Genomic DNA, 112,553 nt, shown 5'->3' with positions numbered 1-112,553 from the left:
ATACCTGGCCCTGCGACTGACACTCAAGGCATCGCTTGTTCCTGCCGGGTGACGCAGGCCAACAGGCACGAGGGGTCGAGCACCTCGTCGTTGACGTAGATCCCGCGTTCCGGGTCGTAGGAACGGATAAACACCCGCACGTTGGCATCCGCCACGGTGGGCAGTTGCGAATCGTAGAACACATGTTCAGTAGCGATCGGGATGAAATCCTGAGGCGCGCTCGGGATGTATGAACGCGGTGGCACGGAACTCAAGGTCGGCGGCGCCGGGTGCGCGAAGGGCTGGTTGGGTCCGTAGTAGATCAGTGCACTGCTGGAGCTCTCGGTCTGCATGGGACTTTCGTCCGCATGCACCGCGCTGGCGGCAGTCAGAAGGGCGATGAAGCACAGCGTCAGATCGGTTTGTTTCATGGCGACACCTGCGTACTCGGTTTTCCCGCATTTCCCCAAGGCCTTTAACTATAGCTGCCTTGCACTCATGCGTTCGCGCGGCCCGGATTACAAGTTCGCAACAAAGCGCCGATGGGCTTTTCCAGCGGCTGATCTAGACTCGTGCCGGTCAATAAAAACGAGATCTGGAGTGCGCAATGGACATGCCAACCAAACAACAAGCCGTCGCCAGCAACCGTGAGGCGTGGAATGACTCTGCAAGGCATCACAAAGACAATCCCGAATGGCTGGCCGTGCTCGACGCCGTCAGCCAGGCCGATTTTTGCTGCATCGATGACACCCTGCGCAGTGTGCTGGAACAAGTGGGCGTCGAGGGCAAGGACGTGGTGCAACTGGGCTGCAACAATGGCCGTGAAAGCCTTTCGCTATTTGCCCTGGGCGCGCGGCGGGTGGTGGGGGTCGATCAGTCTGCAGCGTTTCTCGAACAGGCACGGGAACTGACGGCGCGTTCGCCGCATGATGCTGAGTTCGTTGAAGCTGATATTCATCATCTGCCGACGCAGTTGCACGACCGATTCGACGTGGCGCTGATCACCATCGGTGTCTTGAACTGGATGCCGGACATTGCCGAGTTCTTCCGCCACGTCGCGCAAACCCTCAAGCCGGGCGGCGCGGTGGTGATCTACGAAACCCACCCGTTCCTGGAAATGCTCGACCCCGAAGCCGCCGACCCTTATCGCCTGGACAGCTCGTACTTCCGCAGCGAACCGTTCGTGCAGCATCAGCCAATCGTCTACGAAGGCAAAGTCGAACAACCAGCCAGTCCGTCCTACTGGTTCGTCCACACCCTCAGCGCCATCTTCACCGGCGCCATCGACGCCGGTTTGCAGATCAGCCACTTCAAGGAATACCCACATTCCAACCGCGAAGAACTGTATGACCGGTATGAAAAACAAGTGGCGCAGTTGCCGTTGTGTTTTACGTGGGTGGCGGTGAGGCGAGGAATCTAGCGCAGGAGCACTTTTCAGAGATTCGAATGATTGAGGTTGTGACCTGGCTGCGCATAGAGATCAATTCCGAGGGCGTGAATGACCTTTAGCACCGTATCAAAACGTGGTTTTGCACCCGGAGCGAAGGCCTTGTAGAGGCTTTCGCGCCCCATCCCGGAATCTTTGGCGATTTGTGTCATACCACGGGCTTTTACCACGTAGCCGATAGCGCGGAGAAACTCTTCGTTGTCGCCCTCTGCCAGTACCTGGGAGAGATATTCGCTGATGGCCTCATCACTGTCGAGCAGCGCTGCCATGTCGAATGTCGTCAAAGTTTGGCTCATGGTTAAACCTCCTTTGCCATTTTTTTTGCACGCCGGATATCAGAGCTTTGCGAGGATTTGTCGCCGCCGGCCAATAATACGATGACCACGCCGTTTCGCATGGTGAAGTAGATTCGATAGCCTGCACCAATGTCCACGCGCATTTCGGAAACACCATCACCCAGCGACTTGATGTCGCCTAGATTACCCGCAGAGGCACGATCAATGCGACGAGCGATGGCGAACTTTGCCCGTAAGTCACGAACTGAGACGTGCCATGCCGAGAAAGTATGTGTTTGTTGAATAAGATAGTTCATTGCTGGACTGTATCTATATGGATACGGTCCAGCAGTCAGGCTTTTCTTGGGTTAAGGGTGTTTTCTTCTCACAAGGGTGTGGGAAAACGGCGCCTTCGCGAGCAAGCTCGCTCCCACAGGGATTTATGCTGGGCACCGATTCTTGTGAACAACACAAAACCACTGTGGGAGCGAGCTTGCTCGCGAAGGCGGCCTAACAGCCAACTGCAATGAAGCGGATGTACGCAATTCCCCTGTAGGAGCTGCCGAAGGCTGCGATCTTTTGGCGGCATCGAGTCGATCACAAGATCAAAAGATCGCAGCCTTCGGCAGCTCCTACAAGGGATTCGGTCCAGGCACAGGTTTGTGAACGAAACCAAACCAATGTAGGAGCGAAGCTTGCTCGCGAAGGCAATTCCGAGGACGCCTTCGCGGGCAAGCCTTGCTCCTACAGAGGATTGGGTGTTACGCCTGACTTATCGTTTCAAGCCCCCGCCGTTGCCCCAGCCACCACTGGCCGACCTGGTTTGCGCAGTGGGTCGAGGCGCGAGCCTTGGTAGCGGGTTTCGCGGAAGAAGCGCCAGCGGCCGCCGAACAGGCCATAGACGTGGGTCACGCGGCCCTGTTCGTGGTAGCCCATGCGAATGTGCAGTTTCAGCGCCGGGATGTTGTGGGTTTCGCAAACGTCCACCACTTTGTCACAGCCTTGGGCGGCCATGGCCTCCCAGAGGGCGACCTGCACGTCCACCGACAGGCTGGTGCCGAAATAGGCGCGGATCATTTCGCCGCCAAATTCGAAGAACTCCCCTGGCTTCACCGGGAACCAGCAGCCGTAATAGTGGCGGTCGTGGTAGTCCCGGGTGCTGCCCCAGATAAATCCGACCGCGTGACCTTCCTCGTCCAGGTACATGTGCCCGGTGTGGCCTTCGGCGGCGAGCTCGGCCATGGTTCCCACGCGATCACCGAAGTGCTTGGTGAACGCCACTGCGTTGTCCGCGGTAATGGTCGCCTGGCGCAAGCCAGAGTAGGGGCGCAACTTGTGCGGTGGCACCGGGCTGACCAGGTCGCGCTCCATCCACAGCAGCTCCCAATGGAAGAATACGTAGCGCTTCCAGAATGCCCGGAAGAGGTTGCCCAGACCTTTTTGCCTGATGCGTTCGCGTAGCTTTTCGATGACATTCATGACGCTCTCCTTAGCCGAGGCCAGGGTGTTGTTGGGAGGCTTTTGATGGGTATAGATGAAGCTTGCAAGTTCATGTCAAAGCGCCAGCTTTGAATATGTTGCAATGTGTGTAACTCATTCGAGTGCGGCTGTTCCGGCCTGAAAATTCCTGCTGACAACCGCATAGGAAACCCGTTCGATACCGGCAAGGCGCCGCTCTAGCACCTGCGTTAGCGACTCGCCTGGGTTCAAGTAAGCATCGCCAAAATCCGCCCCAATCTGGTTCGGATGAGCGACGATTTCCAGCAGACCGTCGGTCGGCACGGGAGCGTTGCGCAGGTCGACTGGCGTGCAGACATAGTCCGCCGTCGCCCCGGCCAAATTGTGCAGACGCCGATTAAGCAAACCCTTGAACACGCGCTTGGGTAGGCTCAGGTTTTGCCCCAGATTTCGCGCCAGGCGCACGGCGATTCCTTGGCGCGCGGCGAAGCGCGCGACGATCTCGCCGATGGGCCAAATGTTGTGCACATGCTGGTGGGAATCGAGGTGGCTGGGGCGCACGCCGTTGTCCAGACAGCGTTGCCACTGAGCTTCCAATTCGTCCATCACCGCTTCACGGTCCAGGCGGTTGAGCCAGAGGCTGTGGCGGGGCAGATTGAGGTCGAATTCACCCTGGCTGTCGCAGAACGTCGAGCGCTTGAGAATGCCTTGGCTCAACGGCCGACCATAGGTGAGGTTGAAATGCAGGCCGATCCTTCCTGCCAGCAACGGATGTTGGGCCATGACGCACGCCGCTTCGAAGGCCGGCATGTTGGCCATGGCCGTGGCGGAGCTGATGACCCCGGCCTGGAAGGCGCCAAGGATCACCGCGTTTTCGCAAGGGCTGAGGCCAAAATCGTCAGCGTTGACTATGACTTGGTGAGGCATGTTTGCCCTCCATGGTTTTTTCAGTAGGCGCCTGAGGCTGGATCGCTGGCGTGGAGACTGTGGCCACCGCTGCTGCGCGTTTCGCCCGCCGTTTTTGCAAGACCGGTTTGAGTCGCTGCCAGATGCGCAATGCCAACCCCAAAACCAGCCCGCTCGGCCGCCAGGAATAAAAACTCCAGCGCCAGTGTTCCAATTGTCCGGTCATGCGCTCGTGGAGTTGATGGCTGGAGTTTTCCAGGCTGACCCGCGAGGCATCGATCCAGTGCCAGTTGTCGTCCAGGCCCCAGCGAATCCACTCTTCGAGCAATACCCGGCCGCTGCCCAGGTCGGCGTATTGCGGCAGGAACGCCAGGTTGTAATCGTACAGCCGACCATGCTCCAGCAAGCCGAGGCGATAGCTGATGCAGCGGCCGTCCAGTTCGAGCACCACGACACGTACCAGGCCGCGAGCGGCGAGGGCAGAGAAGGCGCGGTCCATCCATTGTCGATGGCGTTCGTCGGCGAAGATGCCGACGCCTTCATCGCCTTTCCAGCTCACCGCCTCGACTTCGCTGATGGCCTGCAACAGCGGGCCCATGGTCGTGGCGTCGGGAGTAATGCGCCGCACTTCGGCGCCACACGCGGCAATGCGTTTGCGCGCGCGACGCAGTTTGTAGCGCGGATCGCCCGAGACTTCCTGGCGATCCGCTTCGCTGATCAGGTGCACCGGCACCTTGCAACTGAGGCGCCGTTCACCGGTGGAGCTGTGCGCCATCCACACCGTCAGGGCACTTTCTTCGCCCGTGGGTTCGGACAGCTCGTTGAGTTGCAACAAGGCATGGGGCATGCGGCGGCGAATCACGATCAGCGCCTTGCGGATGCTCTCGGCATCCAGGCAGGCGAGCAGCGCCAGGCGATCGGTGAGCGGATAGCCGAGGTGATGCACCACCCGGAACGGCCACCCGCCAAAGCGTTCGCGCGACGTCACCAACGGCAGGCAGAGCGCCAGTTCATCACCCTGCCAGCCGAGCAGCACGTGCAGGCGCTCGCCGTCCTTGAGCGCCTGTTCCGCAGCGCCCAGCCAGGCCAGGGTGTTGAACGGTGTGTGGTCCGTCACTCGCAGGCGCAGTGCTTCATAAGCCGCTGCCGGAAAGTCCGGAGCGCACAGCGAAGTGCGCCATTCGAATCGCGTCGGCATCGGGTCAGGTCGCCTCTGCTGCAACAGTGGAGGGTGCCGGTTTGCGCAAGGCTTCCAGACGTGAATCGCTGTAGCGGGTTTCACGGTAGAAGCGCCAGCGGCCAAACAGCTCGTAGACGTTCATGATCCGTCCTTGCTCCTTGTAGCCCATGCGGATGTGCAACTTGAGCGCCGGAATGTTGTGGAACTCACAGACATCCACCACTTTGTTGCAGCCCTGATCGGCCATGGCTTTCCACAGGTTCAGCTGGAAATCCACTGACAGCGTGGTGCCCCAGTAGGCGCGAATCTGCTCACCGCCGAATTCGAAGAACTCGCCCGGTTTGACCGGGAACCAGCAGCCGTAATAGTGCCGGTCGTAGTAATTGCCTTTGCTGCCCCAAATGAAGGCCACGGCATCACCGTCTTCATTCAGGTACATGTGCCCGGTATGCCCTTCGTTCGCCAGTTCGGCCATGGTGCCAATGCGATCACCGAAGTGTTTGCCAAAGGCCACGGCGTTCTGCGCGGTGATGGTTTCCAGGCGCAGCGGCTTGTAGGGCCGCAGCTTGTGCGGTGGGATCGGGGTGACCAGGTCGCGCTCCATCCAGATCAATTCCTGATGGGAAAACACGTAGTGCTTCCAGATCTTCTGGAGCGTGGCGCGCAGGCCTTTTTGTTTAATGTGATCGCTGAGTTTTTTCAGAATACTCATGTTATGTACTCCTGACGGGATCGGCCGTGGTGGGAGTGGTGCAACGCGCGGCAACATGCCTGCGCGACTAACATATTCGATGGCGGTCATGAGGCGATCCAGCTCAGGGCGAACAGGGTTTCCCCTGGCAAATCGAAGCTGACGCGACCGTCCTGGCAGTGGAACGGCGCGTCACGGCTGCGGTTGTCGGCGCCGAAGTAGCGCAAGGAGCCTTTGACCATCGGGCAGGTCGCCCCGGCCAGGTTGATACGTTGCAAGCGCGTGCCTTTGTTGACCCCCAACAGGCTGCGTTGCGCGTCGGTGGCCATGGCCAGCACGTCGACTTCGAAGGCGTCGTTCTCCAGGCGCATCACATCGTGCAGCCAATGCTGCTGGATGAACTGCTGGGCCAGGCCCACGGGCTTCAACTCGAAATGATCGTCATCCAGGACCTTGAACATGCCCTTGGGGTAGTTCGGTTCATCGTTGGCCTGGAACCAGTTGAGCATCTCCAGCAAACCGTCCTGGGACGAGTTGATCACCACCGAGGCCCACCACAGCGAGGCGAAATGGGTTTCCTGATCGTAAGGGCTCAGGCTCGAACCGCTGGACATGTTGGTCTGGTCGAGCAGCAGCGCTTTGCGCGGCCGACCCTGAGCGTCCAGCCCGACGAGGTCGGCGGCGCGCCGCACGCTGTCGCGGTAGACCCGAGTTGCCAGCAGATCGCGAATCATCCATTCGTGCCACGCCAGTGCATCGATCTGATCGCCGGATTCGGCCAGCAGACGCCTTGCCCAATCGATGCCGCGCTTATCGGCTGCGTTCTCGGCGAAGGGGCCGTTGACCAGCCGTGAACTGGCGGGCATGGCGATGCGTATACCGGCCTTGGCGTTGTCCGGATTGCTACGCACTTGCCGGGCCATGCTGTTGAAGATGCTTTGGTAATTGGCGTAATCGGGGTAGTTGAGGTTCGGCTCGTCGGCGAACCCGATGTAGTGCGTGCCTTTGCCGCCGAGGGCGCGGGTGCTGGCGAGCCAGGCGTCGAGTCCGCCATTGCTTGTGGTGTCGGCGCGCAGATCGGCCTGACGTTGGCTGCCGGCCAGCAATGTGATGTCCTGGGTGATGCCGAAGCGGTCCTGATACAGCTGACGGAACGCGTCTTCGTAGTGCGGCTTTTTCGCCAGGATGTCGACAAAACTGTAGTAACTGGCCGCCTGCGGTTTGAGCGCATCGAGCACTGTAAAACTCGACGGCGGCGGCAGCAGATAGGGCAGGGCGATGCCCAGGTTCGGGGTCGGGCCGAGTATTTCTTTGTGCAGCGTAAGGCGCGTCTGACCATCGTCTTCACGCAGCGGTTTGAGTTGCTGCGCCGTCTGCGCGAACAGGTTAGCGGTGCCGTCGAGCCAGAACGCCGCTTTGCCGCCGCCACGCAAGCGCAGGCGCCAGACTTGTTCGCGGTCGCTGACCGGCAGTTCGACTTGATCGAATTGCCAATAGGCGCGATAGGGTTTGAGGGCCAATACCCGTTGTTGGTTGTCGCCCACTCGTGTGGCTTGCAGCGCACTGACGCCGCCCTGGAACTTGCCGGCCAGCACCGCGTGTTCGCCCGCTGCCACCTTGAAAAACAGTTCGTCGTCGTCACGGGTTTCGGCACTGAAATGCACCTTGGCCGGGGAGAACAGTGCCACGGTGCGTTCGTCGTGTTCGATCTTGTAGCGGCGGAAGCTGTAGCCCGGAATTTCCAGTCGATAACTGGCGGCGCCCGGCGCCAATGGCCAGCTCTGGGTGCCCCGGGTTTCACTGGCGGCAATCAGGCGTTCGCCCGACAGTTTGCCTTGGCCGTCCACCAGATAGATCTGTTCTTCATTGGCATCCGCTTGCCATGCCGGCGTCCAGCGCACGGTCACAGTGTCGGGACGATCCGTTTGCAGGTACAGGCTGCCGTCGCGAATGTCGGCCCAACGCATCGACGCTGCGTGAGCATCGAGCACCAGGCCCAATCCTAACAGCAGCACCAGGCGTTTCATGCCGACTTCCTTTGCAGCATCAGCAGCATCGGCGCGACGTCGCTGGGCAGGATGATCAGGGTTTGCCAGACCGGCACGCCACTCAACCGGCAATACAACACCAGCAGCGCGATGGTCACTGCGAGGTAGGCAATGGACGACGCGGCGGCGGCGCCGACGATGCCGTAGGTCGGGATCAGCAGCACATTCAGCGCCAGATTGAGCAGGGCGCTCACGCCCATCATCAGCGAGATCGTGCCGGGACGATTCTTGCCCAGCAGGTCGAGGCGCAGGATGCTCGCGTAACACAGGCCGAACAGCCCCGGCAGCAGCGCGAGCAACGCCGGATACGCCGGTTGATACGCGGCACCGAACAGCGTGACGATCAGCCATTCGCCGATCACCGCCATGGTCAGGCACGCACCGAGCATCACCGTGGCGGTCAGGCGCAGGGCCAGCGGCGTGACTTTGTCGATGCCTTCTTCCTGTTGCAACAGGCGTTTCATCAGCGGCGTGGTCACCGCTTCCGGGACGATCAGCAGCAACTCGGCGGCGGCGCTGGCCATCGCGTAATGACCAAGCGCGGTGCTGCCGAGCAGGGCGCCGATGAACAGGTAATCGGAACGCAGGATCACTTGCTGGAACAACAAATCAGGATGGCTGCGAGCGCTGTAGCGCAGCAGTTCTTTTTGGCTGGCGCGGTCCCATTGCAGGGTCAGCGGTTGATTGCGTTTGAGCCAGACCCAACCGGCCAGCACCACCAGGCTGATGCCCGCCAGCCAACTGATCAGCGCGGCTTCGAGAGCGGCGGTTTTCCACATCCAGAACAGGGCGAGGAACAACAGCAGCGGAGCGAGGGATTCGATCAGGCGCAAGGCATTGAAAGCGACCACGCCTCCCGACGCGTTGTGCAAGGTCAGCAAACCACTTTTCAACACCGTCAGCGGCACCGCCAGCAGCAACAGCCAGGCGAGCAGACCCAGCTGCGTGGTGATGTCGAGTTCGCTACCGAATTCCCGGGTCAACGCCACCACCAGCAAGGTCAGCAGCAGCGCCAGAAAACAGCCAAACACCAGCACCTGACTCAGCAACAAACCCATCGGCCGTTGCTTGGCCGCTTGATAACCCACTGCCGAATTCAAGCCGCCGCTGGTGGCGGCGCTGATCAAGTCGGGCAGGGTGCTGAGCAGTGCAAACAAGCCGCGTTCGCTCGGCCCGAGAATCCGCGCGAGCAACACGTTGCGCAGCAACCGCAGGCCGATCATCGCCAGTTTGGTGCCCATGCTCAGGGCGAGGTGCTTGAAGTAATGGCTGCGGCTCATGGGCGTGCCCCGCGGTAGATGCGCCAGGACAGCAATTCCGGATTACGCGCGGTGCGTTGGCTGACGCCGAAGCGTGGCAAGGCCAACGGTTCGCCAGCGCCGCGATAAATGCCGGTGCCGGTGCCCAGGGCGAACGGGAAATCATGCGCGGCGACTTGTTGCCGAACCCGTGCATCGTGGTCGCCGTTGGGGTAGCAGTAGACCGGCAGTGGCCGGTTGCAGCCGTTCAACAGCGCATCGCGGCTGCGGCTCAGTTCTTCATGCAAGCGTTGATCGTCGAGGCCGGTGAGGATCGCGTGACTGGCGCCGTGAGGGCCGAAGCGCACCAGTCCGCCGGCTTCCAGCGCGCGCACTTGTTGCCAGTCGAGGGCCTGGGGCTGCGACTCTTCGGGGCATTCATCAGTCAAGCGGCTCAAGTCGTCCGGTGCCAGGGTTTTCAGGCTTTGCAGAAAGTGCAGCAGCGTCAGGCTGCGGCGCTGCACGTCCAGGTCATCCATCAGCACCGGCAATGGGCGACCGACCTGTTGCAGGCATTCGATCAGGTGCATCCGGGGTTTTTCGCCGTGGCTGCCCCAGAGGGTTTCGCCGATACTTTCCCACCAGAAGCGTTGGCGGCTGCCAATGAAATCGGTGGAGAGAAAAATGCTCGCCGGCACCTGATATTGCTTGAGCAACGGGAAAGCATTCACCGCGTTATCGCGCCAACCGTCATCGAACGTCAGGGTGACTTTCGGCCGTTCCGAGCGCTGGGTGCCGGGGTGCAGGATGTCCATCAACGGCACGCAGTCGAAGTGCTTTTTCAGCCAGACCAGCAAGTGCTCGAAAGCCTTGGGCCCGACGCACAGTTCATTGCGATGGGGCAGGTCGGCGGCGCGGTCGTTGGCCAGCACCCGGTGCAACATCAGGATCACCCCGGCGCCGTGCAGTTGATTGCGCCCCACCGGGGAGTTGAGGTAGAGCCAGCCACTGGTGCGTTTTAATAATTGTTTGATCGCCATGGCACGCGCCTCTCATCGATTTTGCTCGGGGTTCCACTGGCTGTAACGCTGGCCACGCAGGAACTGCCACAGACCAATACTCATCCCGGCAAGGGTCACCAGGAGGAACGCGGCGAGGCGAAAGGGTTTGGGCAAACGGTGTTGCACATCCAGCAGGCCGGCAACGGCCACCGCGTAACCGAGCAGTTGCGCCACCAGAAAAAATTGATAGAAACCGTGCTCGTTCCACAGCCAGAAATTGCTCAGCAGCAACGGCAGCAACAGGATCGGCGCCAGACGCCGGATCAGCTTGTGGCTGATCAGCGCAATCGAATACAGGCCATGCTTCAGCGGATTGAGCAGCTCACTGCGCTGGGCCAGGCTTTGCAGGCCACCGACGGTGACGCGCTGGCGGCGACGGAATTGCTTGTCGGCTTCATCGACGCCGTGGTCGATCACCTGGGCCTCGGGCACATAGACGATGCGTTTGAACGCCACCGGCGCGCAGGTGCTGATGAAGAAATCGTCGTTGACCTCCGCCGGCACGTTCTGGAACAGCTCGCGGCGCAAGGCGAGCAGCGCGCCGTCGGCGGAGACCATGCAACCGGTGCGATTTTCCACCCGGCGCAACCAGCCTTCGTAATGCCGATACAGGCTGTCGCCGATGCTCAGGCCACCGCCGGTGACCGGGATCACCATGTGCCCGGCGCAGGCCCCGACTTTCGGATCGGCCAGCGGCGCGAGCAAGTGGCCGAGGGTGTCCCGGGACCATTGGTTGTCGGCGTCGGTGAACACGAGGATGTCGCCGGTGCTCAGCGCCACGCCGGCATTCAGGGTCGCGGCCTTGCCCTGGCGGGGCAGGTCGAGCACGCTGATGCGCGGGTCAATGACCTTGTGCGCGCAGGCTACCGTGTCATCGGTCGAGCCATCGCTGACCAGAATGATTTCCATCGTCGCAGGCTGGTAATCCTGGGCGAGCAGGGTGCGCAACTTGTGTTCGATGTGCCGCGCCTCGTTGTGTGCAGCGATCACGATGCTCACGTTCAGCGGCGCCGCCAGCCCGTGCTGGCGTGCCGGAAACAAGGGCGCCAGCAGCGTCAGCAACAGCGGATAGCCGAGGTAGGCGTAGACCGGCAATAACAGGCACATCCAGAAAATGAATTCAGCCACGGGCGGGCCTCCTGGCATTCCAATGACACAGACTGAGGATGAACGCGGCGCCGGCCAGGTGCAGGCGCACCCAGTGCAGGCCCCAGAGTTGCAGGGTCAAACGAATATCGCGGTGTTTCAGGCTTTGGCGCAGGCTCAGGATCAGCGCCGGTAACGAAGTGATCAGCACCATGATTGCCGCATGGTGCGGGAAGCCGTTGAACAGGGCGGAGATCGCCATGAAGTCCAGCAGCCACACCAACAGCGACAGCAACGGAAAACGCAGCAGGCGCAGGCTGAATCCATGGGTGCGCAGCAGTTGCAGATGACTGCCCTGGCGCCACATTTCCTTGCCCATCCACTCGCGCCAACTGCTCTCGTAACCCCAATGCAGGGCAACGCTTTGATTGACCGCGAGCAAGCGAGCACCGGACTGGTTCACGCGCATGGTGAAGTCTTTGTCTTCGCCGGTGCGCAGGGTTTCGTCGAAGCCGCCGACCTGATCGAACCACGTGTGGCGCATCAGCAAATTGGCGGTGGGCAGCCACTGCACGGCGTGCAGGGTCTGGGTCGGAGGGCGCAGGGTGCGGCGTTGCCAGGCATCGGCATACCACGGCGCTTCGGCCGGGGTGTGCAGGTCCAGGCCGAACACATCGGCCTGGGCGCCGGCGTCGAGTTCGAACAACAGGCTCAGCCAGTTTTCGGGCATCTCGATGTCGGCATCAATAAAGGCCAGCCATTCTCCGGTAGCCACTGCCGCCCCGCGATTGCGCAAGGCACCGATCAGCAAACCGGGAAGCACCAGCACTTGCGCGCCGAACTGCCGGGCTATCTGCGGGCCGTGATCGTCGGACCCGTTGTCGACCACAATCAGTTCGCACTCCACGCCCGCCGCATCGGCAGCCTTTTGTGCGGCGAGCAAGGTCCGGCCGATGTGCCGGGCCTCGTTGAACATCGGGATCACGATGCTGACTCGGCTCATGCCTTGGCCTCCTGCACTGGGGCTTCTTCAGCTTTGAGGCGCAGTACGCTGGTCAGGGCGAGCATGATCCACACGTACTTTTGGTTGGGCGCGCTGAGGAACATCAAAAACAGCGTCAGCGACAGGAAACTCATGCCCAGGTGGGTCATCAGGTCGGCCTGTTGCCAATCACGTCGCTGCAGACAGGCGCGGCGCGCACGAATCAGGTTGTACAGGCCGAGGCCGAGCATGCCGACGAATAACAGGCCGGCGGGAATCCCCAGTTCGCTGAAGATTTCCAGGTAGGTGTTGTGGGCGCGGCGATACAGGTCGCCGACTTTGCGGTTGGCCGAAAACGCCTTGGCATAACCGGTGGTGGCGTAGTGCAGCGGGAAGGTCCCGGGGCCGGAGCCGAGCAACGGGTTCTCGCGGATCATCTGGCTGCCGACCACGATGTACGAGGCGCGACGGCCGAGGGATTCGTCCTGGCTCTTGGCGCCGGCGCTCAAGATGCTCAAGGACTGAATGCGCGCGATATACCCGGCAGGCATCGCATAGATCGCCAGCGGAATCGCGATCACCAGGCCGAGCATGGCGAACCCCAGGTGACGTGGCCGGATGCGCGTCAATTCTACGCGATAGTGCCAGACCCCGATCATCAGGCTGAGGAACAGCACCACCAGCCCGGAACGGGATTCGGTCTTGGTCATGCCGCCCAACAGCACCAGGCAGCAGACACCCCAGAACAGCCGGTGCAACAGGTTCGGGCTGCGAATCACCAGCAGCAGGCCCATGGGCACGGCGAAGGCGATCAGCATGGCAAAGGCGTTGGCATCTTCCAGCAGGCCGGAAGCGCGACCCTGGTCCTGATACTTGACGGAAAGCATCGTCATGGCGCAGGTGGTCGCCACGCTGAGGGTGACCAGTTTGGCAAACAGGTCCAGGTTCAATTCGCGACCGACCAGCAGCGTGATGACAAACAGGATCAGGCCGACACTGAGCTCCCGCAGGTGCCCCATCGAGATGCCCATGTCATCGGTATTGAGTGTGCTTAGCAGGTACAACACCATGAACCAGATCAGGTAGCGCCAGATGTTGCTGCGCAGGCGTTCGGACGGAATCTGGTGGATGGCCAGTTGCAGCATCAGGATCAGCGCCAGCGAAGCACCGAGGAATTTGGTCCCCGACAGCGCACTGTCCTTGAAGAAACCCTCGAACGGCACCAGGGCGGCGATCCCCAGCAAGCCCCAACCGGGCTTGCGATAGAGCACCGCGACACCCACCAGGCCGATGACCGCGCCCGGTGCCAGAAACGGATAAGGGCTGGCCAGCAAACCGAGGCAGACTAGGCCGAGCAGACTGATGATCGAGAGCGGAAAGATCACGCGCGTGCCTCCCGTGCAGTACGGATATAAAGCTGCGACCAGCGTTCGGCCAAGGCCTTGAGGTCGTAGCGATCCAGTTGCGTACGTCTTGCGTTGTCGCTCAGTTCGCGGGCCAGGGCCGGTTCGCTGAGCAAGGTGCCGATCTGCTGCGCGAGGGCAGCGCTGTCGGTCGGTTCGGCAAGCAAGCCGTTGTGCCGTTCTTCCAGCACATCGGGAATCCCGCCGACACCGAACGCCACCACCGGCACGCCGGCCTGCATCGCTTCAAGCAAAATCATCGGTGTGCCTTCGGTGCGCGAGCTGATCACCAGCGCATCGAGTCGGCGCCACCACGGTCCCATGGCGGTCTGGTAGCCGGGCAGGGTGATGCGTTCCTGCAAACCCGCTTCGTTGATTCGTGCCAGCAAGCTGTCGCGTTCCGGACCGTCGCCGAGCATCACGGCGTCCAGTTGCGGGTACTGCCGACACAAAGGAATCAGCGCATCGAGAAACAGGTCCGGACCTTTTTCACTGCTCAGCCGCCCGACGTAACCGGCCAGCCAACGCTGGCGTTTGACGTTGTGCGGCAGCAGGCCCTTGGCCGCCGGCAATCCATTGGGGATCACCTGCAGCTTCTCCGCCCGCACGCTGGCCTTGCGGCACAACGTGGCGATACTTTCGGCGACGCAGACCACGCGATTCACCGAGGCCGTGCGGCACAGTTGCAGGCTCAGCCAGGTGTAGAACTTTTGCTTGCGGCTGCGCGGCGTGAAACCGTGCTGGGTAATCACCAGCGGCAAGCGCAACAGCGTCGCGCCGACCCAGCCAAACAACAGGCCTTTGAAGTTGTGCGTATTGATCAGCGGCTGTTCCGACCGCCTCTGACGCAGATGCCCCAGCAACGCCCCCAGCCCCGCGCAACCCTGGCAATCCACCCCAGCCTCGCGGAACCGTTCGATCAGGGCTGGCGGCGCATCGAGAAACAGCACCTGGTGCTGCCCCGGCGTCGCCAGGCAATGGTCCAACAGCATCCGCTCAGCCCCATAGAAGCCGCCGCTGCTGAGCAAATGAATGATCGGCAGGGCGCTGGAAGGGTTGAGCGGCGCGTTCAATTGCGCACCCAATGCACGAAGCTCGGCACAGTCCAGTTGCGGTGCGGATTGCTCGGCAACATGTTCTGCTCGTTGATCACCAACAGCACCGGCAGGTCCAGTTCATGGGTGATCTGCGCAGGATGTTTGAAGCGGTGATCGAAGAACTCACGCACATAGACCAGGGCAATCGCCAGCAACAGACCGGTGAACAAACCAAATGGAATGATCAGGAACGGCTTTGGAAACGCCGGGGCGGTCGGTTCAAACGGCGGGCTGAGCACCCGGGCGTTCGACAGGTCGTTGTCCAGCGTACGGGCCGAGCTGCTTTCGGCGAAACGTTGAGCGTAAGTGCCGAACGCTGCGTGCAAGGCGTTGATCTCGGTGTCCATCTGCCGCAGCTTGCTCTGGGTTTCCTGCAACTGGTGAATGCGGTTCTTGAAGTCAGCGATACGCGCAGTCTTCTGGGCGATCACCGAGCCGATAATCGCCAGGTCGCTGGTACGTTCCTGAATCCGGTTGCTCACCACTTTCAAGAACTGCTGACGGGTGCGAGAGATTTGCTCGCGGGTCAGCAGCATCGGTTCACTGCTGGGCTGGAACACCGCCAGGTCATTCATGTAGCGGCTGACCTGGGTGGTCAGTGCTTCGCCCATCTGTTTGATCTCGCGATCTTCAAAGGCGACGTTGTCCACGGTGGTGGTGAAGGTGTAGGGGAAGGTGTAGTCGTTGAGTTTGGAATTATTGGCGGCGGCCAGGCTGGACTTCAGGTATTCGAGCCAGCGTTGGCTTTGCAGCAGGCGATCCTGATACAGGTTGAGCGCTTGCTCCTCGGTGTTGATGGCGTTCAGGCGGAAGGTGATTTCCTCCTTGGGATCGGACGAACCGATGGCCTCCAGCAACGCCAGCCGATTGCCTTCCAGGCCATCGAGACGCACCTCATATTGTTGTTTCTTGGTTTCGTAGAAGCTTTGCGGCAGGTCGATGGACTGCAGTTCCTGACGGCTGACCAAATAGTTTTGCAGCAGTGCCGCGACGAATTTGGTGCCCTGCGCCGGATCGCCAAAGCTGTAGACAATCGAGATCACGTTCGAGCCCGGCAGGGTTTCGATCTTGAGTTTGTCTATGGCTTCCTGGGTCAACCCGTCCAGCACGGTGTCGCGCACCGGATCGGTTTCCATTCCCAGCGCGGCTTTCGCCGGGTTGATCACGTACTCGCGCAGCGGCGTGGTGACAAAGCGTTTAAGCGGATCAGCCACCAGTTTGCTCAATATGCCGGGGCTGGGCGTGTACTCGCCTTTATCCCGCAACTCGCTGATGGTCTGACGAATCAGCGCCGGCGAACGCAGGATATTGCTCTCGGTTTCCATGTCCGCCAGTGACGGCGGAATGAAACTGGCATTCTCCTGATTCAGCGACGTGGTGGCGTCGCCCTGGGAGAGTTTTTTCGATTGGACGATGACTTGCGCGGTGATGTCGAAGCTCTGTTTGAGCACCAGCGGCAAGAGCAGGGCGATGACTGCAAAGACCAGGAAGACTCGTTTCACCAACTGCTTGTTGGCGAAGAAGATCCTGAAGAACTCGTGCAGGTAGTTTTCCTTTGGATTCATGTCAGATCACCTGAGAGTTAGTTGCTGTTGTCGTCTTTGTTGTCGAGGCGGTAGCCGAAACTCAGGCCCACACCCTGGAACAACACCACGTCCGCCAATTGCCGTGCGAGCTCACCGGCGCTGGCAAGTTTGGTCTTGGGCACGTAGAGCATGTCGTCCGGTTGCAGGTAGGCAATCTGGCTGGCATCCCCGGACAAGGCTTTTTCGACGTCATAACGCACGGCCTTAACCTGGTTGCCGTTGCGCCGCATGATCACCACCGAATCGAGCCGTGCCTTGATGTTGGCGCCCCGGGCGAGGGTCAACGCTTCCAGCACCGAGACCGGCCGGCGAATCGGGTAGGAACCCGGTTGACCGACTTCACCCAGCACGTAGATTTCGTTGCCCGCCGTGGACTTCAGCAACACGTCGACAGTCATCCGCCCCGGCAAGTCCGCGTAACGTTTGTTGAGGAAGGTTTCCAGTTGGTTGACGGTCATGCCTTGCAGCGGCACCGAACCGATTTCCGGGAAACTCGCGTAGCCGTCGGTGCCCACGGTGATCTCCCGGCTCATGCCGGTGCCAGGGTGGTTCAGCGAGCTCTTGAGGTTGGACTCGTTGCTCAGCGGGCTGATGATTTGCACCGTCAACTGATTGCGGTTGGGCTGGAACAGTTGTTTGCGCTGGTAGGCACGCTGGATTTCGGTCTTCGCTTCCTCGGCGGTCAGCCCTTCGATTCTCACCGACTGATTCGCGCCCGGCAGTTCGATGGTGCCGTCAGGCAGCACCAGTTGATTGCCGTTGAGCTGGCTGGCCGCCGTGAAGTTCAGGCCGATCGTGTCACCGGACTGCACGCGGTAGGCACTCGAACCGCTGGTGCTGATGTGGAAGATTACGTCCAGCACATCCTGCGGCCGCAAAGTCTGTTCGACCTTGGGCATGTCGGTGGCCTGGGCGTTGGCCGGTGAGGCCGTGAGGATCTGCACCGGTATGTTGGTTTCGGCAGTGCTGGAGCAACCCGCAAGCGGCAGCAACAGCAGGAGAAGCATTTTGGCGTTCATGGCGTCATCCTTTTCTGATTGCTTACAGGTTTTTGTAGAGCCATTTCGGCATGTAGTACTTGCGTCGGTTGAACACGCTGCCGACCAGTTTCGCCCCGGCCTGGGTCAGGCGCTGGACCGCGGCCTGGGCCACTTCCCAACGGGTGTCCTCGGCACGCACGACCATGATCACGCCGTCCACCTGGGTGCTGATGACCAGGGTGTCGGCGGCGGAATACACCGCGTCGCCGTCGATCACCACAAAGCGGTAGCGGCTGCCCAACTGATCGAGCAGCGGGCTCAGGCGTTCGGCGGTCAGGTGCTCGTTGCCACGGATGTGTCGGCCGTTGGGCAGCACATCGAACGGCAGGCTGGAGACCTGCACCACGCAATCCTGCAGCAGCGGCGGGGTGCCGGTGCTGAACAGCAGATCGCGAAAGCCGCGCTCTTTTTGCAGGTTGAGCTGGGCCGTGAGGTTGGTCGCCGACTGGCTGGCGTCGACCAGCAGCACTTGGCCGCTGCTCATCTGCGCCAGTTGGCTGGCCATCGCCAGGGCACTGGTGGTGGTGCCTGCGCCGGGGTTGGCGGCGGTCAGGAATAGGATCCGCAGATCTTGATCGAGCACGGTCGAAGTCAGGTTGGACTCGCTCGGGTTGGCGATGCTTAGGGCTTTATTGGTTGAACCGTCCATTTAACTCGCTCCGTGGCCGCTGAATACTTTGAAGGGGGTTTTCAACAAGATCTTCAGATCAAGCAAAAGGCTCTGCTCGGCGATATAGCTGAGGTCCAACTCAACGCGCTGGTCGAAGTCAATATTGCTGCGTCCGGAGATCTGCCACAGGCCGGTCATGCCGGGGTAGATGCTCAGGCGTGCAAGGTGGTTATCCTTGTAGCGGTAGGCGTTGAACGAGGTGGGCCGAGGGCCGACCAGGCGCATGTCGCCGGTAAATACGTTGATCAGGTTGGGCAGCTCGTCGAGGCTGCTGCGCCGCAGAAACCCACCGATGCGGGTGATGCGCGGGTCCTTGTCGATCTTGAAGTCGATGGCGTCGGCACCGTGTTTGTTGAGGTGGCGCAAGGACTCCTTGAGCTCCTCGGCGTTGGCCACCATGGTGCGGAACTTGTACATGCCGAACGAGCGACCGCGATAACCGGTGCGTTTTTGCACGAACATGACCGGGCCCGGGCTGCTGAATTTGATCGCCAGGGCGAGGCCCAGCAACAGCGGCGAAATCAGCACCAGGATGACCAGGGCACCGAAGCACGCCACCACCCGATTGGTGCGCGACAACGTCCAGGGCCGACCACCATCGCGACCGGTGATCCAGCCGCGACCCTGCATGTGGATCGCGGTGTCCAGGCGCATTCGGTGCTCGGGGTCCAGGCGTTTGTCACGACGCATATTCTGGAGTGGCACACCTTTTTCATGTCCAGTCATAGACTCCTCCGCTGTAGCTCTCAGCCCTGTAGCTCAGCCGCAAGCGGCGCGTGGGCGTGCAATGGGTAGTAATCGCGGAACCAGGCGACGAAGCGGCGAAGGCCCTCGTCGAGCTCGATGCGCGGGTGGAAACCGGTGTCACGTTCCAGTTCGTGGACATCGGCGCAGGTGTTGAGCACATCGCCCGGTTGCAGGGGAAGCAGCTCGACATTGGCTTTGCGGCCCAGGTGTTTTTCCATCAGGGCCAGGTAATCCTTGAGTTCCACCGGGTGTTCACCACCGATGTTGTAGATCCGCCACGGCGCCATGCTGCTGGCGGCGTCCGGTTGTTCGCGGTCCCAGTCCGGCGTGGTCACCGGTGGCCGATCAACCAGGCGAGCGATGCTTTCGACGATGTCGTCGATGTAGGTGAAGTCGCGCTGGTGCTGGCCGTAGTTGAACAACTTCAACGGGCTGCCCTCGACAATCGCCTGGGCGAAACGGATCGGTGACATGTCCGGCCGGCCCCAAGGCCCGTAGACCGTGAAGAAGCGCAGCCCGGTGCTGGGAATGCCGAACAGGTGGCTGTAGCTGTGGGCCATCAGCTCATTGGCTTTCTTGGTGGCCGCGTACAACGACAGCGGGTGATTGACGCCGTCGTGGGTCGAGTAGGGCGTGTGCTGGTTGGCGCCATACACCGAACTGGACGAGGCGTAGATCAGGTGCTTGACCGGATGGTGGCGGCACCCTTCGAGAATGTTCAGGAAGCCGCTGAGGTTGCTGTCCAGATACGCCTTCGGGTTGTCCAGCGAGTAGCGCACCCCGGCCTGGGCAGCGAGGTGAATCACCGCGTCCGGTTGCTCGCGGGCAAACAAGGCTTCGATGGCCGGGGCGTCGGCCAGGTCTATTTTGGCGAGCGGGAAACTGCCGACCTGATCCTGCACCCAGCGCACACGATCGTGCTTGAGTTGCGGGTCGTAGTAGTCGTTGAAGTTATCCAGCCCGCAGACCCGATGCCCGTCGCGCAGCAGCCGCAACACACAATGGGCACCAATGAATCCCGCCGCTCCCGTCACCAGAATCTTCATGGGCGCAGTACCTCCGGAACGATGTGCCGAAGGCCGATGCCGCTGTAATGCAAACCGGCGGCGGCAACCTGTTCCGGGTTGTAGAGGTTGCGTCCGTCGATGATCACTTTGGAGCGCAATTTGCTCGCCAGCAGATCGAAATCCACCACCCGGAAATTCTTCCACTCGGTGCAGATCACCAGCGCATCCGCATCTTCCAGGGTGTCGTCGCGGGTGGCGCACAGGTGCAGGTCATTGCGGTAGCCGTAGATGCGCCGGCATTCGGACATGGCTTCCGGGTCATAGGCCTGCACACTCGCGCCTTCGGCCCACAGCGCATCCATCAGGTAACGACTCGGCGCTTCGCGCATGTCATCGGTGTTGGGCTTGAAGGCCAGGCCCCAGACCGCGATGGACTTGCCGGCCAGGCCTTGAGGGAACTGGGCTTTGAGTTTGCTGAACAGGATGTGCCGCTGCGTATCGTTGACGTCAGTCACGCTGCGCAGCAGACGCAATGGCATGCCGTTGTGTTCGGCGGTGTGCAGCAGGGCACGCAGGTCCTTGGGGAAGCACGAACCGCCGAAGCCGCAACCGGGGTAGATGAAGTGATAACCGATGCGCGGGTCCGAGCCGATGCCTTTGCGCACCGCCTCGATGTCGGCGCCCAGCAGTTCGGTGAGGTTCGCCAGTTCGTTCATGAAGCTGATGCGGGTGGCGAGCATCGCGTTGGCTGCGTACTTGGTCAGCTCGGCGCTGCGGTTGTCCATGAACATGAGCTTTTCATGGTTGCGGCAGAAGGGCGCGTAGAGTTCACTCAATTGGTTGCGCGCGGTTTCGTCGTTGGTGCCGACGATGATCCGGTCCGGGCGCATGCAGTCGGCGAGGGCGCTGCCTTCTTTGAGAAATTCGGGGTTGGACACGACCCGCACGGCCAGCGTGTCTTTGCCCCGGCGGTGCAGTTCTTCGCTGGCGGCTTCGGCGACCTTGTCCGCGGTGCCGACCGGCACGGTGGACTTGATGATCAGGGTGCGATCGGCTTCCATGAAACTGGCGATCTGCCGGGCCACATTCAGCACATGGCTGAGGTCGGCAGAACCGTCTTCATCGGCTGGCGTACCGACCGCAATGAAGATCAATTCGGCATGTTCCACCGCATCGCTGGCCTGGGTCGTGAATAACAAACGGCCGGCCTTGATGTTCTCTTCCAGCGTTCCGGAAAGTCCCGGTTCACTAATTGGTGGAACTGCTTGTTGCAACTGCTTGATCTTGTTCGGATCGATATCAACACACAGCACGCGATGTCCGACATCGGCCAGTGCGGCTGCTTGTATCAGGCCAACGTAGCCCGTACCAAATACGCTCACGTCCATATTGGCGTGCCTCGTAAGACGGTGGAAAGATCAGGAATTAGACTGTCAAAAGGGGTATAGCCCAGCCGTGGCAAACCGTGTCAGCAAAATGACATGTTGCAATGCTAGAACACCCCCGTTTTTGGGGGCTAATGGCCATCAAACGCTTGCTGCTGCTGGTTTCGCCGCGGTTTTGACGGGTTTTTCACATTTCGAAGAAAGCGATAAACGGTCGAGAGGCCTGTATTACAAGGGCTGTAGCGCCTTGAGTGTGTCAGATTTGAGTCAACGTTTTTTTGACGCTTTTCGGAAAAGTCGGGCATTTCTTGCGATTTGATGGCCCGGTGCTAGTGTCAAAAAATGGCCGACAATCTATTGGCCAGATGCCTACCACGAGCAGCGTAAATACTATGATTCGATACTTAAAAGAACTGCTGTTAGTTCTCTATTTGTTCAAGAGTTATGACTATTACCTTGAACGCCTGAATGCGATGGGTATCGGTATTCCGTTGTTGTTATTTGGCGGGATGTTTGTGGTGCTGACGGTGGCGCTGTTCATGAGCGCGTACATCCGCCAGACGCTGATTAGACATCTATTCGCTATAACGCTGTTTGTGTCGGCCGTGTTCTTTGACGTTTATACGAAAGTGACCGCCGATTACCTGACTTACAGCAGCTTCGTGTCGTTGGTGTATTCCGGCGGTTTCATCCAGGAAGCGGCGTACCAGTACCGTGACCCGCTGATCAGTGGTGTGCTCAGCGGCTTGTTGCTGCTGTTCGGCATCGGGCTCAAACCCCGTCGGCGGATGCCGTTGCCAGGCGCATTGCTGGTATCGGCGCCGGTGCTCGGGGTGTTGCTGCTCAGTGCGGTGCTGTTCGTGCGGGCCGGCGAGGGCGCCCGGGGGTTGCCGATCATGTACACGCCGCTGGCCTACCTGAACCTGTTTACCTATGAAGCGCTGCACAACACTGTCGGCCCTCGGGAACCGGTGAAACTGGCGCGCAATGATCAGCCGGTCGGCCATGACATCGTGCTGATCATCGACGAGAGCATTTCCGGCAATTACCTGGACATCAATGCGCCGTTCGGTGTGCACAGCAACCTCAAGGAAGCGCGCCCCGGCATCGATATCTTCAACTATGGCTACGCTGCATCCATCGCCAATTGCAGCGCCGACACCAACGTCACCCTGCGCTACGGCGGCACTCGCGCCGACTACATGCGCATCAACACCACGCTGCCGTCGATCTGGCAGTACGCGAAACAGGCCGGGCTGCGCACCGTCTACATCGACGCCCAGCGCACCGGCGGCAACCTGCAGAACCTGATGACCGATATCGAGAAAAAGGACATCGACGAGTTTGTGCAGTTCGACCAGACCAGCGTGCGCGACCGCGACATGGCGGCAGCAACCAAGCTCATCGAGCTGCTGAATGACGGCAAACCGGAACTGGTGGTGATCAACAAAGTAGGCGCGCATTTTCCGGTGCACGACAAATACCCGGACGCCTTCATGGCCTACCGCCCGACGTTGCCACGCGGGCAGTTTGTCGAAGTGGCCGACACCGGTAAGCGAGATGGCTTCAATGGCCAGCCGGACGATTGGGTGCTGTACCGCAACGCCTACAAAAACACGCTGCTGTGGAATGTTGGGGAGTTTTTCGCCCGGGTGTTCGCCCAGGCTGACCTGAGCAATGCGCTGCTGATCTACACCTCCGATCACGGGCAGGATCTGCATGAACGCGGCAACCCGGGACTGAATACCCACTGCGGCGGCGATCCGGTGGAGGAGGAAGGGTTGGTGCCGTTGGTGGTGATTCAGGGCAGTGCCTTGAAGACTCTGGACTGGTCGGCGCAGTTGGCCGCTAACAAGGATCGCTCCAGTCACTACAACATCTTCCCCACGTTGCTGCAGTTGATGGGCTATGACCTGGCGGGGGTTGAGGCGGTGTATGGCAAACCGTTGAACGTGGCGACGGCAGATGAATTCACTTTCAACTACCGCTTCAATGCGCGGCTGGGGGCCAAGCCGGAGTGGAAGCATATTGATCTGAAGAACATCGTTACGCCGGGGCAGGCGGCGACGAGTGTGGCGGCGGGGCAGTGAGGGTTTTATTGGCTTGAGGGCCTCTTCGCGAGCAAGCCCGCTCCCACAGTTGAAATGCATTCCCCTGTGGGAGCGGGCTTGCTCGCGAAGAACGATAACGCGGTGACATGGCCATCCATTCAACCCAACGCAATCACCCAAACCGCATTCCCGGCTGAATCACACAGATACACACGCCTCCCATCAGCGCTGAACACCGGACTCTGCAAATACTGCCCCGCCTTGAAACGGCTGACGACCTGCCACGTCCCGGTGTCGATAAACGAGACACTCCGTTCAGCCGCACTGCAACAACATGCCAGGCGGCCGTCCGGGCTGAGGGTGAAACCGTGGGGCAGCGCCGGAACGGGCAACAGGTCCACCACGTCATAGCCCGACAGGTCGATCTTTGCGACGACACCTGCGGGCGTGCGATAGGGCACATAGCCAAAATCCCCCGCTGGGTCGAGCGCAAGTTCTTCAAACGGCTCGGGCAGCGACAGGGCCGTGGCGATCTCGCCGCTCGCCGTATTCATGACTTTCAGTTCATGGTGCAGGTAGTCACAGAAAAACAGGCGACCGTCTCGACTGAGGACGGCAGCACTGGTCAATGAGCCGGTGTCGAAACACCCGAGCTGTTTTCCGGCCAGTGGATCGATGACGCACACCTGGCGGTTGTCGTTGATATAAACCCGGTCACCCTTGGCATTGAGCGCAAGCGCATAACCCTCGCTGGCGGCGATTTCGCCAATGATGTTGTGCGTCGCAATATCCACGACCACGACCAGCGGTTTGCCCATTCCGCTCACATAGGCCCGGGTGCCCGTGGGATCAATGACGACGGCCAGCGGTTGTATGGGCAACCGGATGATGGCGCTCACGCGCAGGGCAATCGTGTCGATCAGCGACAGCGTGCTGTCTTCGGTGTTGCACACGCAGGCCACTGAACTCTGGACGGCCAGTGCCAGGCTGTTCGGCTCACGACCGACTTGGATATTCCCGATGACTATCGGCTTGCGCAGGTATCTATCAACAGAGGTATTCATGGCCCTGGCACCTACCCTGTTTAACGTGGTCGCCGCCTTGGCATCAAACACTTCTTGTGTGACGTTATTAGATACCCGCCCCTGATCGACCGCTACTGTAAGAATTAACAGGTAGTCTATGGGCTCAGGCGAGTCCGCTATCCTTGCACCACGCTCATCAATCAGGTTTTCCCATGCTTCAGGTCCAGGGCGTTTTCAAAAGCTACGCCACCCCACAAGGTCCGCTGCCGGTACTGCAAGGCATCGACCTCACGTTGAAACCCGGCAGCAGCCTCGCGCTGATGGGCGAATCGGGCAGTGGCAAAAGTACGTTGCTGCACCTGATCGCCGGGCTGGACAAGGTCGATCGCGGCAGCATCAGCAGCGGCGAGCATCGGCTGGAACAGATGAACGAAGGGCAACTGGCGAACTGGCGGCGCACGGAAATCGGCCTGGTGTTCCAGCAATTCAACCTGATCGGCAGCCTGCGGGTGGAGGACAACCTGGCGTTCCAGGCACGTCTGGCCGGGCGCCACGACGCCCGCTGGCAAGCGCACTTGGTGCGGCGTCTGGGCCTGGGCGATTTGCTGCGGCGCTATCCGGAGCAGTTATCCGGTGGACAACAACAGCGGGTTGCACTCGGCCGAGCCTTGGCCTCGCAACCGAAACTGCTGTTGGCGGACGAGCCCACCGGCAGCCTCGATGAAGCCACCAGCGACGAGGTATTGAAGTTGTTGCTGGAACTGCTCGACGACACGCCGACGACCTTGTTGATGGTCACGCACAGCCCGCGAGTTGCTGCACGCCTGGCGGAAAAAGTGGTGTTGCATCATGGCCGTCTGGTCGACGCGGACGCGCGCTGAGGTGCGGGTTTTTCGCGAAACCTTGCGCGCGCTGCTGAGCCATTGGCGCCAGCACCCGGTGCAGTTTTTCAGTGTGCTGACCGGGCTGTGGCTGGCGACCAGTCTGTTGACCGGCGTGCAGGCGCTGAACAGTCAGGCGCGGGAAAGCTACGCCCGGGCCAGTCAATTGATCGGCGGCGAACCCCAGGCCAGCCTGAGTGCGCCCGGCGGCGGAGTGTTTTCCCAGCAATTGTTTGTCGAGCTGCGGCAGGCAGGCTGGCCGGTGTCGCCAGTGCTGCAAGGCCGGGTGACGCTCAAGGGCCACGTTGATCAGCGCTTGCAGTTGATGGGCATTGAGCCGGTGTCGCTGCCAGCCGGTTCGGCGGTGGCGGGGCAGGCGCTGGACATCGAACGCATCGTCGAATTTTTCAGCCCGCCGGGCAGTACCTGGATTTCGCCGCAGACCTTGCAAGCCTTGGGGTTACGCGAGGGCGACACACCCGTTTCGGAGAGCGGGCAGACCTTGCCTGCGCTGCACGCCCAGCCCGATATGGCCCCTGGCGTGTTGCTGGTGGACATCGGTTTTGCCCAGCAGATCCTCGGTCTGCCGGATCAGCTTTCGCGTTTACTTCTGCCAAAGGATTTCTCCGCAACCCTACCCGAACAATTCAAAGGCCAACTCCAACTCAAGACCAGCGGCGAAGAAAACAACCTCGCGCGCCTGACCGAAAGCTTCCACCTGAACCTCGATGCTTTGGGCTTTCTGTCATTCGTGGTCGGCCTGTTTATCGTGCACGCGGCGATTGGCCTGGCGCTGGAACAACGTCGAGGTTTGCTGCGAACCCTGCGCGCCTGCGGGGTCAGTGCGCGGATGTTGATCGCTTGTCTTACCGTCGAACTGGGTGGCCTGGCATTGATCGGCGGCTTGGCGGGCGTCGCCAGCGGTTATCTGCTGGCCAGCGTGCTGTTGCCGGATGTCGCCGCCAGTCTGCGTGGGTTGTACGGCGCTGAAGTGGAGGGGCAGTTGAGTTTGAGTCCGTTGTGGTGGCTCAGCGGGGTCGGCCTGAGCCTGCTCGGTGCGCTACTGGCCGGCGCCAACAGCCTGTTGCGCGCGGCGCGATTGCCGTTGTTGGCCCTGGCTAATCCGCAAGCCTGGCATCAGGCCCATGCGCGGTGGTTGCGACGTCAAGGTTGGGTCGCCGCTACGGCGGCAGTGATCGCGTTGCTGGCGTTGATCTGGGGCGACAGCCTGGCCAGCGGTTTTGTGCTGATGGCCGCGCTGCTGCTCGGCGCCGCGCTGGCGCTGCCGGTGTTACTCAACACCGTGCTGAATCTGGTGTTGCACCGCAGTCGCACGGTGCTCGGTCAATGGTTTCTCGCCGATTGCCGCCAGCAACTGCCGGCCCTGAGCCTGGCGCTGATGGCGTTGCTGCTCGCGCTGGCGGCGAACATCGGCGCCGGTAGCATGACCGCCGGTTTCCGCCAAACCTTCAGCGACTGGCTCGAACAACGCCTGACCGCCGAGCTCTACCTCAACCCGCAAAACCCGGCCCAGGCCCGCGAGTTGCACACTTGGCTCAAACAGCAACCGCAGGTCTCGGCGGTGCTGCCCAGTTGGCAAGTGTCGATCCAGCTGCAAGGCTGGCCAGCGGACGTCTACGGCGTGATCGATCACCCGAGCTATCGCCAGCACTGGCCGCTGTTGGAAGCGCTGGGCGACAACCCGTGGGAGCGTCTGGCCAAGGACGACACCTTGATGCTCAGCGAACAACTGGCGCGGCGTCTGAAAGTGCAATTGGGCGATCACCTGAGCATCCCGACACCCAACGGCTCGTGGTCGCCGCGGGTCGTCGGCATCTACGCCGATTACGGCAATCCCAAAGGGCACGTGCTGGTCAACGTCAACCACCTGCTGCGCGGCTGGCCGCAACTCACGCCGAATCGTTTCAACCTGCGCATCGACCCGGCCGCGATCCCGCCGTTCCTTACCGCACTGCAAAATCGCTTCGCCCTCGACGACAATCGCATCGTCGATCAGGCGCGGCTCAAGGGCTGGTCCACTCAAGTGTTCGAACGCACCTTTGCCGCCACCGCGGCCCTCAACAGCCTGACCCTCGGCGTCGCCGGCGTGGCGCTGTTCATCAGCCTGTTGACCCAGAGCCAAAGCCGCCTCGGCCAACTCGCGCCGCTGTGGGCGCTGGGCGTGACGCGGCGGCAACTGATGCTGCTCAACCTAGGGCAAACGTGGCTGCTGGCCGTGCTGACGCTGATTCTGGCGTTGCCCCTAGGCATCGCGCTGGCGTGGTGCCTGGACACGGTGATCAACGTCCAGGCCTTCGGTTGGCGCCTGCCGTTGCGGGTGTTTCCGCTGCAACTGTTGCAGTTGATGGGGCTGGCGCTGCTCGCCACATTACTGGCGTCGGCGTGGCCGCTGTACACGTTGTACCGCACGCAACCGGCGGACCTGCTGAGGACATTTGCCCATGAGGATTAAGGTCGGGCTGCTGATTCTGGCGTTGCTGAGCGGCTGCGATAACCCGGCGCCGGAGCAAAAGGGTTTTGCCGGCCTCGGCGGGCAGGCCGCTGCGTTTACCCCGGTGGCGCCTGGTCGCGTGTTCAGCTTTCCGGCAGATCATGGGCCGCACGATGGATTTCGCATCGAGTGGTGGTACGTCACCGCCAATCTCAAGGACGACAAAGGGCAAGAGTTTGGCGTGCAATGGACGTTGTTTCGCAGTGCGTTAAAAGCCACGCCCGAGGTGGCCGGTTGGGGCAACCAGACGATCTGGCTCGGGCACGCGGCGGTCACCTCTGCCACCACGCATCACGCCGCTGAACGCTACGCCCGGGGTGGCGTGGGTCAGGCCGGGGTCAGCGTGGCGCCGTTCAAGGCGTGGATCGATGATTGGCGCTTCAGCGGTCCGTTGGCGGACATGCAACTCAGCGCGCGAGACAAAGGTTTCAGCTATCAACTGCGGCTGGTTTCGTCGCGCCCATTGGTGCTGCAAGGCGATAAAGGCTTCAGTCAGAAATCCGAACAGGGCCAGGCGTCGTACTACTACAGCCAACCGTTTTTCCAGGCCAACGGCTCGCTGGAAATTGACGGCAAAACCTACACGGTCAGCGGCCCTGCATGGCTCGACCGCGAATGGAGCAGCCAACCCCTGACCGCCAACCAGAGCGGTTGGGACTGGTTTTCCCTGCACCTGGACAGCGGCGAACAGGTGATGCTCTACCGCATGCGGCAAAAGGACGGCGCGCCTTACGTCACCGGCACCTGGATCGACGCACAGGGTCAGACGCAGCTTTTACATGGCGATGACATCAGCCTCACGCCTGGGGATACCGCCAAAGTCGCCGGGCGTTCGATGCCGGTGCGCTGGTCGATCAAAATCCCCGGCAAACACCTCGACATCACCACCACCGCGTTGAATCCCAATGCGTGGATGGATTTGCGCATTCCCTATTGGGAAGGGCCGGTGCGCTTGAGCGGTAGTCATGCGGGGCAGGGGTATCTGGAAATGACCGGTTATTGAGATCAAAAGATCGCAGCCTTCGGCAGCTCCTACGGGAGAACGCGTTCCTTTGTAGGAGCTGCCGAAGGCTGCGATCTTTTGATCTTGTTATTGCAGTGATGAAACCCACCGGAACTCCAACCGTCGGCCAACCCTCTACCGTACGAACGCCCCTGCAGGAGCCCGTCATGAGCGACGACCTCAAACCCCCAGACCTCGCCACCTGGCAACGTTTGTTCGACGACAAAGCCTACTGGCAACAGTCCCCCGACGCCCACTACAGCGAACTGCTGCGGGTGGCCGATGACTTGCTGGGGCAGGGCGCCATCGACCTCGAACAATGGCAAACCCTGAAAGCCAAGGCCGAGCAATCCCACCGGGATTCGCCCGCCGTCAATGTCGCTCGCGAAGTCGACGACCCCGAAGCCTGAGGAACACTGCGATGAAACCGATCACCGAATCCGAACACCCCGACGAACCCCGGCCACCCGGTGAAACAGAGCGCGACAACGACGCCCTGCGCCCCACCGATCCGAACAAACGCAAGGAAAACAGTAAGGGCACCGACAGCGGCGAATCCACCGCGCAAGAAACCGCTAACACTCCCTGAACAGCGTCTATGCTCATTGGCACGCACGGAGCGGACCCTTGATCCAGAGCCGTGCGCTGCCATCAATCACAGGGAATGTACTGTTTATGAAATTCAACGCACTGGCCCAAGCCATCACCCTCGCCACCCTCCTGTCCGCCGCCAGCCTCAGCGCCATCGCTGCCGACATTCCACTGTCCGCCGCCGTAGAAGCCGATCAAGTCACCACCAAAGTCCTCGCCGTCGACGCCGCCAAACACCAGGTGGTCCTGGAAGGCGCCGGGGGTCGTCAAGTTCATGTACAACTTAGCGACAAGGCCAAAGACCTCGGCAACCTCAAAGTCGGCGATAAAGTTAACGTCGAAGTGACACACTCAGTGGCCGCCTACCTCGACACCGATGTCGACAAAGGCCTGCCAGGCTCCACCGAACGCACCGGCGACATCCGCGCCACCAAAGACAACCCGAACCCCGGCGGCGAAGCCTTCCGCCAAGTGCAAGTGCAGCTGAAAATCACCAAAATCGACACCAAGAAAAACCAGGTCACCTTCGAAAACCCGGCCGGCCAATCGAAAACCGTCGACGTGTTGAGACCTGAAGTTCAAGAAAAACTGAAGGATCTTAAAGTCGGGCAGAGTGTTGTCGTGACTTACACCGATATCTTGAAAGTGACAACTCAACACGAAAGCTGAGTATTGGCTCTATCTAGAGTGATTATTCTTGTACAGATTTTTGTATAGGAATAATCGCTTTATGTTCGAGTTGGTGAGTTTGATGTATGTAAGTTTGATCTCGATAAATATCCAATGAAGCTGTGTGCATAAATTTCATGTACATGTATGCGGACATATTCATCGACTTCTATTAAAATACTTTTCGTTCGCCCAGTGTCAGGGCTCTTTACCGGTGCATGGATTGCCAGGCCATTACACTGGGCGAACACCTTCTTTCAAGTGAATACGTTAAGATACGCGGCATTTTTCAACTCAAGGAAGAAAACGGCTGCCGCCGTTCTGATACGGATGAAACCACTTTCCCTCTACCACCCGGCCCTCTACTGGTTGCGCGTGTGGCAAAAACGACTGTTCCGCCAACTGTCCTGGCGCTTCTCCCGCAAGCCTTACGCCTTGTTGTTGAACACCGACTCCCGGTTGCCGTTCCGTTACCTCAAACACACCTCCAAACTGATTCGCAAACTTGGCGATTCTGATATTGCACTGCAACACAACAAAGTCATTAACCTGACACTGGCCGTGGCCTCTGTGGATGGCGTGGTCATTGGCCCTGGCGAGTACTTCTCCTTCTGCCGATTGGTGGGTCGACCGACGCGTAAACGCGGGTATGTCGAAGGCATGGAACTGTCCTTCGGTGAAGCTCGCACGGGCGTCGGTGGTGGGATCTGCCAACTGAGCAACCTGATTCACTGGATGGCCATTCACTCGCCGTTGGTGGTGGTTGAGCGTTCCAACCACAGCTTCGATCCGTTTCCTGATGAGGGGCGAGTACTGCCATTCGGCTCCGGGGCAGCGATTTTTTATAACTATGTTGATCTGGTTTTGTATAACCCGACGGATCTTGATTTTCAGTTGAAGCTGAATGTCGGCGAGCAACAGTTGGAAGGCGAGTTGTTGTGTGAACGAGTAAGGGAGTTTCGGTATCACGTTTATCAACGTGAGCATCGATTTTTGCGGGAGGGCGGGCGAGTATTTCGGGAGAATGAGATATGGCGGGATGTAAGGACCAAGGGACAGGAGAGTCAGTTGGTGCGCAGTGAACGGCTTTACAGAAATCGGGTAGTGGTGAAGTACGCAGTGGATGATGCGTTAGTTGAAATGCCGGTCGAAATATAAAGAACGGGCGATCATAAGATCGCCCGTTTTTTGTACTTTGGGTTTAGAGGGACTTAAACCTCTTTTCTCCAACCGGAAAAGGTGATGGCTGTTCCTTCATCCTCTTTGTCCCTGATGTCGATTTTGTAGGTGCCGCCGCCAGCAACGCCGTCAATCCGTGCCTTTTCATCATTCGCTTGTAACACGGCGCCTTTTGCGTGCTGCTGGTAAAACTTCAAAACATCGGCGAACGGCATAATCGACACCGGCGCCTGAAAGAAAGGAATTCACCCGATTAAACATGCAACAATCCGCCGCCGCGCACCTGTAAGGTGCCGGCGGCAATATTTTCCCCCAATCTTAAGGATCAAGATGAGCTCCTCCCGCGCAAATATCATTGGCATGAAAGTCCACTGCAACGCCTGTGAAAAGGAATTTCCCATTGGCAAGAAACAGCAAACGCTGTTGCGCGAAGACCACCCCATTGCGTGCAAGGGCTGCAAGGCCGAACTGGTGATATCGGCCGTGGAAAAGCAGCGCTTCCTGGGTTTCGACAACCCTGCCAAACCCATGATGCTGACCATGATGCTCAGTGGCTTGTTATCGGTGTGTTTGTTCGGCGGTACTTTTCTCGGTTTCCTGAAGTCCGACACCCTGGTGCTGGTGGCCGTGGTGGTGTTGATCGGCAGTAACCTGATATTGGGGCCGATGATCAGAAGTGCGACCAAGCCCCTGATGGTCAATCTTGACCCCCAAGGCACGCCGGCTGCCGTTTGATAGTTGGCTTGCCGGCCTGCCGAGGCGGGCTGGCAATAAGAGCAAAAGGTTTTTGCAATAAGTTGTCGTATGGCGCTACCAGAACAGCGCTTGTGCGATCTGATTTGCCTCATTCCTGGTTTGCTCACCGTCCATGATTGGCGCCCTTAGCAACGACCTTTCCCCCTCGCGGTCCACGATCCAGAACGCCATCCTTATGGGCGTTTTGCGCTGGACGCCAGCAACAAAGTCGTCGGATATGGCACCTTCAACACCAGGCAGCTTCGTAACATCGAACTCCCATTTCTGGCCGGTTGCTTGCGACTTTGCGGGCTCGGCCGACTTGGGCGAAAACTTCGTCCTGCGCATATCCCCGGCTTGCAGTCCCAGCGTTTCCGACATGAACGAACGCAGTAATGATTCAAGCTTTTCGTCCGATGTCTGGGCCGAACCTACGGTAAGGCCAAGTTGTGCGCCTGTTTGCAGATTTTCGTAATAGAAACGATATTCCGTACCCAATCTCAGGCGGTAGTCGCCCACGCGCAAGGGTAGATGTATGCCTATCGAGCTGTTAACCAGCGCATTTTCATCCTTCGGCACTATCCAGCCGAGCGTAGCGTCGCTTTTCTGCCATTCGATGAGCGTCCGGTTCAGGGCGACGGCCTCCTGAGTTCTGCCCTGGCGGTAGGCGATATCAGCGGCGTAATCCAGCGCAGTGCTATAGAGAAGTTGATTGGTAAAACCGTACTCCCAGGCAGGCACGGCCAAACCCAACGCGCGGCGCGCGGCATCCAGCGCGCCGTGACGGTACTGCGACACGCCGATAAGTGTCTGCACGCGCGCCACTTCCTCCGGGAAAATGGCGTCGGGCAACGCCTGTTTCGCCAGTTCCGCAGCCTTGGACTCGCCGCCCGGAAGCTCCCAGGTTGTATCCATGTCTTGGGTCTGCTCGGCCATAGTGCGTTCGCGGAACAGCGGTGGTGCGCTTTGCCATTTCAGCGCAGCGAACAACTTTTGCATCTGCTCAACGGCCTGCGCCTTGTCCCGCGATTTGAACACCACATCGATGTCCATGCGCCAGTCGCCGCGTAGCGCCGTCCAACGAATATTGGTGCATTGCTCGCCGTCACACTCCTCTTGCCTCCCCAGTTTGACGGAAGCCAGGTCGTCGAAGGGGAGGTCAGGCATCGCCGATGCAACCGCCCGAACTTCACGCTGTTCCTGATAGGGTTTGAGCCAATCCTGGCGTTGCGATGCCGTGTATTTGCGTTGAGCTTCGTCATAAGCCAGCGAAATCTCGGCGCTCAGGCGGCCGTTTGCCAACTCCTGCGTATAGAGGAGGAGGGTGGTGTCATCGCGTTTTTCTGCGGGTTCAAACTTCGCCAGCTTCCACTGCCCCAGCAGAAGTGGCATCGAGAAGTCAGCCAATTCGTAACGCAAACGCGGCTCGTCCGGCGACAAGCGCCACAGACTGGGATAGGGACTGACGGCCGCAAAAAGCTTTTCCTCCAGGCGTACGACCTCGGCTCTTTCACCCGTCATCATGCTTGCCTCGATGGCCAGGCCCAGCATGTTCGTGATGCGCGGGTCGCGCCTGTTAGTCGACCCGACAGAGGCTGCTTGCTGCTCCCAATACGCTATCTGCTCTTCGGCGGCTTTCCGGGCCTCTTCGTATCTCTTCTGCTGGTGCAGCAGATTGACGAGCAGCACGCCCGCCTCAAGGTCCGTGAAATCCATGGCGCCGCCCTTGCGCCCCGCCTCCATGGCCGCGCGGGCGGCGACCGTGGCCTCTGCCAGTGAATTTTCGCCGCTCAAGCGTTGTGCCTCGTGCATCAGTTGCGCGGAACTGGGTGCTCGAGTTTTTGCCTGATCCGCAGGCGCCGACCAGACGGTGGGGCAGGTCGATAGCAGGATGGCGGCAAAGAGGGCGCAGTTTCGGCGTCGTATCGGGTTCTTCATGGTTGACTCTCTGGCACATGTCTAATGGGCGTACCGCACAGACACGTAAAAATGCGCTGCTCGGCGTGAGGGCGCCTCGCAATCGGAATGGACCCTAAGGTCTCAGAGGGGCGAGCTGTATTCACTGAGGCCGCTTGACCACCCAGTTTTTTATCGCGGGGTCGATTGGCTGCTCCGCTTCAACCTCTGCCGGGGTTTGACTGAGCTCCATGCCGTTTCCACAGAACGCAGTGAACACATTCCCGTTGAAACGGTAGAGCTCGACACTCGTTACGGTCTCACAGGCATCGCTGGCCACTACTTTTCGTGCGAGTTTTACCCGAGACCACTGATAGGTGTCGTACCAGTCCTTGAAATATGCTTTGGATCGGGCAGCTGATGCGCCAGGGCTCAGGATATCGCTGGCAATCCTGGCATCCAGGGGGCTCGCTAGGAGACTCGAATAAGGCTGGATATCCTGAGGGCTGACAGCATAAATACGCGCGTCCCCTCTTTTAATGTTGAGTTTAACCACCTGCAACTGAGCGTCTTCTGGATAAACTTTATAAACCACATCCAAAAGCCTCAGAAATGGACCGTGTGATTCGTTGCCCGCGTAAATGAACTTCTCGCCAAGCTTCAGATTGAAGCGCCCGGCTATCGAGTCGATTCGATCGAGCCGCTTCTGTTCCTCCAAGTCACTTTCCGCGATGGCGACAGGATTCAAGTTTTTCAGGTTTTCGGGTATTGGGGAGATCTGGACTTGGACATCTGCATGTGCGCTAAAGATGGCTGCTGCTATGACCAAGGGAATAATAGGTTTCAACATGCTTACTGCTCCTTGTAAGGGAATCGTCCGAGTTGCGTTGTTTAGCCGTCTAAAGAAAAAATCTGTCTGCTTGACGTTCAATCGCGACGTGCTTTATCAGTCATCGGCTTTTAGTGTCGTATGGATACCTTCGGCTACCTGCGCGCGATAGTAAAGCTTAGTATGATTTGGTCTACATAGGATGTATCACAGATTATGATTGAGCGAACACACTCAGATATTTTTTTGTATCCAGGTTTTCTCTATAGAAGAGGGGCTGTGCACGTCGTTATTGCTTCAGTTATCTATCGGCCAAGTTATAATTGCTCGATCTGGCCGCTGCAAAGGAACGCGGACTTTTACGCCTCTTGTTGATACTGCTTGTATATGATGGTCTGTAAGCTCGATCAGGTTAAAAGGATTTGTTTCCCTGAAAGTCATTAACCACAGTAGCGTGTTTGAGTGTTTATCGAATGCCGAGATAAATCCATCTCCACCGTAGGCGTCACATTCTCCGCCGCAGATTTTTATGTTTTTATCTTCAAAAGTTATCAGTGTTGCTAAACCTTCGGAAATTTCACATTGCGAATCTAGGTCTAATGCAGGTAGCCAGACTTTGTTTTCAAGATTCGGAGAGTTTGTGAATACGTCGAATAGGCAATAAAATCCATTGCCGATACTTATGGAGCTGGATCTAGGGTATTTTTCATTTGTAAAGCTGGTTTGAATGTGGTTTACGTCTTCGCTATATGGCATTTATGTTGCCTTTTGGTATTAGGCTTTTTTCAGTGGTTTACGAAAAAAAGAAGTCGGTTTATTTTATAGCATAGAAATTTAATTTGTGATCTTTTTTGGTCTCTTACGATGTCGATCAATATTTTTATGGTTTGATTATTATTTTAATGAAGCATCTACCAATGTTCGTGCTCAGTGATCTGTGAAATTTGTTTCAGTTGGTTTTATTTTCAAGACAAATACCAAGTGAGAAATTCAAAAAAACGGCACCACTTTAACTGCTGTTTACCTGCTAGAAAATCATCCCGGTTAGCAAGGCTAAAATCTAAAACCTTGCCGCTATTTTTGTCATATAGATAGCATCCTTCGCCTTGAACACTTGTTAGGCAAATGAAATTCTCTGGGAGCTCCCATACTTCATGAATGAAGTTGGTGCCCACTTCTATTTGATTGCTTGGATGTGCAATGTCGCACAGCTGTTCATCAGATGAGTTGCTTCTGAAAAAACTTACCTTGTAATCTAAGAAAAATTCTGAAATTTCACTATCTAAACTGATATTCAGTGCTGTTAGCGCTTCGGCGGCAGAGCGTTTATCTAATCGGTGGATATCGGCAGGTTGCTTTTCAATAAGTTGAATCAGCTTGCTCGGGATCATGTCGTGGTCTCTGCTACTCGGTCTCTACAAAATTGTGCGAGTTTTTCTTAAAGAGTTTCCTGTCGGCAGGTGTATACGGCTGTAGGCTTCAACGAAAGTAGCCCCTTTATCCTTGACTGTGCACAGTTTAATGGGTGTCCCATTTATTAATAGCCTTTTAGTTGTCTTTTTTGGCGTTAAAGGTTCGTTGCATTTCCTCCGAACCGTCCCAGTTTGGGGGCGTCTCCCAGTTTATGTTTTTCTTTTTTCAAATTATCGCGCCAATGAATGTGTTTCTTTCATCATAAAAAACGCGACCAGTCCCAACTGGTGCTCTCAATGAAGCGCATTGAAAGTATCGCTTCGGGCGCCATTCTTGAAATCGCACTTATAAGATCTTCAAATCCTGGCATTGCCGATGAAGATGCGTTTGCAGTTTCTTTTTGAGTGATGAGTTCATTTTTATACGCATCACTGGTTTTTTATAATATATTAATTTTTGAAAGTGAAACTTTCTTCTGCTGATTTTTCTAACAGTTTATCTGATTTTATCTCGCTGTTTGCAAGATGAAGTTTTGCTGTAAAAAATCTAATATATTCATGGTTAGATACCTCGATATCTCCCCGCCAATTCAGAAGCAGCGATTCGCATGTGTCATCATATAGCGAATGTAAAGCACTTTGGCTCAGCTTGTAAATCGCGTCGGCTCGGGAGGTTTTCTGCGCGTTAGAGCCACTTGACTAAATCAATTGCAGATTTGAACGCGTCGGCGCTTCTTTCTTTAATCTTATAAAGGTTTCTTGTTCTCGGGATTTAAATTGAGCGACAACACCCTTCCATGTGTCGGTTCGTCTTTGATAAAAACCAAAAAAAGGACAAATTTAATTAAAGTTACAAACTAAATTTATGCTTTGTTGTCAGGTTGATGTGTGTCATATTTCTAGTTTTTTTAAAGCGCTGGAAATAGCTTTGTGTAGTTCTTCCCAGGTTTTTGCTTTGTCGCTGAAAGTCGGTTTTTCCCAGTCGTACGCTTTAATTAAAGAGATCCTGAATGTACCGTTTTCACTAAACTCAGGATACCAGCCTATATCAAGGATCTGATCATGAGGGAAGAGGGCTTGAAATAAATCTTCCTTTAAATCATCAATGATCATTGATCTATCAATAGACTGATCGATATGGGATATGTCATCGAATGTGATTACTCCGCCAAGTTCAATTATTTTTTGTATATCCATTTAGTTTTTCTTCGCTTTAGTGAGTTTTTTGAAAGCGTCTTCGGAGATAGGGTGGCCATGAATAGTGTTTGCACTCAGCTCAACCCTCATAAATCGCGTTTCCTTACCGTCATTGGCGCCAATGGTTTTGCCCATGTCAATAACTTTCCATGGTTTTCCATTGCTAACGTCTTGGCCATTTTTGAACGCATGACGCTCAAGAGCTTCGATATCTGTTCCAGGTAAGTACTTTGCCTTACCTCCGTTTGCCGTAGATTTAACAACATCTGGCCAAGGAGCTTTGGGCGCGACGTGCTTGTTACCGTGATTTGTCCATTGAACATCAGGTGCACCTGATGTTCCCTCGTTAACCTTAGCGTTACTCGCTGGATCCTCAACGGTTCCAGGTTTGCAATTAGCTCCACCCGGACAATCACTGTTCAACCCCAACGGATCCACCCACCCCGTAGGGTTAGGCACGTACTGGTAATTGTTCAACCCACCCGCAAGCTTGATTGGATCCGGTGTCAGATACCGGCCGGTCCCCGGATTGTAGTAGCGATGGCGGTTGTAGTGTAGGCCCGTCTCAGCATCGAAGTACTGACCTTGAAAGCGCAGCGGGTTGTCTATTTCGGCGATATCGAGTGTGGCGAGGTTGCCATAAGCCCGGTATTTCGCCGACCACATGATTTCGCCGCTGTAATCAGTGAGTTCTTGCGGTGTGCCCAAATGGTCAAGTTGGTAGTAAAACGGTGTCGCTTTCAGCGGGCCTTCACCATCAAGCATGGCCAATGGGCGAAAGCTGTCCGGTTCGTAGATGTAGGTGCGATAGCGATTTTCCGCACTTTCAGCAATAACGCGTTCGCCTTGCCACATAAATTCTGTGGTTCGACCATCGACGGTCTTGGCGATACGACGGCCGAAGGCGTCGTATTTGTAGGACGCGGTGCTGCCACCGGGCATGCTGACGCCAATGAGACGATGCTGGCAGTCGTAATGGTATTCGGTAACGAGCTTTTGCCCAGTGCCGCAGCGTTCGCGACTCAGGTTTCCGTGAGCGTCGTAGTCATAGTGACGGTCGCCCTGCATCAGCAGGCGGTTACCTCTGACGTTAGCCAGTTTGGCGGCCTGCTGATTACCTTGGCCGAGCAGATTGCCCGCCGGATCGTGAGCGAAACTTTCCGGAGTGGTGCCACGGACGTTGATCAAGCGGTCGAGCGGATCGTAGTGGTAGCTGAGGCTGCCTTTGCGGCTGTCGTCGATGCCCGCAAGGTTGCCGTTGGCGTTGTAGGCATAGCGGCGGCGGAACAGATTTCGTTCTTGTTGGCTGACGGTATGCTCTTGCAACCGGCCTTGGTCGTCGTATTGATATTGACTGAGCAACAGCCCTTGCTGGCGTTGTTGTTCGCAGCCGGCGCTGAATTGGTGACTAGTCAGGCGCGAACCGTTGAGGTCAATGCTGCTCAATCGGCCGCCGGGTTGGTGGCGGTAGTCGAGCTTGCTGCCATCGGGTAGGCGACAGTGGCTCAGTTGCCCGAGATTGTCGTACTCATAACGCAGCGTGCCCCAACCTTGGTGCTCGGTGATTAGGCGGTCTTGCAGGTCGTACTCGTAGGCGAGGGGCCAATTGCCGTCGTCGACATTTACGAGGCGACCGAGGGCGTCGTAGCTATAGTGAATTTCTTCTCCGTCAGCCAAGGTTTTTACCAACAGGCGGCCAGACGAGTCGCGTTGGTACCCAGTGACCAGTTCGCTGCCGTCGTCACCGAATTCGGTTTTTTTCAGCAGTTGGCCGTTAAGGTCATATTCGTAAGCAGTACGACGGCCATCGAAGCCGATTTCCTGCTGGATCAGGCCGTTAGCGTAGTAGTCGAGGTGATACTGCTCGCCACGTTCGTTTTCGATGTCGCTGAGTAATAGGCGCGAATTGTCGTAGCGGTAGCGCAGCTGACTGCCATCCGGGTTGATACGGCGGCTGACCAGGTGCAGGCCATCGGCATATTCATAGCGGGTGACGCGTCCCAATTCATCGCGTTCAGCGGTGACACGACCGTATGGGTTGTAGGTGAACGCGCGAGTGGAACCGCCGGGCAGGGTGATTTGAGCAAGGCGGTTGGCAGCATCCCATTGGTACTGAGTAATGGTGCCGTTTTCGTCTTGGCGAGTGATCTGCCTACCCAATGCGTCGTAGCGATACTTGCGTTGTCCGCCATCCGGCAGTTGCTCTTCTATCAATTCGCCGAGATTGTTCCAACCCAGTTTATGGCGGCTGCCATCCGGGTGACAGATCTCCAACAGGCGGCCTCGCCCGTCGTAGCTGTAATGGGTGGCATTGCCGTCGGGGTCTATTTGTTGAGTGATGTCGCCTTGGATATTGCGCTGATATTTCCAGACCGCTTCGTCACGCCGAACTACCGTTACAAAACCGTTGCTGTATTCGTATAAGGTTGGTGCGTCTTCTGGCGGAATGACTGCTTCCAGGCGCCCGGCTTCGTTATATCGAAGCTCTGTAACTGTGCCTAGCGGATCTTTCTCGGCAATCAACCGGCCTTTTTCATCATATGCTTTGAGATGCTCGGCGCCATCCGGATCGACTTTGCTGATGAGTCGTGCTTGATCGTCGTGGGTGTAGATTTCCTCACTGCCGTCGGCATTGGTAACAGTGACGCTACCTTTGTCATCCCAAGCGTAGCGAGCATCCATCTGCGAAAAATTCGCCCAGTGATGGATGCATCGTGAGGATCTTCCTTCGTTTTCCCATTCCCAGAAGAAGCTTGCACCTCCAGCCAGTTGTCTTTCGAGAATGACGTGCTTCTCATCGTAAGCGTATCGTTCGCTCTCACCGGTGGCGTTCTTTGCTTCAACCAAGTGATGTTGTTCGTCGTAGCGATAGCTGACCAATGTCTGGATGGTGCTCCAGGCATCTTCCAGATTATCTGCAGGGCTGAACTGTTGGTAATCGACGCCAACAATATGTTTGCGATCGTAACGCAACAGCAAGGCACGGCCGGAGCCGTTGTCCACACGCTTGATACGCCCATGAATGTCACGGGTGATGTGGAGGCGATTTTCGTACTTGTCGCTGATGGCAACCAGCGTGGCGCCCTTGCTGTCATAGCGGAAGTGGTAGAACTGCGATACTTCGCCTGCCTGGGTAAGTATCAGTTCTGAGGGATCTTCTCCGATGAAGATTGCCGCTTCGGAAAGTTGGTTGGTAATAGCGGGTCGTTGCACGGTCGGAAGAGGAAACGTGGTGACGAGATTTTCGTGGTTGGTCCAGATAACCTCGTTACCAGTGATTTCTACACGTTGAGCCAGGGCGTGACTCCAGCCGAAACCCAGACCACAATCGATTTCTGCCGCACTGGTGCGATAAAGGCGCGTCCAACTGAACGGTAACACCCCCCCAAGTTCGCCATCGGTCAGAGTCAGTAACTCTTCACCAGTGACCATGGATACCGGGCAACCGTTAGTACAGGTTTTCTTGGCGCAGGTAGCGCTTTTTTCATCAGGGTTTGTAGATTGCTTGGAGTCGTCATCATGGTGTTCATGCTCGCGTACTTTTGCGTGATCTTGTCGACCCCAACCAATCTTCACTTTACCTTTTTCAAAAGCCCCAACCGCTGCACGAGCAGCTACCTTCTTGTATTTATCAATAGCCTCCATGAAGGCTTTCAGGATATTGAAGACAGACTTGATGAAGCCGGTTACCGCTTCAAGAATTTTTGTGCCGTAGTTCGCTAGGCGAACGCCCAAATAGGCAATACCTGAACCTGCGACCGCGTAGGTCAATACTAGGGCTAACACGAGGTCGATAAGAATGGTTACCAGAATGCTGGAAGCCTGCTTAGAGAACTCGCCTGCGACCACGCTAGGCGGCAACTCAATAAGCCAGATAGCTGCGGTTTTAAGCAGCAAAAATAACGCAGCCTGATCACTTGCCAGCAACATGAGCCTTTCCATGGCCGCCGGTGTTTCTTTCGCCAGTTTGATCAGGTCAGTGGCACTTTGACCCAGCTCTTCTGCATATTTCTGAGGGTCCTTAAGAATCTCGAATATGCGTTTCAGGCCATCAAACGCACCCTTGATGGCCTCCCAAGTACCAATGGCAGAACCATTGAGCTGTGCAAGGTAGGTGGTCGACAATGTCTGCGTTGGCCATAGCGGCTTATAGTTTTTCCACTCAGCTTCAAGCCACGTTTGCAGCTGCTGGGTCAGACCATCGTAGGAGTCAAAAAGCGCGGTGACTTGTTCCTTGGTTACATTGCTCTGGACACGGACATAGTATTTTTTCCCAGCGACTCCGTTGAAAACACCTTTGCCATGTTCGTCCAGCTCAACAGGGACGGGGCCACCACCCTTTACTGGCGTGACATCGACCTTAATGTTGCCAACAGGGATGTCATGCAGGGATACGAACTTGCTCTCGATCAGCAACTTGCCATCTTCCGGGCATACGGCAACCGTGGATGAAAACTCGCTATCGTTTGTGCTAACTGTCGCGCTCGCACTACCGAGCTTAACGGTCCTGTTCATTCCAAATAAGGCTGGTCTGTCAAAGAACTGAGGACCTTTATCCACCCACTGGGCGAAATTGCTTTCGGTCAGTTCACGATAAAGTTTCAGACTGTCCTTGAACGTACTCAGTTGGTTATCAACAAAGGCAACGCGATCCATCAGCCTTGCTCCAGAATCAGGTGGTTTAACAGTGCTTCATTAAGATTTTTCGGAGCATCGGCCTTACGCACGAAACGTGCGATTTTCAGCTTCAGGTTGCTCTCGGGATAAGCGGCGTAGATGTCTGGGCGTTCCTCTCCCAGCCATTGCATCAGGTTGCCGATCAGGGTTGACGGGTTCTGCTTGGCGAGCCCATCCAACAACCCCGTCGGCACCTCCCACCAAGGCCAATCCTTCGCCGGCGGCACCACCCTCGGCCCAACCTCAAGCCTCTGGCCGTTAATCAAGTACCGATCAAACACCGGCAGCACTTCCCCAGCCGCTTCACCCAACCCTTCAAGAATCGGATAAATATGCCGTCCATCCCAAAACCGGAAGAACACCTCAGTCCCGTCCGGCATCTTCACCTGGGTCAAACTCCGCAAATGCTCAAACACCACCTCCGGTTCGCTGCGGGACACGGCCAACCAACCCCAATCCTGGGCATCGGTTTCGGCGATCCACGACAGGAAGTTCGAGTTGGGTTTGATCTCGGTGAGGTAGGGCATCACCGGTTGCCAGGCGGCGTAGGGGGTGCCGCCCCAGATCGGGGTGACCTGGGTGGTGGGTTCCAATTGATAAAGGCTCTTCAGCGCTTCGGCATCGCTGGCGGCGCTGACGATCAAATAGAGACGCTCACCCGCTTGCAAAGGACGTTCAGCAAGCCACGACTGCGGGGTCAAAAGATCAGATCGCACAAGCACCTGCCTTGCATTTTTCACACTCTTCACAGAACGGCGCATTACGTTTCAGCGTATTGATCTGCGCTGGCGTCAACACAGCACCCGCTTTATCCGCATCCGCCTGTTTCAACGCGCCGGGCATCAACGGTGCCGCAACCGTGCCATTCCCCGGGCTGCCGCCGGAGTTCATGTTGATCACCGGGCCGCTCAGGGTGACGCCGCTGCCGTCGATCTTGATGAAGCTGCCGCCGCCCTTGAGGGTCAGTTCGCTGCCGGCTTCGAGCACGACTTTCATGCCGCTGCTCAGGTGAATTTCCTGGCCGGCTTCGATGAATTGTCCGGTGCCGATTTTGATGTGTTGATTGACGCCTACGGTGAGGTGGTCGTTGGCGCGGGTTTCGACTTTGCGGTCGGCGTAGACGGTGTGGTGTTCTTCGGCCTTGAATTCGGTGTAGCTGTTTTGCTCAACAGTATCGTGCCGTTCATTCCCGACCCGAATCTTCTGGTCGTGCTCGACGTTTTCATCCCAATCCCGCTGGGCGTGCAGGAAGATTTGTTCCTGACCTTTCTTATCCTCAATGCGCAGTTCGTTGTAACCGCCACCACCGGGGGAGCTCAGGGTTTTGAAGGTGCTGCGGGTTTTGTTCGCCGGCAGGTCGTAGGGGACGACGTTTTCCTTGTGGTACAGGCAGCCGCTGATCAGCGGTTGATCCGGGTCGCCTTCGAGGAAGGTCACCAGCACTTCCATACCGATGCGCGGGATGGCGATGCCGCCGTAGTGCGCGCCGGCCCAGGCGGAGGAGACGCGCAGCCAGCAGCTGGTTTTGTCGTCGGCCTGGCCTTCGCGGTCCCGGTGGAATTGCACTTTGACGCGGCCGTACTGGTCGCAGTGGATCTCTTCACCTTTGGGCCCGGTGACCACGGCGCTCTGGCTGCCGAGGATCCGTGGCTTGGGGTGGTTCAGCGGTGGGCGGTTCGGTACGTCCCACGGGGTGGCCTGGAATCGGTTGCGATAGCCTTGATGGAAGTCGTCCTTCAAGGCTGTGGTGTTGCTGGTGACCGACTCTTCCAGCACTTGCGGCTGTTTGCCTTCGTGGAGGACTTCAGTCAGTAGCCACAGATCGTTCCACTTGGCTTTCGGGTGTTGGGTCAGGGCCAGGAAGTGGCCGCTGACGAGGATCGGCTGATCGCTGCGGCCTTCGGCGAGTTGGAAGTCGCTGCGGTGGCGTTCGAGGGCGCGTTTGGCCAGGTGTTTGCCGCGCTCGCGGTCGATGAAGCGACCTGGGTAGTCGTAGTCTTCAAGGTCGGGCAGGGCGTCGCCGCGGTTTTCGCTTTCCAGCGTCATGCGCGGTTTTTCGAAGTCGTAGTCGCGGCGGGTGGTGCGGCTGGTGCGGGTTTCCAGGCGCAGGTCGAAGCGCTTGATCACCGGGTCGGTGGCGACCATGCCGGAGTCTTGCTGGTAGGCCACGGGCGCGAGTTTCGGGAACACCGTCTGGTCATCGCCGAACACAAGCTTGTGGGCCGTGGCGCTGTGCTGGAAGTGGTAGTGAATACCTTCTTCCTCGCACAGGCGCTGAATGAACTGCAGGTCCGATTCATCGTACTGAACGCAGTAGATGCGCTCGGGATAAATCGCCCCGACCTTGAATTCGTAGGCGTTGCCTTGGATACCGTGCTCTTCGAGGACCATGCCGACGATTTTCGGCACTGTAAGGTTCTGGAAGATGCGTTGGTTGATGCGGTGCGCCAGGTAAGACAGTTGCGGGCGCAGGGTCACCGCGTAGCGGGTCAGGCGTTTGCCGGAATCACCCTGGGCGGCGCGATAGATCTGGCCGTGGATGCCGCTGCCGTCAGGCGAAAGCTGCAGGAAGGCCGGTTTGTGCAGCAGGGTTTCGAGGTCCAGAGACGGCTTCTCGCTGACCAGCTCTACCTCAAACACAAAAGGCTGGCTGATGGCTTCCCGACCTTGCAGGGCAAGCACCTGGAGGTCGTTATCCAGACCTTCGATAGTCAGGGCAAAGTGAGTCTGATTGGCCGGCGCGAACATCCCTTGTTCCTCGTGCAGTGCTGCGGCGTAAACCAATACCCGATCAAAGGATCAGCAGACGCGAAATTCTGGAAAGGCGTAAACAACATCGACCAGCAGAGCTGGCCGATGCGTGAAGCGGTCAGCCGCGATTAAGCGACTGGTTGACGCCAGTCATCGGAACCCGAAGTACCGGATACTTCGTGGGTCCAGGTGATTTTACGGTAGGTGAACTGCACTTCTTCCAGGTGCGTGAAGTGGGAGTTCGACGGGTCCTGGCAGTTGTGCATTTTGTTGTTGATGGCGACGATGATCGCGTCTTCCAGTTTGGTGGTGTAGTAGTGCTCTTGGGTCCCTTGGGCCGAAGTGCGGTACCACTGGATAACGATTTCGCTCATGCGCTCGCCGGAGGTCAGAGCTGCTTGCAGCAGTGGCGAAGCCTTGTCGTAGACCTTGGTGATCACAACTGGCTTGTGAACGCGCTGACCGGTTGGTTGGCCGGACTGTGGGTCACGCGGGATGATCACGTCGTGGCTGAAAGCTTGAACCATGACTTGGTCTTCGTGACCTTCTTGATAAGTGTTGCCAACCGAGTCGGCGGTGAATGCGCCGGCAGTGATCAGACCTTGTTTCTCGCCAGTTACGGACATGTACGCTGGAGTAGCCATGGATGTGCTCCTTGCTGAAAATTTAGGGTGCCCGGGAGGCGGTATCGCCCGGTGGGTGCCTGACTGTTATCAAGGTCCGTGCCAGAAAAGGTGAAGGCCAGGTAAACCGGGGGGATGGCGGAGGATTTTCAAGCACTTGGACGAACATTGAGTGAAATCCCCTGACAAAGTGCGCAAGAAGTTGCGCAGTACTGCGCAACTTCTTGCGCACTCGGCTACAGCCCCCGGCAGGTCTGGCGCTTAGCGATATTGGAGCTGGTTTTCGCGGAACAAGTGCGCAACTTCTTGCGCATCAAGGCCATGCGCCATCATTAGAGCCTGGCGCCGATCTGCTCGACAAATTGTGCGATCGCGGTTTCGTTACGTCGGTAATACGTCCAGGGTCCGATCCGTTGCGAGGTCACCAGGTTGGCCCGTTGCAGGGCGGTGAGGTACAGCGATACGGTGGACTGCGACAGGCCGACCTTTTCCTGAATGATGCTGACGCACACGCCGATTTCTTCCGGGTCGCGTTCCTGGGTCGGGAAGTGCACGCGCGGCGCCTTCAACCACAGCATGATTTGCAGGCGCGTGGGGTTGGAAAGGGCTTTGATGATGTCGTTCAGATCAAGAGTCATGGTCGAGCCTGGGGGCCTGTGTGCTGCGTCGAAATAAGCCGAAACCCTGAGGCCGGCAGATCGGCGCCTTGGGTCAAGGGGCCGATCTGCCGCGCAGTTTACAGACTCGGCTGGTAGCGCGGGTAATCGCTGTAACCGACGTCGGTTCCACCGTACAGGCTGGACGCATCGAGTTCATTGAGCGGCCACTGATTCAGCAGGCGTGCCGGCAAGTCCGGGTTGGCGATAAACCAGCGGCCGAACCCGATCAAGTCGCCCCAATCGGCGTTCAGTACCTTGTCGGCGCGTTCGCTGGAGTACTTGCCGGCATACATCAGCAATCCGCTGAAGGCCTCACGCACAGCTTGGCGGAAGGTGATCGGCAGTTCCGGGGCGTTGTCCCAGTCGGCTTCGGCCAGGGACACGTAGGCAATGCCGATCTGTTCCATCAATCTGACGGCTTCCAGGTAAGTTTCGTGCGGGTTCTCTTCCACCAATCCGAGGTATACCCGCGCTTCATCGGTGCTGGCGAACAACGGAGCAAATCGCACCCCGACCCGATCCTTGCCGACTACTGCGGCCACGGCTTCCGTGATCTCGCGCAGAAAGCGCAGGCGATTGCTCAACGAGCCGCCATATTCGTCAGTGCGCTGGTTGCTGTGGGCGGAGATGAACTGGTTGACCAGATAACCGTTGGCGCAATGCAATTCGACGCCATCGAAACCGGCCTCCACGGCATTGCGTGCCGCTTGAGCGTAAAGCTGCACGAGTTCCTTGACCTGCTCGGTGCTCAGCGCCTGAGGCATGGACGGCTCGGCCAGCGCGCCGGTGCCTGGGCCGGTTTCGATAAACACACTCACCGCCGTCGCCGGGATCGCAGAAGGCGCGACCGGTGCCGCGCCATCCGGCTGCAGCGAGGTGTGGGAGACCCGACCGACATGCCACAACTGGGCAAAAATCGGTTTGCCTTCAAGGTGCACGGCAGTCGTCACGTGTTTCCAGCCGTCGATCTGTTCCTGAGTGTGAATCCCCGGCGTCCAGGCATAGCCCTGGCCGCGCGGCTCGATCTGAATCCCTTCAGTGATCAGCAAGCCGGCACTGCTGCGTTGACGGTAATACTCGGCCATCAGGGCATTGGGGATGTTGCCGGGCTGAGTGCTGCGTGAGCGAGTCAACGGCGGCAGCACCAGGCGATTTTGCAGGGTGAACGGGCCTAGGCGGATAGGCGTGAAGAGCGTGGAGCCGGTCATCGGTAAGTCCTGTAAAGCGGAATGAGTGCGCTCGTGCGCCGTCAGCCGTGGCTGAACCGGGTGCGCTGTGAACGCCTTTATAGAAGTATCACGATATTGAGATATTTCAATATTTAAATTTAAACTGCCTCCGTATCATCCGGTCTCACCGCCCTTCGATGAGTGAAACGATCCGCGCAACCCGGTGGTCAATCACTCTGTACCCAAGCGCCGTCGAGCGTCCGACTATTCCTGACTTCAAGTGAGAACGACATGAAAATCCTGATGGTTCTAACGTCCCACGATCAATTGGGAAACACGGGTAAGAAAACCGGCTTCTGGCTGGAGGAATTCGCCGCGCCGTATTACACGTTCAAGGACGCCGGCGCTCAGTTGACCCTCGCATCTCCCAAGGGTGGTCAGCCACCGCTGGACCCGAAAAGCGACGAACCGGACGCGCAAACCGCCGCTACCGACCGCTTCCGCAAAGACTCGGCGGCGCAATCGGCGTTGTCGTCCACGGTAGTGTTGAGCAGCGTGAAGGCTGAGGATTTTGACGCCGTGTTCTACCCCGGCGGTCATGGCCCGCTCTGGGACCTGGCGGAAGACAAGCATTCCATCGCACTGATCGAAGCGCTGTACAAGGCCGGCAAACCGGTCGCAACGGTCTGCCATGCGCCGGGTGTGTTGCGCCATGTGAAAGATGCGGACGGTCAGCCGTTGGTCAAAGGCAAACGTGTGACCGGGTTCAGTAATAGCGAGGAAGAGGCGGTGCAGCTGACTGATGTGGTGCCGTTTTTGGTCGAGGATGTGTTGAAGGCCAACGGCGGGATTTATTCGAAGGGCGAGGATTGGGCGAGCTATGTGACGACGGATGGGTTGTTGTTGAGTGGGCAGAATCCGGCTTCATCCGAAGCTACAGCTGAGGCGTTATTGGCAGCCTTGAAAAAATAAGATCAAAAGATCGCAGTCTTCGGCAGCTCCTACATTGGAATGCGTACACCCGTAGGAGCTGCCGAAGGCTGCGATCTTTTCAATGCGTCATCGCTTAAGGGCTGTCAGACACTCATCAATCGAGCGTTGCTGCGTCTCGGCATACAGCCCCAACTCATCAATCGTCCTGCGCCCCAGCGCTTGCTCGAACGCCTGCTGGTTTGAATGCACACCGTAATGGGTTTGCGCCGCATCCCCCAGGTTCGACTGGAAAATCCCTGCCGCGCTGACCGGCAAGAAGTCCTCATACACCAAGGGCTCAACCCGCACATAGCCGCCACTGAGCAAATCGTCCAGCGTCACGCCGTCCAACCCATCAGCGGCCAGGCCTTTTTCCGTCACGAAGTAGCGAAAGTACGCCAGTTCCTGTCGGCGCATGCCTTCAAGCGTGTCAGGGAATTCGCCAAAGTGTTGCGCCATCAACTCGTTGTAACGCTCGGCATTGGCTTCGTTCGGGAAGTCCTTGAGTTCATCCCGAGCGGCATTCAGCAGGCGATCGTAAAGCGCCCGGCCTTTGGGCGTGAGCGCCGCACCGCGTTGTTCGATTTCGCCGAAGCGCGCGCTGTGGCTGCCGCGTGTCTGGTCTTGATCGGTGAAAGCAATCGGCTCGTCCAGCGCTTTGAAACTGGTCTGGCGCAGCAAGATCGGGCATTGACGGCGCGGCGGGCCTTCGATCACGGCTTTGGGGGTGATGCCATGGGCCGGCATTTGTGCCTGGACGATATCGATATCCAGAGTGCGCGGGGTCAGGTGATTGATGTGCGGGCCTTTGAACGCCACGACGTCGGCGATCAGTCGATGCTGGGCGCTGAGTTGCTGGTATTGCGCGGCGGTGACGGTGGCGCTGTGGTGCCAGCGAAAGGTTTCCAGCGCCTGCTCGACGAATTCCCAGGCTTGTTTTTCCGTCAGCCCACCCTGGGTTTCGGCGTGTTCGATCAGCGCCAACGCCTCGGGGGTGAAGATCGAGCGTTTATCCAGCACCGATAGAGCGAACGCCCGCAACTCCAGGTCTTCGATCAGTTCCAGGCGCAGCAGTGAGGTGAACACCCGGAACGGGCTGACCTGCAACGCCGCTTCGTGCACCGCGCGAAACGCCGTGGAATGCACCGGCACGCCGGCCGGGGTCAGGTCGTAATAACCCACCGGTTGCATGCCCATCACCGCGAACAGCCGGGCAAGGGTCGCCAGTTCTGCGGCGGTGCCGACGCGGATCGCGCCGTGGCGTTCCAGGTCCAGGCGCTGAATTTCGCCGGTGCTTTCGAGCTGTCGGGCGATCTGTGGATCGTTGGCCAATACGTCGCGGTTGGTTTGCTCCACCAGTTCCATCAGCGCGCCGTACAGCGGCACTTCTTCGCGGTACATGTCGGACATCGCTTTGGAGAAGCGTTGGCGGATCAGGTCGGGGCTGACGAAGCTGGGGTGGCTCATGAAAAAAATTCCTGGCGCGGTGACAGAGAGGATGGGGGAAAAGATCGCAGCCTTCAGCGGCGGCGACAAACGAAGATTCCTACGAACTTCATTCTCCCAGCGACTGGTCCACCAGTTCGATCCAGTGCCGCACCTGAGTTCGCCCGGCGCTGGCGAGGTGACTCTGGCAGCCGATGTTCGCAGTGACGATCAATTCGGGCTGGCCGCTTTCCAGGGCATTGAGCTTGTTGTCCCGCAGTTGCCGCGCCAGTTCCGGTTGGGTCAGGGAATACGTACCGGCCGAACCACAACATAAATGACTGTCGGGAACCGCCGTCAGGTTGAAGCCCAATCGGGTGAGGACAGCCTCCACCGCGCCGCCGAGTTTCTGCGCGTGCTGCAACGTGCAGGGGCAGTGGAAGGCAATCTTGCGATCCGTCGCGGCGCACACCCGTTCCAGTGGCTCATCGGCCAGCACTTGCACCAGATCCAGCGCCAGCGCGCTGACCCGCTGAGCCTTGGCCGCATACAGCGGATCGCCCTCCAGCAAATGCGCGTAATCCTTGATGAACGCGCCGCAACCGCTGGCCGTCTGGACGATGGCTTCGGCGCCGTTTTCCAGGTGCGGCCACCAGGCGTCGATATTGTGTCGGGCGCGCTCCAGCCCTTTGGCCTGGGCGTCGAGGTGATAATCCAGCGCACCGCAACAACCGGCCTGCGGCGCCGGGATGACGCTGATCCCCAACCGATCCAGCACCCGCGCCGTGGCGGCATTGGTGTTGGGCGACAAACCGGGTTGCACGCAGCCTTCGAGCATCAACACCCGACGTGCATGTCGAGGGGCAGGGCGCTCGCCGGTGTCAGGCAAGTCGTGGGGCAGCTTCGCTTCGACACTGCGCGGCAACAACGGACGGAATGTCGCGCCGATCCGCAGCAGCGACTTGAACAGGTTCGGGTTCGGCGCCAAGGCGCGCAGGCCCTCGCGCAACAAGCGCTGCCCCGCCGGACGTGGCACGGCTTGATCGACCACCGCGCGACCAATGTCGAACAGGTTGTGGTAATCGACCCCGGACGGGCAGGTGGTTTCGCAGTTGCGGCACGACAGGCAACGGTCCAGGTGCAGTTGGGTTTTCGCCGTGGCAGGCGCACCTTCCAGCACCTGCTTGATCAGATAAATGCGCCCGCGCGGGCCGTCCAGCTCATCCCCCAGCAATTGATAGGTCGGGCAAGTGGCGTTGCAGAATCCGCAATGCACGCAGGTGCGCAGGATTTTTTCCGCTTCCTCGGCCCGAGGCAGTTTGCGTGATTGTTCGCTGAGGGTGGTTTGCATGCTAGAACTCCGCGTACATCCGGCCGGGGTTGAACAGCCCTTGCGGGTCGAGTTGCGCCTTGAGTTGCCGGTGATAGCGCAGCAATGCCGGGGCCAGTGGCTGGAACGGTGTCTCGCTGGCGCCATGGCTGAAACAGGTGGCATGGCCGCCCAATTCATGGGCTATCGACTGGATGTTTGTGGCCTCGGATTTCAACCAGCGTTGCGCGCCGGCCCAGTCGATCAACTGCTCGCCGGGTAACGCCAAAGGCCCGAGATTGTTCGGCAGCGACAGTCGCCACAACGGCAAACCTTCATCGAAAAAACCGAGTCGCTGCTCGTTCAACGAAGTCCAATATCCGGAATCCAGTGGCTCGCCGCCCAGCCGTTGATGGGCTGCCGTCACTGAACCTTCGCCACCCTCCAGGCGCAGATACAAACGCTGACCGTCGTGACTCGCAGCGCTGATCGGCAGCGGCTGCTGGCCCCATTCGGCGAGTTTGCTTAATGCCCGGGCGCTGTCGATCTCCAGGCTGATGCTCAAACATTGCCGGGGTTTTGGCAGCACTTTCAGCGAGACTTCCGTCAGCACGCCGAGGCAACCATAACTGCCCACCAGCAGGCGCGACAGGTCATACCCGGCGACGTTTTTCATCACTTCGCCGCCGAACCGCAAGTGTTTGCCCAGGCCAGTGATCACTCGCGTGCCGAGGACAAAATCCCGCACCGAGCCCGACCAAGGGCGCCGTGGTCCGGACAATCCCGCCGCGATCATCCCGCCGACGGTGGCGCCTTCGCCGAAGGATGGCGGCTCGCAGGGCAGCATTTGCCCCTTGGCATCGAGCGCGTCCAAGAGTTCACTCAGCGGCGTGCCGGCGCGGACGCTTACCACGAGTTCCGTCGGGTCATAGCTGACGATGCCGCGATGGGCGCGGGTGTCGAGCACTTCCCCGGCCACCTCGCGACCGAGAAACGCCTTGCTGTTGCTGCCCTGGATCCGCAGCGGCGTGGCGTTCTCCCGGGCCAGGTTGACCTGATCCAGCAGCGCGGCGTTGGCATCGAATTCCAGCATCAGAAGCGCTCCAGTTCAGGAAATGGCAGTTGCCCGGCGTGGATGTGCATCGCGCCGAATTCTGCGCAGCGGTGCAGGGTCGGGATGTTTTTGCCGGGGTTGAGCAGGCCTTGTGGATCGAACGCGGCTTTGACCGCGTGAAACAGGGTCAGCTCGTCGCTGTTGAACTGCGCGCACATCTGATTGATTTTCTCCCGGCCGACACCATGCTCGCCGGTAATGCTGCCGCCGACTTTCACGCACAGTTCGAGAATCTGCCCACCCAACGCTTCGGCCCGGGCCAGTTCACCGGGTTGATTGGCGTCGAACAGAATCAGCGGATGCATATTGCCATCGCCAGCATGGAACACATTGGCGACTCGCAAGCCGTATTCGGCGCCGAGGCGGGCGATACCTTGCAGTACGCCGGGCAGTTCGCGGCGCGGAATGGTGCCGTCCATGCAGTAGTAATCCGGCGACAGGCGCCCGATCGCCGGGAAGGCATTTTTGCGTCCGGCCCAGAAGCGCACGCGTTCGGCCTCGTCCTGTGCCTGGCGCACTTCGCTGGCGCCGGCCTGTTGCATCACCTCGCGCACCCGTTGGCAGTCGTCATGGACATCGGCTTCGACGCCGTCCAGTTCGCACAGCAGGATCGCCTCGGCGTCCACCGGGTAGCCGGCGTGGATGAAGTCTTCGGCGGCGCGGATGGCGAGGTTGTCCATCATTTCCAGGCCGCCGGGGATGATCCCGGCAGCGATAATATCGGCCACGGCGCGGCCGGCCTTTTCCACCGAATCGAAACTGGCCAGCAAGACCTTGGCGACTTGCGGTTTGGGCAGCAACTTGACCGTGACTTCGGTGATGATCCCGAGCAAACCTTCGGAACCAGTGAACAGTGCGAGCAGGTCGAAACCCGGTGAATCCAGGGCTTCGGAGCCCAGCGTCAGGCGTTCGCCCTCGACCGTGAGCACTTCCAGTTTCAGCAGGTTGTGCACGGTCAGGCCGTATTTGAGGCAATGCACGCCGCCGGCATTTTCCGCGACGTTCCCGCCGATGGAGCAGGCGATTTGCGAGGACGGGTCCGGCGCGTAATACAAGCCGAATGGCGCCGCCGCTTGCGAGATCGCCAGGTTACGCACGCCGGGTTGGACCCGCGCGGTGCGGGCGGCGGGGTCGATGTGCAGGATATTGTTGAAACGCGCCATCACCAGCAACACGCCTTTTTCCAGCGGCAAGGCCCCGCCGGACAACCCGGTGCCGGCTCCGCGCGCCACCACCGGCACCTGTTGCGCGTGGCAAATCTCCAGCAGTTTTTGCACCTGCTCCAGACGCCGGGGCAGGGCCACCAGCATCGGCGTGGTGCGGTAGGCCGAGAGGCCATCGCATTCGTAAGGCTTGAGTTCTTCTTCGCGCCAGAGCAAGTCCAGGTCGGGGATTTGCTGGTGCAGGCGGTTGAGCAGGGCGGCTTTGTCCACATTGGGCAAAGCACCGTCGATGCGTTCGTCGTACAGAATGTTCATTTTTGCGGTCCCAGAAACTCCCGATACAAACGCGCCGTCCCTGCCGGTTCCTCGACCATCGGCAGATGGCCAATCCCTTCCCAGATGTCCACTCGCAAGTTATCGATGCCCTTGCTCCACACCGCCACGCTGCTGACATCGATCATGCGGTCCTTGCGGCCCCACAACAGCAACGCCGGGCATTTGATGTCGGGGAGTTTCGGCTCCATTGGCGGGCTGGCGCGGAACTCCCTGAAGATTTCCGCAAACGCATCGCGGCTCTGTTCGTAACGCTGAGCGATGGCGGCCATCACCACACCTGGCACCCACGGCGGGTTGGCCATGGACATGGCGTAGAAGTACTCGAACTCCTCCCTCGAGTGGATCAAGAACGGGTTGTGCCCCTTGGCCAACTGGCGGTCCATGTCGCTGATTTCGGGGGAGGTGACGCCTGCCGGGTCGAGCAGCGCCACCGAGGCCACACGCTCTGGATAAGTCGCGGCCAGCCATGCCGCAACGTAGCCGCCCATGGAACTGCCGATCACGTGCACTTTCTCGACGCCGCACACGTCCAGCAACTGGATCATCCGCTTGGCTTGCAGGCCGATGTCGTAGCCGCCTCCGGCCTTGAAGCCGGTTTCACCATGGCCGGCGAGGTCGGGGATGATCACCCGGTGGTCGCCGACAAAGTGCCGGGCAAAGCGCAGCCAGAGGTTCTTGTCGGCGGTAAAACCGTGCAGCATCAATATGCTGCTGGAGGCTTCGTACGGGCCACCTTGCCAGGTCGAAACGGTCATTTCGCTGATCGGCACGACGATCTTGTGCAGCCGATACAGCTTGGCTTCCAGGGCCATGCTCAAGTCATATATCCAATGACCGACGGCCGGGTAGCTGAGCCAGCTCCAGGCTGCGAAAACCGCGATTGCAACTACCAACAAAAGCATCAGGCGTCTTCCTTATTACATGATCAGGACAGTATGTGGTCGGCGGGTTTAAGCGTTCGGGTCAAGCGGTGATAACTGAAACTGAACCCCGGAAACATGGCAATCACATGACCGCTCTTGCTTTGATACCAACTGTGGCAGCCACCGGACTTCCACACCGTGCGTTCCATTTCCCGGTGGATCATTTCAGTGTAGGTACGTTCTGCTTCGGGGCGCACTTCAATGCTGCGCAAGCCCTGTTCTTTTAGTGTGCGAATGCAACCGAGGATGTAATTCATCTGGGATTCGATGATGAACAGCGCCGAGGTGTGGCCGATGCCGGTGTTGGGTCCGGTGACGATAAACAGGTTGGGAAAGTCCGGCAGGCTGGTGCCCAGATACGCCCGTGGGTATTGGGCCCAGACGTCTTTCAGGCGCTTGCCATGTTTGCCGGTGACCGGGTAGGAAATCACCCCGTCGGTGGCGTCGTAACCGGTGGACCAGACGATCAGATCGACGTCGATATGCTGGCCGTCCAGGGTGTTGATGCCGGTTTCGTCGAGGGAAGCGATGCCTTGTTCGCGGCTGTGCAGCGTGACATTCGGCCGGCCCAGCGCCGGGTAAAGCGTGCTGGAAACCACCACGCGCTTGCAGCCGATGGTGAAGTCCGGGGTCAATTTGCGCCGCAGTTCGGGGTCGGGCACCTGGCGTTTGAGGAAGCGCAGGGCTTGTTGCTGGACCAGGTGAATCGCCGGTTTCGAATATTTGAACGCGATGACCCGGGTTTCGAACAGCCAGTAGATCGTCCAGCGCAGCAGCTTGTAAGCCGGTTTGAGCCCGAGCAACCAGCGCTGGAAACGGCCGAAGGTGCGGTCGGCGCGGGGCAGCACCCAGTGAGCGCTGCGTTGGAATACATGCAGATGCTCGACGTCCGGGGCAATCGCAGGGATCACCTGCGCCGCACTTGCGCCGCTGCCGATGACGGCGACGCGTTTACCTGTGTAGTCGTAGGAATGATCCCAGTTATTGGTATGAAAGGTTTTGCCCTGGAAGCGATCCTGGCCGTCGAAGTGTGGAACAACCGGTTGGCTCAGCGGCCCTGTCGCGTTGATCAGGAACTGCGCATAGAACGTGCCTTGGCTGTCGGTGTGCACCGACCAGCGTTTGTTGGCCTCGTCCCATTCGATGCCTTCGACATTGGTTTCCAGTTGCACCTTGTCGCGCAAGCCAAAGTGCTCCACTACATATTGGGTGTAGCGATGCAATTCGGCCTGTTCGGCGAACATCTGCGTCCATTGGTAGGGCGCGAAGGACAGCGAATACAGCGGCGAGGGCACATCAACGGCTGCACCGGGGTAGGTGTTCTGGCACCAGGTGCCACCGAAAAAGTCCCGCCGCTCCAGCAGGCGAAAATCACTGATGCCTGCCTTGAGCAAATTGATCGCCGCACACTGGCCGCCAAAACCGCTGCCGATGATCAACACTTGAAAGGTTTGCATGGGCCTCCTTTTTTATTGGTGTTTATCGAACCCTCTCATCATGTATAGCCAAAACGCGGAAGGCTGCGGTTCTTTCGCTCTTCTGTGGGAGCGGGCTTGCTCGCGAAAGCGGTTTGCCTGCCGACATACATGTTGAATATACCGGCCCCTTCGCGAGCAAGCCCGCTCCCACTGGGTTATGGGGTGTAAACATGTCCCGGTATTCACCGCCAGCCGGTGATGGCTATTCGCCGTTGCCCTGATAGACTCGTTTCACACCCGCAACCCCCGGTGTGATCAGATTTCGGTCAGTGGTAGAGGCCTCTATGGCAAAAACGGGAGGAAAGGGACTTTCACTGGCCAGGAGGCTATACACATCGCGAACCCTGGGGCTGGCCCTGGGATTGATGTGCGTGAGCGCGGCGATGTACCCGCTCGACCCGGCGCCGTGGGTCTGGGTGCTGATGCTGTTCAATGCCCTCGTCTGGCCGCATCTGGCTTACCAATGGGCCCGCCGCGCCACACTTCCTTATCACGCCGAACACCGAAACCTGCTGGTGGACGCCTTTCTCGGCGGCTTCTGGGTCGTGGCCATGCAGTTCAATCCATTGCCCAGTGCCACCACTATTTCCATGATGGCGATGAACAACGTGGCCATCGGCGGCTTGCGTTTTCTCCTGGCCGGTACCGTGGCGCAGATCCTCGGGGTGGGCGTCGGTTTGCTGGTTTTCAGCCCTGCATTTATCCCGCATACCAGTCCGTTGCAGCTCTACGCCTGTTTACCCTTGTTGTGCCTGTATCCGCTGGCGCTGGGGTGGATCTGCTTTCGCCAGGCCATTACCCTCGGCCGGCAAAAACGTGAACTGCTGGCCCTGAGCCGCACCGACAGCCTCACCGGCCTGCTGAACCATGGCGCGTGGAAGGACCAGCTGGAAGTCGAATTTCAGCGCTGCCAGAGGCAAAACCGGGGAGGGGCGATCGCACTGATCGACATCGACCACTTCAAAAGCATCAACGACACGTACGGCCACGTCGCCGGGGACATCGTCCTGCGTCAACTGAGCAAAATGCTCAAACAAAACCTGCGCGCGGCAGATGTCGCCGGGCGCTACGGCGGCGATGAGTTCTGCGTGATCCTACCGGACCTACCCCTCAACAGCGCCGCCGCCGCGATGGATGCCTTGCGCGATCGCTTCGCCACCCTCGGCTACGAGCAAAACCCGGCGTTGAAGGTCAGTTTGAGCATTGGTTTGGCGGCGTTCAACCCGGCGCACACTGATGCGACATTGTGGTTGAACGATGCGGATCAAGCGCTCTATGAAGCCAAGACCACGGGACGCAATCGCGTCATCTGCTGCAGCGACGGCAAGCCACGGCGTGAGCTGCTGGATTCGGTCTGATCCATCGGTGTCGCCTGACACTCCGCTTTCGCGAGCAGGCTCGCTCCCACATTTGTTCGGCGTCGATTACAAAACGGGTGCTCAACGAAGATCCCCTGTGGGAGCGAGCCTGCTCGCGAAAGCGGTATGTCAGTCAATAGTGATGTCGACTGACCGGACCCCTTCGCGAGCAAGCTCGCTCCCACATTTGCCCGGTGTCGATCACAAAATTTTGGAGAAACACAAATCCCCTGTGGGAGCGGGCTTGCTCGCGAAAGCGGTGTGTCAGTCAACAGTGATGTTGAGTGAAAGGGCCCCTTCGCGAGCAAGCTCGCTCCCACAATGTCGCATTCGGTATAGAGCCTCGCGCCACACTCAGGTAGGGTTCAGGTACCCCCCGACAAGAAACAAGGATCGATTCATGACGTTCAAGCTCACCAGCCTCGCCCTGACCCTCGCCCTCGGCGCTTTCGCCCCCGCCGCCTTCGCCGAACCCCACAAGCAAGTCCTCGCTGATTCCGAGCAGTACAAGGCCGATGCCCTGAAGCTGCTGGAAAAACTGGTCAACATCGACTCCGGTTCCGGCTATGAACCCGGCCTGACCCAAGTCCGCGACATCGCCGTCGACGAGTTGAAAAAACTCGGCTTCAGCATCGAACTGGTGCCCAACACCCCGGACAAAAGCAGCCATGTGATCGCCACGCTCAAAGGCACCGGCAAGGCAAAAATCCTGCTGATGGCGCACATGGACACCGTATTCAAGGAAGGCTCGGCCACCGAGCGTCCATTCCATATCAAGGACGGTCGCGCCTACGGGCCGGGCGTGATGGACGACAAGGGCGGCATCGTCGCCGGGATCTACGCGCTGAAAGTCCTGAAAAACCTCGACTTCAAGGACTACGCCCAAATCACCTTCCTGCTCGATGCCAGTGAAGAAAGCGGCTCGGACGTCGCCACCGACCTGATCAAGAAAACCGCCAAGGCCCACGACGTGACCCTCAACCTAGAACCGGGTCGTCCGGCGGATGGCCTGGTGGTGTGGCGCAAAGGCAGCGCCACCGCCGTGGTCGAGGTGAAGGGCAAAGCGGCTCACGCCGGTGTCGCACCGGAACTGGGCCGCAACGCGGCGATGGAAGCCGCGCACCAGATCCTGCAACTGGGCAAGCTCGGTGACGAAGCGAAAAAGACCACCATCAACTTCACCGTGTTCAAGGCCGGCGACCGCACCAACGTGATCCCGGACCAGGCCACCGCCAAGGCCGACGTGCGCGCGGCGGTGCCGGAAGAATTCGACCGGATCGAGAAAGACCTGGCGCGGGTATCCAAGGACAAACTGATCCCGGACACCGAAGTCACCACCACCCTGCAACGCGGCTTGCCACCAATGCCGCAAACCCCGGAATCCGATCGCTTGATGGCCATGGCCCAGGGGATCTACGGCGAAATTGGCCGCAAATTGACCGAAGAAGGCAGCGGCGGCGCGGCGGACGCGAGCCTTTCGGCGGGTGTGGGCACGCCGACGCTGGATGGCTTCGGGATTGTTGGCGGCAATATTCATACGCCGGAGGAATACGCCGAGGTCGAGAGCGTGTCGCCGCGGATTTATCTGCTGTCGCGGATGATTATGGAGTTGGCCAAGGCTCGCTGAATCATGTGCGGTCAGGGTGGAGTGGGTGGGTCAGTTGGCTCGACCCCTCACCCTAACCCTCTCCCCAGAGGGGCGAGGGGACTGACCGTGGGTTTCTTGAGAAATCCGGCGACGTGATCGACCGGGTTGGATGCTGTTTGCCAATTTTGTTCAACGCGATCTTTCAGGTCGCAGGAGCCAGTGAAAATAACTCGGTCAGTCCCCTCTACCCTCAGGGGAGAGGGTTAGGGTGAGGGGTGTTTCTCAAGCCTGCCATTGCTGTCAAAACTACCCCACAACTTTCCAAGACCTTTCCTACAACGTACCCTATTGCCGCGTTTCGGCATCGACCCCTATAGTCTGGACTCGCGGAAAACACCGCGAACGACCTTGGCCGGTCGACTATCTGAAACGCAACAGCGTCGTGCGTGTTATGGCGGCTGTGCGCGGGACACCTGCGGGTGTGCCGGGTCTTTCAGGTACCGGTCGGCCAACCCGCACACAGCTGCCACCTTCAATCGCTTGGCCGCGAACGGTGGAAGCTCAACCTGGAGTTGTCCTTATGTTCGAAGTAATGCCCCGTTATCTCCCCATCGACACCCACGACGCCGAATCCCCGGTGCTCTTCATAAACACTCAAAAAGAACTCAGCGACATGGCCGCCTGTGCCATGCACCGTTTCATAGTGGTTCGCGACTTGATGGACACCTTGTCCAGCCTCAACCTCAAGGACACTTCCGATTGCGACCTGAGCCGTATCACCGAGGCAGTGCATTTGCTGACGCGTGAAGGCTGCGCTGTGCTGAATGTGATCCAAAAGCGGGCGTTGCAGCGGGAGGAGGGGTATAAGGCCACGGTTTAGCGGTGTAGCGGCTGGCGCTTTCGCGAGCAGGCTCGCTCCCACTGGGGATCAGTGTTGGTCACAGAATGTGTGTTCAACCGAGAAACCTTGTGGGAGCGAGCCTGCTCGCGAAGGCGTCGTGACGGCCGAAACCATCACTCCTTGACGCGCATAAACTCTTCCGCCCAACGAATGTAATCCTCGGGCTGCGTGTAGGTATGCGTCAGTTCGGTCGCGCTCAGGTCCGAGGCCTGGGTGAAGATCTGACGTTGTTCGCGCAAGCTGTCGTACGTGGCTTTGATCGCCGCAAAGTAGGCGCCATGCCCGTCGATGGTGACGCGAACACCCAGTTCTGCCAGGCGTTTGTCGTCGCGCAGGGCCGGGTTGCCGTAGGTGACCAGCATCAGCGGCACGCTCAGGTGTTCGGCGATTTTTTCCAGTTGGTCGAAGTCCTGCACGCCGACCATGCAGATCCCGTCGGCCCCGGCGTTCTGGTATTGCTGGGTGCGGCTGATGATTTCCTGGATTGGCAGGATCCCCGCATTGGTGCGGGCGATGATCGCCATTTCACTGTCCACCCGGGCTTCCAGCGCCGCGCGAATCTTGCCGACGCCTTCGGCCACGCCGATCAGGTCGGTGGACTTGCGGCCGAATTGGGCCGGCAGCAGGGTGTCTTCGATGGTCAGCGCGGCGATGCCGGCGCGTTCGAGTTCTACGATGGTGCGCATCACGTTCAGCGCGTTGCCATAGCCGTGGTCGGCGTCGGCGATCACTGGCAATTGGGCCACGCGGCCGATGCGGGTAGCCTGTTCGGCGAATTCGCTGAGGGTGATCAGCGCGAAGTCTGGCGCGCCCAATACCTGCAACGAGGCGACCGAACCGCCGAGAATACCGACTTCAAAACCCAGGTCAGCGGCGATGCGCGCCGACATCGGGTCGAACACGGAAGCGGTGTGATAGCACGTGTCGGAAGCCAGCAATTGGCGAAAGTTACGGCGCAAATCTTGATGGGAAAGCCTGGACATATGAGTTCCACCACTGCATTGGAATGGAAGGGCTTGAGCAAAAGTGTCAACGCCGAAGGAACAAAAGGCTATCACGCGCGCGGGGTCAATAGGATGACGAATTTAAAGTAGGTGAAACGTTACCGCTCTTTGTGGCGCGGGATCACGCCGCCACAGCCTGCTGCTCCTGATTCAACAACGTAACCGCCCGCACCGAGTTCCCCGGTTGCAGTTGCAGGCGTTTGGCGGTGAGGCGGTCGACGATCAGGCTGTTGCCCACCAGCCGCGCCTTGGCGGTGGTGATGCGGCAGTTTTCCATGCGGCGGTTATGGATCAGCCACACCGGGGCCTGGTCGTCCGGCGTGCCGATGCCCAGCACCAGCGGCTGGCTGTCGCGCACGGTGCGGATTTTCGGGACTTGGGCTTCGATCACCGGCCCGCCGTCGAAGATGTCGATGTAGTCCTTGTGGGCAAAGCCCTCGGCATTGAGGATCTTCAGCGCCGGTTGCGTGTTCGCGTGCGCCTTGCCGATCACGGCCTGGGCCTGTTCGGTGAGCAGGCAGGTGTACAGCGGCTGGCGCGGCATCAGTTCGGCGATGAACGATTTATGGCCCAGCCCCGACAAATGATCGGCATAGCTGAAATCCATCTGGAAAAAGTGCCGGCCCAGGCTCTCCCAGAACGGTGAGCTGCCGTGCTCGTCGGCACTGCCGCGCAGTTCGGCGATGAGTTTCTCGCCGAACAGCTGCGGGTACTCGGCGACGAACAGCAGCCGCCCCAACGACAGCAACCGGCCATTGTTGCCCTGACGCTGTTCGGGGTGCAGGAACAGCGAACACAGTTCCGATTGGCCGGTCATTTCGTTGTTCAGGAACAAGGTCGGGATCTGCTTCTGGATGCCCAGGTCCGGCGACGAACTGACCGTCAACCCGATCCGGTAGTTGTACCAGGGCTCGCGCATGCCCACCGCGCCAGTCAGGGCACTGACCCCGACCACGCGCTGATCGTCATCTTCGAGCACGAACAGGTAATCGGCGTCGGCACGCTCGACCTGTTCGGCGAAGGTGCGTTGGGACCAGCGCACACGGTGGCCCAGGCGTTCTTCGTTGGCCGGCAGGGTGGTGAACCCGGGGCCGGCCTCTTTGACCAGCGCCAGCAGGGCGGGCAGGTCGGTGACGTGAACCGGACGGACAATCATGATGCAACTCCTGGTGCGCGCATGCTCGGGCGCTGTCGTTGGGCACGGGGCCGGGTGTTGCTCACAGGGCGATCAGCCGGATCGGGCTGCCGTCGCTCACGTTCAGGGCGGCGCACATCTCGGCGCTCAAGGCCACCGGTTGGCCGGCGGTGTAGGCCAGTTCGGCGACGATGGCCCGGAAGTCCCTGAGCGAATCATTGCTCACCAGATAGCAACCACGAGCGTCGATGGTCTCGACGGACAGCACGGCGCCCGTGTGGCTGCGGGCGATGGAGCGAATGCCGGCGGTGCGTGCATACAGCGTCGGGCCGCCGTCGAACAGGTCGATGTAGCTGTTGGTTTCGAAGCCTTCGCGTTCCAGGATGTCGAACGCTTCCTGGCCGTCGGGGTGAATCCGGCCGATGCAGCCCTGCGCGGCCTGGGGCAGCATCGGCACGTAGATCGGGTATTGCGGCATCAGTTCGGCGAGGAAGCTGCGACTCTCCAGGCCACACAGCCTTTCCGCCTCGACATAAGGCAGGTCGAAAAAGTGTTTGCCCACGGCATCCCAAAAGGGTGATTGGCCCTGCTCATCGCTGTAGCCAACGATTTCGGTGATCACCGCGTCGGAAAAACGCGCCGGGTGCGCCGCGATAAACAACAGCCGCGCCCGCGACAGCAACTCGGAAAACGGCGTGCGCACCAGTGCGCTATCAATGTGGAAGCCGCGCAGCAAGCTGTGGCCGCTGAGGTCGTGGCACAACGACAGCGCCGGCACGCCGTGCTCGATGTTCAGCTCCCGGGAGGCGCTGGTGAAGTGGCGGTTGCGCAGGCTGTAGAACGGCTCGCTGAAACCGGCGGTGGCAAGGACTTCCGAGCACCCGGTCAAACGCCCGGTGCTCAGCTCTTCGAGGACGAAAAAGTAGTTTTCCGGGCCATTGCCCTCAACGTCTTTGTCGAACGAGGCGCAGGAGTCGAGAATCTTCTCGCGCAGGCGTTCGCTGTCATCCGGCAGGGAGGTGACGCCCACCAGGCTGTCACGGGCCAGTTGTTGCAGTTGAGGCAGGTCGGTTAATTCGACTGGGCGTAAGACCAGCATGGATGCACTCCTGTATCAATGGGTTCGGCGGGTTTGCCGTCGAACCTGACTATCACTGTCGGTTTCCACGCGTGGAAGCAGCGGTCGCCTGATCTGTTGTCAGACGCCGCCCTTTTTCTTGTCAGACGTTGCTTGGGTCGGGCAGCGTCGTGCTGGCGCCGAGCTTATTCAGGAAGAACAGGTAGACCAGACCCAGGGCAATCCAGATCAGGCCGAGTTTCTGTGCATCGACGCCCATGTTGTACATGATGGCCGCGACGATGATGAAGCCGATCACCGGGCACAGCAGGTGGCGGATCACCTGGCCGGATTTCTGCCGGCGCCAGTAGTAGTTGATCACGGTCAGGTGCAGCAGCATGAAACCGCTCAACGCGCCGAAGTTGACCAGTGAGGTGAGGGTGTCCACCGAGTTGATAAACAGGTAGCAGATCACCAGCGACAGCACGGCCACCAGGTAAATGCTGATGTAAGGCGTGTTGTGTTTCGGGTGAACCTTGGCCAGTGCTTTCGGCAGTTTGCCGTCCCGCGCCATGCCGAACAGCAGTCGCGACACCGCCGCTTGCGAGGTAATGGCCACCGCCACGCCCCAAGCCAATGCCGTGGCCACGCCGGTGAGGGTCGCCAGCCAGCTGCCGGCAGCGATTTCGGCGATTTCATAAAACGCGGTGTCGGCGGACTTGAAGCCCATGCCGGCGGCCAGGTCGGTGGCGATCCAGGTTTGCACCACGAAGATCACGCCCATCACCACCAGGGTAATCAACGCAGCCTTGCCTACGCTGCGGCCCGGATCGCCCTTGATCTCTTCGGCCAGGGTGGAAATCGCATCAAAGCCGAGGAACGACAGCACCGCAATCGACACCGCTTGCATCAGCAGGGCGAAGTTGAATGTTTCGGGGTTGTACAGCGGCGCCAGGGTCAGCTCGCCGTGACCACCGCCGCTGTGCAGGGCATTCCAGGCGTAGAACAGGAAAATCCCCAGCACCACCAGTTGCGCCAGTAGAAACACGATGTTCATCCGCGCGGTGAAAGTGATGCCGCGCAGGTTCACAAACGTCGCACTGACCAGGAACGCCAGGATGAAACCGACTTTCGGAATGTCCGGGTACAAGTGATTTAGCGCCATGGCCGCGTAGACGTACAGCAGCGGCGGGATCAGCAGGTAATCGAGCAGCATCAACCAACCGGCGATGAAACCGACGTGTTGATTCAGGCCGCGTTGGGCGTAGGAATAAACCGAGCCGGCAATCGGAAAAGCGCGGGCCATGCTGCCGTAGCTCAGGGCGGTGAACAGCATCGCCACCATGCCGATGATGTAGGCCAGCGGCACCATCCCCGGTGCCTCGGCGTTGACGTAGCCATACACGCCGAACGGGGCGATGGGGATCATGAAGATCATCCCGTACACCACCAGGTCCGTCAGGGTCAGGCTGCGTTTCAACTCCTGCTTGTAGCCGAATGCTTCTATTTCCATGAATGCCGCTCTCCTTGTCATCTCATCGGTCGATTTTTTAGTTTTTATGTCGGTGCAACCACAGCGTTCTTACTTTTTTCCTACAGCAACGGGGCGAGGTAACCGGCCCAGCGTTCAATCGTCTCAGGTGTGCGCAGCAGATCATTGCGCACTTCGATCAACACCGACTCCAGCCCGCGGGCATCGCCGTGCACCGGCACGGTCATGTCCCCCAGCGGGTCAATCTTGTACGGCTGATTGCCGGCCACTTTAAGGGGATGCCGGCTCAGTCCGTCAATGATGCGCTGGGCGTACTGCCGGGATTCGCCGAACAGCACACCGGCCTCCAGCGACCGGGGCTGACCATAATAAATCGGGGTAAAACTGTGAATCCCCACCACACGCACCGCTTGTCCCTGGGCCACGCGCTCGTCGATCAAGGTTTGCAGACGAGTGTGAAACGGCTTGAACAGCGCCTGCCGACGATGTTCCCGGGTGGCTTCATCCAGCTGCTGGTTGCCCGGCACCTGATAAATCTCGCTCTGGCCCGGAATGCTGTCCGGGGCGTGGCGCGGCCGGTTGAGGTCGATCAACAGCCGCGAATAATTCGCCGCCAGCAGGGTCACGCCGAGGATTTCGGACAAGCGCTGCGCCAGCTCCAAGGCGCCGATGTCCCAGGCGATGTGTTGACGGGCGGCCTCGAAGTCCAGGCCCAGGTCATTCAACGCCGGCGGAATAAAACGGCTGGCGTGTTCGCACACCAGAATCAACGGGTGCTCGGAGTCTTCCCGGCTCAGGGTGTACGGAGGCTCGGTGTAGAGCCCCCGTTCAACGGATTCAGTACAAACGGGCATAGTGCTCACAAAGGTCGGCGGGCGAGAGCTGTTCCGTCAGCGTCAGTTCCTCGGTTTTAAGGGCGAAATAAGAGTCGAGCAGTGCCTGGGGCAGGGCTTCGATCAGCGCTTCGCTGTTGCGCAGGCAGTCCAGGGCCTGGGGCAGCGAAGCGGGCAGGGCAACAATGCCGCGCGCCTGACGTTGTTCTTCGTTCAAGGCGTCGGGGATTTCATCGGTGATGGCGTTCAGCGCCAGGCGTCGTTCGATGCCCAGTCGCCCGGCGATCAGCAGCGTGGCCATGGCCAGATGCGGTGAGGCCGTGGCGTCCATGGCGCGGAATTCCAGGTTGTACTGCGCCGCCACGGATTTGCTGCCCAGGCTCACGGTCGGGCAGATCCGCAGCGCTGCTTCGCGGTTACGTTGGCCGAGGCAGGCGTAGGAAGCGCTCCAGTGATGGGGCTGCAAACGCTCGTAGGACACCGGTGTCGGCGCGGTAAAGGCGCAGAGGGCCGGCAAGTAATGCAGGATTCCGGCGGCCCAGTGCTGGCCGAGGGTCGAGAGGCCGTTGGTGGTGCCGGCGTCGTACAGCAGCGGTTGCCCGTCCAGGTCTTGCAGGCTGACGTGCAAATGCACGCCGTTGCACATCGCGTGCTCGGAGGTCTTTGGCGCAAAGCTCAGGTCCAGGCCCATTTGCCGGGCGATTTCCCGGGTGATCTCGCGCACGTTCACCGCGCGATCAGCGGCGGCGACACCGAGTGCCGGGCGGCAAGTGATTTCGTATTGATGCTTGCCGTATTCCGGCAGGAACATCTCTGGCTCGACGCCACCCGCACGCAACGCGCTGAGCAGCCAGCCGCCAAATTCGGCGCCCTGACGCTGGGCCTCCAGAGAGAATGCGCGACAGTCGACATCGCCGCTGTCCAGATTGAATTCGTGTTCGAACGCGGCGTTGACCTGCACGCCCAGCTCCCGATAGCGCTCCACTTCGTTGCGCAACAGCGTGCGCGGGCAGGTGGCCCACGGACGGCCATCGGTTTCGCAGAGGTCACCGTGGATGAAATCCAGGGCTGGCGCATTGGCGTTCGGGCCGTTACTGACCGTGACCCGGCTGCTCAGGTCTGGAATCAACCTCAAGTCACCGTAGGCGCCCCACGGGCTGGTCGAGGCGATGACGTCTTGCGGGGTCAACGCGCTGTTGGCCGGCACCCAGCCGCAACCGACGGCTTGATAGTGCTCCAGTTCGTCGGTAGGAAAGGAACGGCCGCGGGTCACGCCGATCAGGTCGGTGGTGACGATCGTGGTCATCGGCACTGGCGACAGGCGCGCACTCATGGCTGCATCTCCTGCAAACGGCCGAGCACGGTGTGGGTGTCGGTGATCCAGCAATAACCTTTGATCGCGTTGAGGCAGGCCTGATGACGTTCCGGGGTGTAAGTCGCGCAGGCATCTTCCACCAGGGTTATCAGGTAGCCGCGGTCGGCGGCGTCACGCACGGCCATGTCCACGCACTGATCGGTGACGATGCCGGCAATCACCAGATGCCGGACCTCAAGGTTGCGTAGCACGTAGTCGATGTTGGTGGAGTTGAAGACTCCCGAAGAGGTCTTGGGCAGCACGACTTCGTTTTCCGTCGGCGTCAGGTCGTCGATGATCCGCGCCTGCGGGCTGCCCTTGGGCAGGTGCATGTCCGAGAGTTTGTGGTCCAGCGAACGGTCGCGGCCATCGGCGGTGAGGCTTTCGATCAGGGTGTGCAGCACGTTCTGCCGGGCACCGCGAAAAGCGCTGAGCAACCGCCGCTGGTTGGGCACCACCTGCATGTGGGTGCGGGTCAGGAAATACTCGGCATCCGGGTCGTTGAGGTGCGGGTCGAACTGCGGTTCGAGCCAGGCCCGTTGCATGTCGACCAGCAGCAGCGCAGTGTGGCCAGTGACAAAGGGCAGGTCACGTGGCGAGCGGTGGGGGAGCGTAAACATCCTTATTTTTCCTCCAGCAGGTGGGTGTCGAAGTCAGAGCGCAGGTTGTCGATGCCTTCCAGGCGATCGGCCAGATCCGGGCTGCGCAGGGTCAGGCAGGCAATCAATGCTTCAATCTGCGCCAGCGCCGGGACCATGCTGTCGAACGCCGAGACTGACTCTACGGGCGCACTGATGATCAGGTCGGCCATTTCCCGCAGCGGCGAGGCGTAGATGTCAGTGAACAGCACCACTCGCGCATAGCGATTTTTCGCCGCACTGGCGACCCGCAGGGCCTGGGACTGGTAGCGGCGATAGTCGAACACCAGCACCACGTCCTGGCGCTGCACGTCGAACAAGCGGTCCGGCAACTGGGCGTTGTCCTCCAGGGCGAAACACCCGGGGCGCAACAGGCGCAAATGGTTGAGCAAATAGTTGGCGAGGAAACTGCTGAAGCGTCCGCCGAAGCAATGCACCTGATGGCGCACGTCGAGCAGCCATTCCACCAGAATCCGTACATCTTCGGGTTGGGTCAGGGCCTGGGTTTCGACCAGGGAACGATGGGTTTCCGCCAGATAATGGCTCCACGGATCGTCTTTTTGCAGGTGGGCGCGGGGTTGCAACAGGGTGCTGGGGGAGCGCAGGCGATGGTCCATGTCGCTGAGCAGCGCGTCCTGGAATTCGGCGTAACCGCCAAAACCGAGTTTTTTCACCAGCCGCACGATGGTCGGATCGCTGACACCGGCATGTTCGGCCAGACGCGACATCGGGCCCAGTCCGTTACGCGGGTACTGGTCCAGCAAGGCGCGGATGACTTTGCGTTCCGACGGCGTAAGGTCCAGGCCGGGATCGGTGATCAGGTCTCTAAGGGGTGGCATCCGGGCTCCTGCTGGATGGGTGTGTCGGTTTTATTTCACAATTCGCTAAAACAGTATTTATGTAACTCACGCTACATGTCTAGTGAATTTTTACACGCAATGGCCAGGTGTTGAAACGGGGCGAAATGCCCGTGTAACAAGGGCTACGCGGATGTCGACAGGGTGTGTAGGACATTGCCCATATCAGTGTCGGAGATCACCCTTTTGGTACGACAAAAATCCCCTGTGGGAGCGAGCTTGCTCGCGAAAGCGGTGTGTCAGGCAACATCAATATTGACTGACACACCGCTTTCGCGAGCAAGCCCGCTCCCACAGGGATTTCGCTTTAACTGATCGTCTTGCTGCACAATCAAGCAATTGTTCGCGGCCCATTGCCGTTTTGCTAGCCAATAAAAAGAGTAATTGCCCGTGCAGGCGACCCGATTGACCCTGATTTGTCACGCCCGAACCGTCGCACAAAAACTGGCGCGTTTTCCTACGGATGAGCCGGTTGAAATGGTTTGGCAATCGGCCAAGTGTTCGCGGAGCGGATCCTCCAAGATCCCGCCGCGTCTGCTTTGTGGCCCCGAAGCCCGCACTCGCCAGACCGCCGAACTGTTCGGCAGCGATGCGCACATCGTCGACGCTTTGCGCGATTGTGATTTCGGGCGCTGGCAAGGTCAGCGCATCAGTGAGCTGCAAAAAACCGAGCCCGAGGCGCTTCAGGCCTGGCTTGAAGACCCGCATTCCGCGCCCCACGGTGGCGAGTCGGTGGTGCAACTCGGTGAGCGCGCGGCCGCCTGGCTGGCGACGCTGGAGACAACGCCCGGCGACATCATCGCGATTACCCATCCCTATGTTGTTCGCGCGGTCCTGACCCACGTACTGCAAAGCACGGCGTTCAACCTGATTGATGTCGAACCGTTATCCGCCATCGAACTGCGGTTCACCGGACGCTGGCGGCTACGCTTGATGAGCACTGACGCTGACGGAGGCTTTTGATGAAAACATTGCTGGTCATCGGTATCGGCGCCGGTAACCCGGACTACATCACGATGCAGGCGGTAAAGGCGTTGAATCGCGCGGACGTGTTTTTCCTCATGGACAAGGGCCAGAGCAAAGACAAGTTGATCGACCTGCGTCGGGAAATCTGTGAGCGCTACATCACCGATCACGCCTACCGCTTCGTCGAAGCTCACAGTCCGGAACGGGAACGTGGCGATGTGGACTACAAGGCCAGTGTCGATGATCTGAACCTGGCCAAGCAGCAGACCTTCGAGCGGCTGATCAACGAGGAATTGTCCGACGGCCAGTGCGGTGGTTTCCTGGTATGGGGCGACCCGGCGCTGTACGACAGCACCGTGCGTATATTGCAGGCGATTCTGGCCTCGGGTCGCTGTGAGTTCGAATTCGAAGTCATCCCCGGCATCACCAGCGTCCAGGCCTTGGCGGCGCAACACAAGGTGCCGCTGAATCGCATCGGTCGCTCGATTGAAATCACCACAGGCCGGCGGCTGGCTGCGGGGCAGGTGAGTGATGCCGACAGTGTGGTGGTGATGCTCGATGCGGAAGATTCCTACCATCAAGTGGCGGATCAGGAGACAGAGATTTACTGGGGGGCCTACCTGGGTACACCGGATGAAATCCTCATCAGCGGCAAGTTGAAAGATGTGGCGGATGAGATCGAGCGGGTGCGCAAGGCCGCGCGGCTGGCTAATGGGTGGATTATGGATACCTATTTGTTGCGTAAGCCTTGAAGTCTGCGGTGTCTGGGCTGACGCCTTCGCGGGCAAGCCTCGCTCCTACAAGGTTAGCGGCGATCCTGTAGGAGCGAGGCTTGCCCGCGAAGGCGCCCGAAAGAACACCTCAAAAACTGGCCTGTACCCCACGCCCAAACCTTTCCCGATACACCGACGGCGGCACCCCCACCACACTGCGAAACGCCACCCGAAAACTCTCCACCGACCGATACCCACAACGCTCGGCAATCTGCTCGGTGTTGTCGCCCGTGCTTTCCAGCAACTCCCGCGCTCGCGCCAGGCGTTGATGCTGCAACCAGGTCTTGGGCGACTGGCCGCTGGCCTCGGTGAAACGGCGCAGGAAGGTGCGCTCGCTCATCGCCGCCTTGCTGGCCAGGTCGCGCACTTCCAGCGGTTCGTGCAAGCGCTCCCGAGCCCATTGCATGACGCGAGACAAATCGCTGCGGGGCGTCGGACTGACCGGTGTAGGAATAAACTGCGCCTGACCGCCGGTGCGTTGCGGCGACATCACCAGCCGCCGCGCCACCGAGTTGGCCACCTGAGTGCCAAAGTCCCGCGCCACCAGATGCAGGCAGGCATCGATCCCCGCCGCGCTGCCGGCCGAGGTGATCAACTGGCCCGAATCGACGTAGAGCACGTCCGGGTCCACCAGAATGTTCGGGAAGCGCTCGGCCAGTTCATTTGTGTAGCGCCAATGGGTGGTGGCGCGATGACCGTCGAGCAGACCGGTGGCTGCCAGCACAAACACCCCGGAGCAGATCGACAGCAGCCGCGCGCCGCGTGCGTGGGCCTGGCGCAACGCGGCGAGCAACGCCTCGGGCACCGGCGCCTGGCGGTCGCGCCAACCGGGCACGATGATGGTCCGGGCGCTTTCCAGCAATTCCATGCCGCCGTCGGCCAGCACTTGAATGCCGCCCATGGCGCGCATCGGGCCTGCATCCACGGCGGCGATCTGATGTTCATACCACGGGAAATCGAACTCCGGCCGGGCCAGGCCGAAGATCTCCACGGCGATGCCAAACTCAAAGGTGCACAGGCCGTCGTAGGCCAGGATCGCGACTAATCCAGGGTTGGTCTGCATTTGGCGGAAAGTTCCCGGTGAGTGTCTTGTGCGCCACTGTAGCGGCAAGCGGCGGACAGATAAAGTCTGCCTACACCCACCCGAGAAAAGGACTACACCCCATGACCAGCCTGGTACGCGCGATTCCCGCAGCCCCGTCCGCCATTGCCCTGATGCATTTCAGCAATCGCCTGACCTTTGAAACCGATTGTTCCGACGTGTTCGGCAGCCAGCAGGCCGGCGAGGTGGATTTTGTTCTGGTGGATACACGCGGCCCGTTGGCCTTTGAGCGGGGGCATGTGCCGGGGGCGATCAATATTCCGGGGCGGCTGATGACCGTCGAGACGTTGGCGGCTTATCCCACATCCACGGTGTTCGTGGTCTATTGCGCCGGCCCGCACTGCAACGGCGCCAACAAGGCTGCGGTGAAACTGGCGGCGCTGGGTTACCCGGTCAAGGAAATGATCGGCGGGGTGACGGGATGGCTGGATGAGGGGTTTGAGTTGAGTGTCGAGGTGGCGCGGCCGGCGAGCACGGTGGTCAGTTGCGAATGTTGAGGTAGACGAAAAGATCGCAGCCTCGTTTCACTCGACAGCTCCTACGGGTTTGGTGTTCGCCGCAATGTGGCGGGTGAGCACAACCCGCTGTAGGAGCTGTCGAGTGAAACGAGGCTGCGATCTTTTGATTTTGCTTCTTCAAACCTCAGCCCACCACCCATCCAGCGTCCCCCGCAGATACTCAAACACCGCCGCATGCTCGACCCCTTCATCCCGCCCGCGCGGCAACGGCGACTCATCAGCAAAATGTTCATTCAGCAAAACCACCGATCGCGCATCCCACTCCGGGTGAAACTGCAACCCGACCCGCGTCGGCCCGACCCCATACATCTGCTGCTCGCACGCCGCACTGCTGGCCAGTAATTGCGCACCCGGCGGCAAGTCGATCGCGTCTTCATGCCACTCCAACACGTTCAACACCTGGCCATCCACGAAGCTCACACGGGTCCAACCCGTTTCAGGGCACGCCATGCGCCGCACGCTCCCGCCCAGACTCAAGGCCAACAGCTGCGCCCCCAGGCAAATGGCGAACACCGCCGCGCCTTGCTCCAGGCTGGCCGCCAGCCACTGACGCTCAGCTTCCAGCCATTCAGGCCCGGCATTGGATTCGTAAGGCCCGCCCAGAAGGATCACCGGAGCCGCACTTATCGGCGGTAACTGTCCGAGATCGGCGCGAAAGACATTCAACGTGATTCCACGCAGCTTCGCCCATTCGGCAATGGCACCGGGACCTTCGGCGGGGTGGTGCTGGATCAGGTTCAGCTCGGGCATCGGGGTTCTCGGATTGGAAGCAGATGGCGCTCAATGTGCAGTAAAACATCGGTCATCGCCAGTGACGCTCGGCGCCGGTTTTCATTGCGACTCTTCAGTCGGATAAACACCCGAACCCCGTAGGTTTTATCTGAAATCGGATCTTGTCCTACAGTCTTTGCACCGCTCTGGCGCACGGGTTTAAACAAGCCAATCGGTCAGTTACTTTTTTGTAAGTATTTGTCGCTTAAACATAATTCGCCCTCCTGTAGCCGCTCTAGACTGCCGGCCACTTCGGGGTTCTCCACAAGAGCACCGACCGAAAGCGACCAATCGAAAGCTGCCAATAAAAGCCTCCGCACACAGGAGTTATAAATGAAGAAGCTAGTGATGTTCGGTGCCCTGGCACTGTCGATGTTGTCCCTGACCGCTGTGGCCGAAGACGCCAAGCCGATCCGCATCGGTATCGAAGCCGGTTATCCGCCATTCTCGATGAAAACCCCTGACGGCAAACTCACCGGTTTCGACGTCGACATCGGCGACGCGCTGTGCGAGCAGATGAAAGTGAAGTGCGTGTGGGTCGAGCAAGAGTTCGACGGCCTGATCCCGGCCCTGAAAGTGAAGAAAATCGACGCGATCCTGTCGTCCATGACCATCACTGACGACCGCAAGAAAAACGTCGATTTCACCATCAAGTACTACCACACCCCGGCGCGCTTCGTGATGAAGGAAGGCACCGACGTCAAGGACCCGCTGACCGAACTCAAGGGCAAGAAAGTCGGTGTACTGCGCGCCAGTACCCACGACCGCTTCGCCACTGAAGTGCTGCAACCGGCCGGGATTATCCTGGTGCGTTACGGTTCCCAGCAGGAAGCCAACCTGGACATGGTCTCCGGCCGCCTCGACGCGATGCTGGCCGACTCGGTCAACCTGGACGACGGTTTCCTGAAAACCGACGCCGGTAAAGGTTTCGCCTTCGTCGGCCCGACCTACGAAGACGCCAAGTACTTCGGCGGCGGCGCCGGTATCGCGGTGCGCAAAGGTGACAAGGCGCTGGCAGACCAATTCAGCACCGCCATCACCGAGATCCGCGCCAACGGCAAGTACAAGCAAGTGCAGGACAAGTACTTCAACTTTGATGTGTACGGCGGCGAGTAATCCAGCCGTGTGAAAAAGTGGCTACCGTTGACGCGGTGGCCATTTTTTTTGTGTCCTCATGATCTATTCTGCGAACACATTTCCCCCTGTAGGAGCTGCCGAAGGCTGCGATCTTTTGATCTTGTTTTTAGAAGCAAAATCAAAAGATCGCAGCGTTCGGCAGCTCCTACGCTTAGGCATCGACAGGACCCGAATATGCAACGCATCGACCACCCACTGCCCTGGAGCCACCTTGGCACCGAGCGCACCCTCAGTGTGTTTCGTTATGGCGCCGGCACTCGCAAGGTCTACATCCAGGCCAGCCTGCACGCCGACGAATTGCCCGGCATGCGCACCGCATGGGAACTGAAAAAACGCCTGGCCGAACTCGAAACCCAAGGCCAGTTGCAAGGCGTGATCGAACTGGTGCCGGTGGCCAATCCCATCGGCCTCGATCAGCATCTGCAGGGCGCGCACATGGGACGGTTCGAACTGGGCAGCGGCAAGAACTTCAACCGCGCATTCGTTGAACTGAGTGAGCCGGTCGCCGCGTTGATCGGTGGCCAGTTGGGCGACGATGCCGAGGCCAATATCGCGCTGATTCGCCAGACCATGGGCCAGGTGCTCGACGGTCTGCCGGCCCCGACTTCTCAGCTCGAAGCCATGCACCGTTTGCTGTTGTGCCATGCCTGCGACGCCGACGTCACCCTCGATTTGCATTGCGACTTCGATGCGGCGATTCATGTGTACGCCTTGCCGCAACACTGGCCGCAGTGGCAGTTCCTGGCGGCGCGCCTGAAGGCGGGCGTGGCGTTGCTCTGTGAAGACTCCGGTGGCAGCTCGTTCGACGAGTCCTGTTCGACCCCGTGGTTGCGTCTGGCGCGGACCTTCCCGGAAGCGGCGATTCCGCCGGCAAACCTCGCCACCACTGTGGAGCTGGGCAGCATGGGCGACACCCGGGTCGATCAGGCCCAAGCCAATTGCGAGGCGATTCTGGGCTTTCTCGCGGAACAGGGTTTTATCAGCGGCACCTGGCCGGCGGCGCCGAGTGAGTGCTGCGAAGGCATGCCGTTCGCCGGCACCGAATACCTGTTCGCCCCGCATCACGGCGTGGTCAGTTTTCTGCGCGAGGCGGGCGAGTGGGTGGAGCAGGGCGATGCGTTGTTTGAAGTGGTCGATCCGTTGAGCGATCGGGTCACGACCGTGCGGGCCGGGACCAGTGGCGTGTTGTTTGCGATTGATCGCGGGCGCTATACCCAGCCGGGGACATGGCAGGCGAAGGTGGCGGGGCGGGTGCCGTTTCGGGTCGGGAAGTTGACCAACGACTGATCCTTGATCTTCGTTGGCTGTCGGGGCCTCTTCGCGGGCAAGCCTCGCTCCTACATTTGATCGCATTCCAATGTAGGAGCGAGGCTTGCCCGCGAAGGCGGCATCAGCCACACCAAAAATATTTGTGGTGTTAGGATATCCCCCGAATCCTGCCCCCTGTGAAGGAAGGTTTATGCTGAAGTTTCTCGCGCTATTCATGCTCCTGGCGTCCGCCACGGTCCACGCTCAAACCCCGCTGCACACTGATCTGCCGCTCAAATACCTCGAGCAGGCCAACCCTGATTCGCACAACCAGCCGCTGGTGATTTTCCTCCACGGCTACGGCAGTAACGAGCGTGACTTGTTCGGGATCAAGGACGAGTTGCCGGCGCAATACAACTACCTGTCGGTGCAGGCGCCGGTGGCGCTGGATGCGGACAGTTACCAGTGGTTTCGCAAGAAAGGCGAAGGCGCCTACAACGGTGAAACCGATGATCTGAAGACCAGCGGCAAGGTGTTGCTGGATTTCATCGGCCAGGCCACGAAGAAATATCACACCGACGCCAGCAAGGTGTTCCTGGTGGGGTTCAGCCAGGGCGCGATCATGTCCTACGAGGTCGGCTTGCGTCATCCCGAAGCCATGGGCGGGATTGCCGCGCTGAGCGGGCGGATTCTGCCGGTGCTCAAGTCGGAGCTGAAACCGGATGAAAAACGCCAGTCGCTGGCGATTTTCATCGGTCATGGCACCGAGGACAAACGCTTGCCGGTAGTCGATGGCACGGCGGCCAACAGCCTGTTGCAGAAACTCTCACTCAAGCCGGAGTTTCATACCTACGCAGGCCTGGGCCACAGCATCAGCGCCGCCGAAATCCAGGATTTGAACGCCTGGTTGCAGCGTCTCAATCCCTGAGCATTTACTTGCCGGTGATCTGTTTGACCAGCGTGTCGTGGCCAGCCTTGTCGCTCGGGCGCGAGATGATCTGAATCACCGCCATCCGGTTGCCGGAGCCGGCCATCAGCGTGGTGTTGAGGGTCTTGCCGCCGCCCTGGGTGGCGGTGCTGTCCACCTGGCGCAGGCCGAGGCCGGTGCCTTTCATCGTCAGGCTTTTTTCGCTGAGCTTGGTGAAATCCGGCAGATTCTTGTGTTCAGCCACGTCGAAGTCAGCGGCGGTGGTGTCGAGGAATTCGCCGTCGTTGTCTTTGACGTTGACGCCTGGCGCCAGGTTGTTTTCCGCGGCGATCACCACGGTTTTAGTGGTCTCGTTGGCGTACATGGTGCCCGTTGCGCCAGTCGCACCAGGCGGCAGCGGGTTGGCGACGAAGCCCTTGGGCAAGGTGAAGGTGAACTTGCCGCTGAGCATCGAAACCTTGATCGGCGCGCCATCGCTGGTCTTGGCTTTGGCGGCGTAAGCATTCAACGCCCCCAGGCTGGCAACCGCCGTCAGCAACAGGACAACGGCTTTTTTACTGAACAATGACATTGAAACTCTCCGGGGATAATCGCGCTAGGGGGCGATCATCCCATGGAGGTCGAATGGCATCCAGCCCGGTTCGACGGCGGGCCTGATGAAATGCAAAACCTGTGGGAGCGGGCTTGCTCGCGAAGAGGCCGTGTCAGTCACCATCATCGTTGACTGAAACACCGCTTTCGCGAGCAAGCCCGCTCCCACAGGAGATGTAACTTGTCAGTGCGATCGGATTACTGCACTTGATTCTGCGGAAACAGGTTGCGCCGGGTTTCTTCGTCGAATTCTGCCTTGAGCACCAGTTTCTCTTTCAAGCCGTGAGCACGCTGGGCCGCCGGGCGCGCACTGATTTCGTCGAACAGGCGCTTGACGTTCGGGTACGCCGCCAGACCGTTTTCACCGAGGATGTACGGCGCATAGTTAGCCCAGCCCCAGAGGGCCATGTCGGCGATGCTGTAGGTGTCGCCGGCCAGGTATTGATGCTCGGCGAGGCGCTGGTCGAGCACGCGATAGTGGCGTTCAACTTCTTTCAAGTAACGGTTTTTCGCATAGGCCAGGTCCTCCGGTGCGTGGTGCAGGAAGTGCACGGCTTGGCCGGAAAACGGCGACAGGCCGGTGGCGATGAACATCAGCCAGGACAGCAATTCAGCCTGACCGGAAACGCTGGTCGGCAGGAAACGCTGATGTTTTTGCGCCAGGTGCAGCAGGATCGCCTGGGAGTCGAACACCGTGGCATCGCCGTCAACCAGGGCCGGGACCTTCGCGTTCGGGTTGATCGCCAGGAACGCCGGCAAGTGTTGCTCGCCTTTGAAGGTATCGACGCCGATCAGCTCGTAAGGGGTTTGCAGCTCTTCAAGCAACAGGGCGACTTTCATCGGGTTCGGCGAAGGGTGGAAAAAGAATTTCATGGGGAAGGGCCTCAGTCAGTGGGTTTGAACTGAGGCTGATGTTGAGCGAAACCCGTTCGATTGACGTACGAGGATGTTGGCCTACTCGTTCGAGGTGATCGAACGAGTTGTCGGTGCCGGTTTCGCCAGCAAGCGTCGGGTCACCCCGAGCATGCCCACGGACACCGCGACGCCGAGGCCAAACGCCGGCAGGCCGAGGGTGGGCAAGGTCAGCGCCAGCACCAGGCAGAACGCCGCGAACGAGTACATGCCGGTGGCGGTGGCGCGCAACAACGCGGCGGTGAAGGCGGGGCCACGGGTTTGCTGGGAGAACACCGCCATCACGCTGCCGAGTACCGGGAAAACCGCGAGCAAGCCGCTCCAGCGCTCGCCCACGGTGCTGGCCAACAATGTCACGGCCAGCGTCAGCAGCGCGCCGGCGACCATGCGCAACAGCAGTTTGTCGGACTTGGACTTGGGGCCGGAAACAATCGGCTGCACCGATGGAAACAGGTACGGCGCGGCCAGCAGCGCAGTAGCGGCGGCGATCACCGAAAACGTCAGGGACGGCGGAATCACCGACAGCACCACGGCGGTGGCGGCCCACACCAACAGGGAAACCGCCAGCGCCGATGGCCAACCAGCGCGTTGCGCCACCTGTGCGTAGGTCACGCAGAAGGCAATCATGGCGAACATTGCAGACAACGCGGCCGTCGCGGATTGGGCGGCGAACACCTGGCCTTGCTCGATGGCGAGGAAAAACAGAATCGGCCCGACCACCACCGGCAACCCCGACAACCAACCGGCCACGCTTGGTCCCCAGCGTTTGCCCGCCAGGGAAATCAGCAGCAGAAACCCGGGAATCACCAGCAATTTGAGCATCAGCACGCACGCACCTCCGACCTGTGTGAGGCGGCAACGTTAGCACTGCGAACGATAGATTGCTGTAGGAATGGCTGAATCTTGTATACAAAAATCAACGCCTGTAAAAATTGTACGCATTGTTGTTTTGCGTATAGGTTTTAGAGAGAGTTTCCAGCGCAAATCGAGCGACCATGAACCAATCACGTTTTCGACACAGTCTATGGCTGCTGGCCTTGCTCGGCACGCAGGCGCTGGCCAACTGGCAAGAGACCGTGCCCGGTGCGCGGATCATCGGTGCCGGTGAATTCAAAGTGTTCGGCTTCGACGTCTACAACGCGCGGCTCTGGAGCGCGGCGCGACCGCTGGCGCCGGACCAGCCGTTTGCCCTGGAACTGATCTACCAGCGCAGCATTTCCCGGGAGGATCTGGTGCAGGCCAGCGTCGATGAAATCAAGCGCTTGTCCGGCGCCTCGGTCAGCGCCGCGCAACTGGCCGGCTGGCAGACGCAGATGCAACAGTCGTTCGTCGATGTTGAGGCGGGTACGCGCATCACCGGGGTGTATTTGCCAGGGCAGGGCGCGCGGTTTTTCGTCGGCCAGCAACTGCAACACGAAGTGAAAGACCCGCAATTCGCCCGAGCCTTTTTCGACATCTGGCTCGATCCCCGCACCCGTAATCCGGAGTTGCGTCAGCAATTATTGGGCACACCTCCGTAATCCGCCCCCCGTAGGAGCTGCCGAAGGCTGCGATCTTTTGATCTTGATTCTAAAAAAGCAAAATCAAAAGATCGCAGCCTTCGGCAGCTCCTACAGGGGTTGGCGTATAGCCTGGAGGCGGTTGAACCGTCTAAGCTGCGCCTTTCCAATTGTTTCTGGATGTTTGCGTGAAATTCAGCTTTTTGCCCAAAATCGCCACGGCGCCGTTTTGCCCACCGGAAGTGGCCGGCAGCGTTGCCGTTGACCCGAATGCGACGTTCTTCAAGCGCATGCTGCGTTTTGCCGGCCCCGGTTTGCTGGTGTCGATCGGCTACATGGACCCGGGCAATTGGGCCACGGCCATCGAGGCCGGTTCGCGGTTTGGCTACAGCTTGTTGTTCGTGGTGTTACTGGCGAGCCTGGCGGGGATGGTGGTGCAGTGTTTGTGCTCGCGATTGGGCATCGCCACCGGGCGTGATCTGGCGCAATTGTCGCGGGAGCGCTACAGCACCCGGACCGCGCGTACCCAATGGGTGCTGGCGGAAATCTCGATCATCGCCACGGATCTTGCCGAAGTGCTTGGCTGCGCCTTGGCGTTCCATTTGCTGCTGGGCTGTTCGCTGACCTTCGGCATCGCCCTGACCGCGTTTGACACGCTGCTGGTGCTGGCCTTGCAGAACCGTGGTTTCCGTCGTCTTGAAGCGATCATGCTGGTGCTGGTCGGCACTATCGGCGCGTGTTTCTTCGTCGAGTTGCTGCTGATCAAACCCTACTGGCCGGACGTCGCCCGTGGCTTCACCCCGTCATTGTCGGCCATCGGCGACGCCGCGCCGCTGTACATCGCCATAGGTATTCTCGGGGCCACGGTGATGCCGCATAACTTGTATTTGCATACCTCGATCGTGCAGACCCGGATGATCGGCAAGGACCTGGCCAGCAAGCAGGACGCGGTCAAACTGGCGCGCATCGACACCATCGGCTCCCTGGCCCTGGCGTTGCTGGTCAATGCGGCGATTCTGATTCTGGCGGCCGCCGCGTTCCACACCACCGGGCACAGCGACGTGGTCGACATCCAGGACGCCTATCATTTGCTCGATCCGCTGGTGGGCGGGGCCTTGGCCAGTGTGTTGTTTGGCGTCGCGCTGCTGGCCTCGGGGCAGAGCTCGACGTTCACCGGCACCATCGCCGGGCAGGTGATCATGGAGGGTTACCTGAACCTGCGGATTCCTTGCTATCAACGACGATTGATCACGCGCGGACTGGCGCTGATCCCGGCGTTCATCGGCGTGTGGCTGATGGGCGACAATGCGATTGGCAAATTGCTGGTGATGAGTCAGGTGGTGTTGAGCCTGCAATTGCCGTTCGCGTTGTACCCGTTGATCAGCATGACCAACGACCAGAAGCTGATGGGACCGTTTGTGAATCGGCTGCCGACGCGGGTGTTGGCGTGGGGGCTGTTTACGGTGATCAGCGCGGCGAATGCGTGGTTGATTTTGCAGTTGGTGGTTTGAAGATCAAAAGATCGCAGCCTTCGGCAGCTCCTACAGGAGTACGCATTTCCCTGTAGGAGCTGCCGAAGGCTGCGATCTTTGCTTTACCCAAATGCCTCAACCACAAAATCAATAAACACCCGGGTCTTGGCTGGCATCAGCGTGCGGCTCGGGTAGTACAGCGAGATCGGCCCCGCATCCGCGTGCCAGTCCGGCAACAGGCGCACCAGCTCGCCGCGCTGGATTTGCGTGACCACGTCCGGCAGCACCAGCAGCGTCACACCCAGACCCAGCAGCGCAGCTTCGCGCATGGCGGCCGGGTCGTTGAGAACGATGTTTTCATTCAGCGCGGCGCTGACTTCCTGGCCCGCACCATCGCGCATCACCCACTGACGAATCCGCCCGGTGCGAATGCCGCGCATCACAATGCCGGTGTGGCCGAGCAAGTCCGCCGGGGTGACGGGCAGGGCGCGTCCGGCCAGGTAGGCCGGTGACGCCACGGCGACGATATCCGCCGCCGCCAATCGCCGCGAGATAACTCCGGGTGTCAGTTCAAAACCACCGCCGATGGCCGCGTCATAGCCTTCGGCAATCAAGTCGACCTGACGATTTTCGAAATGCCACTCTGGTCGAATCAACGGATAACGCGCCAGAAATTTCGGCAGCAACGGCAACACATGGCCGATGCCAAAGGTCGGCGCCAGGCTGACCTTGAGCACGCCCGCCGGCTCGCCGCGATCACTGCTCACCGCACTGATCGCCGTCTGCAACGCCTCCAGATTGCCGCCGATGCTCGCCAGAAAACGCTCCCCGGCCTCGGTCAGGGACAGCTTGCGGGTCGAGCGTTGGAACAGCCGCACACCAAGGTTGCGTTCCAGCATCGCCACGTTGCGGCTGACCGCCGCCGGTGTCAGCGCCAGCAAACGCGCGGCGGCGGAAAAGCTTCCGGTTTCGGCGCTGCGCACAAAGGATTCGAGGTTGGCGAGGGTTTCCATAGCGAGCACTTGATAGTAATGCTTGAAGATCATTCAAATCATTACCGGCTAATCAAGCGCTAATGGCAAGTGCAGTATTCACTCCAACGACAACCTGTATCGGAGTGAAAAACCATGAGCACTATCGGAATCATCGGCGCTGGCGCCATCGGCTCAGCCTTTGCCCGCGCGCTGTCCCGGAAAGGAATTGAATTGGTCATCGCCAACAGCCGCGGCCCGCAAACTTTGGCGTCGCTGGTGGAAGAACTCGGGCCAACCGCCCGTGCCGGCAGCCGTGAAGAAGCCGCTGCGCAAGACATCGTGCTGGTCGCGGTCAACTGGTCGAAATTGCCGACAGCGTTGGCAGGTCTGCCGGACTTTGGCGGAAGGATTGTTATCGACGCCAACAACTCGATTGAGGCGCCAACGTTCAAGGCAGTGGATTTGCAGGGCCGTACGTCCAGCGAAGTGTTTGCCGAATGGGTGCCGGGGGCGCGAGTGGTGAAGGCGTTCAATCACTTGGCGGCGCGGTTGCTGGAGAGCGATCCGGCGGCGGAGGGGGGCAAGCGGGTGCTGTTTCTTTCGGGGGATGATGCCGGGGCGAAAGGACAGGTCAGTGCGCTGATCGAGCAGTTGGGGTTTTGCGGGATTGACCTTGGCGAGTTGAGTGTTGGGGCGCGGTTGGCGCAGTTCCCGGGTGGGCCGTTGCCGATTCTGAATCTGGTGAAATTTGGCTAACAGAACACAACGGTAATTCCCGCGTAGGAGCTGCCGATGGCTGCGATCTTTTGATCTTGATCTTTTCGAGGGCGCGGAAAAGCAAGATCAAAAGATCGCAGCCTTCGGCAGCTCCTACGGGGGGATAGGTGTATGACCCGGTGCGAAGTGAATCGCACCGGGGGTGTTGCCAGACAGCGAACGGATATTCGTGGGTCCCCGCGCTGTCTGTTGAACGCTTTAAGCTCGTTCGATCGCCAATGCCACGCCTTGACCACCGCCGATGCACAGGGTGGCGAGGCCTTTTTTGGCGTCGCGCTTGATCATTTCATGCAGCAGGGTCACCAACACCCGGCAACCCGACGCACCGATCGGGTGGCCCAGGGCGATGGCGCCGCCGTTGACGTTGACCTTGTCCAGATCCCATTCCAGATCCTTGGCGACTGCCAAAGATTGCGCGGCGAAGGCTTCGTTGGCTTCGATCAGGTCCAGTTGGTCGATCGACCAGCCGGCCTTGCTCAGGCAGCGGCGAGTCGCCGATACCGGGCCGATGCCCATGATCGCAGGGTCCACGCCTGCGTTGGCGTAAGCGGCGATTTTCGCCAGGACTGGCAGGCCCAGAGCCTTGGCTTTTTCGGCGCTCATCAGGATCACGGCGGCAGCACCGTCGTTCAAGGACGAGGCGTTGCCGGCGGTCACCGAACCGTCCTTCTTGAAGGCCGGTTTCAGTTTGCCCAAGGCTTCGGCGGTGGTGCCGGCCCGTGGCTGTTCGTCGGTGGCGAAGGACAGTGGATCGCCCTTGCGCTGCGGGATCAGGATCGGCGTGATTTCATCGACAAAACGCCCGGCTTCAATGGCTGCCGAAGCTTTTTGCTGGGAGGCCGCAGCGAAGGCGTCCTGTTGTTCGCGGGTCAGGCTGTACTTCTCAGCCAGGTTCTCGGCGGTGATGCCCATGTGGTAATCGTTGAACGCATCCCACAGGCCGTCGCTGATCATGGTGTCGACGATTTGCGCGTGCCCCATGCGCAGACCGGTGCGCGCGCCCGGCATCACGTAGTTGGACAGGCTCATGTTTTCCTGGCCGCCGGCAATGATCACGTCGGCATCGCCGCAGCGAATCGCCTGGGTCGCCAGGTGCAGAGCTTTCAAGCCCGAACCGCAAACCTTGTTCAAAGTCATCGCCGGCACGCTGAACGGCAGGCCAGCCTTGATCGCCGACTGGCGCGCAGGGTTCTGCCCGGCGCCGGCGGTGAGCACCTGGCCCATGATCACTTCATCGACTTGCGCCGGCTCGAGCCCGGTTTGCGCCAGCAACTGACGGATCACCGCAGCGCCCAGGTCAACGGCGGACACACCGGCCAACGCACCCTGGAAACTGCCGATGGCGGTACGGGTGGCGGCAACAATAACGACGTCTTGCATGGAATGATTCCTCACTGGGCAGCGAATTGCATTTCCGGAACATGATCCGGCACGATCAGTTTACCGGCGGTCTTGGCGACGATCTCTTCAACACTGACACCCGGTGCGCGTTCCTTGAGAATGAACGCGCCGTTTTCGATTTCGAGGTAGGCCAGGTCAGTCAGCACACGCTTGATGCACCCGGCGCCGGTCAGCGGCAGGCTGCATTTGGATAGGAGTTTGGACTCACCGTCCTTGGACGCGTGGGTCATGATCACGATGATGTTGTCTGCGCCAGCCACCAGGTCCATCGCGCCGCCCATGCCCTTGACCAGTTTGCCCGGGATCATCCACGAAGCGATGTTGCCTTCAACGTCGACTTCGAAGGCGCCCAGTACGGTCAAGTCGACATGCCCGCCGCGAATCATCGCGAAGGACTCGGCCGAGGAAAAGATCGACGCGCCGATACGCGCGGTCACGGTTTGTTTGCCGGCGTTGATCATGTCGGCATCGATGGTTTCTTCAGTAGGAAAAGGACCCATGCCGAGCAGGCCGTTTTCCGACTGCAGCATGACTTCCATGCCTTCGGGAATGTAGTTGGCGACCAGGGTCGGGATGCCGATGCCCAGGTTCACGTAGAAGCCGTCCTGCATTTCGCGGGCGACGCGTTGAGCCATTTGTTCGCGGGAAAGTGCCATTGTTGTTATTCCTTCATTCGGTCCGGGGGCAGGGGATCACTTACGCACGGTGCGCTGTTCGATGCGCTTCTCGAACGTGCCGCAAATGACCCGGTCGACGTAGATCCCAGGGGTGTGGATCTGCGCCGGGTCCAGCTCGCCGGGCTCGACGATTTCTTCGACTTCGACCACGGTGATCTTGCCGGCAGTGGCGGCCAGCGGGTTGAAGTTCTGGGCGGTGTGGCGATAGATGACGTTGCCGAAATGGTCGGCTTTCCAGCCTTTGACGATGGCGAAGTCACCGGTGATGGATTCTTCCATCAGGTACTTGCGACCGTGGAATTCACGCACTTCCTTGCCTTCGGCGACCGGGGTGCCGACGCCAGTCGCCGTGAAGAACGCCGGGATGCCAGCGCCGCCCGCGCGCATTTTTTCGGCGAGGGTGCCTTGAGGGGTCAAAACGACTTCGATTTCGCCTTTCAGCAACTGGTCTTCGAACAGTTTGTTCTCGCCGACGTAGGAAGCAACGACCTTGCGGATCTGCCGGTCTACCAGCAGCACGCCGAGGCCGAAACCGTCGACGCCGCAGTTGTTGGAAACCACCGTGAGGTCGCGGGTGCCTTTGCGCTTGATCTCGGCGATGAGGTTTTCCGGGATCCCGCACAGGCCGAAGCCGCCGGCGATCACGGTCATGCCGTCTTCAAGACCTGCAAGGGCTTCCTCGTAGGAACTCACGCGCTTGTCGAAACCTGCCATATGCACCTCTTTTATTCTTTATGGGCGGCTGGCTAGCCGTAGTGGAAGTGAGTGTCGCGCTGGCGTATTCATTTGTTAAGTTGATTTTTAAGGTTGATTGATAGATAAAACTCACCAATCAACCCTGTAGGAGCTGCCGAAGGCTGCGATCTTTTGATCTTGCTCTTTAGTGATCTGAAAACCGCCGAAAATCAAGATCAAAAGATCGCAGCCTGCGGCAGCTCCTACGCAACTGGAGCAAAGCGAGATGACCGTCAAGCAGATCCGCGCCTTCCTCGCCGTGGCCCAGAGCCTGAGTTTTGCCGTGGCTTGTGAGCGCTTGCACCTGTCACAATCGGCGTTGAGCCTGACCATCAAGGCCCTCGAAGAAGGCCTCGGTGGGCGTCTGTTCAGCCGCAATACACGTAACGTCGCGCTGACCCCGGAGGGCGAATCCCTGGTGCCGCTGGCCCGTCGGCTGATCGCCGATTGGGACAATGCCGAAGATGAACTGCGCCAGCGCTTCACTTTGCAGCGTGGCCGCGTGACGGTAGCAGCGATGCCGTCGTTTGCCGGCAACCTGCTGCCGCCGATCCTCAAGACTTTCCGCGCGCGTTACCCAAAGGTCAACGTCACGGTGAACGACGTGATCAACGAGCAGGTGCTGGAAATGGTTCGCGACCGCCAAGTTGAGCTTGGCGTGTCGTTCGAACCGGCCCACAGCACCTCGCTGGAGTTTACGCCGTTGTACATCGACCGCTTTGTCGCGGTGGTGCCGCATGATTCGGCGCTGGCGACACTCGACGATATCGATTGGCAGACCTTATTGAAGGAACCGTTTATCACCTTGCAGCGACCGTCCACGGTGCGGGTGATGCTCGAAGAACACTTGCAAGCCCGGGGTATGAAACTGCCGGTCGAGTTTGAAAGCCATCAACTGGCGACGGTCGGGCGAATGGTCGCCAGCGGGCTGGGCGTGAGCGCGGTGCCGGCGTTGTGCGTGCGGCAAATGCAGGAATTGGGCGCGCATTGCATCACCTTGCGCGACCCGGTGGTGGAACGGGCGATTGGTGTGCTGACCAAACCGGGGCATGAACTGTCAGCGGCGGCGCAGGCGTTGTTTGATATTTTCAAGGAGGCCGATCTAGGCCAGCGCCTGTCCATCGAGTGAACACACCCCCACTGTGGGAGCGGGCTTGCTCGCGAAGGCGTCGTGTCAGTCGACATCCATATCGACTGACCCACCGCCTTCGCGAGCAAGCCCGCTCCCACAATGGGCCGGTGTTTTCAGTGGGAGAGGCGCTGTGTCAGCAGCGGCAACAGTTGCTCGCAAGACCCCTCAATCTTCATATCCAGAATCTCATCCGCCCGGGTCTTGCCCAGGTTGATCGCAATCAATGGTTTGCCCTGATCCACCACCGCCCGGCACAACCGAAATGCCGAATACGCCATCAACGACGACCCCACCACCAGCAATCCCGCCGCTTTCTCGACTGCCGCCATGGCCTTGGCTGCCGTCACCTGCGCGACGTTTTCGCCAAAAAACACCACGTCCGGCTTCATCCGTTGCTCGCCGCAATGGGGGCAGTGCGGGACTTGAAAGCGCGCCTCAAACGCCGGATCGAGCAGGGTGTCGCCATCCGGCGCCTGCACTGCATCGACTCCCGCCAGGTACGGGTTTTGCGCTTCCATCAGTTGCTGGATTGCATCGCGTTCGCTGCGCTGGCCGCAGTCCAGGCACAGCACCCGGTGCAGGCTGCCGTGAAGTTCGATCACGTCGTGGCTGCCGGCCTGATCGTGCAAGGTGTCGACGTTCTGGGTGATCAGCCCGCCGATCTGTCGCGAACTCTGCAAACTGGCCAGCGCTTCATGGGCCGCGTTCGGACTGGCCAGGCGCACCCGCGGCCAACCCAGCATCGCCCGCGCCCAGTAACGGCGCCGCGATTCGGGGGCGGCGAGGAATTCCTGATACATCATCGGCTGCCGGCCACGGCGTACGCCCTGGTTGTCGCGGTAGTCCGGAATGCCCGACGGCGTGCTGATCCCGGCGCCAGTCAGCACCGCGAACGGCTGGTCGGCCATTAACTGTTGAAGTCGGTCGAGCTGTTCGCGGATAGGGCTGTCGAGCATGTTCAACACTCCGGGGGACCTTGAGTGTTTGCAGGGTAGCATTTGCCAGGCGGAGAAAAACAATCCCCCCGTAGGAGCTGCCGAAGGCTGCGATCTTTTGATCTGATCTTGAAAGACAACGTCAAAAGATCGCAGCCTTCGGCAGCTCCTACGGGGGGCGGTGTCTATTTGCGCGCTTCAAGAATCAGGTTGAATGGCGTTTCCGTGGCCCGACGGAAATGCTTGAACCCGGCTTCGGTAAACACCTTGCGCAACCGCGCCTCACCGGCCTGGGCACCGAGCCCGAGGCCGACTTCCTGGGACAACGAGTTCGGCGTGCAGATAAACGTCGAAGCCGCATAGAACAGCCGTCCCACCGGGGTGATGTTGTCGTCCAGAGAATCATTGGCATAAGGCTCGACTAACAGCACCGAACCGTCCGGTTTCAGCGATTCATAGGCGTGCCGCGCAGCGCCGACCGGGTCGCCCATGTCGTGCAGGCAATCGAAGTAGCAGACCAGGTCATAGTCGGTGCCCGGATAGCTTTTCGCCGTACCCTGAAAGAACCTCGCGCGTCCCGACACACCTCCGGCTTCGGCACGTTGGGTGGCGACGGTGACCGAGGGTGCGTGGTAGTCGAAGCCGACGAACCGCGAATCCGGAAACGCCTGGGCCATGATCACGGTCGAGGCGCCATGCCCACAGCCGATGTCCGCGACTTTGGCCCCGGCCTCGAGTTTGGCGACCACGCCTTCCAGGGCCGGCAGCCATTCGGCGATCAGGTGCGCCTTGTAGCCAGGGCGGAAAAACCGTTCGGTGCCGCTGAACATGCAAGGATGGTGCTCGCCCCAAGGCAGGGCGCCGTCGCCGCGAAAGGCTTTGACCAGTTTGTCCTTGTCATGGAAAAACGACGCGACCACGCCGATACCGCCGGCGATGTACACCGGCGAATCCTCGATCGCCAAGGCCAGGGCTTGTTCTTCGGGCAGACGGAACTGGCCGTCCTGGTGTTCCATGTAACCGGACGCGGCATGGGCGCTGAGCCATTCGCGCACCAGGCGAGGGTGGCAACCGGTCTTGTCGGCGAGTGCTTCGGGAGTGACTGACTGGCTGTCGGCCATGGCCCGGTACAAACCAAGCTCTTCGCCGAGAATGACATTGGCCAGCATCGCCGCGCCGCCCATGTCGTTGACCAGTTTGCCCATGAAATCGTTAAGTCTGGCCTCGTCCATCACGTGTGCTCCTATTGCAGGATCACGGTCCAGAGGCCTTGTTTGTCGAGGCGTGCGCCCCTGGGCGGTGGTCGTGGGAATGATCAGGACGAGGACCCCGTCCTGCGTGCATTAAGTTTAGTCCGGGGGATCGGGGCTGCCGCGTGGGGCGACGAAAGCAACTTTCACTGACCTATACAAAACCCCCTGTGGGAGCGGGCTTGCTCGCGAAGGCGTCGTCAGTCTTCAGAAAATGGCCCCATGAAATGCCCTGTAAGTGGCTCTTCTAGTAGAGCCATTCCGGTCATAGCATTGGTTTTCCTCAATCGGAAACCAATAATCATGAAATCAAAAATGAGCTATCCGGCCGCCTGGAAATTGGCCGCCACGGTAATGTCTGCCGCACTGTTATCCGCCTGCGAACCACCGACCCGCGCGGACTTCATCAAGTACCCGTCACTGCGGCAGAAATGGTCGATGACCTGCGACGCCCGCAGTCACTTGGCCGAAGTCAACGTGAAAGGCTGCGAGAACTTGCATCAGTGGCAGAGCGCCAATGAACAACCCGGTTTGATGAATCAAAACCTGGGCAAGTGACGCTCATCAGAAGGTGAATTGACGGGATGACGGCTGGGCCATTTCGGCATCGAGCAGATGCTCGACCAGCACATCGTTCAGAAAGCGGAACTGGTCATTGATCCCGACCACTTCGTTACTGAAGTGATTGGCGGCGGCGGGCATCAGCAGCGCTTCGAAGTTCTTGTCGAATACCAGCGCGATCTCTTTGCGCGAGACCACGTGCTGCGAATAGTAGTTGGTGCCGAACACCGGGAAACTGACGGCCAAAGTGACGATGCGGATCATGACGGGTGCTCCTCGGTGTGGCCGATGTCCAGGACGAAACGCGAAAACAGGGTCAGGGTGACGGCGGTCAGGGCCAGGCAAGTCAGGAGATGGATCAACATGATGTGCCCCTCCGATACGGGGTTTGCAGTGGGTATGGGCTGATCGTGCACCGGACGGTTTTTATGCGGAAGGCATTCGTTACGATGGTGGATATCGACGGGAATGATGGTGAAGGTTTTTTCATCGTTCTATCGCCGATCTTGTAGGAGCGAGGCTTGCCCGCGAAGACGGCCTAAAGGACACCAAAAAAACTCCAGACGAACGGCCAAAACCCTGAACCTATACTCAACTCAATAGCTTTATGAGCACCGGGCATTTCGCTCGGGAGCGACTCCAGGACACCGCGATCTTGAACCTGCGTTCGCTGATCGTCGCCGTGATAGTGGTGTTGGCCGGTTGCGCCACGTCTGCGCGTGCCCCGGCGCCAGCGCCGGTCGTGGTGGTGGCGCCGAGCACCTGGCAGCAGGTCGACCGGGAGATTGTCGCCGCATCGCAATCGGCCACCGAGCAGACCAAAATCTACGCGCGCGGGGCCATGGATTACTGGCGCACGCGGGTTTATCAACTGACCGAAGAGAACTTCATTCCCTGGTTCAGCAGTTACTGGACCCAGGAATGGCTGTCGATGAAGGTCAGTTGGTACACGATCAGCGCCACGGGCGAGCAGGATGCCTCGGCCAAACGCCTGGCCGCTTATCTGCTCGATCAATACCAGAAGCGCGTGCTGGCGCCCGTCGCGGTGGAGATCGATCCCGATGCGATTCTTGGTCTGGCCACAGCGTTCTACGTGGACATTCTCCAGGAAGAACTGCAGAAAATTTCCCAGCGCCACGGCGTGCCGATGGCGCAACTCAACGGGCGGATCCAGAAGATTCCGGCGATCGCCCTGGGGCCGCCGCCGGCCCGGGACGCTTCGCTGTATCAAGTGGTGCATACCGAACCGCTGAACACGTTGCCGGCCTATGCCGCGTTGATCGACAAGATCCACAAGGCCGGTGGCGACAGAGGCGTGGATTCGACGGAAACCGCCATGGCGCCGGTGGCCAAGCGCGCCAGCCAACGGATGGAAGCCGAAATGCCCACCCGTGGCGCTGCCAGTGCTGTGGCGGCGGCGGCGGGCAAACTGGCCGGCGGCTTGATCACGGTGGGCGTGGCGGGGATCCGCGCGATCATCCAGGCCAACGACAGGCCGGACAGCGAAGCGCTGATCCGCAGCAGCCTGGGCAACACCTTCGACAAGGCCTGGGCGAAGCTACTGCAAAACCCGACCACCGGCGTCATGGCGGGCACGCTGTATTTGGCCGCGCAAATCGAGGGGAATCTGGCGGGGAGCGCTGAAGTACCGTCGGTCAGTTCGGGTAACGGTGCTGTCGATTGGAGCCCGGCGGAATCGACTACTCAGCAGATCGACCCCTAACCCAGCAGGAGAACGACCATGTCTTACGTCGATGGCTTTATCGCTGCAGTCCCCACCGCCAATCGGGAAAAATTCAAGAAACACGCGGAGGACGCTGCGGTGATCTTCAAGGAGAACGGCGCCCTGAGCGTCGTCGAGTGTTGGGGCGATGACGTGCCCGACGGCAAGGTGACCTCGTTCCCGATGGCGGTGAAACTCAAGGAGGACGAAACGGTGATCTTTTCCTGGATCATCTGGCCGGACAAGGCCACCCGCGATGCCGGGATGCAGAAACTGATGGACGATCCGCGCATGCAACCGGACGCCAATCCGATGCCGTTCGATGGCCAGCGCCTGATCTTTGGTGGGTTCAACATTATCGTGCAGGCGTAAAAAACCAGCGCAGGATCACTCCGGCGACGGGGTGATCCTGCAACTCTTGCGATCACGGATCTCGTTGTCCGTCGGCCGTTCCCGGACGAACTCGAAACGCGGCTCACCTTCGCTATAGTGAACCAGCCAGCCCCACTCCAGCTCGGACTCATTCTGGCCGGGTTGCGGCGGCATCGCCCACCATGGCTCTTTGCTGATGATCTCTCGCATGGCGCCCTCCGGTTGATTCGGTTGGTTCAACTATAACGTGCATGTCAGGAGGTGCCAGGCGTGAGCGACGAATCCCATGAGCCGTTCAAGCGGCTGTTCTTTGCCTTGGACTGCGGGGCGCTGCAGCGGCGGGCGATTGCCCAGTGGCGCGGCGCTTTGCAACTGCGCAGCGGACGGCCGGTGCCGGCGGAGAGTTTTCACCTGACGTTGAAGTTTCTGGGCGCGGTGGGTGTGGCGCAGATTGCCGATATCTGCACGGCGGCGGCGAAGGTGCGGGTGCCGGGCGTGGCGTTGCGGGTGGTGCTGGATAGAGTGGATGTGTGGCGCAAGCATGGGGTTTTGGTGCTGGCGTCGGAGCAGGCGCCGCCGGAGTTGTTGCGGCTGGTGTATGCGCTGGAGCAGGCGATGTTGCCGTTTGGATTTGAGGATTCGCCGAAGGAGTTTCGGCCGCATTTGACCTTGATGCGGGACTACCGATTGCCGGTGCCTGAGTCCGAGAAACCGCCCGAATTTATCCTGCGCGCCGAGCATTTCACGCTGTTCGAATCCCACAAGGGCCGCTATCGCGCGCTGGCCGAATGGCCGCTGATTGCCTAGTACAAAAAAAGGCGCCCGAGGGCGCCTGAAGTTCACCTTAACCGAGGAGCCAGGTGAGGCCGTTCGCAGGAAGTGCAGCGGTGGTAAGGCGCTGCGTGAACGGAAGAGGGGACAGCTGAAATTGATGTTGGATGTCAGGGCCTCTTCGCGAGCAGGCTCGCTCCCACAGGGGATCGTTGTCGTTCACAAGTCTGTGTTTCACCACGGACCCCTGTGGGAGCGGGCTTGCTCGCGAAAGCGGTGTGTCAGTCGCCATCGATGTTGGATGTGCCACCGTCTTCGCGAGCAAGCCCGCTCCCACATTAGAGCGGTGTGAACACACATTCCCTGTGGGAGCGAGCCTGCTCGCGAAGGCGTCTTCAAGCGAATTACTTCCCGAGCTTCACACGGGTCCAGCCTCGGGTCATGACCCGTTGAACACCAATCGGCATGTCCGGGATCGCATACAGCGTCGCCATCACAGCCTGCGACGGGTACGAGCCGGGATCATCACGAATCGCTTCATCCACCAACGGTGTCGCCGCGGCGTTGGCGTTGCTGTAGCCGATGTTGTTGGTGATCTCGGCGATGATGTCCGGGCGCATCAGGAAGTTCATGAACAGGTAGGCGTTATCGACGTTCGCCGCGTCCCGGGGGATGGCGACCATGTCATAGAAACTGCCGGCGCCTTCTTTCGGGATGCTGTAGTCGATCTTCACCGTGTCGCCGGCTTCCTTGGCGCGGGCCTTGGCCTGCAACACATCGCCGGAGTAACCCACGGCCACGCAGATGTTGCCGTTGGCCAGATCAGAGATGTACTTCGAAGAATGGAAGTACGCCACCGACGGCCGGATCTTCATGAACAACGCTTCAGCTTCGGCGATCTGCGCCTTGTCCTGGGAGTTCACCGGGTAGCCCAGATAGTGCAGGGCGGCCGGGAGCATCTCGGTGGGCGAATCAAGGAAACTGATGCCACAAGCTTTTAGCTTTTCCGCATTCTCCGGTTTGAACAGCAAATCCCAGGAATTGGTCGGCGCATTGGCCCCGAGCACTTCCTTGACCTTGGCAGGGTTGAAACCGATGCCGATCGAGCCCCACATGTACGGGAAGGCGTGAGCGTTATCCGGGTCGCTGGCCGAGGCGTTTTTCAGCAGCACCGGGTTGAGGTTTTTCCAGTTCGGCAGCTTCGATTTATCCAGCGTTTGATACACGCCAGCCTTGATCTGCTTGGCCAGGAAACTGTTGGACGGCACCACGATGTCGTAGCCGGATTTACCCGCGAGCAGGCGTGCCTCAAGGGTTTCATTGCTGTCGAACACATCGTAGGTCACGCGGATCCCGGTCTCGTCTTCGAACTTCTTGACCGTGTCCGGGGCGATGTAATCCGACCAGTTATAAACGCGCAGAACCTTGTCGTTGGCCTGGGCAACCGTCGCAAGGGCGCCCACTAAGGACAGTGTCAGCAGAGTCCTGCCAAACATTTTCATCGGTACAACTCCATTTCTTTTTTATTCAAATTGCGCAAAGCAAAAGTGCGGTGAACATAAAACCTGTAGCGAGGAAGCGGACACATCTTCTTGTAGGAGCTGTCGAGTGAAACGAGGCTGCGATCTTTTGATTTTAAGAAGCAATATCAAAAGATCGCAGCCTGCGGCAGCTCCTACATTAGGTCGTTGCCCCAACCATTTGCTTTTTCGGTTGTGTCCAAGACTCACTTGCCGTCTGGTCCATTGCTTCCTGGATCGCGCGTTTGCGGGTGGCTTCGGCGCGGCGGCTGAAGTACCAGACCATGAACGTCACGATCGAAACCGCGAGCAGAATCAGACTGGCCACCGCGTTGATCTCAGGTTTAACCCCCAGACGCACCGCCGAGAACACTTCCATCGGCAGCGTGGTGGAACCCGGCCCAGACACGAAACTCGCCAACACCAAATCATCCAGCGACAAAGCAAACGACATCATCCCGCCCGCCGCCAACGATGGCGCAATCATCGGAATGGTGATCAGGAAGAACACCTTCAACGGCCGCGCACCGAGGTCCATGGCTGCTTCTTCGATGGACAGATCCAGCTCACGCAAACGCGCCGAAACCACCACCGCCACATACGCCGCACAGAAAGTCGTGTGAGCAATCCAGATCGTCACCAGACCGCGTTCCTGCGGCCAGCCGATCAACTGCGCCATGGCCACGAACAACAGCAGTAACGACAGACCGGTGATCACTTCCGGCATCACCAACGGCGCCGTCACCAAACCACCGAACAGCGTGCGGCCCTTGAAGCGGGTCACGCGAGTCAGCACGAATGCCGCCAACGTCCCCAGCGCCACCGCCGCAATCGCGGTGTAGCAGGCGATTTCCAGGGAGCGCACCACCGAGCCCATCAGTTGCGTGTTGTCGAGCAAACCGACGTACCACTTCACCGACCAGCCGCCCCACACCGTCACCAGTTTCGAAGCGTTGAACGAGTAGATCACCAGGATCAGCATCGGCAGGTAGATAAACGACAGGCCGAAAATCAGCATGAACTTTGAAAATCCGAAGCGTTTCATCCCCGTGCCTCCATCTCTTTGGCCTGGCTGCGGTTGAACAGCAGAATCGGCACAATCAGGATCAACAGCATCACCACCGCCAGGGCAGACGCCACCGGCCAGTCGCGGTTATTGAAGAACTCTTGCCACAGCACACGGCCGATCATAAGCGTCTCAGGGCCGCCCAACAGTTCCGGAATCACGAACTCGCCGACCACCGGAATAAACACCAGCATGCAACCGGCGATGATGCCGTTCTTGGCCAGCGGCACGGTGATTTTCCAGAAGTTGTTGAAGTTGCTCGAACCCAGGTCCGATGCGGCTTCCAGCAGGCTGCCGTCGTGTTTCACCAGGTTGGCGTAGAGCGGCAACACCATGAATGGCAGATACGCATAGACCACACCGATATACACGGCCGTATTGGTGTTGAGGATCTCGATCGGGTGATCGGTGATCCCGGTCCACATCAGAAATGCGTTGAGCAAACCGTTGTTGCTGAGGATGCCCATCCACGCATACACGCGGATCAGAATCGCGGTCCAGGTCGGCATCATGATCAACAACATCAGGACGTTCTGCGTTTCCTTTTTCGCTTTGGTGATCGCGTAGGCCATCGGGAAACCAATCACCAGACACATCAGCGTGCTGAAAAGCGCAACCTTCAACGAACCGAGGTACGCCGAGATGTACAGCTCATCCTGAGTCAGCAACGAGTAGTTGCCGAGGTTCAGCAGCAGCTGGAATTTCTGCTCGGCGAAGGTGTAGATCTCCGAGTACGGCGGAATCGCCAGCGCCGCTTCCGAGAAGCTGATTTTCATGACCAGAAAGAACGGCAGCATGAAGAACAGGAACAGCCAGATGAACGGAATGCCGATCACCAGTTTGCGCCCGCTGGGGACCAGTCTTAGAAATTGCTGATTGAAGGTTTTCATGAGCGCAGTACCACGCCGCTGTCGTCTTCCCACCACACGTAGACCTTGTCGTCCCAGGTCGGACGCGCGCCCCGGCGTTCGGCGTTGGCCATGAACGACTGCACGACTTTGCCGCCAGGCAATTCGACGTAGAACACCGAGTGGCCGCCGAGGTAGGCGATGTCATGCACTTTGCCTTGGGACCAGTTGTAGCGCTGCTCCGGCTTGAGCGTGCTGACCAGCATTTTTTCCGGGCGGATGGCGTAGGTGATCGACTTGTCCTGCACCGAAGTGCTGACGCCGTGGCCGACGTAAATCTTCTGTTCCAGATCCGGGCTGTGGATGATCGCGTGACCTTCCAGGTCCTCGACAACGGTGCCGTCGAAGGCGTTCACGTTGCCGATGAATTCGCAGACCATGCGGCTGACCGGCGCTTCGTAGATGTCAACCGGGCTGCCGATCTGGGCGATCCAGCCGAGGTGCATGATCGCGATGCGTTCAGCCATGGTCATGGCTTCTTCCTGGTCGTGGGTCACCATCACGCAGGTCACGCCGACCCGTTCGATGATCTGCACCAGTTCCAGTTGCATCTGCGAGCGCAGCTTCTTATCCAGCGCGCCCATGGGTTCGTCGAGCAACAGCAGCTTCGGACGCTTGGCCAGGGAGCGGGCGAGGGCGACGCGCTGACGCTGGCCGCCGGACAACTGATGGGGTTTGCGTTTGGCGTATTGGGTCATGTGCACCAGGCGCAGCATCTCTTCGACGCGGGCGTCGATTTCGCTGGCGGACAACCGATCCTGTTTCAGGCCGAAGGCGATGTTCTGCGCCACCGTCATGTGCGGGAACAGCGCGTAGGACTGGAACATCATGTTGATCGGCCGCTCGTAGGGCGGCATGTCGGTGATGTCGACACCGTCGAGCAAGATCCGCCCTTCGGTCGGGCGTTCGAAACCGGCGAGCATGCGCAGCAGGGTCGATTTGCCCGAGCCGGAACCACCGAGCAGGGCGAAGATTTCGCCTTGATGGATCTCCAGGGACACATCGTCCACGGCGGTGGTTTCGTCGAACTTCTTGGTCACGCGATCGATTTTCACCAAGACCTTTTTCGGGGCCTGGTGACCTTCAAGAGCCTTCCTGTAAGTGCTGGAGGCATTTGCCATGTGAAACTCCCAACAGGTTTCAGTCGTCGGGCCAACGCGGCCTGACTTAATAGTTGATTGCAAGCCCGGGATGCCGGTCGGCGCTGGCCCTTGTAGGAGCGAGGCTTGCCCGCGAAGACGGTGTGTCAGTCGACATAATCGTTGCCTGATACACCGCCTTCGCGAGCAAGCTTCGCTCCTACAGGAGATTGCGCTTGCTGACCGCTCGGGCTTATTCGGCGCCGCCGTCCTGGCTGCCTGGTGGTGCTTGTTGTTGTCTTGTTTCGTTTTTTACGCGTGAAGAAGCAGCGCGCGTCGGCGCAGCCGCCCGTTCACGAGGGCAGTTAAATTGTTGGATGAGGATTTAAGTCGTCAGCGTTTTTTACGTAGCGCCGCCCGTTGCCGGCATGCGTCGCCAAACGCCTGGAAAATACTTAAATACTGAGGGTTCGAAAGCACCTGCCATTCCGGGTGCCATTGCACACCGACGGCGAAGGTCGGGCTGTGGTCCACCGAGATCGCCTCGATCAAACCGTCCGGCGCCACCGCCTCGCAACGCAGGCCCGGCGCCAGTCGATCGATGCCCTGGCTATGAATCGAATTGACCATGAACTCGGCGGGCAACTCCAGCGCTTCAAACATGCCGCCCGGTTGCACGGTGACCGCATGGGCCGGCGCGTATTGCACCGCCAATTCCGGACTGTCCGCTTCACGGTGATCGAGCATGCCCGGCAGCTCGTGGACCTTCTGATGCAGGCTGCCGCCGAACGCCACGTTCATTTCCTGGAAGCCACGGCAGATACCGAGCACCGGCACGCCGGCGGCAATCGCTGCACGCAATAAAGGAAGAGTCGTGGCGTCCCGCGCCGGATCGTGATCCGTGCCGGGAGCGCTGGCCGGGCCTTGATAGTGGAAGGGCTCCACATTCGATGGCGAGCCGGTCAGCAACAGACCGTCGAGCTGCGCGAGCAGGTCCTCGATTTCGGTCAGTTCGCCCAGGGAAGGAATGACCACGGGCAGCCCCAGAGCCGCGACGCTGACAGCACGCAAGTACTTGTCGCCGCTGACGTGGTAGGGGTGCAGGCCAATTTGTTTGACGCACGCTGTAACGCCGATCAATGGCTTGAATGCCATTTTTATCACCTCGAAGTTTCACACTTGAACGAGCTTTTCCGGAGCTTAGCCTTGTTGATTTTAATTAACAACTCTCATGTAAAAAATTCTAAACGCCGATCGTCTGATCTCGAGGATTTACGCGGTGCGCGGGACGTATCTGGCACTCTCGTGCCCATAAAAGGCCCGAAAATAAAGGTTGAAAGGCCAAGTGTTCGCTATTGACTTCACTTTGCCTTTCGGATTGACTGGGCTCGCAACAAGGTAGTGAACATAATAATTAACAGCTAATAGGTGCATCATGTCGGTCCCTCTGCGTACCGTTCAACTCAACGAAGCAAACGCATTCCTTAAGAAATATCCTGAGGTTTTGTACGTCGACCTTCTGATTGCGGATATGAACGGTGTGGTGCGCGGCAAGCGCATCGAACGCACCAGTCTTCATAAGGTTTACGAAAAAGGCATCAACCTCCCGGCGTCACTGTTTGCCCTGGACATCAACGGTTCTACGGTGGAAAGCACCGGCCTGGGTCTGGACATCGGCGACTCGGATCGAATCTGCTACCCCATCCCTGACACCCTGAGCATTGAGCCGTGGCAGAAACGCCCGACTGCGCAATTGCTGATGACCATGCACGAACTCGAAGGCCAGCCGTTCTTCGCCGACCCTCGGGAAGTGCTGGCGAATGTGGTGCGCAAATTTGACGAACTCGGCCTGACCATCTGCGCGGCGTTCGAGCTGGAGTTCTACCTGATCGACCAGGACAACGTGAACGGCCGTCCGCAGTCGCCGCGTTCGCCGGTATCGGGCAAGCGTCCGGTGTCGACTCAGGTGTACTTGATCGATGACCTCGACGAATACGTCGATTGCCTGCAAGACATCCTCGAAGGCGCGAAAGAGCAGGGCATTCCTGCGGACGCCATCGTCAAGGAAAGCGCCCCGGCGCAGTTCGAAGTCAACCTGCATCACGTCAACGACCCGATCAAGGCCTGCGACTACGCGGTGTTGCTCAAGCGTCTGGTGAAGAACATTGCCTACGACCACGAGATGGACACCACGTTTATGGCCAAGCCGTATCCGGGCCAGGCGGGCAACGGTTTGCACGTGCACATTTCGATACTCGACAAAGAAGGCAACAACATCTTTGCCAGCGAGGATCCCGAGCAGAACGCCGCGCTGCGACACGCGATCGGCGGTGTGCTCGAGACCCTGCCGGCGCAGATGGCCTTCCTGTGCCCGAACGTCAACTCGTACCGCCGCTTCGGCGCGCAGTTCTACGTACCGAACTCGCCGAGCTGGGGCATCGACAACCGTACCGTTGCGGTACGCGTGCCAACCGGTTCGGCGGACTCGGTGCGCATCGAGCACCGCGTGGCCGGCGCCGATGCCAACCCGTACCTGTTGATGGCGTCGGTTCTGGCCGGTATTCACCACGGCCTGACCAACGAAATCGAGCCGGGCCCACCGGTGGAAGGCAACAGTTACGAGCAGAACGAGCAAAGCCTGCCGAACAACCTGCGCGACGCACTGCGCGAGCTGGACGACAGCGAAGTCATGGCCAAATACATCGACCCGCTCTACATCGACGTGTTCGTGGCGTGCAAGGAAAGCGAACTGGCCGAGTTCGAAAACTCCATCTCGGACCTTGAGTACAACTGGTATTTGCACACCGTTTAACGGCTAGCGAATCACCCTGTAGGAGCTGCCGAAGGCTGCGATCTTTTGATTTTGCTTTTCAAGATCAAGATCAAAAGATCGCAGCCTTCGGCAGCTCCTACGGTGGATTTGTGTCGTTCACAAAAGCTGTGAACAACACCGATCCAATGTGGGAGCGGGCTTGCTCGCGAAGAGGCCGGCACAGCCAACATAGATGTCGCCTGACACACCGCCTTCGCGAGCAAGCCCGCTCCCACAGGGGATTGCATTGCACGTTTTAACTGACGATCACTTACTCCTCTGCGTCGAGTCACAACAATGACAAACACTCGCAGCGACTGGGAACAACGCTTCCAGTCCTTATCCATCGAAGGCCGCGCGTTTATCGACGGTCAATATCGCTCGGCACTCAGCGGCGATACCTTCGAATGCATCAGCCCGGTCGACGGTCGTTTCCTGGCCAACGTCGCCAGCACCGACGAAGCCGATGCCAACGCGGCAGTCGCCGTCGCGCGCCAGACTTTCGAGTCCGGCGTCTGGGCCAAACAGGCACCCGCCGAGCGCAAACGCATCCTGATCCGCTTCGCCGATCTGATCCTGGCCAACCAGGAAGAATTGGCCCTGCTCGAAACCCTCGACATGGGCAAGCCGATCAGCGATTCCATGAGCATCGACATCCCGGCGACCGCCAACGCGATCCGCTGGAGCGCCGAAGCCATCGACAAGATCTACGACGAAGTCGCCGCCACCCCGCACGATCAACTCGGCCTGATCACCCGCGAACCAACGGGTGTGGTCGCCGCCATCGTGCCGTGGAACTTCCCGTTGATCATGGCCAGCTGGAAGTTCGCCCCGGCCCTGGCCGCCGGCAACTCGTTCATCCTCAAGCCTTCGGAAAAGTCGCCACTGACCGCGATCCGCATCGCGCAACTGGCGCTGGACGCAGGCATCCCGAAAGGTGTGTTCAACGTGCTGCCGGGCTACGGCCACACCGTCGGCAAGGCGCTGGCGTTGCACATGGACGTCGACGTGCTGGCCTTCACCGGCTCCACCGCGATTGCCAAGCAACTGCTGATCTACGCCGGGCAAAGCAACATGAAACGCGTTTGGCTCGAAGCTGGGGGGAAGAGTCCAAACGTGGTGTTCGCCGACGCGCCGGATTTGCGCGCGGCAGCACAAGCGGCGGCGGGGGCGATTGCCTTCAATCAGGGCGAAGTCTGCACCGCCGGTTCGCGGTTGCTGGTGGAGCGCTCGATTCGCGAGCAGTTCATTCCGCTGCTGGTGGAAGCGCTGCACGCCTGGAAACCGGGGCACGCCCTCGATCCGGACACCAGCGTCGGCGCGGTCGTCGATCAGCGTCAACTGGACAACGTGTTGCGCTATATCCAGGTCGGCAAAGACCAGGGCGCGCAACTGATCGCCGGCGGCAGCCGCACCCTCGAAAGCACCGGTGGCCTGTACGTGGAGCCGGCGATTTTCGACGGCGTGACCAACGCCATGACCATCGCCCAGGAAGAAATCTTCGGCCCGGTGTTGTCGCTGATCACCTTCGACACCGAGGAAGAAGCGCTGGCCATCGCCAACGACAGCATCTTCGGTCTGGCCGCCGGCGTGTGGACCAGCAACCTGAGCAAGGCCCACACCTTCGCCCGTGGCTTGCGCGCCGGCAGCGTCTGGGTCAACCAGTACGACGGCGGCGACATGACCGCGCCGTTCGGCGGGTTCAAGCAGTCGGGTAACGGTCGGGACAAATCGCTGCATGCGTTCGACAAATACACCGAACTCAAAGCGACCTGGATCAAGCTCTAAGACCTTTACAGCGGCGGTCGCAGGCCAGCCTGCGGCCATCGGAGAAACGTATGAAACCAACAACACATGTAAACAGCTACTACGCCGCCACCCGTAACTTCACCGGCGAATTCCCGGTGCTGGAACAAGCGGTGGACTGTGACGTCTGCGTGATCGGCGCCGGCTACACCGGTTTGTCCTCGGCGTTGTTCCTCTGCGAAGCGGGCTACAGCGTGACCGTGCTCGAAGCTGCCAAAGTCGGCTTCGGTGCCAGCGGTCGCAACGGCGGCCAACTGGTCAACTCCTACAGCCGCGACGTCGACGTGATCGAAGAACGCTACGGCGACAAAACCGCTGAAGTCCTCGGCAGCATGATCTTCGAAGGCGCCGACATCATCCGTTCGCGCATCCAGCACTACGACATCCAGTGCGACTACAAGCCCGGTGGCATCTTCGCCGCGCTGAACAAAAAGCAACTCAAAGGCCTGGCCGAGCAGAAAAGCAGCTGGGAGCGTTACGGCAACAAAAACCTGAAAATGCTCGACGCGGCGGACATCCGGCGCGAAGTCGGTTGCGACAACTACGTCGGCGGCCTGCTCGACATGCAGGGCGGCCACATTCACCCGCTGAACCTGGCCCTCGGCGAAGCCTCGGCCATCATCGGCCTGGGCGGCAAAATCTACGAACAATCGGCAGCGGTGGAAATCACCTACGGCGAACCGATCACCGTGCGCACCGCCAAAGGCGTGGTCCGCGCCAAATACCTGCTGATCGCCGGCAACGCCTACCTGCCGCAAGACCTCGACAACCGCGTCACGCGCAAAAGCATGCCCTGCGGCTCGCAAATCGTCGTCACCGAACCGTTGTCCGAACAGGTTGCGCGCAGCCTGATCAAAAACAACTACTGCGTCGAAGACTGCAACTACCTGCTCGATTACTACCGCCTCACCGCCGACAACCGCCTGCTGTACGGTGGCGGCGTGGTCTACGGCGCCCGCGAGCCGGACGACATCGAACAACTGATCAAACCGAAAATCCTCAAGACCTTCCCGCAACTGAAGGACGTGAAAATCGACTACCGCTGGACCGGCAACTTCCTGCTGACCATGTCACGCATGCCGCAATTCGGCCGCATCGAGAAAAACGCCTATTACATGCAAGGCTACAGCGGCCACGGCGTCACCTGCTCCCACCTGGCCGGCAAACTGATTTCGGAAATGATCCGTGGCGACGCCGAACGCTTCGACGCCTTCGCCTCGCTGCCGCACATGCCCATGCTCGGCGGCCGCACCTTCTCGGCGCCACTCACCGCCATGGGCGCCGCGTACTACTCGTTGCGCGACCGGTTCGGTATCTAAACCATCACGCAATCCCCCTGTGGAAAACAATCCCTGTGGGAGCGGGCTTGCTCGCGAAAGCGGCGTATAAGTCACTATCAATGTGGCTGACCCACCCCCTTCGCGAGCAAGCCCGCTCCCACAGGAGATCCATACCAGACACAAAATCCTGCGCCAAACCCGGGTCAAACCTGTGGGAAAGAGCCTGCTCGCGAAGAGGTCATATCAGCCACAGTAATGTTGTCTGAAACACCGCTTTCGCGAGCAGGCTCACTCCCACAGCCAACGCACCAAAAAAGACCAATACCAGGCCCGGCAGCCTTTTTATCCCCCCACCCATCGAAGCTGCTGAGCAACACGAACAAACGTGATTTAATACCCGCCTTTCACGTTTCTGGGACAGGGAAGCGGTGTTCCTCGCGGCCAAAAGTCGCCCGCCATCCACCCCCATAACCCCTTAAGTAGTTCACACATAAGGCTGTCATGGACACGGGCTCACGACTCAAATTAGTACGCGAAAGCTACAAACTGTCCCAGCGCGAGCTGGCCCGCCGTAGCGGCGTCACCAATGCCACCATTTCCCTGATCGAACAAAATCGCGTCAGCCCCTCCGTCAGCTCCCTCAAAAAACTGCTCGAAGGCATACCGATGTCTTTGGCGGACTTCTTCACCTTTGATCAACCGCCGCGCGAGCATCAATACGTATTTCGAGCGAATGAACAGCCAGACCTCGGCCGTCATGGCCTGCGATTGCTGCTGATCGGCGCTTCCGTGCCGAGCCGGCAGATGCGCTTGCTGCGCGAGCAATACGCGCCTGGGGCGAGTTCGGGCGAGGAACCGATCGTTCACTCGGAAGGCGAGGAGTGCGGTCTGGTGACGCGCGGGACGGTTGAGCTCACCGTTGATGGGCAGATCAGTGTGCTGAACGCCGGGGATGGGTATTACTTCCCGACGACGCTGCCGCATCGGTTTCGGAATATTGGCCAGGATGAGGCAGAAATCATCAGCGCGAACACCCCGGCTAACTTCTGATATCAAAAACGGACACTGACCTGTAGCAACTTTCATCCGTTGCTGCAGGCATCCTTTCAAAGTAAATGGATTTACCGCATGACTACCCAACGTATCCGCGCACTAGCGCTCTGTGTCTTCCATCACGATGGAAAGATACTGGTCAACAAATTCACCGACCCCGTCACCCAACAGACCTTCTTCCGGCCGATCGGCGGAGGAATCGACTTCGGCGAGACCAGCGCCCAAGCCGTTGTGCGAGAGGTGCAGGAAGAACTCGGTTTGCCGATCACCGATGTCCGATTGATCGGCACGCTTGAAAGCCTGTTTACGTATGCCGGTAAGCCTGGGCACGAGATTGTGCGGGTTTATGATGCGAGGTTTGTGGATTCGGGGGTCTACGAATTGCCGTATTTGAATGCTCAAGAGAGTGATGGTGCTGCGTTTACTGCGGCGTGGCATTCTTCCGCGAGCTTTACTGGCAAATCGTCGTTGGTGCCTGATGGGCTTTACGATTTGCTGAAGAAAATTGCATTGCTGGACTGAAGCCCATTAGAGAAAGAGAGTGTATTTATTTGCCCCCAAATTGACTACCTGGATCATCCAAAAACATGAACATGATTTGCTCCTCCATGACCGCTTCCGGCGGGCCATGAGGTCGCGCGCTCATAAGTGTTGACGCCGTTACCAAAGCCACGCCAGAAATGGACGGGGCTTTTTAGTTCTTCGTCCATTGATGATTAACGAAGAAAGAAATGTTTGAGATCTGATGTGCCAAACCGAGCGGCGCCCAAACTTTTTTCGACGTTTTGAATACCCTCTAGGTCTGGTTTTTTGGTGACTTGCTTTTGTATCGTTGGGAAAAATACGTAAGAAAAAAAGAAGTGGTGTGTAGGGCTCTTCGGATCTTCGTTATTTTATGTCGTTTGTTAGAGTGAGTAATAGAAATGATATGGTTATGATTTTGGGTGTATGCACTAATTGTATCGAAGCTTAAAAAAGCTATCAGGCTGTCTGAGGGGGAATAATGCGGTTGCGGGTTTTTTTTTACTGTTCTGATTTCGGATTTACTAGCTGTTATGCTTTCAATGTTTTATGCGGAATTGCTTGCGTGGTTAATAGTAAGAGTGGTCCCTTTGCGACCTTGATTATAATTAATTCAACTTTTGTTCTGGCGAATGTTTATGCGTTTTCGAGATGTAAAATACTATCTTTGGGTGTGTCCGCTTATTTTAGCCTGCTCGGCGTTTTACACGGTAATACTTATGGCTTTGATAAGGTACATGATTGAATTGGAGGGTGTGTATTTTAGAATTGCTTGGGTTGTATCTTATTTGGTAATAAGCGCTTTTGGGTTAGTCTATTATGCTCCAAGAATGCGAAGCGCATGGGTCGGCGACCCAATGGAGGAAAAATACACTAGTAAGCTTGCTTCTTGTATCGGTATTATTGTTGGTGCTGCAACGTTTACAGTGATCTTTATTTCACAAATAGAAAAAATAGATTTTTTTAATGAGATACCATTTTTCGTTGTTTTTAGTGCAGCGTTTATGATTTTTGCGGGCGTAATGTCTATATTTAGTTTTTGTGTCTGGAAACCAGGTAGACGGCGATAAAGACTGTTAATTTGATTGTTCTTGATGCTGGTCTTTACCTTTGTTAGATTTGATTTCCTCATTCATTGTTTTTATTGTAATGGCGTCGATTAGAGTCTCAAAAGCTAAAGCCAATCCCCCCATCTGTTTGTATGCTCGTTCGTAGTTTATAGGGTCACGTTCAAATAGTTGCACGGAGCCAGGTTTGCGAACGAGTTTCGACATGCCGTACACAGATAACATCAAGTCGACGGAATAGTAATTCATGTTGCCCTCGTGGATGCTTTCCGATTGGTCCTGATAAAACTTTCGAACAGGTCCAATGACGCCTGGTGTGTCAGGGCCGTTGTAGATGTTTCCCACGCCTTCATAGATGTTATTAAAGCCATGCGCAATATACGGAACTCCAGGCATAAGCCCAATACCTCTAGAGTTCGCCAAGGTCGAAAGCCCTGCCTAAAACTGTATCGCTCCAGCCAAGACTCCTGCACTATTTTGGGCATAGAACAATACCTTTGAAGATAAATCAGTATATTCCTCTCTTATCTCTTGTATCCCTTGGATAGCACTGAGAATCCCTTCATCAACAGCCTGGATGATTTCGTTAACATAGGTAGAAACAACATGGCTGAATTGCATTCGAGCAAAACCATCATAAAGATGCATTGCGCCAATAGAACAACCAAAAGCTACCAAGTCAGACGCAGCCCTAGTCACATCGTGAATATCACAAGTCTCCTCACTCATCTTCATTTCCCCAAGTACTGTAAGCGCTTGTACCCGCTTGAACATGCGTCCAACTGATATCTCGATAACGAATGGATACCATCTCTTGTGGTTGAGCATCGTTCATATGTATGGCATGAGGCACTTGAAAGTTTAGGTGAGCAATCTTCGCGCCGGTCAATCGGATTGAATAATACTTATCCTGGCCGCCCACTGGTGATGTTCGATAAAAATGGATCGTACATTCCACTTCTTCACGTTCATGAAGCGCACTCGCCAGCAGTGGGGAGGATTTATCGATGTTCTTGGTGATCATGATAGGCAGGTGCTTGCCGCGATTGCCTGATACTCCGCCGTCATTACCTGTGATCATGTTGTGCGAATAGGCCAAGATCATGATTTCATCTTCGTGGCCAATTTGACATTTGTTACCGATGGAGCTTGTGCTTGAACAACCTGCAGAAATCAAACCTTGCCGCTTGCCCGTAATACTCATGTAACCGTGATTCGCCATGCGTGACACTCCCATTTAGTTGCTTGATCGATCTATTTCAAGAGTAACAAGTGCTCTGTCAGAATGGATCTGGTGTAATTGAGTGCATCAAAGAGTTCGGAGTTTTCTTACGAAGAACAAAGAAAAGCTCGATAGAAGAACCCTACAACTCTGCGCAATGGTCACCAGATTGAATGCGCATCAGCGCGGATCGAAAACGAGATTACGATCGCATTGTTGCCGGGTTGACAGACCGGATCATCCCAAACACTATCGACCCATGACCTACACACGCCACATGAACATGATGTGCTCCTCCATGACCGCTTCCGGCGGGCCATGAGGTCACGCGTTCATAGGATTTGACGCAGTTACCCAAAGCCCCGCCAGAAATGGACGGGGCTTTTTAGTTCTTCGCCCATTGATGGCTGATGGAGAAAGAGATGTTTGAGATCAGACGCGCCACACCGAGCGATGCGCAAATTGCGTTCGAGATACGCCTTCAAGCGATACGGCATCAATGCATTGGGGCCTACACCGAAGAGCAAATGCTTGCCTGGACGGCAGGGGTTGCTAAGGATGGGTATGACATCCTGATGGACAAGCACTTTTATCTGGGTTGTATTGACGGTGAGCCGGTAGCGACGGGGATGCTGGGTCTGGAGAGTAGAGAAATTGGTGCGATCTTTGTGCTGCCGGGGTTTATGCAGCGAGGTATCGGTTTGAAAATCCTCAATCACCTAGAAGGTCTGGCGCGGGATTTGGGGCTGGAGGAGGTCAATCTGGATGCCACGTTGAACGCGACTGAGTTTTATCGGCGGTGTGGTTATATCGGTGATGAACTGGCTACTTACCATTCACCTTCTGGGCTTCAGTTAGCTTGTGTGCCGATGCTGAAACGGCTCTTATGAGTTTGAGTGAGTGAATTACGTTTCCGAAATCATTTGATTATGAAAGGGGCAGAACGCATCTGCCCTGTAATCTTTATTTTCCGAGTCTTAAATGCTGGAGGTCACACGGCTGATGATACTGTCGCTATGTTGAATAGCAGTAATAGCTGATTGCATAAAGATAGGGTTTGGAGGTTGGGTTGGAGATACTAAATGGTTTTTAAAATTTTTCCAGTATTCAGCTGCTTCTACACCAATAGGATCGAATACTTTTTTTGCTGCTGGAAAATATAAAGTTAATGACATCGTGATTTCAGCCAGATGTTCATTTATATTGTCATAGTTTTTATTGAAATCTGTGAGCGCGCTTGGGCCAGAAGCCATGTCCAACTTTGTAATTGAAATTTTTGTGGATAATAGATATAAATTTTTGAGTGTTTCTTCGCGTTTAACTCGCAGAATCTCGCCGGCGAGTAGCGCCTTTTCCTGCTCCGACTTTTTTCGCGCCAGATAAAAATTTACATAGGCGGTAATTGCAGTTGCAATGATCGCCGCCACAAATGCAATAATGCCCGCTTGAAGTCTAACGTCCACGGTGCTTCCTCTAATTTAAAAATGATATTAGTCGATGTTCTTAATGGTTTCATTTGAGCGCCTAATCAGGCGACCAAATATAAAATCGCTGATAGTTTCGTATGTTTGACATGTTCCTCTCCTTGAACGGTGGAAAACGCCCCTGGCAGTGGCGCCGTGCCAGCATGCCACAAGAAGATGTGGAAGAGGTAGGACGTGATTCCAATGTCTGGAAGAGATATCGAGGGGACTAGGGGCTGTAGCCAAAGGCATAAGCCAAAACCCGCAAAAAATACGGGTTTTTGCGGCTCAAATTTGATTGCTGATACTACGATGCATCAAACCCACGCTGCTCAATCACCCGAAACACGTCATGCACATCCCGGATCAGGATCAAGGCGATGTTGGTGACGGTGTTGATGTCGTTTTCGGCGTAGTCCGGCAGGCTGGTGCAGGCCATGAGGTTGAGGTATTTGAGGACGGCGTTGAGGCGTTCGCTGACGCAGTTGTGGAGTTCGCGGATGGGGGCGTCGTTGTCGATTAGGAGGACGGGGTAGTCGGTGGCGAATTGGGACATGGGTGTGAAGCGGCGGGGCGGATTGTTCGTAGTCATGAGTTTCGATTCTTTATTGGGTGTATGAACTGCCACCTTTTTGCTGCGAAACAAAATGGGTGGCAACTGTGCGTGGGTTCGCAGACCAAGGCAGAATCAAACCCGGCAGACCCGTAGGTCTCCCACGCACAGTCGCCATAAAGTGAGAAGCAGGCGTAGCACGCCTGGGTGTCTCATGACTGAGCAGGATTGATTCTATTCGGTAGGGCTGCGAAACCCTATCGCCAATTGCTGTGGCGACGGGTCGAATATAGGTGTCGACTTTGGTGCTCGCAACCGGGGTGTAGGACGCCTTTTAGGTCATCGAGGCGAAGGGGATTTGCTACGTTCCGCGACGAAACCCTTGTGGGCTGGGCGTTCGGAAATGTCTGAGGAAATAAGTGGCAGCGGATTGGGGCTGCTTCGCATCCCAGCGGGAGCAAGCTCCCTCGCCACAAAGGGTGTTTTCCTACGTGGTTTTCAGACGTGAAGATCAAAAGATCGCAGCCTTCGGGAGCTCCTACTTGGGTTGCGGGATATTCAGAAATTATGAAGCCCCGAATGTTCGGGGCTTTTTTGGAGGGTTGGGCTATTGCGCGCTATGGGTGCTGTGTTTCGGCCCGGCGAGTGCCCAGGCGATGAGGCCGATCAGCGGCACGAAGACGATGACGACGATCCATACGCCTTTGTTGTCGATCTTGCTGCCGCTTTTGATCACTTTGTTGATCGCCCACAATTCAATCACCACCAGTATTGCCGCGAGTGCGATCCAGACGTATTCGATTTGCATTAGCCACCTCCTGAAAGTCATTTCATTAGGCGGGCGGTGGTGGTGAGGGTTCATTTCTTTTTGTCAGGCGGATGCGGCCTTGCATCCGCCTGCTGTCGTCATTACACGGCGCTGCGAATCACTTCAATGATTCGCTGGGCGATGTATTCCACGTGGGTTTCCATCGCGAAGTGCCCGGTATCCAGCAATTCCACTACCGCATTCGGGTTGTCTCGCTTGAACGCTTCTGCGCCTGGCGGGATGAAGAATGGGTCGTGTTTGCCCCAGATGGCCAGGGTTGGCAGTTGGGTTTCGCGGAAGAAGCGTTGGAAGTCGGGGTAGCGTTTGAGGTTGTTGGCGTAGTCGAGGAACAGGTCGAGTTGGATGTCTTTGTTGCCGGGCCGTTCCAGCAGCAGGGCGTCGAGGGTGTAGGACTCGGGGGCGATGAGTTCGGGGTGGCTGACGCCGTGTTCGTACTGCCAGCGGGTGCCTTCCAGGTGCAGGACCGCGTCGGCGATGGCTTGGCGGTTGGTGGCGTTCGGTTCGGCCCAGTAGGTTTTGATCGGGGCCCAGGCGTCGCCGAGGCCTTCGAGGTAGGCGTTGCCGTTTTGTGAGATGAGGGCGGTCATGCGTTCCGGGTGTTTGACGGCGAGGCGCAGGCCGGTGGGGGCGCCGTAGTCGAAGACGAACATGGCGTAGCGTTTGAGGCCCAGGGTGTCGACGAAGTGTTCGAGGGTTTGGGCGAGGGCGTCGAAGCTGTAGACGTAGTCGCGCTCGGCGGGCACTTGGGTGAAGCCGAAGCCGGGCAGGTCGGGGGCGATGATGTGGAAGTGCTGCGAGAGCAGCGGGATGAGTTGGCGGAATTGGTGGGATGAACTGGGGAAACCGTGGAGCAGGAGCAGGGTTGGCTGGGTGGGCTCGCCGGCTTCGCGGTAGAAGACGTTGATGCCGTCGGCGTGGGCGAATTTGTAGGTGATGGTTGGGGTGTTCATGGTGGCGGACCTCGTAACCTGTTGGATGGGGTTTAGGCGGTTTCGAGTAAGACTGTTGCATGGGATTTGTAACCTGTCAAAGTAATTTTGAAGGGTTACTGCTTTTTTGTGGCAGACACAAAAACCTGTGGGAGCGAGCCTGCTCGCGAATGCGGAGTGTCAGGCAACATCAATGTCGACTGGTACACCGTATTCGCGAGCAGGCTCGCTCCCACAGGGGTTCTCTACAAGTTTTGAGATTTAGGCGCCCAAGTTTTTCTGGCGTTCGCGGTGGGCGGCGGCTTTGGCGCGGTTGCCGCACACGGCCATGCTGCACCAGCGGCGTTTTCGGCCTCGGGTGTGGTCGACGAACATCAGGGTGCAGGCGTGGCCTTCGCAGCATTTCACGTTGGAAAAATCTTCGGTGCTCACGAACTGCGCGAGCACTTCGCCCAGTGGCAGCAGCAGGGAATCCGGGCTACGCCAGCGGCGTTGCAGCTGTGCGGCGAGGGTCGGTGTGTCGCCGGTTTGCAGGGTGATTTGGGTGTATTTCTCGTCGCGTTCGAGCAGGCGATTCAGGGCATCCAGCTCGGTCAGTACCGAGGCGTCCAGCGGTTTGCCTTTGTATTTCAGGACGAAGCCGCGAAACCATTCCCGCAGCGAACGCGCCTGGGCCGCGACGTTTTCCAATTCGCCGGGCATCGCCTGGGCCTGGAGGCGTTCCAGCACGGCGTCTTCGACCCAGCCAGATTGTTTCAGCCAGTCCAGCCAACCCGCGCCGTCGTCGATCCAGTCGACCGGTTCATCGATGGGCGTCGCGATCGAGTTCAGAAAGTCCAGGGCGGGGGCGTCGGCGACGAAGATGGCCGGACCGCGAGGTGTGCTGCTCATGAGGGTGTCCACCAAAGCCTTGATTAATATTGGTCAGCGTAACCACTCAAAATGTCTTTGACAAGTTACTGATCGCTACATAACCTCTTAATCAGCTTCAGTGCGGTTATGCAGATGTGCCGCCGAAGCGACCCCAAAAACAATCAATCCTGGGATAGACGTCATGAAAGCGATCGTTCTTGAGAAATTCGGCGGCCTCGACAGTTTGGTTTACAGAGACATTCCTGAGCCTGAAGCGCTGTCCGGTCATGTGGTGATTGAGATCAAGGCCTTCGGCATCAACCACGCGGAGATGCACATGCGTCGCGGCGAGTGGGCCGAGGCGGCGCCGGTGTCAGGCATTGAGTGCGTGGGGCTGGTGAAGTCGTGTCCCGGTGGCGAGTTTGCGGTGGGGGCTAAAGTCGCGGCGCTGATGGGCGGATTGGGCCGGACCATCAATGGTAGCTACGCGCAGTACACCCGGGCGCCGGCGTCGAATGTGGCGCTGATCGAGGCGGATTTGCCTTGGTCGGAGCTTGCGGCGATTCCGGAAACTTATGCCACGGCGTGGACTTGTCTGTTTCGCAATCTTGAGCTGGTCAAAGGGCAACGGTTGTTGATTCGCGGGGCTACGTCTTCGTTTGGTCAGGCTGCAGTGAAGTTGGCGGTGAATGCTGGTGCGCAAGTCGTCGCAACATCCAGAAGCACCGAACGCTTCGCCATGCTTGAGGCGCTGGGGGTTGTCGGTGTCGAGCAGGAAGGACCGGAGCTGTCCGCGAGAATAAATGGGCAATTCGACGCCGTGCTCGATCTGGTGGGCAACAGCACCATCCTGGATTCGCTGTCGATGGTGCGCCGGGGTGGCAAGGTTTGTCTGGCTGGTTGGCTGGGCGGACTCGCCCCCATCCCTGAGTTCAATCCCTTGCTGCAAATGGCCAGCGGCGTTTACCTGACTTTCTTCGGCAGTTTTGTGTTCGGGACGCCGGGGTTTCCGCTGTCGGACGTGCCGTTGCAGACGATTGCCGAAGACGTGGCGGCGGGGCGCTTGGATGTCACGCCATCAAGGATCTTCAAGTTCGAGGAAATCCACGAGGCCCATCGCGTGATGGAAGCCAACGAGGCGGGCGGAAAAATGGTCGTGGTGCATGCATAACACCGTACCTGTGGGAGCGAGCCTGCTCGCGAAAGCGGAGTGTCAGGCAACTTCAATGTCGACTGATAAACCGTATTCGCGAGCAGGCTCGCTCCCACAATTGGCCGGTGTTTACTTGGCGGAGAGTGCTGGCGTGCGCGGCGGAATAAGCCGCTTGCTGCCGGTCGCTTCAAACGCCGAAGCCAACCGCAGCAACGTCGAATCGTCATACGCCCGCCCGGCAAAGGTCAGCCCGACCGGCATGCCAATATCCGCCATCACCCCCATCGGCACTGTCACGGTCGGCACACCCAAATGCCGGATCGCGAGGTTACCGTTGGCGACCCAAATCCCGTTGCTCCACGCGATATCCGCCGACGCAGGATTCACATCCGCATCCGCCGGCCCAACGTCGGCAACGGTCGGGAACAGCACTGCATCCAGCCCGAGGCGATCCATCCAGTCTTCCAGGTCGAGCTTGCGTGTCTGCTCAAGCCCGCGCAGGCCATCCGGCACGGTCGAGATCTGATCCCACGGGGTAATCCCGCGCTCGGCCATCCGCACATATTCATCCATGCCGGCAGCCAGATCGCCCTCACGATTGGGCAACGTTCCCGGATCGTGGGGGAAGATCAGCGGCCCATCGACATCCACCAGACGATTCAATTTCGGATCGCCATTCGCCCGCAGGAAATCATCAAACGCCCACGCCGTCAGGTCCCACAACTCATGGTGCAGAAACTCCTTCGACACGATGCCGCGATTGAACACCGTCGGCGCGCCAGGGCGATCACCTTCGCAATTCGAAACCAGAGGGAAGTCGACTTCGATCACTTCAGCACCCGCCGCTTCAAGTGCCTGGCGCGCCTGTTTCCAGAGTTCGATCACCGAATCACGCGTGTTGATACGCTGGCCGGTCGGGCCACCAATCCCCGGCGCTTCCGACGTGCCCGCCTCGGGATCAGCATTGATGTACATCCGAGGAATGCCAAGGCGTTTGCCGGCGAGCGCATCAGGGTTCGCTGCAAGTTCGGCATAGGAAGCAGGGCGCACCGAAGCCACACTCGGAATCGGCACCCACGGTTGCAGGCGCCACAGATCGCCGCGCGTGTCTGCATCTTCCGCGACCACCACG

General features: G+C 58.9%; 111 protein-coding genes and 1 pseudogene (2 of these 112 running past the window's edge). 38 read left to right on the top strand and 74 right to left on the bottom strand.

Features of this window, described 5'->3' with window-relative positions; all coding sequences use genetic code 11:
* Positions 1–20: the 3' portion of a hypothetical protein gene (locus tag LOY68_RS19770; RefSeq protein WP_163914014.1), read on the top strand. 523 nt of this gene lie to the left of the window's left edge; the window shows 20 of its 543 coding nt (coding positions 524–543); its start codon lies beyond the left edge, outside the window; the stop codon is at positions 18–20.
* A gap of 3 nt (positions 21–23) precedes the next feature.
* Here LOY68_RS19770 and LOY68_RS19765 read toward each other — a convergent pair whose 3' ends face one another.
* Positions 24–410 carry a hypothetical protein gene (locus tag LOY68_RS19765; protein ID WP_265039311.1) on the bottom strand — a complete coding sequence of 129 codons (387 nt, stop codon included), beginning with the start codon at positions 408–410 and terminating at the stop codon, positions 24–26.
* Positions 411–586: 176 nt separating this feature from the next.
* On the opposite strand from LOY68_RS19765, the gene LOY68_RS19760 reads away from it, so the two are divergent.
* Positions 587–1,399, top strand: a complete 813-nt coding sequence (locus LOY68_RS19760) for a class I SAM-dependent methyltransferase (protein ID WP_265039310.1) — start codon at positions 587–589, stop codon at positions 1,397–1,399.
* Positions 1,400–1,413: 14 nt separating this feature from the next.
* Here the strand turns inward: LOY68_RS19760 and LOY68_RS19755 are convergent, their stop codons facing one another.
* The 19 genes from LOY68_RS19755 to LOY68_RS19665 form a co-directional block, all read right to left on the bottom strand.
* A complete protein-coding gene (locus LOY68_RS19755) occupies positions 1,414–1,722 on the bottom strand; it encodes an addiction module antidote protein (protein ID WP_163914020.1) in 309 nt (102 codons plus the stop codon).
* A gap of 2 nt (positions 1,723–1,724) precedes the next feature.
* Positions 1,725–2,018, bottom strand: coding sequence for a type II toxin-antitoxin system RelE/ParE family toxin (locus LOY68_RS19750; protein ID WP_163914022.1), 294 nt, complete (start codon positions 2,016–2,018; stop codon positions 1,725–1,727).
* A gap of 463 nt (positions 2,019–2,481) precedes the next feature.
* Positions 2,482–3,180 (bottom strand): N-acetyltransferase, encoded by a 699-nt coding sequence (locus tag LOY68_RS19745; RefSeq protein WP_265039308.1) that lies wholly within the window; start codon positions 3,178–3,180, stop codon positions 2,482–2,484.
* 114 nt (positions 3,181–3,294) lie between these two features.
* Positions 3,295–4,086, bottom strand: coding sequence for a ChbG/HpnK family deacetylase (locus LOY68_RS19740; protein WP_265039307.1), 792 nt, complete (start codon positions 4,084–4,086; stop codon positions 3,295–3,297).
* A complete protein-coding gene (locus tag LOY68_RS19735) occupies positions 4,058–5,263 on the bottom strand; it encodes a GNAT family N-acetyltransferase (protein ID WP_265039305.1) in 1,206 nt (401 codons plus the stop codon). The genes LOY68_RS19740 and LOY68_RS19735 overlap by 29 nt, the downstream gene beginning before the upstream one ends.
* Positions 5,264–5,267: 4 nt before the next feature.
* Complete coding sequence (locus LOY68_RS19730) at positions 5,268–5,957, bottom strand: N-acetyltransferase (protein ID WP_265039303.1); 690 nt, start codon at positions 5,955–5,957, stop codon at positions 5,268–5,270.
* 86 nt (positions 5,958–6,043) lie between these two features.
* Entirely contained in the window at positions 6,044–7,963 is a 1,920-nt protein-coding gene (locus tag LOY68_RS19725; protein WP_265039302.1) for a hypothetical protein, read from the bottom strand.
* Positions 7,960–9,264: a lipopolysaccharide biosynthesis protein gene (locus LOY68_RS19720; RefSeq protein WP_265039301.1), complete on the bottom strand. Its 1,305-nt coding sequence runs from the start codon at positions 9,262–9,264 to the stop codon at positions 7,960–7,962. Before LOY68_RS19720 ends, LOY68_RS19725 begins: the two co-directional genes overlap by 4 nt.
* Positions 9,261–10,262, bottom strand: a complete 1,002-nt coding sequence (locus tag LOY68_RS19715; RefSeq protein WP_265039300.1) for a polysaccharide deacetylase family protein — start codon at positions 10,260–10,262, stop codon at positions 9,261–9,263. The genes LOY68_RS19720 and LOY68_RS19715 overlap by 4 nt, the downstream gene beginning before the upstream one ends.
* Before the next feature lie 12 nt (positions 10,263–10,274).
* Positions 10,275–11,411, bottom strand: coding sequence for a glycosyltransferase (locus LOY68_RS19710; protein WP_265039298.1), 1,137 nt, complete (start codon positions 11,409–11,411; stop codon positions 10,275–10,277).
* Positions 11,404–12,372 (bottom strand): glycosyltransferase family 2 protein, encoded by a 969-nt coding sequence (locus LOY68_RS19705; protein WP_265039297.1) that lies wholly within the window; start codon positions 12,370–12,372, stop codon positions 11,404–11,406. Before LOY68_RS19705 ends, LOY68_RS19710 begins: the two co-directional genes overlap by 8 nt.
* A complete protein-coding gene (locus tag LOY68_RS19700; RefSeq protein ID WP_265039295.1) occupies positions 12,369–13,736 on the bottom strand; it encodes an O-antigen ligase family protein in 1,368 nt (455 codons plus the stop codon). Before LOY68_RS19700 ends, LOY68_RS19705 begins: the two co-directional genes overlap by 4 nt.
* The gene (locus LOY68_RS19695) at positions 13,733–14,827 is read right to left on the bottom strand and encodes a glycosyltransferase family 4 protein (RefSeq protein ID WP_265039293.1); all 1,095 of its coding nucleotides are present in this window, start codon (positions 14,825–14,827) and stop codon (positions 13,733–13,735) included. The genes LOY68_RS19700 and LOY68_RS19695 overlap by 4 nt, the downstream gene beginning before the upstream one ends.
* Positions 14,824–16,416: a GumC family protein gene (locus LOY68_RS19690; protein ID WP_265039292.1), complete on the bottom strand. Its 1,593-nt coding sequence runs from the start codon at positions 16,414–16,416 to the stop codon at positions 14,824–14,826. The genes LOY68_RS19695 and LOY68_RS19690 overlap by 4 nt, the downstream gene beginning before the upstream one ends.
* A gap of 17 nt (positions 16,417–16,433) precedes the next feature.
* Positions 16,434–17,456, bottom strand: a complete 1,023-nt coding sequence (locus LOY68_RS19685; RefSeq protein ID WP_163914049.1) for a polysaccharide biosynthesis/export family protein — start codon at positions 17,454–17,456, stop codon at positions 16,434–16,436.
* 22 nt (positions 17,457–17,478) lie between these two features.
* Positions 17,479–18,126 carry a CpsD/CapB family tyrosine-protein kinase gene (locus tag LOY68_RS19680; protein WP_054614238.1) on the bottom strand — a complete coding sequence of 216 codons (648 nt, stop codon included), beginning with the start codon at positions 18,124–18,126 and terminating at the stop codon, positions 17,479–17,481.
* Complete coding sequence (locus LOY68_RS19675; protein ID WP_163914051.1) at positions 18,127–18,873, bottom strand: sugar transferase; 747 nt, start codon at positions 18,871–18,873, stop codon at positions 18,127–18,129.
* Positions 18,874–18,893: 20 nt separating this feature from the next.
* Positions 18,894–19,940 (bottom strand): NAD-dependent epimerase, encoded by a 1,047-nt coding sequence (locus tag LOY68_RS19670; RefSeq protein WP_163914053.1) that lies wholly within the window; start codon positions 19,938–19,940, stop codon positions 18,894–18,896.
* Complete coding sequence (locus LOY68_RS19665; RefSeq protein ID WP_163914055.1) at positions 19,937–21,289, bottom strand: UDP-glucose dehydrogenase family protein; 1,353 nt, start codon at positions 21,287–21,289, stop codon at positions 19,937–19,939. Before LOY68_RS19665 ends, LOY68_RS19670 begins: the two co-directional genes overlap by 4 nt.
* A gap of 389 nt (positions 21,290–21,678) precedes the next feature.
* Between LOY68_RS19665 and LOY68_RS19660 the strand changes: the two genes are divergently transcribed.
* Positions 21,679–23,376 carry a sulfatase-like hydrolase/transferase gene (locus tag LOY68_RS19660; RefSeq protein ID WP_265039288.1) on the top strand — a complete coding sequence of 566 codons (1,698 nt, stop codon included), beginning with the start codon at positions 21,679–21,681 and terminating at the stop codon, positions 23,374–23,376.
* Between the two features lie 119 nt (positions 23,377–23,495).
* Here LOY68_RS19660 and LOY68_RS19655 read toward each other — a convergent pair whose 3' ends face one another.
* Positions 23,496–24,401, bottom strand: coding sequence for a YncE family protein (locus LOY68_RS19655; protein ID WP_265039287.1), 906 nt, complete (start codon positions 24,399–24,401; stop codon positions 23,496–23,498).
* Between the two features lie 173 nt (positions 24,402–24,574).
* Between LOY68_RS19655 and LOY68_RS19650 the strand changes: the two genes are divergently transcribed.
* The 7 genes from LOY68_RS19650 to LOY68_RS19620 all read left to right on the top strand — a co-directional run bounded on the left by LOY68_RS19650 (position 24,575) and on the right by LOY68_RS19620 (position 31,176).
* Positions 24,575–25,243: an ABC transporter ATP-binding protein gene (locus LOY68_RS19650; protein WP_054614242.1), complete on the top strand. Its 669-nt coding sequence runs from the start codon at positions 24,575–24,577 to the stop codon at positions 25,241–25,243.
* Between the two features lies 1 nt (position 25,244).
* A complete protein-coding gene (locus LOY68_RS19645; protein WP_163914874.1) occupies positions 25,245–27,716 on the top strand; it encodes an ABC transporter permease in 2,472 nt (823 codons plus the stop codon).
* Positions 27,706–28,758: a lipocalin-like domain-containing protein gene (locus LOY68_RS19640; protein WP_265039284.1), complete on the top strand. Its 1,053-nt coding sequence runs from the start codon at positions 27,706–27,708 to the stop codon at positions 28,756–28,758. Before LOY68_RS19645 ends, LOY68_RS19640 begins: the two co-directional genes overlap by 11 nt.
* Positions 28,759–28,925: 167 nt before the next feature.
* Entirely contained in the window at positions 28,926–29,168 is a 243-nt protein-coding gene (locus LOY68_RS19635; RefSeq protein ID WP_054051018.1) for a hypothetical protein, read from the top strand.
* An 11-nt stretch (positions 29,169–29,179) separates the two neighbouring features.
* The gene (locus LOY68_RS19630) at positions 29,180–29,347 is read left to right on the top strand and encodes a hypothetical protein (RefSeq protein ID WP_166655970.1); all 168 of its coding nucleotides are present in this window, start codon (positions 29,180–29,182) and stop codon (positions 29,345–29,347) included.
* Positions 29,348–29,433: 86 nt separating this feature from the next.
* Complete coding sequence (locus LOY68_RS19625; protein ID WP_265039281.1) at positions 29,434–30,018, top strand: hypothetical protein; 585 nt, start codon at positions 29,434–29,436, stop codon at positions 30,016–30,018.
* 330 nt (positions 30,019–30,348) lie between these two features.
* On the top strand, positions 30,349–31,176 hold the full coding sequence (locus LOY68_RS19620) for a VanW family protein (protein ID WP_265039279.1): 828 nt from the start codon (positions 30,349–30,351) through the stop codon (positions 31,174–31,176).
* Between the two features lie 53 nt (positions 31,177–31,229).
* Here the strand turns inward: LOY68_RS19620 and LOY68_RS19615 are convergent, their stop codons facing one another.
* Positions 31,230–31,412: a hypothetical protein gene (locus tag LOY68_RS19615; protein ID WP_265039278.1), complete on the bottom strand. Its 183-nt coding sequence runs from the start codon at positions 31,410–31,412 to the stop codon at positions 31,230–31,232.
* Between the two features lie 115 nt (positions 31,413–31,527).
* On the opposite strand from LOY68_RS19615, the gene LOY68_RS19610 reads away from it, so the two are divergent.
* On the top strand, positions 31,528–31,932 hold the full coding sequence (locus tag LOY68_RS19610; protein ID WP_265039277.1) for a hypothetical protein: 405 nt from the start codon (positions 31,528–31,530) through the stop codon (positions 31,930–31,932).
* 75 nt (positions 31,933–32,007) lie between these two features.
* On the opposite strand, the gene LOY68_RS19605 is transcribed toward LOY68_RS19610, so the two are convergent.
* From LOY68_RS19605 to LOY68_RS19555, 11 genes are all read right to left on the bottom strand, one after another.
* A complete protein-coding gene (locus LOY68_RS19605; RefSeq protein WP_265039275.1) occupies positions 32,008–33,870 on the bottom strand; it encodes a hypothetical protein in 1,863 nt (620 codons plus the stop codon).
* Between the two features lie 121 nt (positions 33,871–33,991).
* Positions 33,992–34,678 (bottom strand): hypothetical protein, encoded by a 687-nt coding sequence (locus LOY68_RS19600; RefSeq protein WP_265039273.1) that lies wholly within the window; start codon positions 34,676–34,678, stop codon positions 33,992–33,994.
* A 276-nt stretch (positions 34,679–34,954) separates the two neighbouring features.
* The gene (locus LOY68_RS19595; RefSeq protein WP_265039272.1) at positions 34,955–35,413 is read right to left on the bottom strand and encodes a hypothetical protein; all 459 of its coding nucleotides are present in this window, start codon (positions 35,411–35,413) and stop codon (positions 34,955–34,957) included.
* A 209-nt stretch (positions 35,414–35,622) separates the two neighbouring features.
* On the bottom strand, positions 35,623–36,048 hold the full coding sequence (locus tag LOY68_RS19590) for an SMI1/KNR4 family protein (RefSeq protein WP_265039270.1): 426 nt from the start codon (positions 36,046–36,048) through the stop codon (positions 35,623–35,625).
* A gap of 912 nt (positions 36,049–36,960) precedes the next feature.
* On the bottom strand, positions 36,961–37,266 hold the full coding sequence (locus LOY68_RS19585; RefSeq protein ID WP_265039269.1) for a hypothetical protein: 306 nt from the start codon (positions 37,264–37,266) through the stop codon (positions 36,961–36,963).
* Positions 37,267–41,922, bottom strand: a complete 4,656-nt coding sequence (locus LOY68_RS19580; RefSeq protein ID WP_265039267.1) for an RHS repeat protein — start codon at positions 41,920–41,922, stop codon at positions 37,267–37,269.
* The gene (locus tag LOY68_RS19575) at positions 41,922–42,659 is read right to left on the bottom strand and encodes a DUF4123 domain-containing protein (RefSeq protein WP_265039265.1); all 738 of its coding nucleotides are present in this window, start codon (positions 42,657–42,659) and stop codon (positions 41,922–41,924) included. Before LOY68_RS19575 ends, LOY68_RS19580 begins: the two co-directional genes overlap by 1 nt.
* Complete coding sequence (gene tssI, locus LOY68_RS19570) at positions 42,649–44,691, bottom strand: type VI secretion system tip protein TssI/VgrG (protein WP_265039263.1); 2,043 nt, start codon at positions 44,689–44,691, stop codon at positions 42,649–42,651. Before tssI ends, LOY68_RS19575 begins: the two co-directional genes overlap by 11 nt.
* A 131-nt stretch (positions 44,692–44,822) precedes the next feature.
* Positions 44,823–45,338, bottom strand: coding sequence for an Hcp family type VI secretion system effector (locus tag LOY68_RS19565; RefSeq protein ID WP_054051032.1), 516 nt, complete (start codon positions 45,336–45,338; stop codon positions 44,823–44,825).
* 311 nt (positions 45,339–45,649) lie between these two features.
* A complete protein-coding gene (locus LOY68_RS19560) occupies positions 45,650–45,955 on the bottom strand; it encodes an ArsR/SmtB family transcription factor (protein ID WP_163914078.1) in 306 nt (101 codons plus the stop codon).
* A 98-nt stretch (positions 45,956–46,053) separates the two neighbouring features.
* The gene (locus LOY68_RS19555; RefSeq protein ID WP_265039256.1) at positions 46,054–47,184 is read right to left on the bottom strand and encodes an alkene reductase; all 1,131 of its coding nucleotides are present in this window, start codon (positions 47,182–47,184) and stop codon (positions 46,054–46,056) included.
* A 252-nt stretch (positions 47,185–47,436) separates the two neighbouring features.
* Here LOY68_RS19555 and LOY68_RS19550 point away from each other — a divergent pair, with 252 nt between their 5' ends.
* On the top strand, positions 47,437–48,117 hold the full coding sequence (locus LOY68_RS19550) for a type 1 glutamine amidotransferase domain-containing protein (RefSeq protein WP_265039254.1): 681 nt from the start codon (positions 47,437–47,439) through the stop codon (positions 48,115–48,117).
* A gap of 87 nt (positions 48,118–48,204) precedes the next feature.
* Here the strand turns inward: LOY68_RS19550 and LOY68_RS19545 are convergent, their stop codons facing one another.
* From LOY68_RS19545 to LOY68_RS19520, 6 genes are all read right to left on the bottom strand, one after another.
* Positions 48,205–49,584, bottom strand: a complete 1,380-nt coding sequence (locus LOY68_RS19545; protein ID WP_265039252.1) for a VOC family protein — start codon at positions 49,582–49,584, stop codon at positions 48,205–48,207.
* Between the two features lie 88 nt (positions 49,585–49,672).
* Positions 49,673–50,893, bottom strand: coding sequence for a glycolate oxidase subunit GlcF (gene glcF, locus LOY68_RS19540; RefSeq protein WP_265039250.1), 1,221 nt, complete (start codon positions 50,891–50,893; stop codon positions 49,673–49,675).
* Between the two features lies 1 nt (position 50,894).
* Positions 50,895–51,944: a glycolate oxidase subunit GlcE gene (gene glcE, locus LOY68_RS19535; protein ID WP_265039248.1), complete on the bottom strand. Its 1,050-nt coding sequence runs from the start codon at positions 51,942–51,944 to the stop codon at positions 50,895–50,897.
* A complete protein-coding gene (gene glcD, locus LOY68_RS19530; protein ID WP_265039246.1) occupies positions 51,944–53,443 on the bottom strand; it encodes a glycolate oxidase subunit GlcD in 1,500 nt (499 codons plus the stop codon). The genes glcE and glcD overlap by 1 nt, the downstream gene beginning before the upstream one ends.
* Positions 53,440–54,366 (bottom strand): alpha/beta fold hydrolase, encoded by a 927-nt coding sequence (locus tag LOY68_RS19525; RefSeq protein ID WP_265039245.1) that lies wholly within the window; start codon positions 54,364–54,366, stop codon positions 53,440–53,442. The genes glcD and LOY68_RS19525 overlap by 4 nt, the downstream gene beginning before the upstream one ends.
* Positions 54,367–54,389: 23 nt before the next feature.
* On the bottom strand, positions 54,390–55,844 hold the full coding sequence (locus tag LOY68_RS19520) for a flavin-containing monooxygenase (protein ID WP_265039243.1): 1,455 nt from the start codon (positions 55,842–55,844) through the stop codon (positions 54,390–54,392).
* A gap of 305 nt (positions 55,845–56,149) precedes the next feature.
* Between LOY68_RS19520 and LOY68_RS19515 the strand changes: the two genes are divergently transcribed.
* From LOY68_RS19515 to LOY68_RS19505, 3 genes are all read left to right on the top strand, one after another.
* Positions 56,150–57,223: a diguanylate cyclase gene (locus LOY68_RS19515; protein ID WP_265039241.1), complete on the top strand. Its 1,074-nt coding sequence runs from the start codon at positions 56,150–56,152 to the stop codon at positions 57,221–57,223.
* 400 nt (positions 57,224–57,623) lie between these two features.
* On the top strand, positions 57,624–58,850 hold the full coding sequence (locus LOY68_RS19510) for a M20/M25/M40 family metallo-hydrolase (RefSeq protein WP_265039240.1): 1,227 nt from the start codon (positions 57,624–57,626) through the stop codon (positions 58,848–58,850).
* Positions 58,851–59,391: 541 nt separating this feature from the next.
* A complete protein-coding gene (locus LOY68_RS19505) occupies positions 59,392–59,691 on the top strand; it encodes a hypothetical protein (RefSeq protein ID WP_163914100.1) in 300 nt (99 codons plus the stop codon).
* A gap of 134 nt (positions 59,692–59,825) precedes the next feature.
* On the opposite strand, the gene LOY68_RS19500 is transcribed toward LOY68_RS19505, so the two are convergent.
* From LOY68_RS19500 to LOY68_RS19465, 8 genes are all read right to left on the bottom strand, one after another.
* Entirely contained in the window at positions 59,826–60,695 is an 870-nt protein-coding gene (locus tag LOY68_RS19500; RefSeq protein ID WP_054051056.1) for an isocitrate lyase/PEP mutase family protein, read from the bottom strand.
* 142 nt (positions 60,696–60,837) lie between these two features.
* Positions 60,838–61,872, bottom strand: coding sequence for an arginine N-succinyltransferase (gene astA, locus LOY68_RS19495; RefSeq protein WP_265039237.1), 1,035 nt, complete (start codon positions 61,870–61,872; stop codon positions 60,838–60,840).
* A 61-nt stretch (positions 61,873–61,933) separates the two neighbouring features.
* A complete protein-coding gene (locus tag LOY68_RS19490; RefSeq protein ID WP_265039235.1) occupies positions 61,934–62,950 on the bottom strand; it encodes an arginine N-succinyltransferase in 1,017 nt (338 codons plus the stop codon).
* A 121-nt stretch (positions 62,951–63,071) separates the two neighbouring features.
* Entirely contained in the window at positions 63,072–64,421 is a 1,350-nt protein-coding gene (locus LOY68_RS19485; RefSeq protein ID WP_054051063.1) for an APC family permease, read from the bottom strand.
* Between the two features lie 80 nt (positions 64,422–64,501).
* Positions 64,502–65,254: an N-formylglutamate amidohydrolase gene (locus LOY68_RS19480; RefSeq protein ID WP_265039232.1), complete on the bottom strand. Its 753-nt coding sequence runs from the start codon at positions 65,252–65,254 to the stop codon at positions 64,502–64,504.
* The gene (locus tag LOY68_RS19475) at positions 65,238–66,566 is read right to left on the bottom strand and encodes a glutamine synthetase family protein (RefSeq protein ID WP_265039230.1); all 1,329 of its coding nucleotides are present in this window, start codon (positions 66,564–66,566) and stop codon (positions 65,238–65,240) included. Before LOY68_RS19475 ends, LOY68_RS19480 begins: the two co-directional genes overlap by 17 nt.
* Positions 66,563–67,207 carry a cysteine hydrolase family protein gene (locus tag LOY68_RS19470; RefSeq protein ID WP_265039228.1) on the bottom strand — a complete coding sequence of 215 codons (645 nt, stop codon included), beginning with the start codon at positions 67,205–67,207 and terminating at the stop codon, positions 66,563–66,565. Before LOY68_RS19470 ends, LOY68_RS19475 begins: the two co-directional genes overlap by 4 nt.
* A 2-nt stretch (positions 67,208–67,209) precedes the next feature.
* The gene (locus LOY68_RS19465) at positions 67,210–68,064 is read right to left on the bottom strand and encodes a MurR/RpiR family transcriptional regulator (RefSeq protein WP_163914110.1); all 855 of its coding nucleotides are present in this window, start codon (positions 68,062–68,064) and stop codon (positions 67,210–67,212) included.
* A 186-nt stretch (positions 68,065–68,250) separates the two neighbouring features.
* Here LOY68_RS19465 and LOY68_RS19460 point away from each other — a divergent pair.
* The 3 genes and pseudogenes from LOY68_RS19460 to cobF all read left to right on the top strand — a co-directional run.
* Positions 68,251–68,379 (top strand): annotated as a pseudogene (locus LOY68_RS19460) (metal ABC transporter ATP-binding protein); the annotation flags it as partial.
* A gap of 93 nt (positions 68,380–68,472) precedes the next feature.
* A complete protein-coding gene (locus tag LOY68_RS19455; protein ID WP_265039226.1) occupies positions 68,473–69,045 on the top strand; it encodes a histidine phosphatase family protein in 573 nt (190 codons plus the stop codon).
* Positions 69,045–69,800 (top strand): precorrin-6A synthase (deacetylating), encoded by a 756-nt coding sequence (gene cobF, locus LOY68_RS19450; protein ID WP_163914113.1) that lies wholly within the window; start codon positions 69,045–69,047, stop codon positions 69,798–69,800. The genes LOY68_RS19455 and cobF overlap by 1 nt, the downstream gene beginning before the upstream one ends.
* 109 nt (positions 69,801–69,909) lie before the next feature.
* On the opposite strand, the gene ftrA is transcribed toward cobF, so the two are convergent.
* The gene (gene ftrA / locus LOY68_RS19445; protein ID WP_265039224.1) at positions 69,910–70,884 is read right to left on the bottom strand and encodes a transcriptional regulator FtrA; all 975 of its coding nucleotides are present in this window, start codon (positions 70,882–70,884) and stop codon (positions 69,910–69,912) included.
* A 101-nt stretch (positions 70,885–70,985) separates the two neighbouring features.
* Between ftrA and LOY68_RS19440 the strand changes: the two genes are divergently transcribed.
* Complete coding sequence (locus LOY68_RS19440) at positions 70,986–71,420, top strand: rhodanese-like domain-containing protein (protein WP_265039222.1); 435 nt, start codon at positions 70,986–70,988, stop codon at positions 71,418–71,420.
* Between the two features lie 138 nt (positions 71,421–71,558).
* Here the strand turns inward: LOY68_RS19440 and LOY68_RS19435 are convergent, their stop codons facing one another.
* A complete protein-coding gene (locus LOY68_RS19435; RefSeq protein ID WP_265039220.1) occupies positions 71,559–72,191 on the bottom strand; it encodes a type 1 glutamine amidotransferase in 633 nt (210 codons plus the stop codon).
* Between the two features lie 354 nt (positions 72,192–72,545).
* Here LOY68_RS19435 and LOY68_RS19430 point away from each other — a divergent pair, with 354 nt between their 5' ends.
* The 3 genes from LOY68_RS19430 (at position 72,546) to LOY68_RS19420 (ending at position 75,525) form a co-directional block, all read left to right on the top strand.
* Positions 72,546–73,328 (top strand): ABC transporter substrate-binding protein, encoded by a 783-nt coding sequence (locus tag LOY68_RS19430; RefSeq protein ID WP_163914122.1) that lies wholly within the window; start codon positions 72,546–72,548, stop codon positions 73,326–73,328.
* A 195-nt stretch (positions 73,329–73,523) separates the two neighbouring features.
* Entirely contained in the window at positions 73,524–74,636 is a 1,113-nt protein-coding gene (locus LOY68_RS19425; protein WP_265039217.1) for a M14 family metallopeptidase, read from the top strand.
* A gap of 172 nt (positions 74,637–74,808) precedes the next feature.
* On the top strand, positions 74,809–75,525 hold the full coding sequence (locus tag LOY68_RS19420; protein WP_265039216.1) for an alpha/beta hydrolase: 717 nt from the start codon (positions 74,809–74,811) through the stop codon (positions 75,523–75,525).
* A 4-nt stretch (positions 75,526–75,529) separates the two neighbouring features.
* Here the strand turns inward: LOY68_RS19420 and LOY68_RS19415 are convergent, their stop codons facing one another.
* From LOY68_RS19415 to LOY68_RS19405, 3 genes are all read right to left on the bottom strand, one after another.
* Positions 75,530–76,096, bottom strand: coding sequence for a hypothetical protein (locus tag LOY68_RS19415; RefSeq protein ID WP_054614278.1), 567 nt, complete (start codon positions 76,094–76,096; stop codon positions 75,530–75,532).
* A gap of 218 nt (positions 76,097–76,314) precedes the next feature.
* Entirely contained in the window at positions 76,315–76,989 is a 675-nt protein-coding gene (locus LOY68_RS19410) for a glutathione S-transferase family protein (RefSeq protein ID WP_265039214.1), read from the bottom strand.
* An 81-nt stretch (positions 76,990–77,070) separates the two neighbouring features.
* Positions 77,071–77,856, bottom strand: a complete 786-nt coding sequence (locus LOY68_RS19405) for a hypothetical protein (RefSeq protein ID WP_265039212.1) — start codon at positions 77,854–77,856, stop codon at positions 77,071–77,073.
* Positions 77,857–78,023: 167 nt separating this feature from the next.
* Here LOY68_RS19405 and LOY68_RS19400 point away from each other — a divergent pair, with 167 nt between their 5' ends.
* Positions 78,024–78,548: a chalcone isomerase family protein gene (locus tag LOY68_RS19400; protein WP_265039210.1), complete on the top strand. Its 525-nt coding sequence runs from the start codon at positions 78,024–78,026 to the stop codon at positions 78,546–78,548.
* A gap of 167 nt (positions 78,549–78,715) precedes the next feature.
* Complete coding sequence (locus LOY68_RS19395) at positions 78,716–80,038, top strand: Nramp family divalent metal transporter (RefSeq protein ID WP_054614283.1); 1,323 nt, start codon at positions 78,716–78,718, stop codon at positions 80,036–80,038.
* A gap of 83 nt (positions 80,039–80,121) precedes the next feature.
* Here LOY68_RS19395 and LOY68_RS19390 read toward each other — a convergent pair whose 3' ends face one another.
* Entirely contained in the window at positions 80,122–81,012 is an 891-nt protein-coding gene (locus LOY68_RS19390) for a LysR family transcriptional regulator (RefSeq protein ID WP_265045810.1), read from the bottom strand.
* Between the two features lie 114 nt (positions 81,013–81,126).
* Between LOY68_RS19390 and LOY68_RS19385 the strand changes: the two genes are divergently transcribed.
* The gene (locus LOY68_RS19385; protein ID WP_265039207.1) at positions 81,127–81,729 is read left to right on the top strand and encodes an NADPH-dependent F420 reductase; all 603 of its coding nucleotides are present in this window, start codon (positions 81,127–81,129) and stop codon (positions 81,727–81,729) included.
* A gap of 219 nt (positions 81,730–81,948) precedes the next feature.
* Here the strand turns inward: LOY68_RS19385 and LOY68_RS19380 are convergent, their stop codons facing one another.
* From LOY68_RS19380 to LOY68_RS19370, 3 genes are read right to left on the bottom strand one after another with little or no spacing between them, the layout of a single operon-like run.
* A complete protein-coding gene (locus LOY68_RS19380; RefSeq protein WP_265039205.1) occupies positions 81,949–83,130 on the bottom strand; it encodes an acetyl-CoA C-acetyltransferase in 1,182 nt (393 codons plus the stop codon).
* An 11-nt stretch (positions 83,131–83,141) separates the two neighbouring features.
* Positions 83,142–83,807, bottom strand: coding sequence for a CoA transferase subunit B (locus LOY68_RS19375; RefSeq protein WP_054051104.1), 666 nt, complete (start codon positions 83,805–83,807; stop codon positions 83,142–83,144).
* A 36-nt stretch (positions 83,808–83,843) separates the two neighbouring features.
* Entirely contained in the window at positions 83,844–84,542 is a 699-nt protein-coding gene (locus LOY68_RS19370) for a CoA transferase subunit A (protein ID WP_054051106.1), read from the bottom strand.
* Between the two features lie 247 nt (positions 84,543–84,789).
* Between LOY68_RS19370 and LOY68_RS19365 the strand changes: the two genes are divergently transcribed.
* Positions 84,790–85,692 carry a LysR family transcriptional regulator gene (locus LOY68_RS19365; protein WP_265039199.1) on the top strand — a complete coding sequence of 301 codons (903 nt, stop codon included), beginning with the start codon at positions 84,790–84,792 and terminating at the stop codon, positions 85,690–85,692.
* A gap of 116 nt (positions 85,693–85,808) precedes the next feature.
* Here the strand turns inward: LOY68_RS19365 and LOY68_RS19360 are convergent, their stop codons facing one another.
* Entirely contained in the window at positions 85,809–86,651 is an 843-nt protein-coding gene (locus LOY68_RS19360) for an NAD-dependent protein deacetylase (RefSeq protein WP_163914139.1), read from the bottom strand.
* 164 nt (positions 86,652–86,815) lie between these two features.
* Positions 86,816–87,862 (bottom strand): class I SAM-dependent methyltransferase, encoded by a 1,047-nt coding sequence (locus LOY68_RS19355; protein ID WP_265039196.1) that lies wholly within the window; start codon positions 87,860–87,862, stop codon positions 86,816–86,818.
* A gap of 333 nt (positions 87,863–88,195) precedes the next feature.
* Between LOY68_RS19355 and LOY68_RS19350 the strand changes: the two genes are divergently transcribed.
* The gene (locus tag LOY68_RS19350; protein WP_239512083.1) at positions 88,196–88,438 is read left to right on the top strand and encodes a hypothetical protein; all 243 of its coding nucleotides are present in this window, start codon (positions 88,196–88,198) and stop codon (positions 88,436–88,438) included.
* A gap of 6 nt (positions 88,439–88,444) precedes the next feature.
* Here LOY68_RS19350 and LOY68_RS19345 read toward each other — a convergent pair whose 3' ends face one another.
* Positions 88,445–88,705, bottom strand: a complete 261-nt coding sequence (locus LOY68_RS19345) for a hypothetical protein (RefSeq protein WP_054051117.1) — start codon at positions 88,703–88,705, stop codon at positions 88,445–88,447.
* A 391-nt stretch (positions 88,706–89,096) separates the two neighbouring features.
* On the opposite strand from LOY68_RS19345, the gene LOY68_RS19340 reads away from it, so the two are divergent.
* Entirely contained in the window at positions 89,097–90,164 is a 1,068-nt protein-coding gene (locus LOY68_RS19340) for a hypothetical protein (protein WP_265039194.1), read from the top strand.
* A gap of 18 nt (positions 90,165–90,182) precedes the next feature.
* Positions 90,183–90,536: a DUF1428 domain-containing protein gene (locus LOY68_RS19335; protein ID WP_054051119.1), complete on the top strand. Its 354-nt coding sequence runs from the start codon at positions 90,183–90,185 to the stop codon at positions 90,534–90,536.
* Between the two features lie 15 nt (positions 90,537–90,551).
* Here the strand turns inward: LOY68_RS19335 and LOY68_RS19330 are convergent, their stop codons facing one another.
* Entirely contained in the window at positions 90,552–90,746 is a 195-nt protein-coding gene (locus LOY68_RS19330) for a hypothetical protein (RefSeq protein ID WP_054051121.1), read from the bottom strand.
* 60 nt (positions 90,747–90,806) lie between these two features.
* On the opposite strand from LOY68_RS19330, the gene thpR reads away from it, so the two are divergent.
* The gene (gene thpR / locus LOY68_RS19325; RefSeq protein ID WP_265039192.1) at positions 90,807–91,343 is read left to right on the top strand and encodes an RNA 2',3'-cyclic phosphodiesterase; all 537 of its coding nucleotides are present in this window, start codon (positions 90,807–90,809) and stop codon (positions 91,341–91,343) included.
* Positions 91,344–91,711: 368 nt separating this feature from the next.
* Here thpR and LOY68_RS19320 read toward each other — a convergent pair whose 3' ends face one another.
* The 5 genes from LOY68_RS19320 to LOY68_RS19300 form a co-directional block, all read right to left on the bottom strand.
* On the bottom strand, positions 91,712–92,809 hold the full coding sequence (locus tag LOY68_RS19320; RefSeq protein ID WP_265039190.1) for a polyamine ABC transporter substrate-binding protein: 1,098 nt from the start codon (positions 92,807–92,809) through the stop codon (positions 91,712–91,714).
* A gap of 178 nt (positions 92,810–92,987) precedes the next feature.
* On the bottom strand, positions 92,988–93,872 hold the full coding sequence (locus LOY68_RS19315; RefSeq protein ID WP_265039188.1) for an ABC transporter permease subunit: 885 nt from the start codon (positions 93,870–93,872) through the stop codon (positions 92,988–92,990).
* Positions 93,869–94,783, bottom strand: coding sequence for an ABC transporter permease subunit (locus LOY68_RS19310; protein WP_265039186.1), 915 nt, complete (start codon positions 94,781–94,783; stop codon positions 93,869–93,871). Before LOY68_RS19310 ends, LOY68_RS19315 begins: the two co-directional genes overlap by 4 nt.
* Positions 94,780–95,922, bottom strand: a complete 1,143-nt coding sequence (locus LOY68_RS19305; protein ID WP_054614296.1) for an ABC transporter ATP-binding protein — start codon at positions 95,920–95,922, stop codon at positions 94,780–94,782. Before LOY68_RS19305 ends, LOY68_RS19310 begins: the two co-directional genes overlap by 4 nt.
* A gap of 351 nt (positions 95,923–96,273) precedes the next feature.
* On the bottom strand, positions 96,274–97,035 hold the full coding sequence (locus LOY68_RS19300) for a gamma-glutamyl-gamma-aminobutyrate hydrolase family protein (protein WP_265039184.1): 762 nt from the start codon (positions 97,033–97,035) through the stop codon (positions 96,274–96,276).
* A 280-nt stretch (positions 97,036–97,315) separates the two neighbouring features.
* On the opposite strand from LOY68_RS19300, the gene LOY68_RS19295 reads away from it, so the two are divergent.
* The 6 genes from LOY68_RS19295 to LOY68_RS19270 all read left to right on the top strand — a co-directional run bounded on the left by LOY68_RS19295 (position 97,316) and on the right by LOY68_RS19270 (position 104,423).
* The gene (locus LOY68_RS19295; RefSeq protein WP_265039182.1) at positions 97,316–98,692 is read left to right on the top strand and encodes a glutamine synthetase family protein; all 1,377 of its coding nucleotides are present in this window, start codon (positions 97,316–97,318) and stop codon (positions 98,690–98,692) included.
* 297 nt (positions 98,693–98,989) lie between these two features.
* A complete protein-coding gene (locus LOY68_RS19290; protein WP_265039180.1) occupies positions 98,990–100,480 on the top strand; it encodes an aldehyde dehydrogenase in 1,491 nt (496 codons plus the stop codon).
* Between the two features lie 50 nt (positions 100,481–100,530).
* Positions 100,531–101,817 carry an NAD(P)/FAD-dependent oxidoreductase gene (locus LOY68_RS19285; protein WP_054051140.1) on the top strand — a complete coding sequence of 429 codons (1,287 nt, stop codon included), beginning with the start codon at positions 100,531–100,533 and terminating at the stop codon, positions 101,815–101,817.
* 462 nt (positions 101,818–102,279) lie between these two features.
* Complete coding sequence (locus tag LOY68_RS19280) at positions 102,280–102,828, top strand: cupin domain-containing protein (protein WP_028623608.1); 549 nt, start codon at positions 102,280–102,282, stop codon at positions 102,826–102,828.
* A 78-nt stretch (positions 102,829–102,906) separates the two neighbouring features.
* Positions 102,907–103,353, top strand: coding sequence for an NUDIX hydrolase (locus tag LOY68_RS19275; protein ID WP_265039174.1), 447 nt, complete (start codon positions 102,907–102,909; stop codon positions 103,351–103,353).
* Between the two features lie 737 nt (positions 103,354–104,090).
* Positions 104,091–104,423 carry a hypothetical protein gene (locus tag LOY68_RS19270; protein ID WP_265039173.1) on the top strand — a complete coding sequence of 111 codons (333 nt, stop codon included), beginning with the start codon at positions 104,091–104,093 and terminating at the stop codon, positions 104,421–104,423.
* 6 nt (positions 104,424–104,429) lie between these two features.
* Here LOY68_RS19270 and LOY68_RS19265 read toward each other — a convergent pair whose 3' ends face one another.
* The 3 genes from LOY68_RS19265 to LOY68_RS19255 are packed head-to-tail and all read right to left on the bottom strand — an operon-like array spanning position 104,430 to position 105,642.
* Positions 104,430–104,843 (bottom strand): DUF4225 domain-containing protein, encoded by a 414-nt coding sequence (locus tag LOY68_RS19265; protein WP_265039171.1) that lies wholly within the window; start codon positions 104,841–104,843, stop codon positions 104,430–104,432.
* Positions 104,844–104,858: 15 nt separating this feature from the next.
* Positions 104,859–105,149, bottom strand: coding sequence for a hypothetical protein (locus tag LOY68_RS19260; protein ID WP_265039169.1), 291 nt, complete (start codon positions 105,147–105,149; stop codon positions 104,859–104,861).
* Positions 105,142–105,642, bottom strand: a complete 501-nt coding sequence (locus tag LOY68_RS19255; protein ID WP_265039168.1) for an Hcp family type VI secretion system effector — start codon at positions 105,640–105,642, stop codon at positions 105,142–105,144. The genes LOY68_RS19260 and LOY68_RS19255 overlap by 8 nt, the downstream gene beginning before the upstream one ends.
* A 422-nt stretch (positions 105,643–106,064) precedes the next feature.
* Between LOY68_RS19255 and LOY68_RS19250 the strand changes: the two genes are divergently transcribed.
* Positions 106,065–106,532: a GNAT family N-acetyltransferase gene (locus LOY68_RS19250; RefSeq protein WP_265039166.1), complete on the top strand. Its 468-nt coding sequence runs from the start codon at positions 106,065–106,067 to the stop codon at positions 106,530–106,532.
* Positions 106,533–106,619: 87 nt separating this feature from the next.
* Here the strand turns inward: LOY68_RS19250 and LOY68_RS19245 are convergent, their stop codons facing one another.
* The 5 genes from LOY68_RS19245 to LOY68_RS19225 form a co-directional block, all read right to left on the bottom strand.
* Complete coding sequence (locus tag LOY68_RS19245; protein WP_265039164.1) at positions 106,620–107,105, bottom strand: hypothetical protein; 486 nt, start codon at positions 107,103–107,105, stop codon at positions 106,620–106,622.
* A gap of 307 nt (positions 107,106–107,412) precedes the next feature.
* A complete protein-coding gene (locus tag LOY68_RS19240) occupies positions 107,413–107,697 on the bottom strand; it encodes a fructose-bisphosphate aldolase (protein ID WP_265039162.1) in 285 nt (94 codons plus the stop codon).
* A gap of 568 nt (positions 107,698–108,265) precedes the next feature.
* A complete protein-coding gene (locus LOY68_RS19235) occupies positions 108,266–108,466 on the bottom strand; it encodes a PLDc N-terminal domain-containing protein (RefSeq protein WP_163914171.1) in 201 nt (66 codons plus the stop codon).
* Positions 108,467–108,567: 101 nt separating this feature from the next.
* Complete coding sequence (locus LOY68_RS19230; RefSeq protein ID WP_265039159.1) at positions 108,568–109,437, bottom strand: alpha/beta fold hydrolase; 870 nt, start codon at positions 109,435–109,437, stop codon at positions 108,568–108,570.
* A gap of 240 nt (positions 109,438–109,677) precedes the next feature.
* On the bottom strand, positions 109,678–110,307 hold the full coding sequence (locus tag LOY68_RS19225; protein WP_265039157.1) for a CGNR zinc finger domain-containing protein: 630 nt from the start codon (positions 110,305–110,307) through the stop codon (positions 109,678–109,680).
* Between the two features lie 163 nt (positions 110,308–110,470).
* Between LOY68_RS19225 and LOY68_RS19220 the strand changes: the two genes are divergently transcribed.
* The gene (locus LOY68_RS19220) at positions 110,471–111,439 is read left to right on the top strand and encodes a zinc-binding alcohol dehydrogenase family protein (RefSeq protein ID WP_265039155.1); all 969 of its coding nucleotides are present in this window, start codon (positions 110,471–110,473) and stop codon (positions 111,437–111,439) included.
* A 111-nt stretch (positions 111,440–111,550) separates the two neighbouring features.
* On the opposite strand, the gene LOY68_RS19210 is transcribed toward LOY68_RS19220, so the two are convergent.
* Positions 111,551–112,553 carry the 3' portion of an amidase gene (locus LOY68_RS19210; RefSeq protein ID WP_265039154.1) on the bottom strand. It continues 707 nt past the right edge of the window, so only the last 1,003 of its 1,710 coding nucleotides appear in the window; its start codon lies off the right edge, out of view — the gene reads right to left on this strand; its stop codon occupies positions 111,551–111,553.

The organism is Pseudomonas sp. B21-053 (assembly GCF_026016365.1).
Taxonomy (GTDB): Bacteria; Pseudomonadota; Gammaproteobacteria; order Pseudomonadales; family Pseudomonadaceae; genus Aquipseudomonas; species Aquipseudomonas nunensis.
The sequence above is the reverse complement of the archived record's forward strand: the minus strand, read 5'-3'. Positions and strand labels throughout refer to the sequence as shown.

What these genes read in the sequence shown, in the direction of transcription:
- LOY68_RS19765 (WP_265039311.1), bottom strand. Translation starts at nt 410, where the DNA reads ATGAAACAAACCGATCTGACGCTGTGCTTCATCGCCCTTCTGACTGCC.
- LOY68_RS19760 (WP_265039310.1), top strand. Translation starts at nt 587, where the DNA reads ATGGACATGCCAACCAAACAACAAGCCGTCGCCAGCAACCGTGAGGCG.
- LOY68_RS19755 (WP_163914020.1), bottom strand. Translation starts at nt 1,722, where the DNA reads ATGAGCCAAACTTTGACGACATTCGACATGGCAGCGCTGCTCGACAGT.
- LOY68_RS19750 (WP_163914022.1), bottom strand. Translation starts at nt 2,018, where the DNA reads ATGAACTATCTTATTCAACAAACACATACTTTCTCGGCATGGCACGTC.
- LOY68_RS19745 (WP_265039308.1), bottom strand. Translation starts at nt 3,180, where the DNA reads ATGAATGTCATCGAAAAGCTACGCGAACGCATCAGGCAAAAAGGTCTG.
- LOY68_RS19740 (WP_265039307.1), bottom strand. Translation starts at nt 4,086, where the DNA reads ATGCCTCACCAAGTCATAGTCAACGCTGACGATTTTGGCCTCAGCCCT.
- LOY68_RS19735 (WP_265039305.1), bottom strand. Translation starts at nt 5,263, where the DNA reads ATGCCGACGCGATTCGAATGGCGCACTTCGCTGTGCGCTCCGGACTTT.
- LOY68_RS19730 (WP_265039303.1), bottom strand. Translation starts at nt 5,957, where the DNA reads ATGAGTATTCTGAAAAAACTCAGCGATCACATTAAACAAAAAGGCCTG.
- LOY68_RS19725 (WP_265039302.1), bottom strand. Translation starts at nt 7,963, where the DNA reads ATGAAACGCCTGGTGCTGCTGTTAGGATTGGGCCTGGTGCTCGATGCT.
- LOY68_RS19720 (WP_265039301.1), bottom strand. Translation starts at nt 9,264, where the DNA reads ATGAGCCGCAGCCATTACTTCAAGCACCTCGCCCTGAGCATGGGCACC.
- LOY68_RS19715 (WP_265039300.1), bottom strand. Translation starts at nt 10,262, where the DNA reads ATGGCGATCAAACAATTATTAAAACGCACCAGTGGCTGGCTCTACCTC.
- LOY68_RS19705 (WP_265039297.1), bottom strand. Translation starts at nt 12,372, where the DNA reads ATGAGCCGAGTCAGCATCGTGATCCCGATGTTCAACGAGGCCCGGCAC.
- LOY68_RS19690 (WP_265039292.1), bottom strand. Translation starts at nt 16,416, where the DNA reads ATGAATCCAAAGGAAAACTACCTGCACGAGTTCTTCAGGATCTTCTTC.
- LOY68_RS19685 (WP_163914049.1), bottom strand. Translation starts at nt 17,456, where the DNA reads ATGAACGCCAAAATGCTTCTCCTGCTGTTGCTGCCGCTTGCGGGTTGC.
- LOY68_RS19680 (WP_054614238.1), bottom strand. Translation starts at nt 18,126, where the DNA reads ATGGACGGTTCAACCAATAAAGCCCTAAGCATCGCCAACCCGAGCGAG.
- LOY68_RS19675 (WP_163914051.1), bottom strand. Translation starts at nt 18,873, where the DNA reads ATGACTGGACATGAAAAAGGTGTGCCACTCCAGAATATGCGTCGTGAC.
- LOY68_RS19670 (WP_163914053.1), bottom strand. Translation starts at nt 19,940, where the DNA reads ATGAAGATTCTGGTGACGGGAGCGGCGGGATTCATTGGTGCCCATTGT.
- LOY68_RS19665 (WP_163914055.1), bottom strand. Translation starts at nt 21,289, where the DNA reads ATGGACGTGAGCGTATTTGGTACGGGCTACGTTGGCCTGATACAAGCA.
- LOY68_RS19660 (WP_265039288.1), top strand. Translation starts at nt 21,679, where the DNA reads ATGATTCGATACTTAAAAGAACTGCTGTTAGTTCTCTATTTGTTCAAG.
- LOY68_RS19655 (WP_265039287.1), bottom strand. Translation starts at nt 24,401, where the DNA reads ATGAATACCTCTGTTGATAGATACCTGCGCAAGCCGATAGTCATCGGG.
- LOY68_RS19650 (WP_054614242.1), top strand. Translation starts at nt 24,575, where the DNA reads ATGCTTCAGGTCCAGGGCGTTTTCAAAAGCTACGCCACCCCACAAGGT.
- LOY68_RS19640 (WP_265039284.1), top strand. Translation starts at nt 27,706, where the DNA reads ATGAGGATTAAGGTCGGGCTGCTGATTCTGGCGTTGCTGAGCGGCTGC.
- LOY68_RS19635 (WP_054051018.1), top strand. Translation starts at nt 28,926, where the DNA reads ATGAGCGACGACCTCAAACCCCCAGACCTCGCCACCTGGCAACGTTTG.
- LOY68_RS19630 (WP_166655970.1), top strand. Translation starts at nt 29,180, where the DNA reads ATGAAACCGATCACCGAATCCGAACACCCCGACGAACCCCGGCCACCC.
- LOY68_RS19625 (WP_265039281.1), top strand. Translation starts at nt 29,434, where the DNA reads ATGAAATTCAACGCACTGGCCCAAGCCATCACCCTCGCCACCCTCCTG.
- LOY68_RS19620 (WP_265039279.1), top strand. Translation starts at nt 30,349, where the DNA reads ATGAAACCACTTTCCCTCTACCACCCGGCCCTCTACTGGTTGCGCGTG.
- LOY68_RS19615 (WP_265039278.1), bottom strand. Translation starts at nt 31,412, where the DNA reads ATGCCGTTCGCCGATGTTTTGAAGTTTTACCAGCAGCACGCAAAAGGC.
- LOY68_RS19610 (WP_265039277.1), top strand. Translation starts at nt 31,528, where the DNA reads ATGAGCTCCTCCCGCGCAAATATCATTGGCATGAAAGTCCACTGCAAC.
- LOY68_RS19605 (WP_265039275.1), bottom strand. Translation starts at nt 33,870, where the DNA reads ATGAAGAACCCGATACGACGCCGAAACTGCGCCCTCTTTGCCGCCATC.
- LOY68_RS19600 (WP_265039273.1), bottom strand. Translation starts at nt 34,678, where the DNA reads ATGTTGAAACCTATTATTCCCTTGGTCATAGCAGCAGCCATCTTTAGC.
- LOY68_RS19595 (WP_265039272.1), bottom strand. Translation starts at nt 35,413, where the DNA reads ATGCCATATAGCGAAGACGTAAACCACATTCAAACCAGCTTTACAAAT.
- LOY68_RS19590 (WP_265039270.1), bottom strand. Translation starts at nt 36,048, where the DNA reads ATGATCCCGAGCAAGCTGATTCAACTTATTGAAAAGCAACCTGCCGAT.
- LOY68_RS19585 (WP_265039269.1), bottom strand. Translation starts at nt 37,266, where the DNA reads ATGGATATACAAAAAATAATTGAACTTGGCGGAGTAATCACATTCGAT.
- LOY68_RS19580 (WP_265039267.1), bottom strand. Translation starts at nt 41,922, where the DNA reads ATGGATCGCGTTGCCTTTGTTGATAACCAACTGAGTACGTTCAAGGAC.
- tssI (WP_265039263.1), bottom strand. Translation starts at nt 44,691, where the DNA reads ATGTTCGCGCCGGCCAATCAGACTCACTTTGCCCTGACTATCGAAGGT.
- LOY68_RS19565 (WP_054051032.1), bottom strand. Translation starts at nt 45,338, where the DNA reads ATGGCTACTCCAGCGTACATGTCCGTAACTGGCGAGAAACAAGGTCTG.
- LOY68_RS19560 (WP_163914078.1), bottom strand. Translation starts at nt 45,955, where the DNA reads ATGACTCTTGATCTGAACGACATCATCAAAGCCCTTTCCAACCCCACG.
- LOY68_RS19555 (WP_265039256.1), bottom strand. Translation starts at nt 47,184, where the DNA reads ATGACCGGCTCCACGCTCTTCACGCCTATCCGCCTAGGCCCGTTCACC.
- LOY68_RS19550 (WP_265039254.1), top strand. Translation starts at nt 47,437, where the DNA reads ATGAAAATCCTGATGGTTCTAACGTCCCACGATCAATTGGGAAACACG.
- LOY68_RS19545 (WP_265039252.1), bottom strand. Translation starts at nt 49,584, where the DNA reads ATGAGCCACCCCAGCTTCGTCAGCCCCGACCTGATCCGCCAACGCTTC.
- glcF (WP_265039250.1), bottom strand. Translation starts at nt 50,893, where the DNA reads ATGCAAACCACCCTCAGCGAACAATCACGCAAACTGCCTCGGGCCGAG.
- glcE (WP_265039248.1), bottom strand. Translation starts at nt 51,944, where the DNA reads ATGCTGGAATTCGATGCCAACGCCGCGCTGCTGGATCAGGTCAACCTG.
- glcD (WP_265039246.1), bottom strand. Translation starts at nt 53,443, where the DNA reads ATGAACATTCTGTACGACGAACGCATCGACGGTGCTTTGCCCAATGTG.
- LOY68_RS19525 (WP_265039245.1), bottom strand. Translation starts at nt 54,366, where the DNA reads ATGCTTTTGTTGGTAGTTGCAATCGCGGTTTTCGCAGCCTGGAGCTGG.
- LOY68_RS19520 (WP_265039243.1), bottom strand. Translation starts at nt 55,844, where the DNA reads ATGCAAACCTTTCAAGTGTTGATCATCGGCAGCGGTTTTGGCGGCCAG.
- LOY68_RS19515 (WP_265039241.1), top strand. Translation starts at nt 56,150, where the DNA reads ATGGCAAAAACGGGAGGAAAGGGACTTTCACTGGCCAGGAGGCTATAC.
- LOY68_RS19510 (WP_265039240.1), top strand. Translation starts at nt 57,624, where the DNA reads ATGACGTTCAAGCTCACCAGCCTCGCCCTGACCCTCGCCCTCGGCGCT.
- LOY68_RS19505 (WP_163914100.1), top strand. Translation starts at nt 59,392, where the DNA reads ATGTTCGAAGTAATGCCCCGTTATCTCCCCATCGACACCCACGACGCC.
- LOY68_RS19500 (WP_054051056.1), bottom strand. Translation starts at nt 60,695, where the DNA reads ATGTCCAGGCTTTCCCATCAAGATTTGCGCCGTAACTTTCGCCAATTG.
- astA (WP_265039237.1), bottom strand. Translation starts at nt 61,872, where the DNA reads ATGATTGTCCGTCCGGTTCACGTCACCGACCTGCCCGCCCTGCTGGCG.
- LOY68_RS19490 (WP_265039235.1), bottom strand. Translation starts at nt 62,950, where the DNA reads ATGCTGGTCTTACGCCCAGTCGAATTAACCGACCTGCCTCAACTGCAA.
- LOY68_RS19485 (WP_054051063.1), bottom strand. Translation starts at nt 64,421, where the DNA reads ATGGAAATAGAAGCATTCGGCTACAAGCAGGAGTTGAAACGCAGCCTG.
- LOY68_RS19480 (WP_265039232.1), bottom strand. Translation starts at nt 65,254, where the DNA reads ATGCCCGTTTGTACTGAATCCGTTGAACGGGGGCTCTACACCGAGCCT.
- LOY68_RS19475 (WP_265039230.1), bottom strand. Translation starts at nt 66,566, where the DNA reads ATGAGTGCGCGCCTGTCGCCAGTGCCGATGACCACGATCGTCACCACC.
- LOY68_RS19470 (WP_265039228.1), bottom strand. Translation starts at nt 67,207, where the DNA reads ATGTTTACGCTCCCCCACCGCTCGCCACGTGACCTGCCCTTTGTCACT.
- LOY68_RS19465 (WP_163914110.1), bottom strand. Translation starts at nt 68,064, where the DNA reads ATGCCACCCCTTAGAGACCTGATCACCGATCCCGGCCTGGACCTTACG.
- cobF (WP_163914113.1), top strand. Translation starts at nt 69,045, where the DNA reads ATGAAAACATTGCTGGTCATCGGTATCGGCGCCGGTAACCCGGACTAC.
- ftrA (WP_265039224.1), bottom strand. Translation starts at nt 70,884, where the DNA reads ATGCAGACCAACCCTGGATTAGTCGCGATCCTGGCCTACGACGGCCTG.
- LOY68_RS19440 (WP_265039222.1), top strand. Translation starts at nt 70,986, where the DNA reads ATGACCAGCCTGGTACGCGCGATTCCCGCAGCCCCGTCCGCCATTGCC.
- LOY68_RS19435 (WP_265039220.1), bottom strand. Translation starts at nt 72,191, where the DNA reads ATGCCCGAGCTGAACCTGATCCAGCACCACCCCGCCGAAGGTCCCGGT.
- LOY68_RS19430 (WP_163914122.1), top strand. Translation starts at nt 72,546, where the DNA reads ATGAAGAAGCTAGTGATGTTCGGTGCCCTGGCACTGTCGATGTTGTCC.
- LOY68_RS19425 (WP_265039217.1), top strand. Translation starts at nt 73,524, where the DNA reads ATGCAACGCATCGACCACCCACTGCCCTGGAGCCACCTTGGCACCGAG.
- LOY68_RS19420 (WP_265039216.1), top strand. Translation starts at nt 74,809, where the DNA reads ATGCTGAAGTTTCTCGCGCTATTCATGCTCCTGGCGTCCGCCACGGTC.
- LOY68_RS19415 (WP_054614278.1), bottom strand. Translation starts at nt 76,096, where the DNA reads ATGTCATTGTTCAGTAAAAAAGCCGTTGTCCTGTTGCTGACGGCGGTT.
- LOY68_RS19410 (WP_265039214.1), bottom strand. Translation starts at nt 76,989, where the DNA reads ATGAAATTCTTTTTCCACCCTTCGCCGAACCCGATGAAAGTCGCCCTG.
- LOY68_RS19400 (WP_265039210.1), top strand. Translation starts at nt 78,024, where the DNA reads ATGAACCAATCACGTTTTCGACACAGTCTATGGCTGCTGGCCTTGCTC.
- LOY68_RS19390 (WP_265045810.1), bottom strand. Translation starts at nt 81,012, where the DNA reads ATGGAAACCCTCGCCAACCTCGAATCCTTTGTGCGCAGCGCCGAAACC.
- LOY68_RS19385 (WP_265039207.1), top strand. Translation starts at nt 81,127, where the DNA reads ATGAGCACTATCGGAATCATCGGCGCTGGCGCCATCGGCTCAGCCTTT.
- LOY68_RS19380 (WP_265039205.1), bottom strand. Translation starts at nt 83,130, where the DNA reads ATGCAAGACGTCGTTATTGTTGCCGCCACCCGTACCGCCATCGGCAGT.
- LOY68_RS19375 (WP_054051104.1), bottom strand. Translation starts at nt 83,807, where the DNA reads ATGGCACTTTCCCGCGAACAAATGGCTCAACGCGTCGCCCGCGAAATG.
- LOY68_RS19370 (WP_054051106.1), bottom strand. Translation starts at nt 84,542, where the DNA reads ATGGCAGGTTTCGACAAGCGCGTGAGTTCCTACGAGGAAGCCCTTGCA.
- LOY68_RS19365 (WP_265039199.1), top strand. Translation starts at nt 84,790, where the DNA reads ATGACCGTCAAGCAGATCCGCGCCTTCCTCGCCGTGGCCCAGAGCCTG.
- LOY68_RS19360 (WP_163914139.1), bottom strand. Translation starts at nt 86,651, where the DNA reads ATGCTCGACAGCCCTATCCGCGAACAGCTCGACCGACTTCAACAGTTA.
- LOY68_RS19355 (WP_265039196.1), bottom strand. Translation starts at nt 87,862, where the DNA reads ATGGACGAGGCCAGACTTAACGATTTCATGGGCAAACTGGTCAACGAC.
- LOY68_RS19350 (WP_239512083.1), top strand. Translation starts at nt 88,196, where the DNA reads ATGAGCTATCCGGCCGCCTGGAAATTGGCCGCCACGGTAATGTCTGCC.
- LOY68_RS19345 (WP_054051117.1), bottom strand. Translation starts at nt 88,705, where the DNA reads ATGATCCGCATCGTCACTTTGGCCGTCAGTTTCCCGGTGTTCGGCACC.
- LOY68_RS19335 (WP_054051119.1), top strand. Translation starts at nt 90,183, where the DNA reads ATGTCTTACGTCGATGGCTTTATCGCTGCAGTCCCCACCGCCAATCGG.
- LOY68_RS19330 (WP_054051121.1), bottom strand. Translation starts at nt 90,746, where the DNA reads ATGCGAGAGATCATCAGCAAAGAGCCATGGTGGGCGATGCCGCCGCAA.
- LOY68_RS19320 (WP_265039190.1), bottom strand. Translation starts at nt 92,809, where the DNA reads ATGAAAATGTTTGGCAGGACTCTGCTGACACTGTCCTTAGTGGGCGCC.
- LOY68_RS19315 (WP_265039188.1), bottom strand. Translation starts at nt 93,872, where the DNA reads ATGAAACGCTTCGGATTTTCAAAGTTCATGCTGATTTTCGGCCTGTCG.
- LOY68_RS19310 (WP_265039186.1), bottom strand. Translation starts at nt 94,783, where the DNA reads ATGAAAACCTTCAATCAGCAATTTCTAAGACTGGTCCCCAGCGGGCGC.
- LOY68_RS19305 (WP_054614296.1), bottom strand. Translation starts at nt 95,922, where the DNA reads ATGGCAAATGCCTCCAGCACTTACAGGAAGGCTCTTGAAGGTCACCAG.
- LOY68_RS19300 (WP_265039184.1), bottom strand. Translation starts at nt 97,035, where the DNA reads ATGGCATTCAAGCCATTGATCGGCGTTACAGCGTGCGTCAAACAAATT.
- LOY68_RS19295 (WP_265039182.1), top strand. Translation starts at nt 97,316, where the DNA reads ATGTCGGTCCCTCTGCGTACCGTTCAACTCAACGAAGCAAACGCATTC.
- LOY68_RS19290 (WP_265039180.1), top strand. Translation starts at nt 98,990, where the DNA reads ATGACAAACACTCGCAGCGACTGGGAACAACGCTTCCAGTCCTTATCC.
- LOY68_RS19285 (WP_054051140.1), top strand. Translation starts at nt 100,531, where the DNA reads ATGAAACCAACAACACATGTAAACAGCTACTACGCCGCCACCCGTAAC.
- LOY68_RS19280 (WP_028623608.1), top strand. Translation starts at nt 102,280, where the DNA reads ATGGACACGGGCTCACGACTCAAATTAGTACGCGAAAGCTACAAACTG.
- LOY68_RS19275 (WP_265039174.1), top strand. Translation starts at nt 102,907, where the DNA reads ATGACTACCCAACGTATCCGCGCACTAGCGCTCTGTGTCTTCCATCAC.
- LOY68_RS19270 (WP_265039173.1), top strand. Translation starts at nt 104,091, where the DNA reads ATGATTGAATTGGAGGGTGTGTATTTTAGAATTGCTTGGGTTGTATCT.
- LOY68_RS19260 (WP_265039169.1), bottom strand. Translation starts at nt 105,149, where the DNA reads ATGAGTGAGGAGACTTGTGATATTCACGATGTGACTAGGGCTGCGTCT.
- LOY68_RS19255 (WP_265039168.1), bottom strand. Translation starts at nt 105,642, where the DNA reads ATGGCGAATCACGGTTACATGAGTATTACGGGCAAGCGGCAAGGTTTG.
- LOY68_RS19250 (WP_265039166.1), top strand. Translation starts at nt 106,065, where the DNA reads ATGTTTGAGATCAGACGCGCCACACCGAGCGATGCGCAAATTGCGTTC.
- LOY68_RS19240 (WP_265039162.1), bottom strand. Translation starts at nt 107,697, where the DNA reads ATGACTACGAACAATCCGCCCCGCCGCTTCACACCCATGTCCCAATTC.
- LOY68_RS19235 (WP_163914171.1), bottom strand. Translation starts at nt 108,466, where the DNA reads ATGCAAATCGAATACGTCTGGATCGCACTCGCGGCAATACTGGTGGTG.
- LOY68_RS19230 (WP_265039159.1), bottom strand. Translation starts at nt 109,437, where the DNA reads ATGAACACCCCAACCATCACCTACAAATTCGCCCACGCCGACGGCATC.
- LOY68_RS19225 (WP_265039157.1), bottom strand. Translation starts at nt 110,307, where the DNA reads ATGAGCAGCACACCTCGCGGTCCGGCCATCTTCGTCGCCGACGCCCCC.
- LOY68_RS19220 (WP_265039155.1), top strand. Translation starts at nt 110,471, where the DNA reads ATGAAAGCGATCGTTCTTGAGAAATTCGGCGGCCTCGACAGTTTGGTT.